The sequence below is a fragment of the Bacillus sp. FSL E2-8900 genome (assembly GCF_037966225.1).
Classification (GTDB): Bacteria; Bacillota; Bacilli; order Bacillales; family Bacillaceae_G; genus Bacillus_A; species Bacillus_A cereus.
Genome location: NZ_CP150193.1, coordinates 1,646,824 through 1,762,166, shown reverse-complemented (window position 1 = coordinate 1,762,166; position 115,343 = coordinate 1,646,824). Strand labels below are relative to the sequence as shown.

The window sequence follows — 115,343 nt, the reverse complement described above, 5'->3', positions numbered from 1 at the left end:
TTTTGTTCTGCTGCAAAAGGATGTAAAGGAAATGCGTTACTCGTTGCCACCCCAGCAATCATTACCGCTAAAAGACATTTTTTATAAAATCGTTTCTGCATATTTTTCACCTATTCTCTTTATAAGGATATCAAAAGCTCCTGCTCACAACTGAACAGGAGCTTCAAATCATTCATCAACACTTAACGCCCTAACAATTCGTATTCGATTATGCTTTTTTCGTATCTACTACTTTAATATCTTCAGCATAAATCTTTTCTGCATAGTCTTTAATGTTTTTCCAGCTATCTTTCGCAATGTTTAAATCTTCTTTAATGAAAACAAGATCGTTTGGACTAATTGAATCCACATTTTGAAGTAAAGAATTGTATTTTGATCCCATTGTATACCATTGGTTTGAAATGTTTTGCAACGCTGTAATTGCAGTATCAATCGTATTTGTTAAATACTCAGTTTGTGTTTTAATGTTCGTTAACCCAGCTACTTCTAATTGAGCAGTTGTAATTTGTCCAGTTATTTTTTGAATTTCAGCTTGTGCATTGTCAAGTTCTTTCTTCGCTAATACGATACCAGCTGTACCACCGCCTACAGCTGCTGCACCACCTGCAATTAATGCGACTCCTAGCGGTGTTCCTGCGCCCGTAGCAATAACTACTGCACCACCAATAATTGCAATTGGTCCTAGAGCTGTCGCAACAGATGAACCGATAATAATTGCATTATATTTACTAATTGCTTCATTGTACGTTGTAATTTGATTTTGCAGAAGGGGAATCCCTGCATCTTGACTAGCTAATATAGATGTAATTTGATTTGCATCACCCTTGAAATTTTGCGTATCCGACGTCATTTTATTTCGGAATTTCTTTAAGTCTTCTACTAACTGATCCACTTGTGCTTTATTTTCATTAATACTACTTGATAATCTAGTTAGGCCTTTCGTAAGAGTCGCTTTATCTTTTGCATCTACCGCAGCAACTAAAGTATCATAATAGTTTTGGAATTTCGTATTGTAGTTAATGATGTTTTGATTCGTTGAAATAAGCTGTGGCTTTAATACATCTAACCATTGCTTCGCATTTCCTCTAGCTGTATCTTGGTGCTGAATCACTTTTCCTTTTAAAGCTGCATCAACAGTCGATACATTTCCAAAGTTAACATTACCTTGTTTAATAATTGTTAAAGCATACAGATCCATTACTAAAGCATTTGAACCTGTTCTTTCCATTGCATCTTTCAAGCCTTCTGGTCCTAATGAATATTCTTCATAGTCATTATAAGCTTTTGCTACCGCATGAACTGGAGCTTGTTTCACTGTACTTTCAGCTGCATACGTATGAGCCGGCATAATATTTCCTGCTGCAAATACTGCCATCAGTGCTGATAGAGCCATTACTTTATAAGGTTTTTTTGTCATTTTTCTTCTCTCCCTATATCGCTAATTATTTTTCTGTTTAATGTACTTCAACGTTTGTAACGTAATCTTCAAATTGATTTGTTTGCTTATTCATTTCATCACTTACTTTTTTAATTTGATTGAAATGTTTTTGAAGTAAACTACTGTCTGTATACGTGCCTTCTTCAACATTTGTTTGAATTTGGATCATATTATTATTTAAAACTTTCCAATCCGTTAATAACGTTTCTAAAGTTGTAATTTGACGATCAATTAATTCTGTAAAGCTATTTACTTGATCTTCAACGAATGTAATTTGAGTCGCTTCTGCTTCAGTTTGTGATAACTTTTGAATAAGTGGCAATAACTCTTTTTGCTTTTGTTGAATGCGAAGAGCTGCTTCCCTCGTTTGACTATCTGCGGCATTTACAATTTCATTACTTAAAGTACCGATAGAAACAAAATCGATTGTTTTCGTTTGTGCAGTTTGATTTGTGATTGTAAATACTTGTTTACCGATATTAATAGAACCTTTAATGATTTCTTGAGGTCTATTCAAAATAGTAGTTAGTTCAGCTTGAATTTCCCCTTGAATCCTTTTAATATCTTCTCTTAATTTCACAATATCTCCGCTTGATCCTTGCAGTGTTTTTATTGCTTCATCGGCTTTAATTGATAAGTTGTTACTATCTTTATCTAATACTGTTTTAAATCGATTTAACTCTAATAAATCTTGCTCCATACTCTCTTGGATGCTCTGTACTTGCAATTGTAATTTTCCATATGCACTCATAAAATCTGATTTTGCTTGCTGATCTTCATTTACGTTTCCTGCTAGTTCATAGAGCTTACTATAATAGCTATTGAATCTAGTGCTGTATCTCATCATCTCTTGATTTAAGTCAATTAGCTTCGGATTATATTCATCAATCCACTCTCGTACATTCGCCTTTGCAAACTTTTGATGATTCGTTAAGCTACTCATCGCATTTACCTTAATGTCTGGCTGTTGCAAAATAATTAATCCGTATGCTTGAATAAGCGGTGATTGTGATCCTAACATTCTAATTGAATTGGATAATGTATTTGGAGCAATTACATTTTGCGCATATACTGTTTTCACTTCCGTTTGCCCCTCCTTAGCGTAAGCGCTTACAGGAATGAAGCAACTCGTAGATACTGCTGTAACCAATAACCCTGTAATTAAAGTTTTTTTCACTTTAACTCCTCCTATGTATTAGCAACTATTACTATCGCATTTTATTATTCTATTTTCTTGCATATAATTTAAGATAGTTAAAATAGAGGACGTACTCACCGTGATTGACGTACGAACCATCTCTCCCAACTGTTATTGCTACAGTACTTACTTATTGTTATAAAACTTTTCATATGTGCTTAGTATGAATAACATTGCATAAATTTTCTATCGACCCTCATTTTCCACATCGATACAGTGAATATATTACATAAAAATATTATTCATTTTAAACTTAATAACGTAAGTAAATATGAAATTCCGTTTTGTTTTCATATAAGTTTTGTACTGTAAGGTCATTTAAACACAGCTGTTTATATATCGTAAAGAAGTATTTTCATTCCCTTTATTTTCAAGCTTTCATGTCCTTATTTCAAAATATAATCCGATTCGCTTTATCGATTGAAATATCTACATATCACAACAGAAAACACTACTTTCAAATAACCAATTAAATTATATCAGTATAATTTTTAAGCCCATATGCAATTATGCATAGCATATACACAAAAAGGATAGCTTCATTTTCACAAAGCTATCCTTAAAAATCTTCTTATTTTTTCAAATGATATGGAACTGTCGTAATAACAACATTTCTTTTATAAAGTAAATACGCACGTATGAGTAAACTGGATTGATTATGAAGAATGTTATGCCAACCTTTTTTCGGAATAAACTGTGGTATAACGACCGTAACACGGTAATTCGATTCACTCGCCTTATATTGCACTGTATCGATAAACTTCGTTAGCGGCTGAATAATACTTCTATAATGAGAATGTAATGTAACAAGCCTTACTTCAGGTTGCCACTTCTTCCATTTCTCTTCAAATTTCTTTTCCTCTTCTCTGTCAAAAGCAACATATACTGCGATAACTTGATCTGCCGAAAGAGATTTCGCATAGTTCAATGAATTTTCTACTACATGGGTCATACCTGCTACAGGAACGACAATTACATTCCCCTCAATTGGAATAAGAGGTTCGCAAGTTTTTAAACTTAATTGATCACCCACTGCATCATAATGCTTCTTAATTCGATGGAATAAGAAGATAATAACTGGTAAGAAAATAAGAATCGACCAAACTTGTGCAAATTTAGTTAAAAAGAACATGCTCATTACGATAAAACTAATAACTGCACCAATTAAATTAACCGTTAATCTTAAAGCCCATCCTTCAGGCTTTTCGCGAAGCCATTTTAATACCATCCCTGTTTGAGAAAGTGTAAATGGAATAAATACACCTACTGCATATAACGGAATTAAATGTTCTGTTTGTCCTTGGAAAGCTACAATTAAAATAATCGAAGCAACTCCAAGTATAATAATACCGTTTGAGTAACCTAGACGGTCTCCTCTAATCGTAAACATTCTCGGTATGAATTTATCTTTTGCAAGGTTAACCGCTAATAAAGGAAATGCAGAATAACCTGTATTAGCAGCGAGAATTAATATTAAAGCTGTTGTACCTTGTATGAAATAGTACATGAAATTACGTCCAAATGTTTGTTCAGCAATTTGAGAAACAACTGTTACTTCTTTACTCGGAGTCACTCCGTAATAATAAGCTAAAAATACAATTCCTGAAAATAACACAGCAAGTAATGCACCCATTGCAAGCAATGTTTTTGCAGCATTGTTTGGCGCAGGATCTTTAAAGTTCGGAATTGCATTTGAAATTGCTTCAACACCTGTTAAAGCAGAACTACCTGATGCAAATGCTCTTAGTAATAAAAATAAACTAATCCCTGCAACTGGTGTACCAATCGGCGCATGTAAAGTGGGTGAAACATGACCAGTTAAAATATTATATATGCCCACACCAATTAATATAAATAGTGCTAAAACGAATAAATAAACAGGATATGCTAAAACGGAAGCTGATTCCGTTACTCCCCTTAAATTTAATATCGTAATTAATATAACAAATATAACCGCAATAATTACGTTGTGTGCATGTAAGCTAGGAAACGCAGACGTAATTGCATCTGTACCAGCGGACACACTTACCGCAACAGTTAAAATATAGTCAACTAATAAAGATCCTCCAGCAATTAAGCCTGGAGTCATCCCTAAATTTTCTTTTGATACAACATACGCTCCCCCGCCATGCGGATAAGCAAAAATAATTTGACGATAAGATAAAATAAGGGCTGTCAATAATACTAATACCCCAACAGCGATCGGAATGGAATACCAATAAGCGATCGCTCCAACACCTGCTAAAGCAATTAAAATTTGCTCTGGACCGTAAGCAACTGATGACAATGCGTCAGAAGATAAAATAGCTAAAGCTTTCGTTTTATTAAGCTTCTGTTCTCCAAGCTCCGTTGATTTTAACGGTCTTCCAATTAAAAATCTTTTAATAGATGAAACCAATGCTGTCCACTCTCCAATAATTTTGTACGAACTTTACTGCTTGTTACAGCCAGTAAACGATTTCCTCAGAAAACAAAAAATGTCTACAAGCCATAGCGAAATAGACTTGTAGACATTATTTTTTTTGTCGCACAAGCTCCACCTTCCTTCTCAATATAACGCTTACGAGGTTAGCTGTCGGATTCGGGCCTATGAGTAGCCCTACCTTTTTCAAGGATTCACCCCATCGGATTATGTACTAATCCGTAAAAACGGGTCCCCCGTACCATGCGGTTTCAGCGATTTAGAAAATTGAAACTGTGGATTATAATACTCCTTTATTTTCAAAAAGTAAACAAAAATTTTTAATAAGAAAAAAATTAAAATGATTGCGCATAATCCACTGAGAAATATACATAATGAATACTAAAAAATCCGCAAAGGAGACCCATATGTCTAAAGAAAAGAAGCCTATTTTTTCCGATTCATATTTAGATGCAGTAGCAAATGAAATTAATCAGTTATATGGTAAACGTGAACAGGAAATAAATTTGACAGATAGAACGAAAAGAAATAAATAATTTGTCATACAAAAAATAAAAAAGATAGCAATACACTTATATATTGCTATCTTTTTTATTTTTTCATACATCTAATTCTATTACAGATCTGTTAAAGGTCATCTCTTCATACACCTTTAAATTTTGATATATAGTGCCTAATAATGGTGCCGCTATAGAAAATTGCTCTGCTACATCCAGTAAATATCCTTGCAAGTGCTTCCCTTCAATAAACGAACCCTTTTCCATATCACGTTGCATTGATGACTTCATATCATACGAAATTTTATCAATCGTTTTCATATGTTCCTGGGCAATATTAGCCTTTACTGGAGCTCCTAATACTCTCATGATTTGTACAGATTCCTCAAACACATTACGGATAAAATCACGGCCGCCTTCACTTTCACGGATTGGTCCAATTGGTGCACGCATTAACGTTGTCACACCTGACATTACAGTAATAAATAAATATTTATGCCACATATCTTGCGTAATATTTTCACTTAAAACAAAACTAGATTTCGTACCTGAAAATGCTTTAGAAATATGCTTTACTCTCTCTGAATTTTGAGACTTAATTTCTCCAAACACAAGTCTGTTGGCAGCGCTGGTTTGTACAATTTCTCCTTGATCGTTTAACGTCGTCTCGATAAAGCATAAACCGCCAATTACTTTTTCTTCGCCGAATTCTTTTTGTAATAGCGATAAATGAGCGATACCATTTAACAATGGAATGATTACAGTATTTTCGCCAACAAACGGCTTCAAATCTTGAATTGCCTCGTTTAAGTGATACGCTTTTGTTGAAAATAAAATGACATCAAATGGAGAAGTTCTCTCTTCTTTCGTTATTAATTTCGGTTGAAAGGAAAAATCCCCGTTAACACTTCGGATTACAAGTCCTCTTTCCTCTAATTGTTTTTTCCGTTTACTACGAACAAGAAATGTAACATCTTCTCCCTTTTCGACTAATCTGCCACCAAAAAATCCTCCGACTCCACCAGCGCCTAATACTAAAATCCGCATACAGCATCCCCCTTTTCAAAATAAAATTTTATAACTTTTAGTATACATAACATTATACATGTCCTCTGCTAAATAAGCTGAATTTTCACTCTCAATTGAGTATAAAAGAGTGGTTATTTTCAAATAAATTTGGGCATGTTGTTTCTATAGCATATATGGAAAGGACACAATGTAGATGGAGGCAATACAATCAATTGAGGAAAAAGGTGTAGCAACAGCTATATTTCAATTTATATTCCCGTTTTCGTTTAAAGCTGGATATGAACAAGAGATGTTCCCTTTCTTACAAAAAAACGATTTTCGTCCTTTTCGGCTCGATCATCTCGATGATGAAAATACATATTATGGGGAGTTTAAAGTTTCACATCAAAATATGGAAGCATACTATCTTTCATTTACAAATAAAATTCTCTTTCCTCACTCAGAGCATCAAAAGGGCTTGCAACGTTATTCAAAGGACCTTAACTTAACTGGACATTTAACAACAAACCTTATTTCAATCCCATTCAAGATACACTCTATTGATGTAACACTTTGTCCTTATGAACTTGGCTTCTTAACAATTCGAACAGAAGTAAACACTGCTCCAAACATGACTTTATCTGAAGCAATCGAATTCGCTGCTCGCTTCCGTGTACTTGAAACTAAAAATGATACAAATGAGACTATTTGTATTGAATGTAACGGAAAAAAGTATTCCCAAGTTGAAAAATTCATTTTTGGTTATTTATTTCATGGTGTAACTGATTTCTTTGAAAAGAAGAGATTAAGAAGTTCATACTTTCAAACCTTCCCTTTCTTCGAAGACCAAAGAATGTACGTCCAAACTTTATTGTCACTAAAAGAAGGTATGGAACTTAATGAAGTGGATGTTTATCGTACTTCTAGTCTTTCCGGATTAACAAGTGATGGTAAGCCATATGTGAGTGCAAATAACCTTCCTTACATTCATGAATATTTAAAAAAACACGCTTACCAGAGATGGGCTCCAAATCGTTATTTCATAATGGAAGAACATATTTTTACATGTGTAACAAATGAAGGAGAACGCGAAATCGCTAAACTTGCTAGTCAAATGTATGGGGAATTTTATTACGCTTTATTATTAAACCTATTCCATAAAATTGTTTTATTAAAAATGGCGAACGCCTATGCTGAGCTAAATATTGAACAAGATACTAATGAAATAGAGAAATTAATTTATTCGATCAATTCGTTCACTGCTAATTATTTTTCTTTAGAATTAGTATCCCAATCACAGAGTGAAGATATTTTCTTCCGCTTAAGAAAACTTTTTAATATTGAGGTTCTATACTCGAACGCGAAACAAAATCTTGATAGTTTGTTTAAATATCAAGAAAATGTCGCCTCTAAAAAAGATAGCCTTTTATTATTAATTTTAACGCTCTACTCTGTAGTGGGCCAAATGTTAGGGTTTACTATGATTGACCTTTTAAGAAACACCGATTCAAACAAAATATCGTCACCTCTTGAATTTTTCGCTCTATTAATTGCGATTAGCGGCATTGTCATTTCACTTATTTTAGGAGCCCAAAGTTTATACCAATGGGGTCTACAACATAAACGAAGAAAAGCTTGGGTAAAACAAACTGTACTTTCTGCCGTTAAAGAGAAAGAAGATAAAAATTAAAGAAGATTATTTTCAAATTCTTGGCCCGCTGCAGTAAGTGAATTTTTATCAGCGATTTTCCCATTATATCGGCGCAACTCGAAATATATCAGCGATTTTTTTAATATATCGACTTACCGACAAATAACAGGACCGGATAATAAAAAAAGGGTGCTCCAAAATTAAACTTGGAGTACCCCTTTTATTATACGAATTCAGTTTACTTCCCTGCTTCGATTTGCTCTAATGCAGCAGCTACTTGCTCTTCCGTTAATTCATGTTGTATTACGTAGCGGTTACGTGGACTTACACGACATTCATGAGAACATGCACGTAAATATTTCGCTTCGTTTTCTTCAGAACATAAAATTTTCTTATTACATTCTGGATTTGAACAGTTTACATAGCGCTCACAAGGTTCACCTGTAAAGTGGTCTTTACCAACGATAACATGTTCTTTTTGGTTTACTGGTACAGCAATACGCTCATCGAACACGTAACATTGTCCATCCCAAAGCTCACCTTGTACCTCTGGGTCTTTTCCGTACGTTACAATTCCGCCGTGAAGCTGACTTACATCTTCATAGCCTTCACGAACTAACCAACCAGAAAACTTCTCACAACGAATTCCGCCTGTACAATAAGTTAAAATCTTTTTACCTTCAAGTACTTCTTTATTTTCACGAATCCAATCTGGTAATTCACGGAATGATTCGATATCAGGTTTAATCGCACCTTTGAAGTGACCTAAATCAAACTCATAATCATTTCGTGCATCAATGATAACTGTATCTTCTTGTTTCATTGCTTCATAAAAATCTTTTGGTTCTAAATACTTGCCAGTTATTTCGTGTGGGTTAATGTCATCTTCTAGACGAAGTGTAACTAACTCTGGACGAGGACGCACGTGCATTTTCTTGAATGCATGACCATCAGCTTCATCTATTTTAAATACGATACCGTCAAAACGTGGATCATTGTTCATTGCTTCCATGTATTTCTCTGTTTGTTCTACAGTTCCAGAACAAGTTCCGTTAATACCTTCTTTCGCTACAAGAATTCTTCCTTTTAATTCAAGTGAATTACAAAATTCTAAATGCTCTGCCGCGAATTCTTCTGGGTTTTCAATTGTTGTGTACATGTAATATAGTAATACTCTGTATGGTTTTGTAGTTGCCAATGTATTTCTACCACCTATCTAATTTTTAAAATCATGTATAAGTTAACGTTCATATCAAAACATATATAATAAGAAAATGAATCCCATTTTCTTTTCTTTATACTATTTTCTATCAGTTAACAAAAATAAAAAACAAGATTACACATCAAAACACTATGGTTATGTTGTAATCCCAATATATTATATATCATACAAATGCAATTCCATCAATTAATATGCTGGATTATCGGCTTTATGTTCACATAAATTTCAAAATTGACCCTTTAATTTATTATGTTTCCCCACGTCATCACACCATAAACTCCCAATTTATTTTACGTTATCACACCATCCATTGCATAAAGGCATATAATTTGCATTAAGGAAACTTTCGTGTTCAAATGAAATTATCATATAACATATTTAAATGTATTGAAATAATGAGTAAGAATAAATACAATAATTTCATCAAGTTAACATTTTAAAGGGGAAAACTACTATGAATAAAGATATAACAAAAGATGAACATCTCCCTTCTGAAAGTACAACCGTACAATCAGCTCACTTAGCTTTAAGTGGAGAAACAAAAGGCTGGAAAAGACTGTTACCATTTTTAGGGCCCGCTTTTATCGCGTCCGTTGCTTATATTGATCCTGGCAACTTTGCTACAAATATCGCAGCTGGTTCACAATATGGATATTTACTATTATGGGTTATACTCGCTTCTAACTTAATGGCTGTATTAATCCAAACTTTATCGGCTAAATTAGGAATTGCTACAGGAAACAATTTACCCGAAATAGCTCGTGAAAACTTTCCAAAGCCTGTGTCTATCGGCTTATGGATACAAGGTGAACTAGTTATTATGGCTACAGATTTAGCGGAATTTATTGGAGCTGCATTGGGGCTTTACTTACTATTTGGAATCCCCATGCTACCTGCCGCTTTAATTACAGCAGCCGGATCCTTTATTATCCTTGAATTTCAACGTAGAGGATTTCGTCCACTAGAAGCTATTATTACAGGAATGATTTTCATTGTAGTAATTGCTTTTGGGATTCAAGTTTTTTATGCAAAACCAGAATTTAGTCCCCTTCTTTCAGGACTATTTATTCCAAAATTCCAAGGTGTAGACAGTATATTACTTGCAGCAGGGATTTTAGGTGCGACAGTTATGCCGCATGCAATATACTTGCATTCTGCATTAACACAACGCCGTGTGGTCGGAACAACTGACGAACAAAAGAAAAAGATTTTTCGTTTCGAATTTATCGATATTATTATTGCAATGGTTATTGCTGGAGCAATTAATGCAAGTATGTTAATTGTAGCAGCTGCACTATTTTTTAAAAATGGCTTGCACGTTGAAGATTTAGATGTTGCTTACACTCAATTTACCAATTTAGTAGGTCCTGTATCGGCTGCATTATTTGGGATTGGACTTTTATCAGCAGGACTATCTAGCTCTTCTGTCGGTACAATGTCGGGTGATATTATTATGCAAGGTTTCATTCGCATGCATATTCCGTTATATTTACGCCGATTTATTACAATGATTCCACCACTAGTAATTATCGCTTTAGGTGTAAATCCAACATACGCTCTAGTCATGAGCCAAGTCGTCTTATCATTCGGTATTGCATTTGCATTAGTGCCACTTATTATGTTTACAAGTAATAAAAAGATTATGGGTGCACTCGTTAACCACCGCATAACAACATTTATCGCATGGATAATTGCTGCTCTCGTTATCGTTTTAAATATCTTCTTACTGTATCAAACATTTGTAGGGTAATGAAAAAGGGTATTCCAATTTTAATTTGGAATACCCTTTTTGGATGAAATGATTTTCTTCTAGTTACCACTTATGTATGCCCCTCTTTCCGGCATCATCACACCATTTTCAGTTCGAAAGTAAAGTGGCAATCCTTCCGCAAAAAACATACTTACTTTGGACGGATCTTGCCTTTGATGATGAATATGTAAATGCGGCTCACTTGAACTTCCTGAGTTACCAACTTGCGCAAGAATATCCCCTTCATTTACACGTTGCCCTTCTTTTACTTTAATTGAGCCTTTCTTTAAATGACCAAGGAACAAAAATGTGCCCGTTTCATCTAGTCGTAAATAAATATGATTACCAGCCATTGACTGAAAATTATCCGATCCCGGAACTAAATCTTGTTCATTATTATTAATTGATACAACCGTCCCAGAAGCTGGCGCCATTACTTTTGCTCCATATATTCCGTAATCCTCTAACTTACTACTTTTCACTTCAGCAGGTGGAATGAGAATATCATATGCCCACCTTTCATTTGGTTTTATAACGTGATAGTTCGTTTCTAACCGATCACCACCCCAACCGATTAATGCTCGTTCCTTCAAAGGAAAACGAACTACTACTTTAGGACTCATAGATTGTATATCTGCTGGGTAAGCAATTCTACCTATATTAGCAAACCAACCGAAAGGCCAAGCTCCAATTATAGAAAACAGAATGATTAAAAATAGCGTTCTATCTATCCGCTTTCTAAAAATGCCTTTCCAAAAAAATATTATTATTGATCCTATTAAGAGAAAAACGGAAATTACACTAAAAGCCTGTATACTCCACCAAACAAAGACTGATGTAACACCATTAGCTACATAAACTAAGATCCAACTTATAATTAAAAAAGAAACTATAATTACTAATAAAAATTTCTTCCACATGTCGCATCCCTACTCTCATATCCTTTTTCTCAATGATACAAAGTAAAAATTACGACATATAAAAGAAATACTTACGACTTTCTTACTTTTTTATACTGCGGTAATTTCACAGTAAAAACTGTTTCTTTATCATTACTACGTACAGTGATATCCCCTTGATGGAGCTCGGCTATACTTTTTGAAATTGCAAGTCCTATTCCTTTACCGCCCGTATGAGAACTACGTGATTTTTCACTACGATAAAACTTCTCAAAAATGTAAGGAAGGTCCTCTTTCGGAATGCATTGTCCAAAATTTTTAATTTCTACTTCAACATTCATTGTTTTATTGAAAATTTCAATTGCAATTCCCTTTCCATCTCTCCCGTACATAATACTATTACCTATTACATTTTCAAATAGTCTCACTATAAGTGTCACATCAACTTCTACATGTAGCACTTCATCACTTTTAATATAAAAGCTCATATTGGCATCATCTAATTGTGGTACAAAGTCAATCATGATTTGTTCAATTAATGCTTTCATATCTACTTCATCTTTATGTAATTCAATCTCTCTATAATTTATTTGACAGTATTCTAATAAATCATCTACTTGATTTTTTAATTCATAACTTTTTCGCTTTAATATACTTACATACTGTTCACATTCTTCTCCATTCGAATGAAGTTTATTTCCTAACAGGTCCGCATAACCGATTAAAGATGTTACTGGCGTTCGTAAGTCATGAGAAATATTACTAATCATTTCATTTTTCATTTCCTGTGATTTTTTTTCATTCTCGATAGACTCTTTTAAACTTTTCGCCATTCTATTAACATTTGCCGCTAGTTCACCAATCTCGTCATTTTTCAAAATAGGTATATGTATTTCAAAATTACCGTCACTTATTTCCTTCACGTTTTTGTTAATTTGAGACAACCTTTTCATCAGTGTTTTTGTCATTAATGCAAAGTATGTTGTAGTAAAAATCAAAAAAACTATAAAATATAAAAATGAATATTTTTCCTCTAAAACATTAACCTGACTATATATATTTCCAACCAAAATTTGAAACACTATTATACTTACAGTCGCTAACAAGATGCTACATATGAATGCGATAAAAAACTTAGCTCTAATGCCTTGTAATGATTTAATCTTCAATTTTATATCCGACTCCCCAAACATTTTGTATAAACTTCGGTTCTTTTGGATTCTCTTCAATTTTATTTCTCAATCTTGCAATATGAACCATTACTGTATTATTACTTTCATAGGCTCTTTCGTTCCAAACGCTCTCATATATTTCTTCAATTGTGAACACACGATTCCTTGCAGCTGCCATTAAGTGTAAAATATCATATTCAGTTTTCGTAAGATTGATTCTCTCTCCATATAACATTACTGTTCTCGACACTTCATCTATTTCTAAACCTCTAATATTTATTTTCTTTTCCATTACTTGGGGAGCATTTTGATTGAAATATGTATACCTTCTTAATTGAGCTTTCACTCTTGCTATAAATTCAATTGTACTGAACGGCTTCACAATATAATCATCTGCCCCAGTACTAAATCCAATTACCTTATCTACATCCGATGATTTCGCGCTTAAAAACATAATTGGTAAACTATGTTTCTCTCTAATCCTTCTACAAAGTTCTATACCATCCATTTGAGGCATCATAATATCCAAAATAGCAAGTTGAATACTGTTATTATTTATTATTTCTAAAGCCTCTTCTCCGTTATGAGCACTAAAAACTTTAAAACCTTCTTGTTTTAAATTCACATTAATAAATTGAATAATATCTTTATCGTCATCTACAATTAATATCGAATTTTTTTCCATTTCCAAACCTCTTTTTTGAAATATATTCCACATCTAAGTTTATCATAAATCAAATCTACCCTTACACCTTGAATAATCTTTATTTTCAGATTAAATTATATAATAACAAATACATTCTATTTTCATGTGAAAAGGAGCGAAAATATGTTTCCTTTATTAAAAACTGAAAGACTTATTTTAAGAGAACTTACCGAAGAAGATGCACCGCGTATACTACAATGCTTTTCTAATACTAATGTACTGCGCTATTATGGCCAAAAACCGTTACAAGATGTTGATCAAGTGAAACAAATCATTCATAACTTTAAGTTGAGTTACAATGCAAGAAGCGGTATAAAATGGGGAATCGAATTAAAAGACAAGAAAGAACTCATCGGTACCATTGGTTTTCACGATTGGTCTTCTGAGCATAAACGAGCCAATATAAGTTATGCCTTTTTGCCTGAACACTGGGGAAAAGGATATGCGACTGAAGCTGTTTCTGAGGTTATATCATACGGTTTCCATACGATTCATTTAAAGCGGATTGGAGCAATTGTATTTCTTGAAAATGAAGCTTCCAATAAAGTACTATTAAAATTAGGTTTTGAAAAAGAAGGCGTTCTAAAAAATTATATGTATCAAGATGATATCCCATATGATACGAATTTTTACGCTTTATTAAAATCAGTTTAATAGAATTTATGTGTAAAAAACCTTACTTTTAAAAAGTAAGGTTTTTTGTATTTATTCATTAGCAATATAAGCATTCTTATAAGTATAAATACCACCAAATTGATGCTTTTCAATTCCTTTTACATAATCCTTTTGTACATATGCTGAGCCAATATGATAAAGCGGCGCCACCGCAGCATCTTCTAATAATACCTGCTCGGCTTCTCGCAACGCTTCCCATCGTTTTTCCGTATCTAGTACAAAATCCGTTTTCGCTTTCTTTATTAATTCATCGTAACGAACATTAGAATAATTCATTTTATTATTCGGATTCCCTGTCGTAAATAACTCTAAATAACTAATTGGGTCTTTATAGTCAGGTCCCCAATTTGCCATAGTTATATCGTAATCACCTATTTGTTCTAACTGTAATTTTTGCTTAAATGGCTGTTGTTTAATTTGTATCGCGAGTCCTTGCAAATTCTTCTCTAAATCACCTTTTATATATTCTGCCATACGTATTGCGTTATCTTGTTCGAACGTTAAGAACCCTAGGTTTACTTGTTCTACCCCAAGCTCTTTTTTCGCTTCTTCCCAAAGTTTTTTCGCATTTTGCAAATCATATGAGGAAATATCTCCATTTTCTTTTCTAAAATCTTTACCAGTCACTTCATTTACATGACCAACTGGTACAAGTCCACTTGCAGGTTTTGCTCCGTTATTAATAAAGTGAGCAACGAAATCATCTTTATTTAACGCTAATGAAATAGATTGACGCACCTTTTTATTTGCTAACGCGTTATTTTTTTCATTAAAACGAAGCATAGCAATTCCAGGATCACTCGACATATGTAATTCCTTATTCCCTTTATACTTGTCTACAACTTGCGAATTAATAGGTACTCGATCCAAATCTCCGGCTTCATATAAATTTACAGCTGTCATTGTATCCTTTAGGATATGAAAGTTTATTTCATCTAATTTCACTTTCTTTCGATCCCAATATGTAGTATTTTTCTTTAATTGAAACTCTTGTTCATGCTTCCATTTTTCTAATACAAATGGACCGTTATATATGAGATTACTAGGTTCCAATGCATAATTGTTTCCTTGTTCTTTCAAAAATGATTCATGCTGTGGTAAGTATATAGGTAGTGCTAACAACTGTAAAAAATACGGAACTGGCTGTTCGAGTTCAACTTCTAACGTATAATTATTTATCGCTTTAACCCCAAGTGCATCAAGAGGCATTGTTCCCTTATTGATCTCTTTCGCATTTTTTACATAAAAGAGCATGGACGCATATTGAGAGGCTGTTTCAGGGTTAATTGCACGTTTCCAAGCAAATATAAAATCATTTGCTGTTACATTATCCCCATTTGACCATTTTGCATCTTTACGCAAGTCAAATGTATATTTCTTACCATCTTCACTTCTTTTAAACGATTTTGCTATGGCTGGAGTAGGCTGATCTTGATCGTTTAATACATATAACCCTTCAAATATATTCTGCATAATGTGTGCTGATGTACCATCTGTTGTTTTCACAGTGTCCAGAGAAGGAATTTCTTCTGATACTGTTACATTTAACACTTGTTTTTTAACCTCTATGTCACTTTTATCCGCTTTATTATTACAAGCTGTTAATAATAAAGATGTAACAAGTGCCATTACCATTAAATGGCTCTTTTTTCGCTTCATGAGTTGTTCTCCTTAAATATAAAATATTATAAAGCGTAATATATTATAGCAGAAATACTAACAGAAAGATGCGACATTCTTTTGAATATTTATTCGTTCAAGAAAAAAGCTATCCTTTTAAAAGGATAGCTTTTTCAACTGCCACATAATTATCTATCTTTGCAGACCTCGTTTATAACGACTTGCTTCAAATATAATACGCTCTTCATCTAACGTTTTACATTCGCCATTCCAAACGACACGTTTTCCGTTAATAATTACATCGCTTATATCTTTTCCACTAGCAGCATATACAAGGTGTGATAACACTTCATCCGCTGGTTGTAAATGCGGCTTATTAGACGGGTCAATCGTAATAAAATCAGCACACTTACCAGCTTCTAGTGACCCTGTTTGTTTCATCCCGATTACTTCAGCAGCCCCTTTAGTCGCAAGTGTAAGAGCTGTTTCAACTGGTAATGCTGTTGCATCTTGGTGAATACCTTTTTGTAATAAAGTCGCTATGCGCATTTCTTCAAACATGTCTAAATTATTGTTAGATGCAACACTATCTGTTGCAATTCCTACTTTTATTCCTGCTTCTAGCATCGCTTTTACATTCGCTATACCAGAACCTAGTTTTAAATTACTATTTGGGTTATGTGCTACTCGAACATCATGTTCTGCTAAAAATGCACGCTCATCATCATTTAATACTACACCGTGTGCAATAACTGTTGGGCGTTTAAACAATCCGCAGCTCGCTGCATATTCTACTGGACGTTTTCCGTACTGTGCTTCAATATCACGTACTTCACGCTCTGTTTCAGAAAGGTGGATATGAACCATTGTTTGATTCTCTACTGCAATCCGTGCGCACTCTTCTAACAATTCTGTACTACATGTATATGGACTATGTGGTGCAACCATCGTAGTTAACATGCCACTTTCGTTATAGTAACGCTTCACATATTTCTCAGCTTCTTCAATCGCTTTCTTTTCATCGTCTTTCGTTCCGAAGCTAAATAAAGTCCTTGAAACAGCAGCTCGCATCCCGCTCCTTGATACCGTTTCCATAATTGCGTCTTGATCTACTCCAATTGGATTAAACATGTCAGAGAATGATGTTGTACCACTTTTCACCATCTCAAGTAATCCTAATTCCGTACTAGCGACCGCAATTTGGGGAGTAAATTGACTTTCCAGTGGCCAAATTCTCGTCTCAAGCCACGGCTGTAATAACATATCATCGCCAATACCTCTTAGGAGACTCATTACAACGTGTGTATGTGTATTTACAAGCCCTGGTAAAACCCACTTTCCTTTCATGTCAATTACTTCATCTACTTCAAAATCATTAGCGAATTCTCCGCTCTTTACATCTATAATTTGATCATTTTCTACAATGATATATCCATTTTCTATCACTTCGTTTTGTTCATTCATCGTTACAATTGTAGCGTTTACATAAGTTGTTTTCAAAAGTATTTCCCCTTTCAACTCTATGAAGTTCCCTTTAATAAGTTACCACCATTATAGTAACTTATTAAAGATTAAGAGTCAAAAGATAATTTTAATTCTTTCGTTATTTTTCCCTTCAAAATGCTATATTGTTTTTCATTTGTATCTGCAAATGCTTCTTCCCGATTTGACTTTTCATCCATATAATTCAATTTCCCATTGAATTGAGTCTCTGTAAAATCAAATCTCTGTCCATCTATAAAGTTATAAAAGTGCCATACCTCTCTTACTTTTGTCTTTTTAATTTCTCCTCCATATATGTCTTGAACGACAAGAGCTGTAACACCACATTGTCCCTTTGCTGGGTTTTCAATTATCCACTTTGAACTTGTTTCAATCGACCACGATTTTATTAGTGCTTCATATATTCTTTTTTCCTTTACATCATCCATTCTAATCTTCCCCTACTATTAATAGTTTTACACATCATATTTCAAAAGAGGCAGTACACGACCCTTAAAGACAGTTGATGGTGTCTCTCCTATTAACTGTGCTCCCATTTTCAAGTAATATCCTTTTGCATTCGGATCACTATCAATCGTAAAACTTTTTAATCCTAGTTCATTGGCTTTTTCTATTACATACTCCCAAAGTATTTTCCCGTAACCTTTTCCTTTGTAATCAGGATGAATGTACAAGAAATCGAGAGCTTTATCATTACGTAAAAATGAGAAAAAACCAATCTTCGCATTATCGTTTTCTAAAACATATACAAAATTATTTTTTATGTATTCTTCTGTAATTGTTAAATCTTCCTTACAAGCAAGTATGAATTCTTCACTATAATCCCACGTTGCTTTTGATTGTAGTGCGAGTTCACTTAATTCATTTGCTTCACTTAATAACGCTTCTCTTATCTTCATGATTCTTTTTCCTCACCTTCGATATGTAAACTATTAAATTGATTCGGAAAGCACTTCAAAAAACCTTTTATTTTCATAAATTAGAGATTATTTTTATAAATCTTTATTATAACCAGTACAATTTTCAACAATTTTTTTAAAGAAAAAGAACGCCATCCCTAAAAGTTGGCGTTCTCTTTTTCTAAAATTTAATCTTCAAACTCACTCATTCATTTTACTATTTTGTACGATACAAACCTATACAGTTTCTACTACCGCTTCAAGCATTGTTCCATTTTTAGCATAATTCGTATGCCAAGAAAAAGCTTTTTCTAAAATATGAGGAGTTTGTCCACCTCTTGTTTTTGCTTCTTCGTAATAAGCACGTAGTTGATCACGATACATTGGATGTGCGCAATTCTCAATAATAAGTTCCACTCTTTCTCTTGGCGCAAGTCCCCTTAAGTCGGCATACCCCTGTTCAGTGACGATAACATCTACATCATGTTCAGTATGGTCTACATGAGAAACGAAAGGAACAATACTTGAAATGTTACCACCTTTCGCAATCGATTTAGTAACAAAGATAGCTAAGCGTGCATTTCTTGCAAAATCACCAGACCCACCAATACCATTCATCATTTTTGTACCTAAAACGTGAGTAGAGTTAACATTTCCGTATATATCTAATTCTAATGCAGTATTAATTGAGATTAATCCAAGGCGACGAATGATTTCAGGATGATTGGAAATCTCTTGCGGACGCATCATTAATTTGTCACGATATTTTTCAAAGTTAGAAAATACTTGTTGCATTTTCTCTTCAGAAAGCGTGATAGAACAACAAGAAGCAAAATTGACTTTTCCAGCATCCATAAGATCAAAAACTGCATCTTGTAAAACCTCGGAATATACTTCTAAATCTTCAAATTCTGAATCTAACATTCCATGCAATACGGCGTTAGCCACTGAACCAATTCCTGATTGTAACGGCGCTAAACGATTTGTTAATCGGCCTACTTTAACTTCTTCTCGAAGGAATTCTATTAAATGCTGTGCCATAATAACAGTTTCTTCATCCGGAGGAACAATTGTCGATGGCGAATCCAATTGATTCGTAAACACAATTCCCTTTACTTTTTCAGGATCAATTGGAATACCGATTGTTCCAATTCGGTCATCTGTTTTCACAAGCGGAATTGGAAGCCTCTCCCCTTGTTTACCTGGTTCATATAGATCATGTAGCCCCTCTAATTGCGCGGATTGAGCCATATTCATTTCAATAATAATAGACTTAGCATTTAAGGAAAACGCTAAGGAATTTCCAATTGAAGTGGTTGGAATAATCATTCCGTCCTCTGTAATCGCAACCGCTTCCAAAATAGCGAAATCTATATCCAGAACGTCAGCGCGGAGTAACTCTGCTGTATGAGACAAGTGTTGATCCACAAATAAAAAGTCTCCGTTATTAATTCCTTTTCGCATAGTCGCGTCAGCTTGGAAAGGTAATCTTTTCCCTAAAATTCCTGCCTCAGCAAATAATTTGTCTACATCCGAGCCTAAAGAAGCCCCAGTATAAACATTTACTTTAAAAGATTCATCATTCTTAACTCGGTTTACAAGCGCAAATGGGACTGCTTTTACATCACCTGCACGTGTAAACCCACTTAAGCCTAAAGTCATTCCACTTTGAATCCAGGAGGCTGCTTCTTCAGGTGTAACTACCCGATCTTTTAGACGTTGATCTCTGATTCTATCTAAATTATTCTCCATATGTAATCCCTCTCTCATTGAATATTCATAATTATTTTACACATTAACACTATCAAAATAGGGATTTTAGTATACAATGCCGAAAATTCAGACAGAACAGCAAATCTAGGTTCTAAAGCAGAAAAATTTAGAATCCTAGAAGCTTACGGAAATAACTAGCGTATGATTGACTAACTGGTACTCTCTCACCATTATCCATCGAAAGTACAAAAGTAGAATGGGTATCAGGATAAATCGCTTTAATATGATTAACATTTACAATAAACGAACGGTGACATCTAATAAATGAATCTTTCGGAAGCAAGTATTCGAATTCTTGCAGAGAGTATTTATGTGTTCCTGATAACTCTTCTGAATTCACGTACGTCTTTTTATCTTTAGCCTCTAAATACATAACCTTTGAAAAAGGAACCGGAATCCAGCCGTCTGTTGTTTTTAAAGTAACGACTGACTTTCCATCCGTTAAAGCTGGATAAATTGCCGTTACGCACCCTTCAAGCTTTCCATTGTTTGAAAATGGTACAGCCATTCCATGATAAGGAATACCAAAAACATCCCGATTCATAAACTCAGATGTTTTTTGATTCATCACCATCGCTTTATGAGCAATCGTTCCTTCCTTTATAGGATCCCCGACACTAATCTTTAAATCAATTCGTTTACTTGGCCGATAGTAAATATATTCTTTCGTATTCGAAACAGCAATTGAAATTTCATCTGAAAATAATTCCCCAACAACATCTAGTAATAAACCTAATGTTCTATCTTCCATTCTATTAACACCTCATTCACTATTATACTACTATTATGAACGAGCATCTGTTGCTTTATAAAAAGTTTGATTTTAGGTTACTTTTAAAATTAGTTTTATTCACTATTACTTCGTTACTACAAAAAACCTCACTTCAGAAAAGTGAGGTTTCCTCTCATACAATATTTCTTTATTTTTTGAACGACTATAGAATAAGATTTATTTTTTATTAAGTAAAGTGAATTTAAGAATTTATTGCCCCTATTTCTGTATAATAAATAATCCCAAATTACAAACAGTTTGGGATTATCTTTCTCATTTATTATGCGCATCTAACCACGAAATTAAATCTTTAAATACTTCATCCTTATTTACTTCATGAAACATTTCATGTCTACCATTTTCATATAAACGTAGTGTCACGTCTTTCACACCACATTTTTTATAGTTTTCATATACTTCTTTTACACCTTTCCCCATATCGCCAACAGGATCACGATCACCAGAGAATATATGTATTGGAAGATTCTTTGGCGTCTTCTTGTATTCTTCTAGTTTATTTACTTCTAATACTCCAGAAAATAATTCTCGGTAAAAACTCGTCGTACAAATGAAACCACATAACGGATCCGCAATATATTTATCAACTTGATTATTATCTGAAGATAACCAATCAAATTTTGTACGATTTGGCTTAAAGTTCGAATTGAAGTTTCCAAAAGATAAAAAGTTTAACATTGGACTTTTCGTTTTTGCCCCGCGCAATTTCATTTCGATTGTTGCTACTTTATGACCAATAGCTCCTAAAAGCCCTGGATTTCCACCTGTTCCTGAAATCAGAAATCCATCGTATAGTTCACCCCTAAGTTGTACAGCACGTCTTGATAAAAAAGAACCCATACTATGTCCAAGTAAAAACAAAGGACTTGACTGCTCTTCTTTTATCCTTTCTGAAACAAAGATAACATCCGATACAACTTGATTCCACCCTATATTTGGTTCAAAATGACCATAATCTTCTTCTTTTTTTACTGTTTTCCCATGTCCTTTATGATCATGCGCATAAACACCATACCCTGCTTCCAATAAAGCATCTACAAATTCTGTATACACCCCTGCATGCTCTGTCATGCCATGTGCAATTTGAATAATTCCTCTCGGATCTCCTTCTGGTAACCATTTACGCAAATAAATTTCCGATCCATCCAATGCCGTAACGAAACTTTCCTGTACATTCATTTCGTCAGCCCCCAACTCTATTATGTATAGCTTTAAGAAAATGAATATCCATTCACTTTTCTTATTTTATATTATATGTAATTGCTTTCATTATGACAAATGATGTATTTTTCAGACTTGCTTTTAAACTAATCTCTTGACGAATTCAAAATAAAATTATATAGTTACTTACATAAAGTAATTATATAATTTTTAGGAGGTTTCTACTATTATGATGCCATCATTATTTTTAGCACATGGTTCGCCTATGCTCGCTATTCAAGATACAGACTATACACGATTTTTAAAAATACTTGGAGAAACATATAAACCGAAAGCAATTGTTATTTTCACTGCTCACTGGGAAAGTGAAGTATTAACGATTTCCTCATCAGATAACGAGTATGAAACAATTTATGATTTTGGAGGTTTTCCCCCTGAGTTATACGAAATCAAATATCGTGCGAAAGGCTCTTCTCATATTGCATCTATTTTAGAAACAAAATTTAAGAACAAAGGTATTTCAGTCCATCATAATATGACGAGAGGTTTAGATCATGGTTCATGGACACTCCTGCACCGCATGTATCCAGAAGCAAATATTCCTGTCGTGCAAATATCAGTCAATCCATTCCTTTCTGCAAAAGAACAATTTGAAATTGGAGAAGCACTTAAAGGACTCGGACAAGAAGATATTTTAGTAATCGGGAGTGGCGTTACCGTTCATAATTTACGAGCACTGAAATGGAATCAAACTACACCTGAAAAATGGGCAATTGAATTTGATGATTGGATTATTAAACATATGCAGAATAACGATAAAGATTCATTGTTTAATTGGGAGAAAAATGCTCCTCATGCACAATTAGCAGTACCAAGAGCAGAACATTTTGTTCCTTTATTTATCGCTATGGGAAGTAGTGAAAATAGCGGTGAAGTCATTCACCGTAGTTACGAGCTTGGTACATTAAGTTATCTTTGTCTTCGATTTTAAAGAAAAGGATGAAGCACATGTTGCTTCATCCTTTTTCTTTTTCATTCACTTAGTTAACTAACTTCCAAACGTTGTTTCTCTGATACTTCTTCGTTCTTATTATGAAAATAAACCCAAATACACGCAATAAATAATAGTGATGATGTAGAGAGGAAAACATATTGGAAGCCTGCATGCGCTGCAATTTGTCCCCCGAGCACTGGCCCAATCATATTTCCTAAAAACTGAAACGACTGATTATATCCAAATATTCGTCCCGTAACATGGGTTGGTGTATGTTGTTTTAGTAGAGTTTGTACGGAAGGCAATAATCCTGCTTGTGCGATACCTAATAAAAATCGAAGAATTAATAGTTGCCAAGCTGAGGTTACAAATGCTTGCGGGATAAAAATAATTCCAGCTGCAAACAACGCTACAACTAACGTTTTTTGAGGACCGATATGATCTGATAATCTTCCTAGTCTTGGTGCTGCCAAAATAACTGCTAATCCTGTCGCTGACATAACTGCACCCGCAATTGTTTCAATATGTGCAGTATGAGGACCTACTAAATTTTTCACGTACAATGTAACAATTGGTTGAACTGACATATTAGCAAGTTGAATAATAAATGTTGTTACAAATAAACTAATAATTAAATGCTTCGCTGGGACCATCGTCCATACTTTTTTCGGCTGTGTTTTTTTTGCTTGAGCAGAGTGATTTTCTTCATGCAAGAAGAAAAAAACGATGAGAAAGGAAAGGAATAAAAAAGCTCCTGTAACAAGAAAGACATGACGCATTCCAATTAACTCAGACAAATAACCTCCAAGTAACGGGCCAAGTAATGAACCGCTCACACCACCAGTTGAAATTGTGGAAATCGCCCAACCTGAATGTTCTTTCGGAGTTTCTGCTGCAATAAATGTCATCGCTGTTGAAAGGAAACCAGATACTGCTCCCATTAAAAATCTTAGTGCGACTAGTTGATACACATCCGTTACAAACCCCATAAGCGTCATAATAATCGCCATACCGAGGCTAGCACGAATAAGCATCAATTTCCGTCCATGTATATCACCAAGCTTTCCCCATATTGGCGATACGATCGCACCCATTAAAAATGTTACACCAAATGCAAGTCCCGACCACTGTGCAATGCTTGAAGTGCCAGTTACTCCTAATTCCTCAATATAAAAAGATAAGAAAGGAATTACTAAACTCATACCGGCTGCAGTGGTAAAACAACCTAGCCAACAAATCATTAAATTCCGTTTCCAGCTGGCCATTTTCACACCTTCTTTCTTTAGATACCCATTCTACACCCTTTCTTGTAAAAAGTTTAGTAATTTGCTTTATATGCAAGATTTACTACAAAACCCGCTATTTTCTAGTAAAAACCAATACATCTCTACATCATTTTCATAATAAAACCAACTCCTCTATATGAAGTTGGTTACTTATTATCTATCGGTATTAAACGAGCATTACAATTTCTCTCGTAAAACTCAATGGGACCTGCTTGTCCAATAATCGCATATTCATATCCATCTTGCTTCATATTATATAAACAATGATGCAATAATTCTTTTCCTACACCTTTCACACGATTTTGTTTCGCTATGCCCATTGGACCAAACAAGCCTTTCTTTCCTCTCACTACATCGTAACAGGCGAAACCAACTATTACTTCCTCCTGCTGTGCAATATAGATAGGTAACTTTTCGTTATATGTCCGAAATCCATAATCAACCGACTGTAACCACCGTTCACCAAATTCATCCACTACAAATCGTGATAACTTATCAAAATCAGAAGGACTAACTCTTCTTACATGACAAAATAATGTATTATAAATAGCTTTAAAACGATTTAAATCAACCGCTAAGTCTCTCGGTGCAGCTGTAATACGTAATATATCTTTTTGCATTTGTGTATGTATAAATCCACCAATATTTGTATCTACACGAAATAATGCATACATAACATGTCCTTCATTTACTACTACTTGCTGAAAGCGTTCCATACGTTTCTTCGCTATTTGTAAAATTTCTATCGCCTTATAAGATAGTTTATATTGCCCTATTTTTTTATACTCTTGATTATGTAAATCGAATTGTTTTCGTAACGAAAGTTTTTCTAAAAAATCTGGACCGACTTTGTGAAACAAATACATAAATAACTCAGCGCAAACTCCTGTACCTTCTTTACACATACCTATAAACAGATGGACTGGGTGAATTATGTTATACTCACTCTCTTTTGCTGCAATCTCCAATATTTTATGCACACGTTTTGTAAATTGAAATTCCTCCATATGTGTTTCCATCCTCTACTAATTTACTAACAAACCGTAACCATAAATAATTGAAACAATTACACCCACTACCAATATACCTGGAAGTAAATTTGCCACCTTGATTTTAATAATACTAAGCAAGTTCAATCCAATAGCAGATATCATAATGCCGCCCGTAGCCGTCATCTCCACTATAAATTGGTTCATTAATTCTTTCGAGACAAAACTATTAATTTGTGTTGCAAAAACTGCAATACCACCTTCATATAAAACAACTGGAATCGCCGAAAATACTACGCCAATTCCTAGAGTTGTCGTTAATATAATAGAAATAAATCCATCGATAATCGCCTTTGTAAATAAAATATCATGATTTCCGCGAATCCCACTGTCAAGTGCACCAAGTATCCCCATCGCGCCAATTGCAAAAATTAAAGTAGCTGTTACAAAACCTTCTGATATGCTACCTTTCCCTTTCGATCCAACTTTATTTTCTAGCCAATCCCCTAAATGTTTTAACTTTTCTTCTAATTGTAACCATTCTCCAATTACCGTACCAATCACTAAACTCAGTATGACAACAAGAAAGTTTTCACTTTTTAATGCCATTTGAAGCCCAAGCACAGTAACCGCTAAACCGATTGCGTGCATTATCGTCCCTTTCATACTTTCTGGAATCCTACTAAATAATTTACCAAGTAAAGTACCAAATATAATACAAATTCCATTTACAACTGCTCCTAATATAACCATTTCTCATTCTTCACCCTTCGAATTCTTTATTTCTATATTTTGGTTTATACATTGATTTACAGGTCATCTATATGTTAACTTAATATTGAGAATATTAACAAATGTTTTCCACTGCATAACCCGCTATTTTTTGTAACTTTAATTACCTTTAATAGATTCAGTGTTAATTTAATTGCGGGATAATATTAAAAGGGAAGGTATACATGAAAACTTTACTAAAACGATTTTTGTTAATAGCCTTTTTCATTACACCGATTGTTTTATTAATCAATTACTCTTTTATTTCAAAAGCAAAAGACAAACCCGATTTGCAAAACAAATCTAGTAAAACCGCTTCAAAAAGCGAAAAGAAAATAGAAGACCAAGAAATCACACTCACCTTCTCTGGTGATACAATGTTTGATTGGCAATTACGTCCTATAATCGAAAAGAATGGGGCTGATTACCCATTCCAACATGTAAAAGAAGAAATAAAAAAAGCTGATATTTCTTTTGTGAATTTAGAGTCGGCATTTACAACGAAAGAAAAGAAAGCACCTGGGCAACTGTTTTGGATTAAAAGTGATCCATCTACACTACAAGCTATTAAAAACACTGGATATGACATCGTAAATATTGGGAATAACCACACACTTGATTATGGGCAAGATGGATTATTAGATACGATTTCTCACGTAGAAAAATTAAAGTTCCCTTACACTGGAGCCGGAAAAAATGCGAAAGATGCATATACAGCACGAGAAATGACCGTAAAAGGGAAAAAATTTAAATTTCTTTCCTTCGTTCGATTTATGCCTGATTCTAATTGGGTAGCTGGTGAGAATAAACCTGGCGTTGCGAATGGCTATGATTTAAATCTTGTAACAAAAACAATTAAAGAACAAAAACAAGATGCAGACTATTTAATCGTCTATATGCATTGGGGCGTTGAAAAATCAAATCGTCCGGTAGAATACCAAAAGCAATATGTACCTAAAATGGTTGAAGCAGGAGCTAACGCAATTGTCGGAAGCCATCCACATTGGTTACAAGGGTTTGAGTATTATAATAAAGTTCCTATCGCTTACTCATTAGGTAACTTTTTATTCCCGAGTTATGTGAATGGGAAAAGCGCTGAAACTGGCGTATTAACTTTAACTTTTAAAGGAAAGGATGTCCAAATGTCATTCAATCCTTATATCATTCGCAACAACCAAGTTTCCCCTGTAAATGAGGAAGAAAAGAAAAAAGCTCTTCAATATTTACAAACAATTTCAACTGATGTAGAAATTGATGATACAGGGAAAATAAAAAACAAACGAAACTAGACAGTTCAAGATCTATTTCTCTGTAATATACTTTACAGAATAGGTGATAAACATGCTGAAAGACTTATTAGAAAATGTAAGTTTGTTAGAGAATATTTATAAAATGTCTATAGCAGTTCTACTTTTATGTTCTAGTTTAACTATAAAAAAGATAGAACAAGCACTATATTTCCTCGCTTGTATCTATCTTTTTTATTTAGATGCTAACTCTTCCCTTCTATTAAATAAGCAAATCAAACAAAACAGGGTTTTTATTAAGCTCCATAAATTGAATATTATTTTCTTTAAAGCGAGTAATTAATTGCTCATAATCTCCTTTATGTTTTAATTCTACTCCGACTAATGCTGGACCATTTTCTTTATTATGTTTCTTAATATACTCAAAGCGCGTAATGTCATCTTCTGGTCCTAATCCTTTATCAAGAAATTCTCTTAGCGCACCTGAACGTTGCGGAAATTCAATGATAAAGTAATGTTTCAGTCCTTCATAAATGAGCGAACGCTCTTTCATTTCTTGCATTCTATCAATATCATTATTTCCACCACTTAGCGTACATACAACTGTTTTACCTTTTATTTCATCCCTGTATAAATCAAGTGCTGCAATAGAGAGTGCACCAGCCGGTTCAGCTACAATCGCATTTTTCTTATACAGTTCTAAAATCGTCGTACAAACTTTTCCCTCTGGTACTAAAACAATGTCATCAATTACATCTTTACAAGTTTCAAAAGTTAACTTTCCTACCTTTTTAACCGCTGCCCCATCAACAAAACTATCTATTTTCTCTAATGCGACATTATCATTTTGAAGAAAAGCCTCTTTCATAGATGCAGCTCCCATCGGTTCTACACCAATAACCTTTGTAGTAGGACTAACACCTTTTACATATGTACCAACACCTGATGCTAATCCACCACCACCGATTGCTGTAAAGATATAATCAACCGGTTTCTCCATATCATGCATAATTTCAACTGCCACTGTCCCTTGACCAGCAACGACATACGGATCATCAAACGGATGAACAAATGTCATTCTATTTTCTTCACAATAACACTGTGCTTCTTGGAAAGAGCTATCGAATGTATCACCAACTAATACAATCTCTGCGAAATCACCACCGAAAAATTGTACTTGTGATACTTTTTGTTTCGGTGTTGTTGTGGGCATAAATATTTTCGACGGAATCTTCAATAAATTACATGTATAAGCAACTCCTTGCGCATGATTACCAGCACTTGCACAAACAACACCGTTTTGTAACTTTTCTTTCGGTAAACTTTGAATCAAATTGTATGCACCACGAATTTTGAAAGAGCGAATTAATTGTAAGTCTTCTCGTTTTACATAAACGTCACAATCATATTTCTCAGATAAAACTGTATCACGTTGTAACGGTGTTTTAATAACGATATCTTTCATGCAATTATGAGCCATTAAGATATCTTCAATTTTCACTCTCTCCTTTACCTTTTGCACCATTATATATCATCCTTATCTCTTTTAAATTGGCTCAATCAAAATTTGGGATTTTCAGAACAGCCCCTGTATTCGCCGATGTTACCATTTGTGCATAACGTCCAAGCCAGCCAGTTTTCACTTTCGGTTCTGGTCGTTTCCATTCTTTTTTACGCTTTTCTAATTCCTCATCACTCACTCTTACTTCTAACAAACGTTCTTCAACATCAATACATACAATATCCCCTTGTTCAAGAAGTGCAATCATCCCGCCCGCTGCTGCTTCTGGTGAAATATGTCCTACTGAAATTCCACGTGAAGCTCCAGAGAAACGTCCATCCGTTAATAATGCAACCTCAGCACCTAATCCCATTCCAGCAATTGCTGATGTTGGTGCTAACATTTCTGGCATACCAGGGCCACCTCTTGGTCCTTCATAACGAATGACAACTACATCTCCTTTTTTCACTTTCCCAAGCATAATGCCAGCAAGTGCCTCATCTTGTGAATTAAAAATAACGCAAGGTCCTTCAAAACGCTTTACTTCTGTTGCACCGCTTTTAATAACCGCTCCATCTTTCGCAAGGTTGCCTTTTAATATACGCAATCCTCCTTCCTCACTATGAGGGTTTTCAAGAGAGTGAATAACTTCCTTATCTTTAATCTCTGCCTCAGCAATATTTTCTCTTAATGTTTGCCCCGTAGCAGTTATTCGATCAAGATGAAGTACTCCTTCTTTCCGGCTCATCTCTTTCAAAATTGCACTAATCCCGCCCGCACGATCAATATCTTCCATATGCCAATTGGAAGCAGGGCTTACTTTACATAAATGTGGTACACGTCTTGAAACGGCATCAATACGGTTCATATCGTAATCTAATCCAGCCTCTTGCGCGAGCGCCAATGTATGCAACACTGTATTTGTTGAACCGCCCATCGCCATATCAAGCGCAAACGCATCATCAATTGCTTCTTCCGTTACAATGTCTCTTGGTTTAATATCTCTTTCAATTAAAATTTTCAATTTCTCTGCTGCTTGTTTAATTAACTCTTCACGTCTTGGATCAATTGCTAAAATACTCCCGTTACCAGGAAGAGCTAAACCTAACACTTCACATAAACAATTCATAGAGTTCGCGGTAAACATACCCGAACAAGATCCACAAGATGGACAGCCATGATCTTCAATATCTTTTAATTCTTCTTCTGAAATTTTCCCAGATTGATAAGCTCCTACTCCTTCAAAAACGGAACTCAGATCAACAACTTCTCCTTTAGATGTTTTTCCTGCTGCCATCGGGCCGCCTGAAACAAACACAGTCGGAATATTAATACGTAGTGCAGCCATCATCATACCTGGTGTAATTTTGTCACAGTTTGGGATACAAATCATGCCGTCAAACCAGTGTGCATTTACAACCGTTTCTACTGAATCTGCAATTATTTCACGACTCGGAAGAGAATAACGCATACCAATATGCCCCATCGCAATACCATCGTCAACTCCAATTGTATTGAATTCGAATGGTACCATACCTGCCGCACGAACTGCCTCTTTTACAAGTTTCCCAAACTCGTTCAAGTGTTTATGCCCTGGAATAATTTCAATAAAAGAATTACAAATCGCTATAAAAGGTTTATCAAAATCTTCATCTTTCAAACCAGTTGCTTTTAATAAACTACGGTGCGGCGCTTTATCAAAACCTTTTTTAATCATGTCACTTCTCATCTTGTCAAATCCCCTCTTACATATTTTTCATTTATACTCTCTTACTCTATTTCTTTACTAATTCTTTCGGTGCATGAATCCAACTCATCATTTCACGAAGCTCTGCTCCCACTTTTTCTAATTGATGATTTTGCTCTGCTTTTTTCATTGCGTTATACGTCGGACGCCCTGCTTGATTTTCTAAAATCCATTTCTTCGCAAATTCACCTTGCTGAATTTCTGTCAAAACACGCTTCATTTCCTTCTTCGTTTCATCTGTAACAATTCTCGATCCTGTTACATAATCTCCAAACTCTGCCGTATCTGAAATAGAATGGCGCATAGTCGTTAATCCACCTTCGTACATTAAGTCAACAATTAGCTTTAATTCATGCAAACATTCAAAGTATGCAATTTCAGGGCGATATCCACCTTCCGTTAACGTTTCGAACCCGGCCTTCACAAGTGCAGTTACCCCGCCGCAAAGTACAGCTTGCTCACCGAATAAATCCGTTTCGGTTTCTTCTTGGAATGTCGTTTCAATTACACCCGCCCGTGTACAACCTACACCTTTTGCATACGCTAATGCTACATGTAGCGCTGTTCCCGTCGCATCTTGATGCACTGCGACTAATGCCGGAACACCATTTCCTTCTTGATATACACGGCGAACGAGATGACCTGGACTTTTTGGCGCAACCATTGCTACATCTACGTAACTTGGCGGATTAATTTGGCCGAAGTGAATGTTAAATCCATGTGAGAAAAGTAACATTTGTCCTTCACGGAGATTCTCTTCTACTTCTGATTTATATACATGTGCTTGCTGTTCATCTGGCAATAACATTTGTACAACTTGTGCGGTTCGAACCGCTTCTGAAACAGACATTACTTCAAACCCATCCGCTTTCGCTACTTCATACGACTTACCAGGACGAACACCAACTACTACTTCTACACCAGAATCACGTAAATTTTGTGCTTGCGCATGCCCTTGTGATCCATAACCAATTACTGCAACAGTTTTCCCTTGTAATAACTCTACATTTGCATCTTTTTCATAATATGTTTTCATATTCCATACACTCCTTATAATTTATTTACTTGCAGAACATCAATTAATTTTTTCAACTGACTAACAAGTAATGTCGCTTCATTTTCAGTACAAACTGCTGTGAGTTTCATTTCAGAAACACCACTAGTATCTCTTTCGTTTAAATGTAAAGAAGAAATATAATAACCACGCCGAGCAAAAATCCCACTTATACGTAATAAGACACTTGGCTCGTTATGAATAACGAGTGAAAAAGTATGACTCATTCTTCCCACCTCTTCATAATCATTTCGTTATTTCCTTTGTTTGGCGGAACCATCGGAAATACGTTTTCACCTTCTTCTACACAAAAATCAACTACGACAGGACCTTCGTGAGCAAATGCTTCTAACATCACTTGTTTCGCCTCGGTTGAATTTGTTGCTCTTAATCCCTTTACTCCATAAGCTTCTGCTACTTTCACAAAATCTGGTGATCCAATTTTTGACTCTGATAAACGATTTTCATAAAACATTTCTTGCCATTGCCTTACCATCCCTAAAAATTTGTTATTTATGATAAATACTTTTACAGGGATATTATTTTCAGCAATTGTTTGTAGTTCTTGAATGTTCATTTGAAAAGAAGCGTCACCTGCAATACAAATGACAAGTTCTTCTTTTTTAGCTAGCTGAGCACCAATTGCTGCTGGAAAACCAAACCCCATCGTTCCTAATCCTCCAGAGGTAAGGAACGTCCGAGGTTTTCTTGCTTTATAGAAGTGAGCAGCCCACATTTGATGCTGACCTACTTCTGTTGTGACAATCGCTTCACCATTCGTTAATTCACTTACTAAGTTGATCACGTGCTGTGGTTTTAACTCAGATTCTTTTTGCTTATAAGAAAGTGGATATTCTTCTTTCCATGTCTTTACTTTCTGAAGCCATTCGTCTGTTTGTGTATAAATAGACATATGTAACAGCATGTGTAACGCTTTTTTTACATCACCAACAATCGGATGTTCTACAGTTACATTTTTATGAAACTCAGAAGAATCAATATCAATATGTACTTTTTTCGAGTTTGGAGAAAAAAGTTCTAATTTTCCTGTTACACGATCATCGAAGCGAACACCTAATGCAAGTAGTAAATCACATTCTGTTACCGCCATATTAGCAGCGTATGTCCCATGCATACCAAGCATCCCTAGAAACAATGGATCATCCGGTGGATATGCACCAAGTCCCATTAAAGTTGAAACGACTGGAATACGGTTCTCCCTTGCGAATTCGAAGAGTTCATCGGATCCACCTGAATGAATGACACCTCCTCCAATATAAAGAAGTGGACGCTTAGATTTTGAAATTGCTTTAGCCACCTCTCTAAGTTTCATGCTGTCTGGTACAAGTTCTGGTTTGTACCCCGGAATATCAACTTCTTCATTAAAGAAACTGGTGACTTTTGCATTTTGAACATCTTTTGGAATATCAATTAATACTGGTCCCGGGCGCCCGCTTTTGGCGATGTAAAAAGCTTCTTGCACAATTCGTGATACATGATTCACATCACGAACCTGGTAATTATGCTTCGTAACAGGTACTGTAATTCCGACAACATCCGCTTCTTGAAATCCATCTTTACCAATTAAAGGCGTTGCAACTTGCCCGGTAATGACAACTAAAGGAATCGAATCCATATAAGCGTCTGCTAAACCCGTAACTAAATTTGTCGCCCCTGGGCCAGAGGTAGCAAAGACTACCCCGACCTTTCCAGAAGCTCTCGCATATCCTTCAGCCGCATGAATGGCAGCTTGCTCATGACGAGTTAAAACATGTTTCAAACCACTTTCGTATAACGCATCGTATACTGGTAAAATCGCTCCGCCTGGATAGCCGAAAACGGTCGTTACACCCAATTTCTTCAAACATTGAATCACGTGCCCAGCGCCTGTCATTTCTTCATACTGTAACTTCTCATACGCTGTATACTGCTGCTTCATTTCCATTAACTCCTCTCCTTATTTATGCTAAGCTTTCCGTCAGCCCAGGAACACGTACTCCTCTTTCTCTCGTTAATTTTTTAAATTCTTCGGTCAATTGTTTCGTTACACTTCCTGGTTTCCCATCTCCAATTTCTCTCGAATCAACTTTTACAACTGGAATTAACTCCGCTGCTGTTCCTGTTAAAAATACTTCATCCGCTACATATACATCATGGCGAGTGAATGGTCTTTCCTCACACGGAATATTCAGTCGTTCACATAGCTCGATAACACTATTTCTCGTAATACCTTCTAATGCTCCTAAATAGGATGGCGGGGTTAGCACTTTTCCATCTTTCACAACGAAAACATTATCGCCAGAACCTTCACAAACATATCCTTGTTGATTTAACATAAGAGCCTCTAACACTCCTGCTTGTGCTGCTTCAATTTTTACAAGTACGTTATTTAAATAATTCATTGACTTAATACGTGGATCTAACGCATCTGGCGTATTACGTCTTGATGCAACCGATACAACGCTTAGCCCATTATCATAAAATTCTTGTGGGAATAACTTTAATTGTTCTGCAATGATAATTACGCTCGGCTTCACACAACTTCTCGGATCGAGCCCTAAGTCACCTTTTCCTCTTGAGACAATTAAGCGAATGTAAGCATCAGTATATTCGTTTTTTTGGAGTGTATGTAAAACTGCTTCTTCCATTTCTTCTACCGTCATTGGAATTGTTAGTAAAATAGATTTCGCTGATTCATACAATCGTTTCACATGTTCTTTTAAACAAAATACATTTCCTCCGTAACTACGAACCCCTTCAAATACACCGTCTCCGTATAAAAAACCGTGATCATATACTGAAACAACTGCCTTTTCTTTTTCTACAAATTCCCCATTCATGTAAATGTACTGGTTTCCCATCTCACATCGCTCCTCTTTTTTTCTCTATTTTTTGCAATCTATTTCTACATCGATTGCTGAGATGAGTATTTTTAACAGAATATTCAGTATATAAACCTTAAAAATATACTCGTCTCAACAATCGATTACTTACATACTTGTAGCAATCCATTGCTGAGACGAGGGAATCGTGGTACCACTCAGCTTCCTTATACTTCTCACGAAATATAAGCTCTGCAAGTCCAATTAGACTTTTGTTTTTCTATCGGGAACAACCCCGCTACTTTTTACTAGTTTTCAAAAGTAGTGCTCCAAGGTGATTTTCAATGAGTGAATTGTTACCACCCTCACAGCCTCGGGGCAGCTCTCTGAAACAATCTTTATCATTTACTCTCCTCTTCTACGCATTCTCTTCTTCTATTTTTAAAAATAAAAACTCTCGCCTCAGCAATCAACTACTACAATTTAGTAGCTTTGATTGCTGAGGCGAGAGTTTCGCGTTACCACTCAGCTTCCTTATACTTCTCACGAAATATAAGCTTTGTAGGTCCAATCAGACCTCCGTCCTTTTACCGGAGACGATGCCGCCGCCCTCTACTCAGTTTCCCTTTCGCAAGCGATGCTCCGAGGTGATCTTCAATGATTCGATTGTTACTACCCTCACAGCCTTGGAGTAGCTCTCTGAAACGATCATAATCATCTACTTTCCTCTTCTTTGCATATACAACATATAAAGTTAGAAAATTCTTAATTAACTTTTATTTGTTACACGTATTATAGGACGTTGTTCTTTTCATTGTCAATATGTTTTTTCAAAAAAATCAAAATTCATTCTATTTATTTTTTCTCAAATCAAAATTGGAATGCATTACTTACATACACTCATATATTACTTAAGTATGTTTGCATTACTACATAAAGAAAAGCTTATAAAGTCTATGAGGAGATGAGGAAACTATGTTAAAAGGGAAAGTAGCGTTAGTTACAGGAGCAAGCCGAGGAATTGGACGAGCGATCGCTAAACGTTTAGCAAATGACGGTGCATTGGTTGCTGTTCATTACGGTAGTCGAAAAGATGACGCTGAAGAAACTGTTCATGAAATTCGATCAGATGGTGGCCAAGCTTTTTCTATCGGCGCAAATCTAGAATCCTTACACGGTGTAGAAAACCTTTATAACGCTTTAGATACTGAATTACAAAAGCGCACTGGTGAAACACAATTTGATATTTTAATAAACAATGCTGGCATTGGTCCTGGTGCTTTTATTGAAGAAACGACTGAACAGTTTTTTGATAGAATGGTTTCAGTAAATGCAAAAGCTCCATTCTTTATCATTCAACTAGCACTACCACGTTTACGTGACAATAGCCGAATTATTAATATTTCATCCGCTGCCACCCGCATTTCTTTACCTGATTTTGTTGCATATAGTATGACGAAAGGCGCTATTAATACAATGACTTTTACGCTAGCAAAACAGCTTGGAGCACGAGGAATAACGGTGAATGCAATACTTCCAGGATTTATTAAAACAGATATGAATGCAGAACTCTTGAGCGACCCAATGATGAAGCAGTACGCTACTACTATTTCCGCTTTCAATCGCTTAGGTGAAGTAGAGGACATTGCCGATACTGCTGCATTTCTTGCTTCTCCAGACAGCCGCTGGGTTACTGGACAATTAATTGATGTGAGCGGAGGATCTTGTTTATAAAAAACATATATTTTCAAATCTTTTTTATTGCGCAATAAAACAATTTATATAATACTATATAAAACATATACATTTAGGAGGATTACAGCAATGTCCGAAAAAACATACGAACTCGCAACCTTCGCAGGCGGTTGCTTTTGGTGCATGGTAAAACCATTTGATGAACTTCCTGGTATTCATAAAGTACTTTCTGGCTATGCAGGAGGTCATGTAGAAAATCCAACATATGAACAAGTAAAAGCTGGAACATCTGGACATTTAGAAGTTGTTCAAATTACATTCGATCCTTCTATTTTTCCTTATCAGAAATTACTAGACTTATATTGGCCACAAATCGATCCAACTGACGATGGCGGACAATTTTTTGACCGTGGTCCATCTTATCGTACCGCTATTTTTTACCATAACGAAACACAAAAAGGGCTTGCTGAAAAATCAAAACAAGCTCTTGCAGAAAGCGGTATGTTTAAAGATCCAATCGTGACTGAAATTCGTCCTGCTGCACCTTTTTACGAAGCAGAGGAATACCACCAACATTTCTATAAAAAGAATCCAGAGAAATATGCTACTGAGCAAAAAGAATCTGGGCGTGAAGACTTTATAAAAGAAAATTGGCAAAAAAAATAATAAAAACGCATCGTGCTTTTTTAGTACGTTGCGTTTTTATTTTTGATAAAAGTACCATACAATTAACAGAACAATTGCTGTTAGTGACCAAAGTATTATCTCGTTTTTCACTCTATTCTTTTTCTTAGTCATTTCATTCCCTCCTAATAACTATTAAACATATTCAATTTTTTCTTTGTTTAATTGTCCATCTTATATACGTGAATACATCCTTACAAATTCTAATAGCAAGACCACCAATAATTCCGATTGCAATGGAAATTACTAGCATCTGTCCAAAACTAAAAGAATTTGTGTACATTATGTAGAGAACGATACATATAAGTAAAACATCCGGTAAAGAAAGTAAAAACCTTTTAAGCATTCCTTTATCTCCTCTATACTTTTTAATTTATATCTTCTACTGTAATTTTGAAATAAAATTTGTTCAAAAATTCCATTTATACCCTCATTTTATGAAAAATAATAAGAATCCCTTTTCAAAAGAGATTCTTATTCAGCAGATTTAAGTTTAATTATTTTCTACATATCCTATTCCATAATTACTCCTAAAATAGAATAATATTACTAATGATTTATTGTAAATTGACTATTTGCCAGGTAACCGAATGTCGCGCCAGCTAACTACATCGCATTGGCCAAATTCATTATTACCTACCGCGATCACCGTGCCGTCTGATTTTAGTCCGACTGTATGTGCACAACCAGCCGCTATCGCTACAATATCTCTCCAATCACTTACGTTACATTGACCATACTCATTCCAACCCACTGCCACCACGGTACCGTTTGATTTAAGTCCGATTGTATGATTCGTACCAGCCGCTATTGCTACAATATCTCGCCAGCCACTTACATCACACTGGTTATGTTTATCATTCCCCACTGCTGTCACCGTACCGTCTCGTTTAAGACCAACAGTATGAAGATACCCAGCCTTGACCGCTACAATACCTCGCCAGCTACTTACATTGCATTGACCATATCGATTATTCCCCACAGTCGTCAATGTGCCGTCCAATTTAAGACCGACTGTATGCCAGTCACCCGCTGTGACTGCCACAATACCTTGCCAACTGCTTACATTGCATTCTCCTTCTTTATTTCGGCCCACCGCTACTACCGTGCCATCCGATTTCAGGCCAATAGTACGACGCCACCCTGCCGCAACCGCTACAATATTATGCCAATCGTTTACATCACATTGTTCATGCTTATTCCAACCCACTGCTACCGCAGTACTGTCACATGTAAGACCGATTGTATGAGCATTACCCGTGTTCGTTGCCATATGAACATTGCCCACTGCGACTGCTTCAATATCTCGCCAGCCACTTACATTACATTCCCCTTCTTTATTCCGGCCCACCGCTACTACCGTGCCATCCGATTTCAGGCCAACTGTATGACAACGCCCCGCCGCTATCATATCTTTGGGCCATCGCTTCACTTTTTCTTTCGATAAAAGGTAATCCATGTTTTACCTCCTTGCATATAAGCAACTGTATCATAATAGATATTTTTATCAAATTTCATTATAAATCTACATTTACAAAGAAAGCTTATTGTACTTCTTCAAAAAATAAAAACCTCCAGTTTAAATACTAGAGGTTTTCTCGTTATTTCTTCAAGCGTTCAATAAAATCGTTCAATTTATCTAGCGATTTCATATTCTGATTGCAAGCTACACCATCTTTGCAAATGTAGTTTCCCTTTTTAACGAAAGTTCCTGGTACATCGCCTTTAATTTCAACTAAAAACATTCCTACTTCTTCATGTCCATGACATAACGAACAAATGCTTTTTTTATTTAAACTTTGGAACGTTCCTTGCAGACCAACAAATTTATTTTTATCATTTTTCGCTATAATAAATTTCCTGCTTGACCCCTTATCAATCCAGCTTAAATAAGATATTTCTTTCATATCCATTTCTTCCATATCAGGAAGTTTTAACTTTTTCGCTTTAGGAAATAATTTTTTTAATGTTTGTGCTGTAACTTCTTGAAACGGAATTACATACGGATTTATTTTCATTAAAAATGATTCTGCATCTTCTCTATTTTGAACTGTTAATACCGTATCAATTAACTCTTTCTGTTCATCCGTTAAATTCTCAAATACATGTATTATCTTTTCAATCGCAAGCGATTTTAACGCTTGAATTACACCTCTATCATTTGCCGTTGCATGCCCGTTTGCTAAAATATAAGCTTGTGATTTTATAAAATTATATTGATCACTTCTAATAAACGCTTCCATCTTTATCACTCCATACAAATTGTTGATCTAGTTTTATTGTATACAATGATTACGTTTTTTGATATGTAAAAGATAACTTAGAAACAAACATTACATATATCACTTATTCTCTACCGCTGCATTTCCTGACAAAAGAAGCCATCATCTGTTTTCCATTCCGCATATAATACGTCTTCAAATTTAGTAATTCCTTTTTGCTTTATTTGTTTATAAAGCCATCCTTCATCAAATCCCGCTTCCCTCAAATTATCCTTAACTACTTTTCCATCACTAATTAATGAAATTGGTAAGTATACGGGCTTATGTTTTAAACTTAAATCATTTATAGTAGGAGATTCGTATTTACTTTTTTTCAGAACGCTTATGTTTCCGTTCGGTTCCAATATCATATATTCAACTTCTCGGATTGAAAATATATCTTTTTGTTGCCTAAGCATTTGTTGTAATTGGTTTATATCCAAATGATTTACGCTTAATTGTTCACGATCAATCTTTCCATTACGAATAATAATTGAAGGATATCCTTCAAAAAACCTTCTTGTTCCTCTTACTTTTTGTGTTATCACTTCTATAGTATAAATTAAAATTACCCAAACAAATACTGAATATAAAATAGACCATACTTTAATTTTAGGATCATATATTGAATTTCCAACGAGCTCACCTAGGACGATTGCAGAAATAAAATCAAATGGCGTTAGCTGAGATATTTGTGTTTTCCCTAATATTTTTGTAGCAATTAATAGAACAAAAAAACCAACTAAAAGCTCTATCGTTATTTGTCCAATATGATTCATATATGTTCACCTTTCTACTTTTCAAGTGCTCTGTATACCATTTAATAAAAAAACGGCACATTTTTTCTATTATCATGCCCGTTCACACCTCATATATCCAATACACATAAAACAAAAAGAGTCTGATTCAAAGTAATATATGAATCAGACTCTTTTCCTCTTATTTAGAATACACAATCTTTTTAATCGTTTCCCCAGAAAGAAAATATTCTTCTGCAAGTTGATGAATAGCAATCCCACTTTTAAAAGCTTCTTTAATTGCTTTATTTCTTTCATCTAGTTGTTTTCTTCCGCCAGATCGTGTACCCCATTTATAATGTTTCGTTTCTTGTTTCGGAATGTAAATTGTTTCACCTTGTATATACTTTTGAATTTCAGTAATTAAACTCTCCGGTAAAACAGCATTAGCTTTTACGTATTTCATTTCTGCTCGCCCCTTATTTTTTATGGTTCATTTCAATAAGGTGCAAAGCCAAATATAAAAAATGATACGAGCTCATATAGGCGATTGTATATTACTTGTCTACCTCACGCAAAGTATCGCCATTTCCATACTTGGCTTTGCATGAGACGTTGCAGTGTCTGGCAATTGAATTATAATCGCCATATAAACACCTCCTAATATACCTTTTGTATTTTATTATATGATAAATTCCTTCTCCTTGCATCCACACCCTTCTTAAAGCACGAAATTACTTAGTTTGATATAATACTTTTTAATTGAATCAAAAATCATTGTGAGGTTACATTATGAAGAAAAAAATTATCATTACAATCGTTACACTATTCTTTATTATCACGGCATTATTCGGAACATACAAATTGATGAACGCAAGAAGCTTTCAATTATTTGGATATTTAACACAACGTGTAGAAACAAATGAAAAAGTGATCGCTTTAACTTTTGATGATGGCCCTACTAACAATGTAAAACAAATATTACCGCTACTAGATAAATACAACGCTAAAGCTACTTTCTTTTTAATTGGAAATGAATTAGAGAAAAATCTATCGTTAGGTGAAGCTATCGCGCAATCTGGGCACCAACTTGGAAACCATACATATTCTCATAATAGAATGGTTTTCAAAACACCTTCTTTTATTAAAGGTGAAATAGAAAAAACGAATTCATTAATCCGCCAAACAGGATTTACAGGCGAAATTGATTTTAGGCCCCCTAACGGTAAGAAGTTAATAGGGCTGCCATATTATTTAAATAAAAACAATATCGGAACAATCACATGGGATCTTGAGCCCGATACTTTTTATAAATCTGCGGCTGATAAAATTAAATACGTTAATAAAAATGTAAAACCAGGTTCTATCATTTTACTGCACTCTATGTATGATGAGTCTAATGAAAATTTACAAACGATTGAAGGTATTTTAGATTCTTTATCTAAGAAGGGCTATCAGTTCGTAACAGTAAATGAATTGCAAAAAAGAGCAAAATAAAAAGGTAGCGTATCTTTGTATGATACGCTACCTTTCTTTTTATATAATGCCAAGTACATTTAAGAATACGATAATAATCGCAATTGGTGCGATATAACGAAGTAAGAATAACCATAATACGAATAGTTTATAACCTTTATTTTTACTTACACCTAGCTCTTTCATTAATACATCTTTCTTCATTTTTAAAGGAACAAAGATAGAAACTAATAATACACCAAGTGGCATTAATACGTTACTTACTGCATAGTCCGCTAAATCAAAGACTGTCTTCCCGAAAATCTTCAGATCACTTAATATACCGAATGATAATGCTGATGGTACCCCAACAACGAAGATTAATAACCCTACGATTAAGGCCATTTTTTCACGTTTCCCTTTACCTTTTGATGTTAACGATGCAACACTAATTTCTAACATCGAAATTGCTGATGTAATCGTAGCGAAGAAGAATAGTAATAAGAAAACAATGAAGAATAATTTTCCGAACGCCATTTTACTGAAAATAGCTGGCAACACGATAAATAATAGTCCCGGCCCTTGAGATGGTTCCATTCCAAATGCGAACACAACTGGGAAAATTGCAAGTCCTGCAAGTAATGTAATAACAAGAGTTAAGGCTACGATAGAAAATGCTGAACGTGGTAAGCTTTCTTCTTTCGGTAAGTATGAGCTATACGTTACCATAACGGCTACCCCAACAGATAATGAGAAGAACGATTGCCCCATTGCGTATAATATAACTTCTGATGTTACATGTGAGAAATCAGGTTGTAAGAAGAAACGAACGCCTTCTCCAGCACCATCTAACGTAAGTGCACGAACGATTAATACAAAGAATAAAACGAATAGTGCTGGCATGAAATATTTATTTACTTTTTCAACACCATTTTGTACACCTTTACTTACGATGAAAATAGTAATAAGGATGAATAATAGCTGTGATCCAACTGCTAAATATGGATTGGAAATGATTTCACCAAACGTAGCTTCGTATGCTCCATTTCCTTCCCATAGTCTACCTGTAATTGCATTCCATAAATATAATAAAATCCAGCCTCCTACAACACTGTAGAAAGAAAGTAATATGAAACATGTTACAATTCCTAATTTACCTAACCAAGGCCATAACGTTTTAGGAGCAATCTCTCTATATGCATCGACAGCCTCTTTTTGTGTACTTCTTCCAATAACAAATTCAGCTAATAATAGCGGTAAACCAATTAATAATGTGAAACCGATGAAAATTAGGAAGAACGCTCCGCCTCCTCCAATGCCGGCCATATATGGGAATTTCCAAATCGCCCCAAGACCAATTGCCGAACCTGCTGCAGCTAATACGAAACCTAATTTCGATGTCCATTGCTGTGAATTCATTTGTTAATCTCCTCTCTATCTCTTTTTCTTTGTTACAATTCGGTATTTATATTGTTCTATCAATACTCTTTTCTAATACGTTCACTTCCTCCCTAATAATAAAAAAACGCCCCTACGTAAATACGTAGGGACGACAAAATTATCGCGGTACCACCCTAGTTGTGAAGAACACTAAGAAACCACCTAAATAAAAACGCCCCTACGCAAAAACGTAGGGACGATAAAATATCGCGGTACCACCCTAGTTATGAAGCCACACCAAAGTTAGGACCTAAATAAAAAACGTCCCTACGTAAATACGTAGGGACGATAAATATCGCGGTACCACCCTAGTTGTGAAAAAATCTTCACCACTTTATTTGATAACGGTATAAACTACCGTCTTTCATTTCCTCAAAATATGAGATTTATGAAAGATGCTCCAGGACGAACTTCATGAATAATCTATATACTGATTCACACCAACCATCAGCTCTCTGAAATAGGGAGATATTCACTACTATACCCTTTCATTGCCCAAATATTATTTTCCGAATTGATTACTATCATTTTTATCACACATTAAAAATAGTGTCAACTTATATTTCGAATTTTTATGTATTACAATCTATTTGAAAATTCGAAATATAAGTTTTAGTTTAGAAAACAAGTAGCTTAGTACATAACGAATTCTAACAGGCAATAGAAAAAGAATTACGTATTATTGATACTTATTCAATAATACAAATCATCTAGAAACATAACCTGTCTCTCTGTATTCATTTTTTAAGAGTTTGATGGATACCAAGAAAATTTCGCATCACTATCCAGTGGTCTATTTTTCGTTTCTTCTTTAATTACACGAAACCATTCATTTAGAATTTGAGTTTTGGGCAATTGAGCAGCAAGGCTATCTTCCCAAATTATATGTGAGAACCAGGCTTTCGTTTCCCATTCAAACTGCAATTGTGCGAACGAAATTATAGGGTGATCAGCTCCACGAAATTGCTCATTTACTGCATTTGAAACTTCTGGAGCTTGCGGTAACAACTCGTTCTGAATTCTATTTCTTATCGTCTCATTTTCTAGCTGATCCCAGAAATACAATTGCCCATTTATTTGATAAAAAATATCAAATGAAGCCTCACCTTTCTTCAAATTCAATAACACGAAGGCACGTTCCACATCATTGTCAGCCGCTTTTACAGCATTAACAATTATATTTTGTGCCATTGATACCCAGTAACTAGTCGCTTCCTCTACCGGTGATTCAACATACAATTCTTCACTTAATTCATGAAGAGTAGCTTCTTGCTCATTTACTTTTTCAACTTTTTTAAAAAACCTATTAAAAAACCCCATAACTTCCCCCTTATTACTATTTTCTATTTCACAAAATAAAAAATAGATTTTTCTTGCTCATCCACATTTACTCCTGGCGCGTATGTATGAACTTGTTGCAACACTTCTTCTATTAGCAACTCTAACTCCTGCACACTTTTTTCTGGATTCCCTATTAATGTGTCCGCCATACGTTCATATAATTTTTCAGGTTTAATAGTCATTCGTTCCACATTATTAGGCATCCATTTAAACGCTGGATGATGTACGTACATTTTATTCAAACCAAATAAAACACCGAATATGTTCCTTTGTACTTCGCAAATAACGTCATAAAGCATAAGCCAATCTTTCCGTTTTAAAAGCGCCTTTCGATTGTGCCAACGATTACTTAACCATAGATTTTCTGAAATCATCCGTTTTGCTAGTTCATCTGGATATGCCGCTACTTTTTCTTTTAATTCATTCACTTTCCCTTCTCCATACAAACTAACACCATCATGAATGGATGATACAATACATTGTTTTTCATAACTTATATCATATTGATCCACCACATCCGAAATCACTTTCTCTACTGTCTCTGTTAAAAAGTTACTAATCTCTAATTTAATTCCCTCTTTCGTTAAATACGTTTCCGACCATTCTTCTTCCTCATACGGATGATACGATAATATTTTCCCATCAATATGATAAATAGGGGCCCTACGATCCTCATCTTCCGGCGGTGTTGACCATAAAATATGTAATTCTATATCTGAATGTTCATCTTCAAGCCTTCTAGCTACTGAACCCGCTAAAATAATAGCTTCTACTTTCGGATTTTTCCTATAAATCTCTGACATCTCTATCGCTTTCTCTTTTAATCCCATTTCATTTCCCCCTAAAATTGCAGTAATCCCCTATATTTCATTTATCTATTTCGATATTACAGCTTGCATTACCTTTTCAAATTCCTACTTAATCATATTTCTATCCAATAGCGCTGAATAACTTCACCAGTACGAGAAGAAACTACTTCATTTTCTAACACACCTCCAACCTTTTGAATCGTTTTAGCAGAACCGATATTGGATTTATCGCAAGTTATTAATACTTTCTGCAATCCTAATTTTTGCGCTTCAGCTAATGCAAGTTGTAGTTGTTTCGTAGCGTAACCGTGGCGACGTTTATTCGGATGGACACTATATCCAATATGACCACTTTCCCGTAATAATTCTGGATTTAATCTATGTCTAATATTCACAAAACCTATAAGTTCCCCTTTTTCAAAACTTAAAAACTGACTAGATGACACTCGATTAGCTAGTAAGTTTTCTCCTAGTTCTTGTTTACTCACTTTTTCAAACCATTCATCAAGAGAATCAAAGTTTTGTAAAGAACTACTTCCATGTGGTTGTTCCCCTGAGTGTAAAAACGCTCGTCTATACGCCGTAATATGCTCACTATATTCATGGATTGGTTTTAATAGTTTCATTGTTCTTCTCCCCCTCTTCATTCCATAAAACAAACACCTTAATAGCAGCTATTCACTATTAAGGTGTTTCTATCCTTTTTATTCAAATAACCCCATGCTCAAATAACGTTCACCTGTATCAGGCGCAATACATAAAACTTTTTTACCAACGCCTAGGCGTTTCGCTATCATGATTGCAGCGTAAACAGATGCTCCAGAAGATGGCCCAACTAATAATCCTTCTTGTCTAGCTAAGTTTCTCATTGTCGTTAAAGCCTCTTCATCTGCAATTTGAATAATTTCGTTATACACTTCTGTATTTAAGTTTTTCGGAATAAATCCTGGGCTTGTTCCTACTAGTTTATGAGGACCTGGTACACCACCGGATAAAACGGGAGATCCTTTCGGTTCCACTACTGCAATATATAAGTTTGGCAATTTCTCTTTTAACGTTTCACCAGTCCCTGTAATCGTTCCGCCTGTTCCTGCCGTTGCAACAAAAGCATCAAGCTCTCCATCCATTTGTTCGTAAATTTCAAGTGCAGTCGTATAACGGTGAATATTCGGATTAGCTGGATTTTCAAATTGTTGCGGGATAAAACTATTCGGTATTTGTTTTTGCAGTTCTAACGCCTTCGCAATTGCTCCTGGCATTCTTTGTTCTGCTGGTGTTAAAACTACTTCTGCTCCGTATGCTTTCAATAAATTAATACGCTCTTTTGACATATTATCTGGCATAATTAAAATCGCTTTATACCCTTTAGCTGCTGCATTCATCGCTAAACCAATCCCTGTATTCCCGCTTGTCGGTTCAATAATTGTATCTCCTGGTTTGATGAGACCATTCTCTTCTGCAACGTGAAGTAAATTATAAGCAGCACGATCTTTCACACTGCGCGATGGATTAAACATTTCTAGTTTCACATACACATCTGCTGCGTCTTCCGGAATAAATTTAGATAATCGGACGACAGGTGTATCTCCTATTAATTCCGTAACGTTTTCACACAATTTCATAGCGCATCCCCTATTCTATCGTTTTCTTATCACTTGGCAGTAACCATGAAGTGAGTCCAATTAATGGTAGACAACTACATAATAGCATAATAAATTGCAGGCTATATACATCTGCTAATTTCCCAAGAACTACAGCACCTAATGCTCCAAGTCCAAATGCAAGACCTACGATTAATCCTGACACCATTCCCACTTTTCCAGGCACAAGCTCTTGTGCATATACAACAATTACACTAAAACTACTTGAACTAATAAAACCGATACATAAAAATAACGGTACGACCCACACAAGTGAGACATGTGGTAATAACAGTGCAAGTGGCGCTGAACCTAACATTGAAAATACGATGATATTTTTCTTACCAAATCGATCTGCTAACGGTCCTCCGAAGAAAGTGCCTAACACACCAGCAATCATAAATGCGAATACGAAATACTGGGCATTTTTTATAGATAAACCGTAATGCTCTATTAAGTAAAATTGATAGAAATTCCCGATACCAGCACCGTACCAAGAGCGTACAAAAGTAAGAAAAACAAGAAGTATAATAACGAATTTAATGTGTGTACTTACAATTGCATTTTCCGCCTCAAGTGCAGCCCTCTTCTTCCTTCTTACAGCACCGGTTGCTAATTCATTTTTGTACCAATTCGATACGAAAATTAATAATGCAATTCCTACTGCTGCAAATGCTGTAAAACCCAATGAACCAATTTGACCGAGTGGAACGAAAATTAGCGCTGTAAAAATAGGAGCTAAAGAATTCCCCGTGTTTCCCCCAACTTGATAAATCGCTTGCGCTAACCCTCGTTTTGCACCTGCCGCCATATACGCAACACGAGCGCCTTCTGGATGAAAGACTGCGGAACCTAAACCAATAAATAAAACAGAAATAATAACAATAATAAAGTTTGGTGCAAACGCGAGTCCAATCATTCCAAGCATACTTGAAAACATGCCGAGTGGTAATAAAAATGGTGACGGCTTCTTATCTGAATACATACCAAACACCGGTTGCATAATCGATGACGTCATATTTAACGCAAACGCAATCCACCCTACTTGCATATAGGATAAATTCATCGTTTTTTCCAAAATAGGAAACAACGCCGGCACAACTGCTTGCATCGAATCATTTAAAAAATGTCCAAAGCTAATCGCAAATAATATTCGATATATTGTCGGTGTTTCTACTGTGTTTTTTTGCGAAACTGCCTGCATATGTGAATCGCTCCTTTCTGTACAAAAAATATATTTATTACAGTAGGTGTAATAAATTCTGACTTTTGAAACATTTCTATTCTATACTGCTTTCATTTCTTTTTCCAGAAATATAACTTAACTCCCATCATTGACTTGCATCCTTGTAACTTTCAGCAGTAAAACATTATAGAAAAAGGCAACCCAATCACAAACTGGGTTGCCTCTTACATTAAATTGCAAAACGCTTATACTTCTCGTAATCGCTCGTCTTACATTCCACTTCTAGTTTCGTACCTTCATTTTCATAACTCGTTGATAAAACGTGCGCATGATTATTGAAATACGAAACTACCTGTCCTTGATCATACGGAATTAACATTTCACATTTCGTATATTCTTTATAAATATGGGAACGAATCATTTCTACAAGCTCTTCCATTCCAACATGTTTCTTCGCAGATAAATACACGCGGTCTTCTTGTACTTTCGGAATTTCAACATCCACCATATCTGATTTGTTATAAGCATAGATCGTTGGAATATTTTCTACTCCAATTTTCTTTAACGTTTCATTTGTAATATCAATTAATTGTTCATAATTTGGATTTGCGTAATCTACGACGTGAATAAGTAAATCTGCTTCCGCTACTTCTTCTAACGTTGAACGGAACGCCTTCACAAGATGATGTGGTAATTTACTTACAAATCCAACTGTATCTGTTAATAAAAATGATTTATTATCTGGCAAATCAATATTTCGTACAGATGTTTCTAACGTCGCAAATAACATATCTTTTTCAAATACTTGCTTTTCTTCTGTACCATTATAAATTTCAAGCATTGCATTCATCGTCGTTGACTTTCCTGCATTCGTATAACCTACTAATGCTACAACAGGTATTTCATTTTTCTTACGTTGCTTTCGCTGTGTTTGACGCTGAGCAACGAGCGCTTCTAAATCTTTATTTAAAACTGAAATTTGTTCTTCAATTTTACGACGATCTAACTCTAACTTTTTCTCACCGACACCTTTATTTTTCGTACCAACGCCGCCGCTCTGTCTTCCTAACGATTCACGAAGACCGATTAAACGAGGCATCATGTACTGAAGATGTGCTACTTCTACTTGTAGCTGTGCTTCTTTCGTTTTCGCACGTTGCGCAAAAATATCTAAAATTAAAATGGTACGATCAATTACCTTACAATCTAAATCCTCTTCTAAATTTCGAATTTGTGAAGGAGATAATTCATCATTAAAGATGACCATATTCGCATCTATTTCGCGTACATACGCTGCAACTTCTTCAATCTTTCCTTTTCCGATATAATGCGACGGATTTACTCGTTGTAAATTTTGCGTTACTTGCCCAATTACCTCTACATCGCAGGCTTCCGCAAGATTTGTTAACTCTTCCATCGAATACGCAAAATCATCTTCATTACCTACATTTACTCCAACTAAAACTGCTCTTTGTAATACTTCTTCCATATATTTATTCCTCCATTTCGATTACGTAAAATAAAAAACACAGGTCGCTGCCTGTGTTTTCGTAAACGGATAAGGGTTCACCAAAGAAATAGAAGAAAGCTATGCTTTCATCCTATTTTATAGTCAAAAAGTCCCAAGATCGTATACGTATCCACAATAAGCGTTCACCTATACAATCCCATTCTATTTATAAAGGCAAAACAAAAAGAGGGCGTATTCGTCCCTCCCTCTTTTTCACATATAAGCTTAATAAAGGGTTCCTTTAAAATAGGCAGACCAATCCCGTTCACTCTGTACACAGACAGAGCCTTTGAGCGCTATTCAATTATTGGCACAAAGTATTGAGACGTAATCTGATTAAGATCAAAGGAAGCCCCTCCGTTCATTTTAAGTTACATAAAGTGTAGCATAAGTAATTCGCTTTCACAAGGTTTAACAACCTATATCACACGAAAGAAAATCGTTATATTTTTACTTTAATCGTCATTTTTTGCGAGTTTTTCTCACAATAAAAATAACAAAAACAATCATCAATAACAAACCAATGGAAATAATAGCAACTTGCCGCCAATTTAAACCGCTCACCATCTCACCTTTTAAATCCACTTTCTTCGTCGGAACAGACTCTTTTGCAATTTGACTTAAAGCCGCTTTGTCCGCCCCTGCCTCATCCAATCTCTTCGTTCCACTACAACTATTTGTGTGTAATTGTTTTTCTGATCCTCTTTGAGTAGAAAATACTAAGTACCCTCCTCCTTCTACAAAGCGAAACATACAATCACCACCCTTTGTATATACGATAATTTGCGAAGAAGTTGTCCCTTTCCAAATTTTCTTCACTTCAAATAACACTTCAGTTCCAACCTCTTCTTTCCTTCCAACCTCAATTACTTTTCCCTCAAACACTACATCGTTTTTTTGAAATGCAGCTTCTGTTGATACTTTAATACAATCACAAGCATAAGATTTCTCAGGAAAAATAATAAGAATAAAGCTACAAATGATGACGACAGGAAACATGTGTAAAATCCTTTTCAAGGAGCTTAACTCCCTTCATTATCAATTTTAGAAACTTCTCGTATATTATTTTTACAGCACTCGCCAAATTCCTTCATAGTAAGTTAAGTATTATCGTTTTAATACAACAAAAATCTTTATTGACATTTTTATAACCTAATATTAGTATCAGGTTATAAAAAATAAAAGTTAGGAGATGTTCCTATGCATTCTAAATCTCGTATTACTGCAATCGGTACTTATGTTCCAGATCAAATATTGTCTAATAACGATTTAGAAAAGATGGTCCATACGAATGATGAATGGATTGTACAAAGAACAGGAATGAAGGAAAGAAGAATCGCTAGTGACGAAGAATACTCCTCAAACTTAGCCATTAAAGCAATTAAAAATTTATGTACAACATATAAGAAAAACTTAGAAGATGTCGACTGTATCATTGTCGCTACTACTACTGCTGATTACATTTTCCCTAGTGTTGCTTGCCAAATACAACAATACTTCAACATACCTCATACACTAGCTTTTGATTTAAATGCAACTTGTGCTGGTTTTACATATGGACTACACGTCGGTAATAGCTTAATCACTTCTGGATCACATGAAAAAGTACTTGTCGTAGCGACAGAGACATTATCTAAAGTTACTGATTATACCGATAGAACGACCTGTATTTTATTCGGTGATGGTGCTGGAGCTATTTTATTAGAAAGAGATGAAAACACCCCAAGCTTTATCGCTGCTCACATGGGAACAAACGGTGATGGCGGCATTCATCTATATAGAACAAACTTATCTACTACTATGAATGGCACACCACTGCAAACAAATGAAAAAATCGTTCAAAATGGAAGAGAAGTATATAAATGGGCAACACGCACAGTACCAAAAGGCATAAAAAATTTATTACATACCGTAAATATGCAAGTAGATGATATAGACTGGTTCATACCCCACAGCGCTAACTTACGAATGATCGAATCTATTTGCGAAAAATCTCAAATTCCAATACAAAAAACATTAACGAGCGTGGAATATATGGGGAATACCTCTTCAGTCACCATTCCACTCGCTTTAAATTTAGCTATAAAAGAAGGGAACTTAAATAACGGAGACACACTTTTACTATACGGATTTGGTGGCGGACTTACGCATTTAGGGCTTATTGTAGAGTGGAATTTAATTTAAGTGTATAAAAAGAGGTTCTAGTCAGTAACTAGAACCTCTTTTTCATTTAATTTCTTGCCCCTTTTCGAGACCATATCACAACAGGAATAAGTAATAACGCTAACACGCCTCCAGCCAATGACAATGCCGCATAACTTGAATTCGCTACTACCATACCTGACATTGCTCCACCAGAAGCTCCAGCTAGCGCAATAAAAACATCTATTTTCCCTTGTGTTTTAGCACGTGTAGACGGTGTTGTGGAATCAACGATTTGTGCTGTACCACTTATCAATCCGAGGTTCCATCCTAGCCCAAGTAAAGACAGAGCAACGATTAATAATAATAAAGAATCACTTGGCGCTATCGCAGCTATGACACCCGCTGCAAGTAAAATCACTCCACCAGCTATGCTCATTGTAGTTCGGCCAATTTTATCAATTAACATTCCTGTAACGAGAGATGGAAGATACATTGCACCTACATGAAAACCTATCACAAGTCCTACTGCACTTAAACCATGACCGTGGTGTCCCATATGAACTGGCGTCATCGTCATAATCGCAACCATCACGATTTGCGTAAGTATCATTACGATTGCTCCAACTGTAATACCTCGTTTATTTTCTTTCGCTTCTTCTGTTATTGGTTGTCCTTTATATGTATGTTCCTGTTTATATCTTTCTATTATGTTAGCAATAATCAAAGGATCTGGACGAAGCATAACAAAAAGAACTAGACCCGCCAGTATAAATGCTGCTGCCGATAGTATGAACGGACCTGCAAGTTTAGGAACTCCAATTGAATGAGCAAAACTTCCCATTACCCCTACTAAATTTGGTCCTGCAACTGCACCGAAAGTCGTCATTACCATCGTAATACTAACAGCCGTTGCTCTCTGCTTCTTATCTGCTAAATCTGTACCTGCATAACGAGCTTGTAGATTTGTGGCTGTACCAGCACCATATATAAGTAAAGAAATAAGTAAAAGAATAATACTATTTGTTAAAGCTGACATTACAACACCAATTGCTCCAAATCCACCTACTATAAACCCTGTTGCAAGACCTATCCGGCGTCCATATCGTTGCGAAAGCTTCCCTACTATGAAAGCTGCTAATGCCGATCCTAATGTAAACATAGCAGTTGGTAATCCTGCAAACGCATCTGTTCCAAGCATTTGCTGCGCAAGAAGTGCTCCCACTGTAATACCAGCAGCTAGTCCTGCACCGCCAAACATTTGTGAAATGCTGACGATTATTAACGTTCGTTTGTATAGTTTTTGTTGCTCTTCTTCTGTGTACACATGATTATCTATTAAAGCCCCTGCCTTATCTAGCAATTCCCCATCCTCCTTTTAAAATTAATCCCTCTTGTTAATGTACTATGTATAACGTTACATATTCAATGGCATTTTCCATTCCTTCCTTTCATTCTAAAAAACTTTCTAATCATACTCGACTTATCCCATGCTATATTAAAAATACTACTATTCACAATAGGCAAGGAGGAAACAATGAAAAAAACAGTAGAATTATGTGAAGCTTGCAAACATGATCCAGTATATAAAATAGAAGAATCCGATCAAGCAAATCAACCTTATAAATTATGTAACCAATGTCATGAGCGTCTTATTTCGTTATCTTTACATCCTAAAGAATGGTACCACCTTGTAATGATTCACTCACCTTATAAATATTATTTGCATGATAGTTTTTATGAAGAAGATGGTAAAGCGAAGCAACCAAAATTAGAGATGAATGAGCACAAACTTACACCCGTGCCCACTTTAGAAGAAGTTCGCTCTAGTTTAGAGGAATTACTTGATTACACCATGACTAGATGGTTTCTTCAAGAAGCAGAAATTGAAGCTCTTAATAGGTACGATCAAAACGAAGTATTAGATGCTGTTATAAATCGCTTTTCAAACACAATGAATGGTGTAATTAAAACTAGATTACTTGAGATTGTTATATGTGTACTAGGAGAATTCGCCTCAGATTGGATAAGAAAACTGTGGAAAGAATTTGATGAAGATTTACTTGCACCTCTTTCTCACGCTGCAGCTTATTGTTTACCATTTGAAGAAGCCTTTCCTTTAGTAATAGAAAGGCTAAAAACAGTATTAAAAAGTGAGCTTCCGACCACTTCCTTCATTTGTCTGCATTCTTTTCAATCCTCAGAAACATTAGATTGGATAGAGGAACATGCAGTATCATTTCATAACGATTGGGCGCGATTAGCTGCAGTATCACAACTAACTTGGAGACGAATTAAGTCTTGGCTAACAAAAGGACACCCTTTAAGTTTAATCGCACTGGATGCAATGGTTAGCTGTATATCTTCAAATGAAGATGTACTACATGAAATGGCTCCAAAAATTTTATTAGCAGATCCGTCAGAAATAAAGCCAACTTTAATAGCTTACAAAGAAAGAGATAATGTTCCAACCGTCAAAACAAGTGTTAAAACTATTTTAGAAAATAAAACAGAAATATTTCAATACATGAATCCTTTACAAATATCTATCAAAAAGAAACCACAAAACTTTTTAGTTATGGATGGCACAGTACAAATCCATGAAAACAGACTGGATGAGTACGTAAACTTCATTAATACAAACAACTTTACGGGTGTTTACATTAATGATCTTAGGTATAGTTTGCACCATATTAATTTTCTCGAACGCTGTCCACAAATTGAAAGCTTACACATTAGTAGTACATATATTACTGATTATTCAGCCCTATATAAATTAAAAAACTTAAAATCTTTATCACTAGAAGAACCACAAGTTCCACTAAACTTAACAGAGCTAGAAAGCTTTACAAATTTAGAGGAACTTCACATACAGTGTAATAAAAACATTAAGGGCTCCGAATCTTGTCCTAACTTAAAAGAACTATACATTTGGAAATACAAACCGAAACAAAAGAACCTTGAAGAATTAATTTCTTTGCAAAAAATCGAAAAACTAAGCATTACACAAGGGAATATTAGTTCATTAAAAGGATGTAGATCATTCCCTAAATTAAAGCATTTAGAACTCAATTATTTAAGACATTTAGAGCATATTGATGAAATTGAAAACAATGCTTCAACTTTAAAACACATCGAATTCGACCATTGCAGTAAGCTTAAAAACCACGAATATTTGCGCTATTTAACGGAATTAGAAACTCTCATCTTATCAAGTTGTGGTAACATACGAAATCTACAATTCATTAAAGAACTACAAAAATTAAAACATTTAAGCTTCGTGGATTCTACGATTGTAGACGGAAATTTAGAATCTTGCGTCGGAATTGATTTTGTTGGTTTTAATAATAAAAGGCATTATAGTCATAAATTTAAAGAATTAAATCCAGATTTTTCATACTAACGTAAGGAAAACAGGCTAATAGCAGCCTGTTTTCCTTTACGCTTCTTCTACTATCCTTCCCTTTCTCTTTTTACTCAAAGCTTTCCCTTCCCAAAACAACAAACTTACGAAAGCACAAATTAAAATAATTGGCACACTTGCTTTATATAAATCTGTAAAACTCATAGCCATCTGATTCTTGGCATAATGATTCACATCATTTGAAAATGTGAGTACCTCTTTCTTTATACTTTCCCCTTGTTTTTCAACTTCTTTTGTCACTTTCCTCATAACTTCTTCTCTTTTTACATCTCTATATTCTACTGGAACTTTTCTTAATATTTCATCCGTCTTGTCGCGAATCAATTCTTCCTTTTTCTCTTTACTTAATCCCATTGTCATTGCATTTTGTTTCTTATTTATATTCGACTCTAAACTTTGATTCTCTATTTTCTCTTTAGTCATTTGTAAAATTTCAGTTTGCTCAGTACTATTCACATGAATAGTACGCACCTTTTCTTCTGCATAACGATATACTTTTTCTTTATTTACAGTTAAATTGTGAGTTAAGTTAGAGACAAATATTGCGACTGCCAATACAATTCCAACTTGTCGTAACATTGATACAACACTTTGAGAAGCAGTTAACAATTCTCCTTCAAACGAAGACGCACTTAAAACTGTAATTGGCCCCACTACTAAACCATATCCAACACCTAATATCATACATGGAATAATAATTTCTATATTTGTTGAATGAACATCAATCATTTGCAACCAATAGTAGGAAAGCCCCATAATTTGGTTTCACCAATTCACAGGACCATTTTCTTATTTACTCTTTCACACCTACATCTTGCAAAACTTCAATATCCTCTTTCATTTCATAATAATAAGAAGGCAATTCTATACCATGTTCTAAGAAATAATCCTCAATGAATGAAATAATAATTTTTAACGTTTTCACACGAGCATACAATTTATCGTTACTTTCAATAATATGCCACTTCGCATTTGGCTTACTTGTTTTTTCAAACATGTCTTCCATCGCTTCAACATATTCATCCCATTTTTCACGATTACGCCAATCTTCGTCTGTAATTTTCCATCTTTTAAAAGGATTTTTCTCTCTATCTTTAAATCTCTTTAACTGTTCCTCTTTACTTATATGGTAGAAGAACTTCCCCATTATGTAATGGTCATCTGTTAGTAGTTTTTCAAAATCATTAATCTCATCATATGCTCTCATCCACTCTTCCTTTGTAGCAAAACCTTCAACACGCTCAACTAACACACGACCGTACCATGAGCGATCAAAAATAGTAATTTGCCCGTACTGTGGAATTTTGCGCCAGAAACGTTGCAAATAATGGTAACGTTTTTCATGAGGTGCAGGCGCTCCAATTGGATCTACTTGGAACCCACGTGGGTCAAGATGTTCCGTCACCCGCTTAATTGCCCCACCTTTACCAGCCGCATCCCATCCTTCCATAACAAGCATAACCGCGATTTTTTCTTCTTTCAAAATTTGCTGTAATGCTAATAAGCGCCTTTGATATTTTTCTAATTTCTTATTGTACTTAGATTTTGATTCAATTTTTTTCGTTAAGTCTACTTTAGCAAGATGTCCATTTTCCATAAAACAAATCCCCCTTGTTGTATGACAATGATATTTTAACATATTTTTGGCAATTTTTTCATATCCTAAAAAGCTGTGTAGAAACATCTCTACACAGCTTCCCTCTCTAATTTCACATATACAAGCACATTTAACTACATTAAAATAAATAATTTATACGGAACTCTTAGTATATTCTTTTTATTAAAACATAAAAATAGCCCTTTTAAAAAGGGCAGCAATCTAAGTATAGAAAAAACAAATTTATTCTTTCTTACTACATACGTAATTATGCCAGCTATAAGAGTAGTGAATAATATATTAATTCACTACTCACAATAACCACTTTACATTATATGGTATATTTACTCGTAAAAAGAAGATAATAACAAGTAAATCCATTAAAGAATGGGAGCTCTTAAAAAATGAAACGAAAAATATTAACTCTCTTTACGCTTGTATGTTTAGCACTACCAATGCAAGCTAGTGCTTACACATTTCAGTCACTACCGATTGCGTCAAAGTCTAAACAATGGTATGTCGAAATTGATAAATCTCATAACTCAAACAAGCAAGCAATCCAGCCGAAACAAGGTGTATTTGATACGTATAGTTTACTCGTAAAAAACATCGGTCATGATGTATCAAACGTATCTGTGGAAATACTTGATAACAATCCTACCTCTAAGGCTACCTTTAAACCTACTACACCTAATGAAAATATTTCTAAAAGTCATACAAGCTTTGACTACATGGTATTCCCATTAGACTTTAATAGTCATAATTTTAAAGTTGTAATCACTTGGGAAGAAAAGAATTTCTCTTATAACGGCCATCCGGTAAATGAAGGTAAAAAAATGAAACAAACATTTGTATTTAATGAAGACTAAGTCCTAATTTCTTTAGGGCTTAGTCTTCTTTTTTGAAACCTGCTTGTATCGCTTCCGTCACTTCTTTTGTGATTTCTAATTTTGTTGCTTCCATACTAATTTTTTTGTGCCAAATGTGTATGGAAGGCTTTTCATTACAAAGATGTTTTATTAATACTAGTTGATTATATGCTAAGTTATTTTCTATATAGGTCTAGCCCTATTTTCCCATATAATCAATTAAATCGACGAATACTCGGTACAGACAATGCTATTCCAATTGTTAAAATTACTAAACTAGCTAGTGTTATAATAGTTATCTCGCCACCTATGACAGTAGCTAACCAGCCTACAACTACGTATCCTAATGGCAATAAAGCAAAAGAACCCAACATATCAAGGCTTGCCACTCTTCCGAATGCTTCTTCTGGTACAAGCTCCTGTAAACTCGTTTCCCAAATGAGTCCAAATATCATCATGCCAAATCCTTCAATTGCCATTAAGAATATTAAAGCGGGTGCCCAAGAAATGAATGGCATAATTAATAAAGCAATGCCACTCATTAAAACACCTCCATAAGCCAGTAATCCTCTCTTATGCCACAGCTCTTTCCCACCAAATATTAATGCGGCAATTACAGCCCCACCACCAGAAAAGGCCATGCCAAGTCCATACACGTAAGCTTCAAAATGATGATGAACATTAAATAACCATGGAATTAATACGACGATAATGCCGGCATAACAAATATTTATAAAAGAAAAAACTAAAATTGTAATCCACAGCCACGGATGACTTTTTAAAACTAAAACACCTTCCATAAACTCTTGTTTGTAATTAAGCTTACTCTTTTCAATGGGTTTTACTTTTTTAAACTTAATTTCTTTTAAAAATAATAAACATAAAAATGATAATAAGTACGTTGCTGCATCTAGTCCGAAACCTATCCCTGCAGATGCAACCGATACGATTAACCCACCAAGTGCTGGCCCAATTAATCGTATACCTTGATTACTCATTTGAGTGAGTGCGTTAGCTGCATTACGAATTTCAGGGACGAATACTTTCGCCCTTACAGCAGAATATGCTGGTTGGAATATCCCTTCCATAAGTCCGTATATGGCAACGAGAATATATAAAATCGTAATTGTTAATAAATCCATAAATATAAGCGATGCAAGTAATAGCATTAATATACAGCGGATTATATCCGTAAATAACATTAACCTAACCCGATCAATTCGGTCTACAATTAAACCCGCAAACGGTAAAGCAAGAATATTAGGTAGCATGTACATTGCCATCGTCATCCCCATTACAACTGTTGAACCAGTTAATGAATACACAACAACTGGAAGTATGACCATAGTTATCGAACTACCTAAGGCCGAGAGTAATTGTCCAATCCATAAAAACTTAAAGTGCGTTGATACTTTAACTGGTAATAATAATTTTCCAATATAACCTAAACTTTTCTCCTTTTGTATTTCTCCTTGCATGTCTCTCCCCTCTTTTCGAATGACTATAGAATTTATAATATATAACTGAAAATTTATAACATTCCATTTCTAATTATATAAGAAACAATTATGTTATGGTAAAATTATCAAAAAAATATAAAGGAGAATACATCATTATGCCTCCAAATTCACATAACATCGAACATCAGATCTATACAATGTGTATGATCCAACGTAACAATGAAATTTTACTCATAAAACGCCCCAGCCATCGAGGTTTCCCTGGCTACATCGCTCCTGGCGGCAAAGTAGATTTCCCCGAAAGTATCGTTCAAGCCGCTATAAGAGAAGTAAAAGAAGAAACTGGATTACTTGTTTCCAATTTAACTTTTAAAGGATTAGATGAATATGTCAATCCGAAAGGTAATGTTCGATATATGGTATTTAACTATTGGACAGACTCATTTGAAGGTGAACTTCTTTTGAATCCTCCTGAGGGTGAATTATTATGGATACCAATCAATACAGCACTAAAGCTACCTATGCAAACTTGGTTTAAAGAAAGATTCCCATTATTTTTTGAAACAGGCACTTTTGAAATTCAACGTGTTTGGGATAATGAGCTAAATAAACAAATTTCTATGACAATTACCCATACATAAAAAAGCTTGGAAACCCATCCAAGCCTTTCTTACTTCTGTGCAATTTTTTCAATCTTATAATGAATATGTAAAAATTCAAGTCCAAATAGCCACATGCTATGATGAGCTGTTAACATTTTATCCTTACCCTCTGTAATGATGAAAGTCTCTGCTAACGGTAAACGGATTGTTAAGAACCGAGTATGTAAATAAATCCCCTCATCTCCCTGGCCATTTTCTCTTAACTTACTAGTAATGATTAAATCATGATTATCATTATATAGTTTCAAAATACCAGTCATATTCGAATAAGGTAAAGGTAAGGCGATATTCATATATGTCTCATTCTTATTTGTATGCTTTGAATAAAGAGCTACAAAAATAGATTCACCTGCTTCATTTTTCCTTATCCAAGCCCTTACATTCTCTCTTCCATCTTTCTCATCTATTACACTAATGATAGAGCCATGCATCGTTTCCCAATTGCCGCCCATCCCTAAATGTATTTGTCCTACATGCTTGCTCATTTTCTCATAACAAAATGCAAATAGGCGGAACCAACGAGCCCATTTAATATTTGATTGCAACTCATACTCTGTTGTATTTTCATAAAAACGAATCATACTTAAAGGTACCTTCGTCACGTCAAATGACTCACTATGAAAATCAGTTATTTGATCAACTAAACCGTTGTATTCCTTACTGCCTACTAAATTGCCGCTATATAAAAAAGCCTCACCAATTGCCACACTTCCTCTTAATTTACTCATTGGTTTCCCATAGTATTTATAATTCGGAACACTCTTTTCGATCATCCAGCCGACAAATGCCGGTAACGCTACTCCAATTCCGTTGACAACACCGTGAATCCAAACCATTTGAGCAATTGTAATCGTCATTACATGCTTCAAATTTCCGTATGAATATATAAGTGAGAACATAATTGTAACCATGAGTGTACTAGACGAAACGATTAAAAGAATCTTTGCACTGATAGCATTAAATTTTGCTCTCCAAACGTAAAATCCATATCCATAAATGGCACATAAATATAGGAGCACTGCAAAAAATTCAAATATTCTCGAGTATGTAATTCCTATTGCAACTGTCATAGGTGAAATCATGATGATAAACATAATAGCATCATATACTTTACTTCTCTTTTCTCTTTTTCTCCCTATTAAACCAGCTGATAATGGCAATAGAAACGCCGAATAATGAAAATGCGCTGCTGTGAGTAAAACAATGTCAGAGCTAAAATGCATAATTGAAAGTTTTGCTACTGAAGCAAAAAACCAAAAACCACCTAAAAACAAATAAATAAACGCACTATCTATGGCGATTTCTTCTAACGGCTTCCATCCTCTTTCTAGCAATCTACTTACACCAAATAACGCAACAATTCCTGTATATACAAACCAAACTAGCGCAAATACATTGTAATTTGTGACGAAAGCTAGCATTGCACAAATTGCTGCGATTGGATATAAAAACGATACGAATTTATAAAATAATAAATACGATCCATCTCTTTTTCTTTTATCAATAATACAAAGTGACATTGGTATAAATAATAAAACAGACAATAATATAATTGCTTCAACAGGATTTATATTCGACCACTCATATATTAGAAAAACAACATAACAAGCAAGCCCAAATATTATATTTTTCATATCGTTTATTTCCTTTCCACAAATGTTCCCTTATATGAAAAAAGCGAGCCAATTAACGGGTTTCGTACTTGTACATGAATTCGAAAACACTGTAGTGTTGCATCATAACTTTCAACAATTTTTGCTTCACCATACAAAAATTTTGGTAACGGCATTTTTCTTCCAAACATATAAAACCATTGTTTCTTTGAAGAAATATGCATTGCCCCTAACTCATCGATATGAAAATGCAGTGTAGAAACGAGTAAATGTGGTTCGCCAAAATAATCTACAATTTCATTTTCGTTTCCATCCAATTGCATAACTGCATTAAAATATCTTTTCTTATTTCACCTATTGATTCCCCTTCTCCAGCTATTTCAAACCCAAATCCAATCTTTGTTTTATACAAAAACTTCTGTGGTTCTCCTTCTTTTTTCTCTAAATACGAAATTTCAGTAAAGCGAGCATCCCACACTGTATGTATATGTGGTTCTTGCGTATATTCCCGTAATTTTCCATCTTCTTGTTCATTTTTGTCGCAACATAAATAGGCTGTTTCCTTTTCATTCTCCCCACCTCCTATGCACTATAAGTTTAATGTACATGCAATGCATTTATTTTGCTACATTTTTCACAAACTTCCTCAGAAAAAAGAAAGAATTTTTAAAATATATATAAAACACTTGATTCCCCGAAAAATTTAAATTATTATAAAACAAATGTTACCAACAACTTCATAAATCAAACACTCTCGCCTAAAACGTGAGATAGAGGTTGCGATACTTATGAGTATTCTAATGGAGACACAGAGATGTCTATGAACTTAGATGAAAGGAAGTATTGCCGAAATTGATAAATTTCTCTGCATTTATCAATTGGGGCTGTTTTCGAATAGAAACAGAACTGTCATATGTACAGACGTGTACGTATGAAGAGCTATCTACAAAAAAGAGATATCATTTTTTATGATATTCCTTTTTTGGCGGTTTTTTTATTAGCTCCGTTTTCTGTTTCCCTTTTCCTGTAACAGCACCATCCTCACTTATTTGAGATGGTGTTTTTTGTTTGTCTTTCTGGTAACTACAGGAGTATTGGGATTGATATATTTCCTAATCTATTCTTAAAAATAGACGAAAGAAGGAATTTGTAATGGAAACAATTGTTCAAAAATTTGGTGGCACTTCTGTCGGAAGCGTCGAACGCATTCAACATGTAGCAAATTTAATTATTGAAGAATATGAACGAGGTCATAGCATTGTCTCTGTCGTTTCAGCAATGGGAAAAAGCACAGATGAACTTGTCGCACTCGCTAACGCTATCACAGAAAATCCAAGTAAACGTGAAATGGATATGCTTCTATCTACAGGAGAACAAGTAACTATTTCATTATTAACAATAGCACTGCAAGCAAAAGGCTATCATGCAATTTCATTAACAGGGTGGCAAGCAGGTATTACGACAGAATCTGTACATAGTAGTGCACGGATTACTGACATTCATACAGATCGTATTCAATCTTATCTTGCTGAAGGTACGATTGTTATTGTAGCTGGTTTCCAAGGAGTCAGTGAAGATTTTGAAATTACAACGCTTGGACGAGGCGGTTCTGATACAACTGCTGTCGCATTAGCCGCTGCACTTAAAGCAAAAAAATGTGATATTTATACGGATGTTACAGGCGTATATACGACGGACCCACGAGTTGTAAAAGATGCTTACAAATTAGACGAAATTTCTTATGACGAAATGTTAGAGCTTGCTAATCTCGGTGCTGGCGTATTACACCCGCGCGCCGTTGAGTTTGCTAAAAATCATAACGTAGTTTTAGAAGTTCGCTCAAGTATGGAACAAGAAAACGGAACAATTGTAAAAGGAGAATGTAACATGGAACAACAATCAATCGTTAAAGGTATTGCATTTGAGGATAATATTACACGTGTCACAATTAAAGGACTAGAACAAGGCTCGCTTTCAACAGTTTTCTCTACATTAGCAGCAGCACACATTAATGTAGATATCATCATTCAAAGTATTACAAATGAAGGAACTGTACATCTCTCCTTCTCCATTCACTCGAATGATTTAAGAGAAACTTTAAAAGTTTTGGAACAAAATCAAGAAACTCTTCACTATGAATCTGTAGAACATGAAAACCACTTAGCAAAAGTATCAATCGTAGGATCTGGCATGGTATCTAACCCAGGTGTCGCTGCAAATATGTTCACTACTTTAAAAGAAGAAGATATTCATATTAAAATGGTAAGTACATCAGAAATTAAAGTGTCTGTCGTTATTGACCGCCTTCATTTAGTAACAGGCGTTGAGGCGCTGCATCAATCATTTATGGCGAAAATTGAGCCTTTCGTGCAAATGAGCTAATTTGATATGTTTAGTAACGCTTATAAAAAAATCATATTAATCTACTTCCTTCCTATTAAATAAAAAGCTATTCGTTAACAAGATGCTATATGACATATTAAAAGCACCTTGTCAATTTTTCCTATACTGTGACAAGGTGTTTTTGACTGAAAGGAATTTGTAACTACTTAGTAGTATAATTATGAGGATGATTAAATAATGAACTTTTATACATAAGGAGATAAGACTATGGCAAAAAACAAATTACTACGAATGGACAATGTCAGCATCGTTGTAGAATCCCTTGATAACGCAATCTCTTTCTTTGAGGAGATTGGCTTGAATCTCGAAGGTCGAGCCAATGTCGAAGGTGAATGGGCTGGTCGCGTAACTGGACTCGGTTCTCAGTGCGTAGAGATCGCTATGATGGTCACTCCAGATGGCCACAGCCGAATTGAACTTTCGCGATTTCTCACCCCTCCTACTATAGCAGATCACCGAACAGCTCCTGTAAACGCCCTCGGTTATCTACGCGTCATGTTCACCGTCGAGGATATTGACGAAATGGTATCGAGACTCACTAAGCATGGTGCAGAGCTCGTTGGTGAAGTAGTTCAGTACGAGAACTCGTATCGTCTCTGCTACATTCGTGGAGTCGAAGGAATTTTAATCGGTTTAGCGGAAGAACTCGGTAATAAATAAGCAAGTGACGTTTTATAAAAAGGCACTATCATTGAATAAAACGTAGACTCTTAAGCGATTTTATTATTATATTTTGAACCCCGTCCTAGCTTTAGAACGGGGTTATGCTTGTTTGAGCTTTTAAAATTAAATAACTTTATTATCATTTTACATATAGATTTCAAGGATCTACCCAAATAGCTTTCATATTACCGATATCCCAAAATCATTATAATACAATAAAAATATTCGTTATACCCTTTCCTAGGAAATATAACTAACTCTTCTCACTTTTTATCACATATATCTTTTCGCTCTTTCTCTTGAAAAAACGATCTATATTCATTCAAAATAACTTTCTTCACATTCGAATAAAAAACCATCATGAATAGTGCAACTCCTAATACAAATACTTGTATTCCTTCATAATCAATGAATGCACTCATAATTAGCAATCCAAACCCAATATAAAAACCAAAATCATTCTCTTTCTCAAAATCCTCATCTTCTGCATCACTATGTATTTTCTTTTTGAAATCTTGATTCCCTTTTATCAACTCATCTAGCGTAACATTATACATTTCGCTCAGCAAAATTAAATTATCAATATCAGGATAACTTTTATCATTTTCCCATTTGTATACTGCTTGCCTCGTTACACCAATCTTTTTAGCAACATCCTCTTGTGAAAATCCCTTTGACTCTCGTAGTTTTTTTAACTGTTCTCCTAAGTTCATAACGTCCCCTCCTTTAACAAATTATTACATAAAAAGAGATGTAAAAGAAAGAAACCATTAGTAAAATTCACTGTAAACCATTCGTTTACGCAATAAAAAGAGAGGATAACTCTTTGAGCTACCCTCTCTTACTTCTATTAAAACAGATGAATGTTTTCTTTCTTGCAAGCTTCACGTAAATCGTCAGGCCATACAGAAGATTGAACTTCACCGATATGTGCTTTACGTAAGAAGTACATGCACATTCTTGATTGTCCAATGCCACCGCCGATTGTTAATGGTAGTACGTCTTCTAGTATACCTTTATGGAAATCATACTCACGTTTGAAGTCTTCACCAGTTTTCGTTAACTGCTCATCAAGTGATTTACTATCAACACGAATTCCCATTGATGATAACTCAAATGAAGATTGTAGTACTGGGTGCCAGAATAAAATGTCACCGTTTAATTTCCAATCGTCATAATCAGCTGCGCGTCCGTCATGCTTTTCACCTGAACGAAGTGCATCACCAATTCCGATAATGAAGACTGCACCGTGTTCTTTTGCAATTGCATGTTCACGATCTTTCGGTGTTAATTCTGGATATTTATCTTCTAATTCTTGAGAAGTAACGAAAACAATTTCTTCCGGTAAATACTTTCCAAGGAACGGATATTTTTCAAATAAGTGATCTTCTAAATCTTTGAATATTCCATAAATTGTTTGTACTGTTTTTTGTAAGTATTCAACAGTACGCCATTCTTTTTGAACGATTTTTTCCCAATCCCATTGGTCAACATAAATGGAATGCGTTGCATCAAGTTCTTCATCACGACGAATCGCGTTCATGTTTGTATATAAACCTTCACCAGCTTCATATCCGTATTCATGTAATGCAAATCGTTTCCATTTCGCTAGTGAATGAACAATTTCTAATTCTTCTCCTGAATGTAACATATCAAATTCAATTGGACGTTCTACACCGTTTAGGTGATCGTTTAATCCTGATTTTTTCGTTACGAATAATGGTGCAGATACGCGGAATAGTTCAAGGCGTTTTGCTAATTGGTCCTCGAAAAATGTTTTAACTTCCTTAATTGCGATTTGAGTCTCTCTTACTGTCATTAATGATTGATACATGGTGGTTTCCTCCTAAAATGTTTGGATGTTGTGAAAAGAAGCCAACAAAAAAAGCCCTTCTTTCCCAAAAAACTGGGACGAAAGGCTTTGGTTCCGCGGTACCACCCAAATTAGCAACAGAGGTTGCTCACTTATACAATACGGAGATGAAATATCTCGATACTGTTCTTCTTGTAACGGCGAAGTTCCCGGCTAAGTCTACTTTCCTATAAAGGATTTCGGTTAGCAACTCCAGGAGGTTCTTCATAATAGGCTTCGTATCAGGCTCACACCACCCCTGACTCGCTTAAACTACGTCCTACTACTACTCGTCCTTTCATAGTCGTTTTGTTGTCACATCTCTGAAACATTTTATTAATGATTATTCTATACAAAAAATAAAGAAAGTCAACAAAAAGTTTTAAAATATTTTTCAATTCTTTATTTTACGGCTTTATTGATTGTTGTTAATTTAACATCTTTACTTTTTCTGCCTCGTCAATCCAAAAAATGTTTCACTGACCGAAACTAACGTATACACAACAATTAATGTGATCGTTCGGAATATAGAATCTGCAGTATTTCTTATTATTTTCATTTTCTTTATAATTCCTTTCAGTTTACTTGCAAATTCATGTTATACTATAGCATTCAAGCAGTTTATTTTTACTTAAAGCAATCATAGTCATTTATAAAGAGTATTTTCTAAATCATTGACTATTATCAAATAAGATTTTTATATAACGGAGTGATCATATGAGTAAAACGAAAGCAAAACCGAAAAAAGGTGTAGGACAAGGTACAGGAAGTAAAGGATGGAACCGTTGGCAATCAAGTGCAAAGAAAAAGGCAGCTGCCAAACCATACAAAAGTAAAGGTACAAAGAAGTAATTTAAATAACATTTGATTTCTTTACTTTGTACAAAACAAAATATAATTATTACAACAAAAAAGCTATGCCCTCATAAATTTGAAGGCATAGCTTTTTTATATTAAATCATTAAAATATCTCGAATTTCTTCCTCTGTGATTGAGGACAATTTCTCTTCTCCCGGCTCAATCACTTCAGCGATTAAATTTTTCTTACTTTCTTGCAGTTCATGCATTTTCTCCTCAATTGTTCCCTGAGCTACTAGCTTTATAACTTGCACTGTATTTTTTTGTCCCATTCGATACGCCCTATCGGCCGCTTGTTGTTCAACAGCTGGATTCCACCATAAATCATATAATATTACTGTATCTGCACCAGTTAAATTAAGTCCGGTACCACCAGCTTTTAAAGAAATGAGAAATAGATCTCCTTCTCCTTCGTTAAACCGATCGCACAGCTCTACACGATCCTGCGCTGGTGTACTCCCGTCTAAATAAAAGTATGGAATTGCTTGTCGATTTAACTCACGACCAATAATGGAAAGCATCTTCGTAAATTGAGAAAAAATTAATATTCTCTTCCCTGTACTTCTACATTCCTCTAAAATCTCTAACAGTTGTTCAAATTTAGCTGAACTTCCTTTGTAATCATCAACAAATAAAGCGGGATGACAACAAATTTGTCGCAATCTCGTTAAACCAGCTAAAATTCTAATTTTATTTTTACGTAACGTGTCTTTGTCTAAATGCTTTAACGTTTCTTCCCTTAACTTCGCTAAATAAGCAGCATAGAGACTCTTTTGATCGGGTAATAACTCCGATGATTGTAAGTGCTCTATTTTCTCTGGCAACTCATTTAATACGTCCCCTTTTAATCGTCTTAATACGAATGGTTTCACTCGCTTCGCTATATCTTCACGCCTTAAATCACCGAACTCTTTTCTTCCTGGTAATAATTCCGGGAAGACGACATGGAAGATAGACCATAGCTCTTCTAATGAATTTTCTACAGGTGTACCAGTTAGTCCGAAACGGTATTCAGCTTGAATTGTTTTCACAGCTCTTGCCGTTTGCGTTGTAGGGTTTTTAAACGCCTGTGCTTCATCAAGAAATAGTGTATGAAATGGTCTTGCATATAATCTTATATCTCTTCTCAGTAATGGATATGACGTGATTACGACATCAAATCCCGTTATATCTTTCAAAATTTTCCGGCGCTCTGCTTGGTTTCCATCTGCAATAACTGCTCTAATATGCGGGGCGAATTTTTTCAATTCACTAAACCAATTATAAACAAGAGATGATGGTGAAACGACTAATATTGGCAGTTTCTTTTCTCGAATCTCAGTCAAAACAGAATCTATAAAAGCAATGCTTTGCAACGTTTTTCCAAGTCCCATATCATCTGCTAAAATACCGCCAAAACGGTAATGAGCAAGTGTTTTCATCCATTCGAACCCATATACTTGATACTTTCTCATTTCTGCATTTAAAGTATTTGGCACAGCAAACTTTAATTTTTTCGGGTTTTGAATGTTTTCTACTAACTCTTGAACAGAATCATCCAAACTTAAAACATTGCCTTCATGAAGTCCGTTCATCCATTTTACACTTCGAATAAGCGGAACATTTACCTCTTCTCCATGTAAAAATTCTTTCCGAATACCTGATTCTTTTATAAACTGATTAATTTCATTAAACTCTTTACTCTCTAGCGATAAAAACGAACCATTCGCCAATCGATAATATTTATGTTTCTCTTCAAGGGCCGCTAATACACCTTTAATTTCTGCTTCTGGTATTCCTTTTATATCAAAACGAAATGACAACCAATCAATTCTTTCTTTTCTTCTCACTCTAATAAGAGGAACTGCATCCCCTTTACTAATTCGCAATTTGATTGCTGTTGTCGCATAAATATCAACTAAACCTTTTAATGTTGGCACGACGTGATATAAAAAGTTATACTCAGCTTCTTCATTATGCATAAAGTAACCGCCTTCTGTTTTTGCAAAAGCACTTTCACTCATAATGTCTAAAATCTCTTTTTCTTTTTTCTCATCACGATTAAAAACAGACGGCTGTCCATCCTCTTCTAGCGGATTAATCATGACGTTCCCATAGTGAAATTCAAGACCTGCTAATAAGCGATTTTTCACGCGGTCTAAATACAATTTCGCTTTTAGCGAAGGTGTTTCAACACGATCCGATATTACTTCATCAATGTGTACAGTTCCGAGCTTCATTAATCCTGGTACAACTTTCGCGACGAAATGTTCCATCTTACTTTCTGGAATATAAAACTGATTACTATTTGAGCGACTCATCATCTTTTGTAATTCAATAAGTCGCATACAATCTTCAATGTGTAAGTGATATAATTTCCCATCGTAAAGTGCATTGTTATACATATCCATAACTTGTACACGATTTAAACCATCTATATGAAGTGTAAATCCGCCATTATTTCCCTTCGTAAATTCAAAGTGTAACGGCAACAAACCTTTTGAAACTTGTAATCCCTGAAACAGTTGTTCATTTTGTTTCAGCTGTACATATTCAGCTTTAGAAAGTGAAAAGAGCATATCTTTCCATGAAGCTGGTGGTATAAATATCATACTTTCATCTTGTTTCGCATGTACTTCTAGCGTATCTTCATACATTTTTTCGTTATGATACATTTTAATGAGCTGCTGAATAATTGCATCCGTTTCTTGTTTAAAACTATGTACATCTGGTGTATATGTAAATTCATTTGAACAATGAAAAGACTCTCTTTTCTCCACCTTAGAAAGAAATTCTCTAATATGATTTATGAAATACACTTTGGCAAGTTTCAATTGAATCCCAAGAAGAGCCCCACCACTTCTCGTAGCAACTGGTGTACATATAAACTCAATATCTAATATTTCACGTGTATCAAAACGGTGTTGTTTACTTTTTGGCCTCAGTGGTTTGTCTGCAAACAGCTGAAACATACCACTTGTCAATTGATCATTTCTGCTACTAGTGGAGCTCATTCCACCTGTTTGTTGATTATAGTTTATTTGTATTAATACTGCTGCAACATGTTGACAGTACGTTTGAAAAGACGCTAATGAAGGACAACTACATTTTGCAACAACATCACCCTTTTTGGCTTTTGCTACTGTAACATGGAAATCCTCGTTCCCTTTTACTGTCGCCTCACAAATTTCTTTATTTTCATCGTAATGATCTATTATCACTTTATTTGATTTATAATAGGCTTCACCTCTTTTATATGAGGTCTCTCCGCACACTTCTTTAATAATCAATTTATTCAATGTGAAACTCATCGCTTTGACACTTCCTTAATATAAAACCATTTTCTCTTACTTAACATTTTACATGCTCCACGAGAAAATATAAAATGTTGATTTAACAAAAGAAGATGCTTATTTATAAGCATCTTCTTCACTCTATCTCCATCAACCTCTTCGCCTCAAAATACAACACTTGAATAAACTTCTTCGTATTAATTCGCGTATGACCAGAAGATGCGAGTTCATCTTTCGTCATTTCTGTCATCCGTTTTCTAACTACGGTAAAATCGAAAAATTTTGGAGCATAGCTTTCAAATTTTGGATTTGAAAAGTCTGTTAATCCTAAAGAAGCCAAATGATTTAACGACTGATAAATAGCTCGACGTACTCTTTGTTCAGACGCTTTTTTCTCTTTATCAATATCCGCCTCTAAAGCTAGATCCCCTAATTTCCTTATCGTAATATGATGAAACATTTCTTTTAACGCAGGAAAGCCAAACTCAAATGTCTGTGCCTTTTCTTGACCATATAAATATTCCAGCATACTAAGTAAATCTTTACTTCCATTCTCTCCGGCAATACCGAGTTCTGATAGTAAAAAGCGCCCTAAATCCCCTATCTTTTTTCCTTCTTGCACTGGTTCAGTACGCAATTGCGGCTTTTCCCACTGAAACACGTTATTCAATGATTTTTGAATATCATGTATAGAACGCTCCAATCTAATACGCTCCATCACTTTGCGTACAACAGATACAACTTCGATTTTGTTTAATGGTTTTGTAATATAATATTCTACACCAAGTGTATATGCCTCACCTATAAGCTGCTTCGATTCCACTTGAGAAATCATAATGATTTTCCCCGTGAAAGTTGACGCAATGTGACGAACTGTTTCAATTCCGTCCCTCATCGGCATCAACAAATCAATAAATAAAATATCTACTTTTTTAAAATTTAGTTGATCCGCTTCAATAAAAGCTCCGTCATCCGCCTCACCAATTACTTCTCCAAGATCTCCATCTTCAATAATTTGCGAAAGCATCGAACGGAAAACTTCATCATCGTCTACGATATAATAAAACAAATCTATTCCCCTTCCTGCTTTAAACTATCCTCTGGTAAACAAACGATAAACTTACATCCTCTTTTATTTTCTCGGTCTTCTAATTTCACTTCTCCGCCTAGCTCTGTTACCATTTCATTTATGTAAGAAAGCCCAATACCAGTTGACGGTGTTCCCGTTTGATCATACTTGGAAGTAAATCCTGGCTTAAATACTAATTTCTTATACTTTTGTGTAATACCAGGCCCATCGTCAATTACTTCAAAAAATATATGCTGATTTCTTTTATATAGCTTAATAATAACGAAACCTTTATCTTCAATTGCTTCAACTGCATTTGCAACTAAGTTATTAAAAATTGATAGCACTGTATACACGTGGTATGCAGCATGCTCACCTTCTATATGTTTAGAAAAACGTATATCCTTTTCTAGCATTTCAGCATACTTCTCGTTTATTCTAACAATCATCTCTGCTAACTCATGTCCTTCTACATATTCAGCCACATTTTTATCTAATAACAGTTTAGATAATCCTGCAAATATCCTTTGATTATCCTTTTTTATTTCATGCACTTCCCCCGCTATTTTCAATGCTGTTTTACTACTTGAATCAGCGCTTACTTGTAAATTTCGATATAGTTGATATGCTTCTTGTGTAATTAACTCCGCATTTTGTAACGTCTTTTTCAAATGAACAGATTCCACATATAAATTAGAAAGATGCATTAACATATTTTCATTTTCTTTTCGAACTTGCGATTCTTTTAATTTCGTTTCATATAAATTCATCATATTTAAAAAACCAAGTGCAAAGAAACTACGAAAAATAGCAATAATAATAAGTTTATTCACTTCAGAAATCGTTATTGTTGTACCTAGTACTAACATGTGATAAAACGCAAGTTCTGACATACTTGCAACAATTTCAATTGAAATTCCAAGGCATCCAATAATGATTGGTTTCTGATGGAACTTATTTACCCTACAAAGCGAAAAAAAACTGCCATAAATAAAATAATAGAAGAACACAGGATAACGCAAATAAAATGATTCTGTCATATGAAATGAACCTTGCATGATCCAGTCAAGACATACTCGGAATAAGACTACAGATATACCAACAAGAATACCTGCAACTCCTGCTGGTACTCTTCTTAAAAATAATAATAAAAAGAAGAATAGCGGTGTACCGAAGCTAACTCGAAACGTATCATTAAAGGGATGAAAGTTCAGCTCCCCAGCAATCGGAACAACGACCATTAATATAATTAAAAGGGACATATCTTTCTTCCATAATTGATTCCAATTCAAAGGTGACACTTCCTATACTTTTTTTCAGTAGTAAAAGTGAAAGCCCGCTTATTGTTATAAACGGGCTTTTTTTCTATATTCTAACCTTTTCTACCGCTTTTATTTGGCGATACTCTGGCTTCCACATTGCTTCTTGCACTGCCATCTTGATATCGTTATCACTTAAGTTCACTCTTGCAACACCTTCTGCAACTGCAACTTTCGCTACTTCAATTGCAACCATTTCTGAGATATTACGTAATTCTTCGACCTCTGGTAAAATAGGTGCTCCTGGCTGACTTGTATCTACCATACTTGCAACTGCTTCAGCAGCCGCTGCGAACATTCCATCCGTCATGACGCTTGCTCGTACTACAATTGTTCCAAGACCAAGCCCTGGGAAAATAAGTGCATTATTTGATTGTCCAATCACATACGTTACACCGTTATATGTAACTGGTTCAAATGGACTTCCTGTTGCAACTAACGCTCTTCCTTCTGTCCAATCGATTAAATCTGCTGGTTTTGCTTCAGCAAGTGGCGTTGGATTCGACATTGGTAAAATGATTGGTCTTTCTACGTGAGAAGCCATTTCTTTAATAATCTCTTCTTTAAATGCACCTGCAACAGTAGATGTACCAATTAAAATTGTCGGTTTTACATGTTTCACAACTTCAGCAAGTCCGATCACATCATTTTCTTTCCACTCACTTACTTCTGCTTCTTTTCTTGCGTACGGAATTTGGAAATCAAGAAGATCTTCCATATTATCTGTAACTAACCCGTTACGATCAATACACCAGAAACGCTTATATGATTCTTCTTCAGATACGCCTACGCGGACCATCGCATCTCTAACTTGATCTGCGATACCGATTCCAGCCGTACCAGCACCAAATACAACAACGCGGTGTTCACTTAGCGGTACACCAGAAGCTTTCACTGCCGATAATACTGCCGCAAGTGAAACTGCACCTGTACCTTGAATATCATCATTAAACGTACAAACGTCATGACGGTATTTATCTAAAATTTTTCGTGCGTTACGAGAGCTAAAGTCTTCCCAATGTAAAAGTGCTTTCGGGAATTGTTTGTTTACCGCTTGTACAAACGTATCAATAAATTCATCGTAAGCTTCACCTGTTATACGAGGGTGACGATTTCCAATATAAAATGGATTGTTTAATAGCTCCTCACGGTTTGTACCTACATCTAAAATTACCGGTAATACACGACTAGGATCGATTCCAACTGCAGCAGTGTAAACAGCTAATTTTCCGATTGCGATGTTAATACCACCAACGCCCCAGTCACCAATTCCTAATATGCCTTCTCCATCTGTTACAACGACTAAATCAATGTTCTCAGCTGTTGCACCGATATTCGTGAATGCTTCTTCGATACCTGATGGATCGTTAATTGATAAATAAACACCACGTGGTTTACGATATTCATGACTATATCTTTGAATTGCTACACCGACAGTTGGTGTATATACAATCGGTAACATTTCACGTAAATGATCTGTTAATATACGATAAAATAATACTTCATTTCGATCATGTAACGCAGTTAAGTATACATTCTTTAATAAATCATCCGGCTGAGAACTAAATTGTTCGTATGCTCGGCGTGCCTGTTCTTCTAACGTTAAAACCGCTGGCGGTAATAACCCTTTTAAACCTAACTCTTCTCTTTCATTTTGTGTGAAAGCTACCCCTTTATTTAAAAGTGGTGTTGATAATACTTCTGCTCCTCTTAATGTTGTTTCTAATGCACCATTAGAAGCTACTGTAAACTTGCTCATAACATCCCTACCTCTATTCATATATAGCATTTCTATATTGTAAACAAAAAAGAGGGGATTGTCCCCCTCTTCTTTTAATTTTTCTTTAAAAGAGTTGCTCCTGCAATCCCTGGGTGTGTCATCTCGAATGGATCTAGAATTAACTCTAAGTCTTCTTGTGACAATACACCATTTTTCACACAAAGTTCTCGAACGGATTGGCCTGTTGCAATTGCTTCTTTCGCAACGCGAGCTGCTGCTTCATAACCGATATGAGGGTTCACGGCTGTAATAATTCCTACACTTTTCTCAACATACTCTTTTAAGCGATCTTCATTCGCTTCAATTCCTTTTAAGCAATTATCTGTAAAGGCACGGAAACCGTTATTCATAATGCTAATCGATTGCAGTAAGTTGAAAACAAGTACTGGTTCCATCACGTTTAATTCTAATTGTCCTGCTTCTGAAGCAAGGCAAATTGTATGATCATTACCTATTACTTGGAACGCAATTTGATTAATAACTTCTGGCATAACAGGGTTTACTTTCCCTGGCATAATAGAAGAACCTGGTTGACGAGCTGGTAACATAATTTCCGCTAAACCAACACGTGGACCTGATGCCATTAAGCGAAGGTCATTTGCAATTTTAGACATATTCATCATACATACTTTAAGCGCTGCAGATACTTCAGTATAAGCATCCGTATTTTGTGTCGCATCTACTAAATCTTCTGCACCAACAAGCGGTAATTCACTAATTGCAGCTAAATGTTTTACAACTGCTTCAATATATTCTGGGTCTGCATTTAAGCCTGTACCAACTGCAGTTGCCCCCATATTTACTTCATATAAATGTTGACGCGATTGTTGAATTCGTTTCATATCACGTTCAAGTACGCGAGAGTATGCTTTAAATTCTTGTCCAAGACGGATTGGCACCGCATCTTGTAAATGTGTACGACCCATTTTAATAACATGGTCAAACTGTTCTGCTTTTAATTCAAATACATCATGCATATAACCCATCGTTTGTAATAAGCCTTCTAATGCATTTAATGTTGCGATATGAATCGCCGTTGGGAATGCATCATTTGTTGATTGGGCCATATTTACATGACTATTTGGACTAATATAATGATAGTCTCCCTTTTCCATTCCTAATAATTCAAGCGCACGATTGGCAATGACTTCATTTGCATTCATGTTCATTGAAGTACCTGCTCCGCCCTGAATTGGATCTACGATGAAATGATCATGCCATTTTCCATCAAGAATTTCTTGAGCAGCTTCTGCGATCACACCGCCCTTGTTTAATTCCAATCTTCCTACATCTGTATTCGCAAGCGCTGCTGCTTTTTTTACAATTGCGAACGCTTTAATTAAACCTTCATGGATTTTGTATCCTGTAATTGGGAAGTTTTCAACTGCACGCATTGTTTGTACGCCGTAGTATGCATAGTTTGGTACTTCTTTTTCACCTAAAAAATCTTTTTCAATTCGAACACCATTTTTAACTTCAGTTAATGTTGCCATGATTATTCACTCCTTAACGATTTCTTATGCTGCTTTTGTTTCTTTGACTGTTTCTACATATTGTTTTGCTTTCTCATTATCGAATTCGCCTTCCCACTTCGACATAACAATGGCCGCTAATGCATTTCCTAATACATTGACAGATGAGCGAATCATATCTAAAATGCGGTCAATTCCCGCAATTAATGCGATACCTTCTAGTGGTAACCCCATTGAACCTAACGTTGCTAATACAACAACGAACGATGCACCTGGAACTCCCGCCATACCTTTGGATGTTAACATGAGAACGAATAATAACGTTATTTGCTCCGTTAGTGACATGTGCACACCGTACATTTGTGCAACAAACAATGCCGCTAACGCTTGATAAATAGCCGATCCAGTCAAGTTAAATGTATAACCTGTCGGAATTACGAAAGAGGCAACTGCCTTTGGACAACCGAACTCTTCCATTTTTCTCATTATATTAGGTAAAACAGCTTCTGAACTTGCTGTTGTAAACGAAAGAATCAGTTCTTCTTTTAAAATTTTCATTAATGTAAAAATGTTTACTCCAACCATTCGTGCATTAATACCTAATACAATCACAACGAATAGTATAACAGTTACGTATACAGCTAGCACTAGTTTTCCTAGCGGAAGTAATGTTGCTACACCAAATTTTGCAACCGTAACGGCAATTAATGCGAATACACCAAATGGTGCAAATTTCATAACTTGATTTGTAACCCAAAACATGGCTTCGAGTACGCCTTCAAAGAAGTTAAAGACTGGCTTTCCTTTTTCTCCAATTGCCGCAACTCCTAAGCCGAATAATACTGAGAAGAATATAATCGGTAATAGGTCACCTTGTGCAATCGATTCAAATACGTTTTTCGGTACAATGTGAACAATTGTCTCAGCAAAACCTTTCTTCTCTGTTGCATCTGCAGTTTGTTTATAAGAAGAAATATCACTTTGCTGTAAATTACTCATATCAACGCCAGTACCTGGTTGGAATATATTCGCTGCAAGTAATCCCATTAAAATAGCAATCGTCGTAATAATTTCGAAATAAAGAATTGTCTTACCACCCAGTTTCCCAAGCTTCTTCATATCTCCTACACCAGCTACTGCAACAATTAATGCTGAAATAACAATTGGTACTACAATCATCTTAATTAAGTGAATAAATATATCCCCAATTGGTGTGATATAAGAAATCGCCGTTTTATTGCCATAAAAGACTGCCCCTACTACAATCCCTAAAACAAGCGCGACAAAAATTTGTGTTGCCAATCCGAATTTTTTCATTTATGTTCATCCCCTTCATGCGAACGCTTTCAATTTGAATTTATAAAAGCTACTCACACATCTTATAAGCGAACCTACAAAATCATACAAAAACCTACAAGTTCGTCACAAAAAATTCAAATATTTTTCTTCTTTTTTTCATTGACACCATTTTGTTAAAAAACGATAAAATAAACTTGATAAGTAATCAGATTGTTTCGTATAATCAAAAAGATATATACTTAAAACAAATCAAAATGAAAAGGAGTGGATGTTATGAAAAACTATACAAAGCAATTCGTCCTATCTTCTTCTTTTCTTTTTCATTTTCTTAAAAAGGAACAAAGGCATTCGCCTTTGTTCCTTTTTTATTGCGATCTATATAGGGGGAATTGTTATGAGACCATATAAACGTGTCTTAATTAAATTAAGCGGCGGTGCACTTGCCGATCAAACTGGAAATAGCTTTAACTCCAAACGATTAGAACATATCGCAAACGAAATTTTATCCATTGTTGATTTAGGTATCGAAGTATCCATCGTCATCGGTGGCGGTAACATTTTTAGGGGGCATCTAGCTGAAGAATGGGGAATCGATCGCGTAGAAGCTGATAATATCGGTACGTTAGGTACAATCATTAACAGCTTAATGCTTCGCGGTGTTTTAACAAGTAAAACAAATAGAGAAGTACGCGTTATGACGTCCATTCCATTTAATGCAGTAGCTGAACCATACATTCGCTTGCGTGCAGTCCACCATTTAGATAACGGTTATATCGTTATCTTTGGAGGCGGAAACGGGCAACCGTTCGTGACGACAGATTATCCAAGTGTACAAAGAGCCATTGAAATGAATAGTGATGCCATATTAGTCGCAAAACAGGGTGTCGATGGCGTTTTTACAAGTGATCCGAAGCATAACAAATCAGCAAAAATGTACAGCAAACTAAACTATAATGATGTCGTTAGACAAAATATACAAGTTATGGATCAAGCGGCATTACTGCTTGCCCGGGACTACAATTTACCAGCACATGTCTTTAACTTTGATGAGCCTGGAGTCATGAAAAAAATATGTTTAGGCGAACATGTGGGGACGTTGATTAATGATGATGTTACGATGTTGGTGCATGAAAAATAATGATTTCCCACCAAAAAAGGGTGTCTTTTGTAGGCACCCTTTCCTAATTCATCATCACAAATAGAAGTCAACCAATCCCGCCACTTTCTCCTTACAACGCTCCCAAAAAGATAACTTTTCAAAAAACTCTTTCGTCATTTCTTTCGAATCATGAAAATCCTCTGTTAACGCCTTATTAACTTGTCCTACAATAGGACCACCATAAATATAAAAATTCATTTCATCATTTATATTGAAGCTACGCGAAGTAAAGTTTGTTGTACCAATAACTGTTAATTCATTATCAATAAGCATTAATTTGCCATGGAACATTCCTTTTTTATACCCATATACAGTAATCCCATTATTAACAGCTTGACGTATGTATGGATACGCCGCTTCTTTTATAAGAGGTAGATCTGGTTTATATGACCAAAGTATTTTTACTGTAACACCACGCTTTTGTGCTGCGATTAAAGCATTCATGGATTCTTTATTTTTTGCTATAAAATACGGCGTTGCAATTACAATGGAGTGCTGAGCTTGTTTTATGAGCTCTATATATTTTTCAGCAACGTAATGCCCATTGTAACTAGTCATAGTATGTAATGTATTCCCTTTACTAGCTTTATTCGTACTTCTCTTTATCTCTTCTTTCGTATCTCGTTTCCAGTCTAAAGCGAATTGCTGTTCTAAATCTTTTGCTCCTTCTCCTTTAAGTCGTACATGATAATCACGCCAATATCCAAATCGCTTATCTTTCCCTAAGTACTCATCTCCTATATTAAATCCGCCTGTATAGCCAATCTCCCCATCAATCGTCGTAATACGGCGATGATTACGATGGTGAAGTGAATAAAATCCGAATGGCAATGTAGGTTTTCTACTATATGTAAAATGTACACCACTTTTCCGCAATTCATTTATCACCTTTCTTTCAAATGATAAATCATTAATGCGATCAACTGATAAATAGACGTTTACTCCTTCTTTTGCCTTCCCTTTTAATAAGTTTAAAAAAGTATGACTACTTTTATCATCCGACAAAATGAAGAAATAAGTGTAGATGGAGCTTTTCGCTTCTCTTATATCAGTAAATAATTGTTTATAAAAAGACTTCCCTTCTACATATAATTGAAAGTCACTATAATGAGGCGCATACTCTGTCGGCATGTTTTTCCCGGCTTCCATTTTCCTACCTAAGGTAACATCGATATGCATCCAAATTAAAATAAAAACGAAAATAGCAATAATAATAGAAGTAACTCTTAATATTTTTTTAATCATTTTGGTTTCCTTCCAATCATATTCCTTACTATTTCGTAGTGTTTCATTTAAATATGTTTTCATACGAAATGTATTTCTTATTTTTATTGATACTAAACAGTTAAAGGAGATACGAATATGAGAAAAGGGAAAACTCCTATTGTTTTTATCCCAGGTCTTTTCGGTTCAATGAGCAATATTATTATTCCCGGCACTGGTAATTGGAGTTTTGGACTTTCTGCATTTGTTTACGAACCATTCATCATGATGCTAGAAAGTATGGGGTACGAACGAAATAAAGATTTGTTCATCTGTTTTTATGACTGGCGGCAGCGTATTGTTTTTTCTACACAAAAATATTTATTACAAACGATTGCTTATGCTAAAAAGATTACAGGTTGCGATAAACTAAATCTAATTTGTCATAGTATGGGCGGCCTTCTTGGACGTTCTTACGTTCAAAGTGCAACATATAAAAATGATGTAAATCAGCTTATAATACTCTGCACACCAAACGCTGGATCTTCACCAAATTATAGTTATTGGACTGGAGGTACTCTCCCTATCCATGCCTCTTCTAAAATAAATATCGTTCATTTTTATGTGGAACAATATATTTGTTACTTAAGCATCTTACATAAAATGAATAAAGTTGAGGCGATACACATTTACTTTCCAGGATTACAAGATGTTATTCCTTGTAAAGATTACGGAAATTATTTATTTATAAGATCCGGCTCTTCTATTACATTTCTTCCTTATAGTAAGATGAAAACGAAAAACCCTTTCCTCGATACATTAAATGAAAATAGATTTATTATACAAAAAAGAAATATTGAAACGACACTCATTGCCGGAGATGGAGAGGAAACAATTCAATATTTACAAGTCGTCCCTTCACATTCCAAACTGAAATGGACAGACGGCAAAGTCGTCGGTGATTTACTTACAAAACATGGTGACGGTAACGCTGTTCTACATAGCGTTTTTCTTCTAGAGGGAAATAAATATGTTTTGCATGCTTCACATAACGAAGTGCTCTACAAAAGCATTCCTATACTACAAAAGATACTCTAAATTTCAAAAAAAGGTATGGCATTAAGCCACACCTTTTCACATTAAACAAAATTCCTCGCATCATTATTTCTTCCAAACTTATAAATAGCAATTAAGAAGAATGCAATTGCGAAAGCGAATAAAATTAAAATGTTTAAATACAACTCCGAGAATGGTATTCCTTGTTGTAGTTTCGATACTGTGTCTAACAACCAGCGCTGTGGAAGAAAATCAGCTACTTTTTGTACTGCACTTGGCATAATGTCATATGGGAAATAACAACCCGCTAGTAAGCATGTTGGTACAATGACCATGTTTTGCATCGCATTTGCCGATGCTGAGTTTTTCGAAAAAGCTACAAGGACTAATGATATTCCAATTGCGATTAATGCAAATAGCATTAGTACGCCCATCATCACTATGAAAGGCATATTGATATTCGTATGAAAAACATTCGTTAGGAATAGGATTGTAATCAAAATTTGTACTGTTAGTATTATCATATTTACCCCGACATTAGATAATATGAACTTCTTCCCATCTATCGGCGTTGATAATAGTCTAAAGTACGTTCTATTCTCTTTTTCTTTTAAAATATGACCTGATAAGTTCGCTGCTGAAAACAGCATAAACATAATAAGGTAACCCATCGTTTGATTTGTCATATCTTTATTTTTCGAAGTATCTTCTAGCGTCTCAGTTTTCATTTTAAATGAACTTTTTTGATACCCTGCGTACATATTGTCGAATGTACTTTGATCTGTTCCTGCTACTTTACTAATAGCTGCTATATTATCAATATAATTATATAAATATAATTTTATAAATCCTGTTACTTGATCACCTTTAATCGATGAAATTTCAATATGCTCTGGTTTCCCTTCTCGAACACTTTTTGAAAAACCAGAATCTAATGTAATAACTCCATCAAGTTTTTTGGAAGTGAGTTTATCTTCTACTTCAGACTCCTTAACCTTACTCACATTCACATGATTTAATCCTTCTAAAAACTTTATCGTATCATTTGCTATTGGCTCATTTTCTTTATTTACAATCCCGATATTTAACGTTCCTTGCCCTGCATTTCCGTATATCGAAAAGGAAATGAGCGTCCCTATTATGGGCAAGCTAATTATAATGAGTAAACTTTTTTTATTTTTCAAAAGCACAGATAACGTTTTTTGTATGAGCCATAAAATATCCTTCATGCTATAGCCCCTCCCGTCTACGTAATGCAATAATTGCAATTAATAAAAAGAGTGCTGAAATTCCAATATTTAAAGAAATGACTGGTAGTGCTGCCCCTACATCATTTGCATAAATAATTTTCATAACAGCTGTATTTGCCCAAGTTAATGGCGATAAATTCGTAACGAAATTTTCTTCTACTACGAAATATGCACCTCCAAAAATAGAAGCTAATTGCACAACAACCATAATAATTGCCCTAGACGCTTCAGCTGTTTTCGTGATATATCCGATTCCTAAACCGAAGCTAATTGCTAGAAAGACTTGTGTTAATAAAATAAGAAATATGATTCCAAGATGGTCGCCCCAATTCGCTTGAAAAACAAATTTACTAAATAACATGACGAGTAATATGCACAGGGCATTTGCTACTAGGCTACCAAGTACTTTTCCAATGAATATTTCAGCTTTACTTATAGGTGCAGCAATGAGACGATCTCCTGTTTTACGTATTCGTTCTCCTCGAATTAAAGAACTCGCTCCCATCGCAGCATATAGTGCAATCATCGTTGTCATTACAACCGCATAGTAATCCATAGAACCTGGTTTTTTCGCAGCTTGTAAAGATGTTTCTTTTATATAATCATTATGATTTCCGTTTGAAATAACCGTACTAACCTTAGTAGGATCTACTTTTGCAACTTCGACCGCTACATTGTACTTATCAACAAATGTTGTAAGCATTCCCTCCACAATACTTCCCTCAATACTACTTTTGTCACTCCCATAAAATTTTGCACCATCTTTATTTAACTCTACATAAGCAGCATATTTATTTTTCTTCACTTCTTCTTTCCCATCTATACTGCCGGAAGCTTTTTTAAAATGAATACCTGATTTATCCACTTCTTTCGTAAATGCTTCAAATGATTGAGAAAACGTGCTACTCGCTTCATCTTTATATAGCACTTGTATATCTTTAATCGAATGACTATCACTATTAAATGCGTTGGTTAACGCTGTTCCTAACACAAGCATAAGCACAATCGGAAATGCTAACATAAAAACTAAAGTTCTTACGTCTCTGAAATCTCTTTTAATATGCATAATTGCAATATTGAAGATGTTCAATTGATGAACCTCCCTTTACCTTTTCTTCATTTACTTTTTATTTATCTCGTAAGTTTCTTCCCGTCAATGTAAGGAATACTGTTTCTAAGTTGGGAGCCTGCTCCTCTAATGAACGAATTTCAATATCATGATTGATACAGTGTTGAATGATTTTATTTAAATTATTTAATCCCGCATCAGAATTCACTTTAATTACGTTTTCTTCAATTTTAACTGCTTTCACACCGTTTATCTCTTTTAATTTTTCCACGTCTAAATTTTCCACCGACTTCACTTCAATCCAAATATCTTTCGTATCAGTAATAATCGATTTTAGTTGTTCTTTCGTACCTTCTGCAATCACTTTACCGTGATCTACAATCGCTATTTTCGTACAAATCTCTTCTACCTCTTCCATGTAGTGACTCGTATAAATAATAGTGCTTCCCATTTCATTTAACTTCCGGACAGACTGAAGAATATAGTTTCTTGACTGTGGATCAATTCCAACTGTCGGTTCATCCATAATAATTAACTTCGGTCTATGTGCAATTGCACAAGCAATATTCAATCTTCTTTTCATCCCGCCAGAAAAGTTTTTCGGATAACTTTTCTGTTTATCACTAAGTCCTACAAATTGAAGTGCTTCCTCTACTCTCGCTCTTAGTTCGGCCCCTCTTAATCCGTACAATCCAGCAAAGAATTTCACATTTTCATAGGCAGTTAGCTCTTCATAAATCGCAATATCTTGCGGAACAATACCGATATTCATTTTCGCAAATCGATTATGTTTCTTTATATTTTTTCCTAGTATGCTAATTTCACCTTCATTACTTCTTAACAAACCAGCAATCATATTTATCGTTGTACTCTTACCAGCACCATTTGATCCTAAAAAGCCAAATATTTCTCCTTCTTTAATAGATAAAGACATATTATCAACTGCGATGAAATCACCAAATTTTTTCGTTAAATTTTTAATTTCTAATGTATTCATCATTTCACCCCTATTTCGGTTTCTCTGCTGTTATTATAAACAAAAAGAATGAACCTGCTCAGTGCAGAAATTCATTCTTTTCACATGAGAATATTCACTTTTTTCATATGAGATGGTTCATCTTCATCCCATTCTCTTATATCGGAAACAACATTGTCACTGAAAAACCACTTGTTCCATCTACAATAATTTTTCCGTTTACTGATGCTGTTCGCTCCTCCATCCCCATAATACCGAGACCTTTCTTAACAAAAGCTGCGCCTTTCCCGTTATCCTTCACTTGCACCTTAACCATCTTGTTAAGCACATGAATATCTATAGAAATAACTGTCGCATCAGCATATTTCATTGCATTTGTTAGTGCTTCTGTAACATTTTCACCGATAATTTTCCACTGAATGGGAGAAATCATATCTAAGTTCCCTTTGTATACAAAAGGAATATTCACATCATTCTTACCGGCAAATTCCTCTATGAATAATTTCATACGATGAATGCCAATTTGCTCAGTTGGTGGCTTCATATTTTTTAATGTAATGCGAATACTTTCAATTCCATCTTTTGAAATGTGAATTGCATTTTGTAATAACTCCGCAGATTTTTCTTTATCTATTTCCATTAATCTTTTTGCTGCTTCCATTTGAATAAGTGCACCCGTCATCGAGTGACCAATTTTATCATGAATTTCTTGCGATAACCGATTTCTCTCTTCTAGCTTAAATGTGTATTCAGATTGTCTTATGTACTCTTTATTTTCATGTAAGCTTTTCGTAAGTCGTTGCATATCTTTTCGCATCTTATCATTTTGCGATTCAAGCTTTACTACACGCGATATATATCGATCTGCCATAGTTAAAACGAGAAAAGAAAATGCAACAATTAATCCATAAGTCATTCGAATACTTTCATCTGCAATCGTAATTGGGAGCATCATAACGACAAAGCGTGGCCAATTCTTTTCTATGTAATGGAATGTAATTTCGTATAAGTTCAAAGGTAAAAACAAAATAAAAAATGGATGAACCCTCCATGTAAATAACATAACTATGCCAATGGACATACAGATTAATATTTTTTTATACATATCTTTTTTAAATATAGAAATCATTACGTTTACAGAGAGGTAAATAAGTAATGTAAATATAACCCATGGTAAATTTGCTACATTTGCGTAAATATAACTAAACACAATATATAAAAAGACAATTAATTTACTTACAGTTAACCAAAACTCCATATCATTAATCTACTTTCCCTGTTAAGTAATAAATCGCAATTTGTGTGCGATGTTCAAGTCCAGTTTTCCCTAAAACTGACGTAATATAATTTGCAATTGTTCCCTCAGATATAAAAAGCTGTTTCGAAATTTCTTTATTTGAGAAACCTTTTGCAATTAATGCGATAATACTAAGCTCCCTTTCTGTGAAAAGACTCTTATCAATTTTACATTCTTCCTCTTTACTTTCCATTAAATTAGACTTAATTTTATCGAGGACAACATCTTGCATAACAGTTTGACCGTTATATACTCCTTTTATCGCATCACGAATACGCTCCGGATCGTTATTTTTTAATAAATAACCTTTTGCTCCGTTTTTTACTGCATCCAAAATATACTCATCATCATCAAACGTCGTTAAAATAAGCGGTTTTGTTTTCGTCTCTTCACAAATGAACTTCGTCGCCTCTACACCGTTCATATTTGGCATACGAACATCTAAAAGAGCAATATCAACTTCATGCTTTTTACAATATGCTACAGCTTCTTCCCCATCATTTACAGTATCTACCACTTCGAACTCTTCGTATGTATTTAAAATAATTTTCATGCCTTCTCTAATAAAAGAGTTATCATCCGCTATTAATATTTTAATTTTCATGTTTGTTAGTATGGCCCTTCCCCTACTAACATTCACATCCTTTCTTCCCGTAACATTTCCTACTTGCTCATTATATACTTCTCTTTACCATTTTTTCACACCTTTTTTCATCTAGCTCTCCTACAAAAAATATATTATTCTTTTTTTACAATATGTGTAGGGTGACTTATCATTCTTTACGTCTATATAATAGAATGCGTCAAAAAGGAGGGAGAGACCGATTGAGGAAAAACAATTAATTGAAAAAGCAAAGCAAGGAAGCGAGCATGCTTTTCGTATCCTTGTACAAACATATCGTCATTATATTTTTCAAGTTATCTTTTCTATTTTAAGACATGAAGAAGATGCGAAAGATGTTACACAAGAAGTATTCGTAAAAATTCACACCTCTCTCCCAAATTATCAATTTCGCGGATTAAAAACGTGGATGGCACGTATTGCCACCAATCACGCTATTGATTATAAGAGAAAGAAAGCTAGAGAAAACGAAGAACTCTCCTTATGTAAAGAAACAGAGGAAAATATAAAATCCTCTCATAACATTGAAGCTTTACTATTGACGAAAGAGCAAAAATTACTCATTGCTCAAAAACTGAGAGAACTTCCCGAAAATTACCGTGACGTCGTTCTCGCACATTACTTAGAAGAAAAAAGTTATCAAGAAATTGCTTTACAGGAAAACATCGAAGTAAAAACAGTCGAAATGAAACTGTATCGGGCACGAAAATGGATTAAAAAACATTGGAAGGAGGAAGAGTTTCTATGATGCATTATTCAAAAGAAGATTGGCGCAATTATACATTAGATTTTATAGAAAGCAATGAACGTGAATCTATGGAAGAACATCTTTATGAATGTGATGATTGTTTAGCACTTTATATGGAAAGTATTGATGAACAACATGAAAACCTTCCAATGATAAATGATGATTCATTTACGAACGAAGTTATGACGCAAATTAATTTTGAAACACTACAGTCTAATAAAAATATAAAAACAAACTCACTAAAGCGCACAATCATTCACTACATAATTGCGACTGCGGCTACAATTATTTTTATGGTAAGTGGTTTATTCCAATATATTTTTACAGCGACATCAAATTTCGAGAAATCTTCAAAACATAACGAGTCTTCTATTTCACAACAAATTGTAAACAAATCGGTAGACACATCCAAAAAGAACGGAGGTTCAAAGCATGAATAAAAATCCCTTTTTAGCACTTGTATTAGGGCTAATTCCTGGGCTTGGACATTTATACTTAAAAAAGCTAGGACGGTTTATTTTATATAGCGGAGGATCTTTATTTCTATTCTCCTTTGCAGTATTTTGTACAATAGTAGTAAGAGAACGTGATATTGCTTTTCTTTCTCTATTTTTACTAGCCGTTCTATGGGCAATTAACTTACTAGATTTAGTTATCACCATTATAAAACAAACGAAAAAACAAGAAGCTGGAGAATTGATAACTTCCTCTAAAGAGAGCGAACGATTTTATATCATTCTCCTATCTATCATCCCTGGACTTGGCCATTTCCAATTAGGACTTATGCAACGCGGTCTTACGTTTTTAGTCGCTTGCGCTGGCTTAGGCAGCATGATTATATTTGTGACTTTATTAACATCTCAAGGAAGTTTCCTTATCTTCCTTATTACGTTACCTGTTTTATGGATTTATAATTTCTTTGACGTTGTTCAGCAACTACAGAAAAAAGAACGCGACGAGCAATTAATTGATCGTACTATTTTCGAAGATTTTGAAGAACATCAAGAGCAGGGAAAGAAAAGTAAAACATTTGCTTCTATTTTAGCGATGTTCCCTGGAGCAGGTCATATGTATTTAGGCTTACAACGCCGTGGTCTTCAGCTTATGGCAGCCTTCTTACTATCTATTTATTTACTCGACTTATTAAGACTTTCTGCATTTTTGTTTTTAGTACCAATCATTTGGTTCTATAGCTTTTTTGATGCGTTACAGCAAACAGCAAAATACGGAAAAGAACGAGTTCAAGACGAACCCATTATCGATTATTTTATAAATCATCAAAGATGGATCGGTATCGGATTAATTACACTCGGTGGTTATTATTTATTAAATCAAACAGTCCTTCCTATTTTGAATGATTATTTTGCAACTATATTTAATATTCATCTTAGTGAACTATATTATCGCTATTTCCAAACATCTATCGTTGCGCTCCTTTTAATTGGCGGCGGCTTTAAATTGTTACTTGGAAATAAAGAAAACAAAGGTGGGACAAGCGAATGAGGACTTGGCGTGTTGGAACATTCTCAATGGGGCTTTCTATTATATCGTTAGGATGCTTTTTACTATTTTCAGTCGTAAAAGGAATTCAAGTATTAGATACACTAACTGCATGGTGGCCAGTTTTACTTATCATACTTGGAGCCGAAGTTTTACTATATCTTCTATTTTCTAAGAAGGAACAATCATTTATTAAATATGATATTTTTAGTATTTTCTTTATCGGCGTTTTAGGAAGCGTCGGAATTGCTTTTTACTGTTTATTATCAACTGGATTACTAGAAGAAGTTCGTCACTCTATTAACACAACGAGGCAAACGAGTAATATTCCAGACGGACAATTTGATATACCTGAATCTATCAAAAAAATCGTAGTAGATGCAGGACATCAACCTCTAACGATAGAGGGAAATAATACAAATCAAATTCATCTTTTGGGAACTTATGAAATGACAACGAAAGCAAATGAAAAACTCAATTTAAAACGAGATGATTTCCTTTCAGTTCAAACGGCTGGAGAAACGATGTATATCACTTTAAAATCATTACCTGTTCAGCATACGTTATTTAATTCAGCACCACAGGTGAAACCAACGCTTGTTCTTCCGCAAAATAAAAATGTGGAAATCCGCGCTTCAAATAACGAACTATCTCTTTATCCAGGTCAATTACAAAATAATTGGTTTGTACAGGAAAGCTCAAGAGTGTCTGTCCATCTTGCAAAAGAAAGTGATGTATCTTTAACAGCAGTAACGAATCAAAAGGAAACACATAGAAGTACACCTTGGGAACAAGTAGAAGATTTAACGAAAAACGAAAATACTTCTTCAGAAGAACATCCAGAATTAAACAGCCAAGAACATTGGTATAAAAATTCGATTAAAACTGGAAATGGGACGTACAAGTTAAATATTGAGAAAGCTTATAATTTGAATATGAGTGTTCTCGAAAAATAAAAAACCTTCCGCAATTGCGGAAGGTTTTTCTCATATAATCGCTTTAATTCCTTCTAACACTAATCCAATCATAAATCCGCAAACAGCCCCGTTTACTCGAATCCACTGTAAATCTTTACCGACGTTATTTTCAATCATTTCGATTAACGTCTTATCATCTAACTTATCAAGGTTTTCTTGTACAAGCTTACCAATTTTCGAATGGTTCTTCTCAACAAGACTTACAACTTGTTTTTGTAACCAATCTTCTATTTTTTGAACTGTCTGTTCATCTTCTTTTATTTTATTCATTTGTTTTTGTAAAAATGGAATAACATATTTATCAGTAAATTCTTCATTATTTACAAAAGCAACTGCTCTTTGCTGTACTTGCTCTAGCATCTCTTTTATTTTGTCAGTAGCATTCCAATTGGCAATCCATTTTTCTTTCCAATTTTCTAATTCTTGTAGTAACGCTTCATTTTCTTTTACATTTATAATTTCTTGACGAATTTTCGCTAATATAAGTTGTCTCGTGCTATTATCTGCATCTTGTAAGCTGTTAATATTGCTAATAATAAACTTCTGCAAAATGCCGCCAATTTTATCTTCATCTACAATATTCATAAACGATTTCAATGTAAACTGTAAGAATCCATCTACTTTTATATTTTCCATCGCCTTCATACCTAAACTTCCAAGCTGGTAGCGTGCTTCATCTTGCGCTGTCCAATCTTTCACTTTTACTAAAATGTAATCAAGTGTCTTCTCATCATATTCTTGCACAACTAATTGATCAACAAGCACTTGTAAGATGTTACTTGTATTAATTGTATGTAAATACGCCTTTAATTCTTTTTCAATAATAACCGCTAATTTTTCTGTATCGATTGAAACAATCGCCTTCTCAGCAATCGTTACAATGCCTTTTTTCACAGCATCAGACTGTATTTCTCTCTCTGCAATTTGTAGCACCATTTGTGCTAGCTGCATTTCTTTTACTTTATTCGTAATACTTTCTTTCGTTAGCCACTCATTTTCTAACGTATTGATGAGCCCTTTCGTTACTCGTTTACGGTTTTTAGGTAACAAAGCTGTATGCGGAATTGGAATTCCCATCGGGTGACGGAATAATGCTGTAACTGCGAACCAATCTGCAAGCCCGCCAACTAACCCAGCTTCAAATCCCCCTTGTATAATCTCTCCAGCTATCGTTCCTTGAAAAGGGATAGAAGCCGCAAAGCCTACACCCATAACCCCAAGCGAAATACCCGCTATATATTTAGTCTGTAATGACATCGTATACACATCCTCTTATTATGTAAAATAAAGCTTTTTGTTGTATTTATTCAATATTAGTTATCCTTTATATATACTATAAAGAACTATTGTGAAAATAACAAAGATTTTTATGTACATGAAAAAATGAGGCTACAACTAGCCTCATTTTTCTTATACCGTTAATTCCAAACCTTTCCTATAATATTCATTCATTACATCTTTTGGAACCATACTTCCACCCGTTCCCCACACAATATGAGTACCTTTTTTCACCTTCTCTGTTAACTGTTGCTTTTGTAAATACTCATCTTCTTTACATACTTTCACTGGCCCTATCATACCTGCTAGTGCAGAAGGCTCTAAATAAATATTCTCCGTATCAGCTAGTTCTTTTAACAATCTATATAACTCTTCATCGCTTACTGTGTAATTCCCACTCAAAAATGGTTCCATCGTTTTCCCGACAAATCCAGATGGCCTTCCTACCGCAAGTCCATCCGCATCCGTTACATTATCAATTCCGATATCTTGAACGGCAATTTTGTCATGAAGGCCTGTCATTAAGCCGAGTAACATACATGGAGAGTGCGTAGGCTCTGCAAAGAAACAATGAACATTGTCTTTATACAATAACTTTAAACCGAATGCTACTCCACCCGGTCCTCCTCCCACTCCGCACGGAAGGTAAACAAATAAAGGATGGTCTTTATCTACTACAACCTCTAACTCTTCTAATTGCTTTTGTAATCGTGATGCAGCTACTGCGTATCCTAAAAATAAATCATGTGAGTTTTCATCGTCTACAAAATAACAGCTAGGATCCGCATCCGCTTGTCTTCTTCCTTCTTCTACTGCTTTACTATAATCATCTTCATATTCAATAACGTTTACACCTTTACTTCTTAATAAATCTTTTTTCCATTGTTTCGCATCTGCTGACATATGAACCGTTACGTTAAAACCTAGTTTCGCACTCATAATCCCAATGCTTAGCCCTAAATTTCCTGTTGAACCGACCGCAATTGAATATTTGGCAAAAAACTCTCTACATGTATCACTATCTAAAATGGAATAATCATCTTCTTCTGTTAACATACCATGCTGCAAAGCTAATTGTTCAGCATATTTTAGCACTTCATAAATGCCACCCCTAGCTTTAATTGATCCTGATATTGGAAGATGACTATCACATTTTAATAATAATTCTCCTGAAATAGGTTGCTTGTAAGTTGTCTCTAAAGCTTCTTTCATAGAAGATATTTTCACTAAAGGTGATTCGATTATGCCGTTCGTCCCTTTCGTTTCAGGAAAAACTTTCGCAATATATGGTGCAAAACGCTTTAATCTCTCTTCCGCATCTTTTACATTCTCTTCATTAAGTGGTGAATCTTTTATTGCCCTTTCATACTTTTCTATGTGTGGGTTTATCCAAAATACTTCTTCTGTTGCAATAAGTTTATTCACTAATGGGTATTCTGCTTGTAATGCCCCTATTTCTTTCATTTTGTTTCCTCCTTATATCCTTGTAGCTCACCATATAATAAATTATAATTAAATTAATTTTAATATAGTTTAACACAAATCGTTCACTTTAGTTAATTTTAATTTAATTTATTTAAATATAATTTAATAATTCTTAAGGAGATTTTCATTATGGAAAATATAGATATTGGTAAAAAAATTGAAAAACAAAGAAAAGAAAAAGGTTTAACTAGTAAAGAACTAGCAAAGATGGCCAATATTACACCATCTATGTTAAGTCAAATTGAACGTGGGTCCGCTAACCCTTCTATTCAAACATTAAAAGTGCTTGCTAAAGCTCTTGATGTGCCAACATTTAGCTTTTTACTTGAAGATACAAATACAGACGATTTAATTGTACGTTCCCATAAACGAAAGAAAATGATTATCGATAATTTATCATATGAAATGCTTTCACCTGATTTCACTGGAAATTTAGCAACAGCAATTATGACCGTCCCGCCTAATACAGCTTCATCAGAAAATGTGCTAGAACATAAAGGAGAAGAATTAGCATTTGTCTTAGAAGGGAAAATCACATTATATTTAAATGAGGAAGAATACGTATTAGAAACTGGTGACAGTGTAAAAATACCTGCTTATTTAAAGCATAAATGGGTGAATCATTTTGAGAAAAATGCGGTAGTCTTATTTTCTGTTACTCCGCCGATTTTTTAATATATGTAATAAAAAAATAGCCATGTACGGGGAATATCCGTTAATGGCTATTTTTTATTTTTTAGGCACCAACAAAATCCCTAAACTAATAATACAAAAGCTCATTATTTGCTGTGCTGATAGACCAAACAGAACCGAATTTTGTTCACTAACAAGCGAAATAATAATATGAGCAAACCCCTCAACAATTAGAAAAATACTTATATTCCTTCCATTTCCGAACCTTTCATTTTTCATCCATAACAAGCCCATTATACAAAGAGCAAGGATGATCTCGTATACGAAAATAGGGTGATATAATAGTTTAGATTCATATATTTTCATTCCCCATGGTAGTGTCGTTTGTGCACCTACTTCATGATGAAATAGAAAATAAAAGATAATGCTCACACACAATCCAAAAGGGAGTACATCAAGTAAAATACGAAGCGAAAATTCTTCCTTCTTACTTTTCCAAACAATGTATACACTAGCAATTACGCATCCTACTACAATATGTTGCATACTTCCAACAGCTAATAATGCTTGCACTGGCGATCCAAAAGCCCATACAGGATTTAAAATTGCTGGTGCAAACTTCCATACAAATACGATGATAAGAAACGCATTTGTTACGGCATCCATCATTTTTTCATATGATACATTTTGATGCCTCATCTTTCGTTTCATCAACATAAATCCAAATAGACTTCCAATTATAAGAGATACGGGTTGTAATCTCACGATCCACTCCATCATCACGAAATCCCCTTTTAGCTCTCAATCAATTTCTTAAATTTCTTTTCTAATTGATCTGGTGGCAATACACCTCGTACATGATCTACTATAATTCCATCCTTATTAACAAAAAATGTCGTCGGTAAAGAGAATACTTTATAATCTAGTCCAGCTACTCCGTCCATATCTAGTAGAACCGGAAACTCAAATCCATAGCGATTAGCAAATGCGCTTGCTTCTTGTACTGGGTCACTAACAGTTGCATTCACCGCAAAAATTTCAACATCCTTTTTATATTTATCATACATATGAACTAAGTCAGGTGCCTCCATTTCACACGGCCCACACCATGATGCCCAAAAATTAATAATATATGGTTTTCCCTTGGCATCATTTAACGACTGCAACTTTCCGTCTAATCCTTTTAATGTGATGCCAGGTGCTTTAAAACCTACTTGTGGTAATACCTCTTTCTCTTGTAACTCTGCTTGCTTTGCTTTTCTTTCCTTTTCTTCTTTCTTTGAATTATAAAAGTTAACCCCCGCCCAAGCGAGAGCACCTACTAGTATAATAGCAATTAGTTTCTTCACTTTTCTTCCTCCTCATTTTTAAAAACCTGTAAATCCACCGAATAGACGAATAAAGAATGCTGTAATTTTCGTCATTTGATTTGTATACAATAAAATACCTGTTACAATCATCATTCCACCGCCAATTTTCATCATGACATTGGCATATGTAACAATCCATTTTACCTTCCCAATAAAGAATGCCATCACGAAAAATGGAACCGCAAACCCAAGAGTATACGCTGTAATATAAAGAAGCGCCCCTTCAGGATTCGTCGCGCCAAGCATGAGTACAGCTGAAAATATCGGTCCAACACATGGCGTCCAACCTGCTGCATATGTCATACCGACTAAAATCGAGCGAATATATCCAGTCGATTTACTTCTATACTGCACCTTTTTCTCTGCCATAAGCCACTTAGGCTGAAACAAGCCCGTCATAAATAGCCCCATTAAAACAATAAAAATCCCACCAATTTGTTGAATCAATTTTTGGTTAGATGAAAATGTTATTCCAATCCAGCTTACCGATAAACCTAACGCGTAAAATATAACCGAAAATCCGATCATAAAAAATACTGTATGTATAATCGCTGATTTTTGCATAATCCCACGATTTTCTTTTAAATCTTGAATAGACACACCTGTAATATAAGATAAATAAGATGGATATAGCGGTAAAGAGCACGGTGATATAAATGACAATACTCCCGCCCCAGCCACAAGCCAAATTGTTAAATCTGCTGCATTCATTTTATTCCCCCTAAAACACTACAATAAGTAGTGTTTATTCTTAAAAAAAGAGGCTATATGCACTCTCCGACAATAAGTACAACCGACATACAGAATAAACCTACTGTTACATATACCGAATTCGTATGTAATGGAATAGTAAGCTTAACAACCTTTTCATTTAACACTTGCTCGATTCGTAAATTTATTGCTGTTTTTGCAAATGAAGCTGTAACACATCGATTTTCCATTTTCTTTATTTTAATTAATTTTAATAACGCGCTACCTAACTCAAATGAAGATTCCATTTTTTGCATCGCATATTTATCAGCAGCTAGCTCCTGATACGTATGATATCGCTGTAACAACCCTTTTAATATCGGTATGTACATCATTCCTTCTGCTAATAGCGTAAAACAAAATAATTTTAGCGGATCCCAATTCTTTTGATGATATTCTTCATGGAAAATAATCGCATCAATTTCTTCATCTGAAAATGTTTGAAGCAACCCTTCCGACATGACAACTTTCGGACGAAATAGCCCAATTGTAAATGCCGCAACTTCCGTAGTCGGCAATATATATATTTGTTTTCTTTTTCGGACGAAAGGGATAAGTACTTTTTGTAATTTTTTACTATAGAAAAATTGTCGCCAAATTCTTTTGCACACGATTAATACAGTAAGTAGTAATAATCCAGCGATTATAATACGAATCAGCGATAATTCTTTCATATGTTTTTCTAACTGGAACAAGCAAAAATTTGAAAGAAGGAACATCTTATTTTGAAACAGAAATGGATATGTAACGTAATACACTAACATACTGAAAAAGAGGATACTAACAATTACTGCTAACAATACGATTTTACGCATTTGCCATTTCATTTCATTAATCCTCTCTTTTTAACTGACTCAATTTGTCTTCTAACTTTTTTATTAAAGTCGGATCAGCCTGCTCTAACTCATCTAACATATGATTTACAACTAAATCTCCAAATTCCCCCATCAATTCCTGTGTCATTTTCTTCGTTTGATTGGATAAGAATTCTTCTTTTGTTTGTACAGCACGATATATACCACTTCTTTTCACAGTCTGTTTTTCTAAGTGTAATTTCTCTACTAACCTGTTCATAACTGTCATAACAGTGTTAAAATTCACAGGTGATTCTTCACTTAATTTCTGCTGCACTTCTTTAATAGTAATACCATCGCTAGACCAAACAATCTCCATAATTTTCGCTTCAAGCGGTCCAAAGAAATGATTTAACCCGTGCTCATTTAACTTATAGTTTTGAGTAAACATTGTACAACTCCTTTCACACTACGAATTGTAGTATAAATTAAATGAAAGGTCAAACGTAAATGATATATATGAAAATTAACTACCCATAAATACATAGGCTATTCCATTCATTTTAAACCTAATTTTTCTCCAAATGTATCAAAAAGATACTGCTCTAATATTTGTACACTAAACTTCTCATTACGTCCAAGTGCAAATAATTCCCGATCTTTCGCTACGATAGTATCTAACGGAATAGCTACATTATCCACTATTTTTGTAATTTCAATTATATTACTTTTTACATTTACTTCTGTTTTAAATTCAACGTTTTCTAACACTATATGTGAACGTCTTCCTGATGCAAAAAAAGTAAAATTAGGATTTTTAACAACGCCAATTTCAGTCTCTAACGCATATAAATAGTGAAAAATTACATCTCTGTGTCCATCTTTTATTATTTTTTCATCCTTCTCATCGTCTAAGTATTCTTTCAGCTTCGTTGTAAATTCAAATCGAAAATCCACTTTTTTCACGCTCCTTCTTTGCATTTCATATTAAATAAATATATTGAAATAATTTTAACATATTGTAATACAACTTCCTATTAAAAGTAAAAACTGTTTTAAAAAATCGCTATTATTTCCGATACCCTTTTAAAATATAAGTATAAATTCAATATGAATCAATGCGTCATTATATCTATTTAAACATATTTTTTCCATATTTTGAAACATTAGTATGAAATATTATATATCAATGTATGGTTTCTAATGCATTGGTATATATAGTCAGTAGTTTCTTTACTATTCCGATATACTTAAGCTACATTTTCTAATTATTGATTACATTACGGAAGGAATGTAACTCTCTTCTATCGAATTTTTATATAACAAAAATAATTAGGTGGTGCTTTACTATGAAATTAGCTGTCATTGGTGGCGGTGATTTACAAGATTCAAATCACTTGCCTATTAATGAACGCCTTATAGAATTAACAAATAAACAGTACCCAAAAATATTGTTTATTCCAACGGCTAGTCATGATGATGAAAGCTATATAAAATTATTTTTAGACACGTTTGAAAAACAATTACATTGTGAAGTACAAATTTTACGCATTACAACAGATTCACCTTCTAAGTATGAAATAGACGAGATGATTCATTCAGCCGATTTAATTTATCTAGGTGGCGGGAACTATATTCACATGCTTACGCAATGGAAAGAACATAGACTCGATGAAAAATTATTATTGGCTCTGCAACAAGGAACACTTATTGCTGGTTATAGCGCTGGTGCTATGTGTTGGTTCACGTCTAGTATCCGATCAGATTATGAGGGTTCTGGTTATATAGAGAGTAACGGTTGGGGAATTGTTAATAAAAGATTCTGTCCACATTATAATCAATTAAACAGAATGAACGCCTTCCATTCCTTTTTACAAAATCATCAAGGGAATATAGAAGGAATTGCACTGGAGGATAATTGCGCTTTATATATTACAGAGGAATCCTTTGAGATTATCGGTGAATCGGAAAAAGCATGGGAGTTTTATATGAGTGATAAAACACTCATTAGACAACATTTTGATATAACTTTAAAAAGCTATTTATAAACCTGAACTTACGAAAAAATGTCCCTAAGTCTAATAACTTAGGGACATTTTTCTATTTAACTAACTAATCGTGTAATTCGTTTCTTTTGCCATGAAAGCTTATAATATGCATACTGTAATATTAAGCTGACAATAAATGCTGCTGGATACCCGATCCAAATGCCTTCTATTCCAAGACTTGTATGGTAAGAAAGATAATATGCTACGGGTACTTCTACAAGCCAAATTAAAACAACTCCAATAACAGTTGGCCAAAGTACTGTACCGCTCGCTCGCATTGTCGCACTAATAATTTGTGCATGACCGAAAATTAAATAACTCCATAATGTAATCATAACTAAGCTATGAGCAATTTCAATAGTAGTTTGACTCGTTAAAAATAGTGATAAAATGTCTCTTGAGAATACGTAAATAAGAGATATTAACACACCACCGATGACGTAGTTCATAATAATTCCGGCCTTCACAACTTTCTGTAATCGATCAAATTGATTCGCACCAATCGATTGTGCCGCAAAAATGGAAACTGTAATACCAAGGCTAACTGCTGGCATTTGTACATAACTTGCAACTTGATTCACAACGCCGTAAGCAGCTGTTGCATCCGAACCGTAACGATTTACAAATGCGATTACGGCAATTTCAGATAATGAAACTAATATCATATTAATACTCGCTGGAATACCGAGCCTTAGTAATAGCTTTAATAACTCCCCATCCATTCGAAGGTATTTTCTAACCGTTCCATCTAGTTGTAATGGGTGATTTTTCTTCTTTAAATACACAAGCATGACAATAAACGTAATAACTGTAGATATAACAGATGCATAGGCCGCTCCATACACATCTAATTTCGGAGCTCCTAACCATCCAAAAATAAGAATCGGTAATAAGATCATATTTAGCGCTGTACTTACAATTAAAAAGTAAAATGGCGTTTTAGAATCTCCTGTACCTCTCATAAATGTTGTATATGCGAAATATAAAAATAATACTGGCATCGATATAAATAAAATCCGTGCATAATGTACACTTATTTCAATAATATTTTCTGGCGTTCCCATTAGACGCATAATATCCATCGCAAAAATACTGCCTATTATCGCCAACACAACTCCAATAATAAAGGTAAACGTCAACGTCGTACCAACGATAGCTTTTAAACGATCTTCGTTTTTAGCACCAAACGCCTGACCAATTAAAATAGAGCTTCCTGAACCGATACCAATTACAAATGAAACGAGCAAGAAAAATAATGGGAAGAATGCTGATATAGCCGCTAAATCATTAACTCCAAGCCATCTTCCTACTACTACCATACCAAATAATTGTCCAACCGATTGTAGTACATTACTTAATAATAACGGTACTAAAAACATCGACATCGATTTCCAAATCGGTTTACTCTCACTTTCCAACTTATGTGACTCCGCACCTTCTTTATTGTTATCTGCAGGTGGTTTCAAATGTCATTTCTCCTTTTATTAAAAATCTATTTTCAATCTCTATCTCTTTGTATAGTTGTTATAATACTGTGCTTCTATTCATTTTCTTTTCGTATGATTATAACTTCACCCAATATTGACTTCCATCAGCTGTTCTATCTAAAAATCCATATTCGATTAAATACCTTCTTAAAGTTACAAAATCAGGGTATACATTTTCTATCACTGTATTTACTTCTTTTTCAGTATACTTTTTATTACTATCAAACTTCTTCACTAAATGGCGCAATATAATTAATTTACGCTTTTGTTTCTTCGGAAATTTAGAGAGAGGTCCATCCAATCCTTCTGGAAAATGAGCTTTTAATACTTCATTATTTTCTTCTTCCGTAATATTGTATCGATCATCCACCATCGTTGCTGTTCTATGAATTGGCACAAATTTCGTTTGTACTTTTGATTTTTCTTCTGATAATTCCATTAGCGCTAAAAATACTTTTGCTTGCTTCATTTTCTCTCGCAGTGTAAATCGATGATTACGAATTGTTGATGTACTCCCGCCATCCAACTCTTTTACAATTTCTTTATCATTCAGTCCCGTATAGAAAAACTGAACCATTTTCTTTTGTAAATCCGTTAATCCAGTAAATTTCTTATCCATATTTAGCAAATAATCAAACATAGACGTATGCTCATTTTGAATATGCAATTGGACGAACTTCTCTGCTTCATACAAAACTTGATTATCTTGATAAATAACACCTTTAATAAATGTTTCACCACAAGCTAAGCAAATGTACCCCTCTTTTTCTTCATCAAACACATACCCTTTCTTTAATTCCTCTATTGACGCATCCCAAAACTTCTCTGAAATATCGCTCATACTAAACACTCCTTCAAAATGTTTATTTAAAAACCAAACAAATCACTATATCGTTTATTATCACTTCATCATCTTATCACAACACAAACAAACATTTCAACGTTTCGTTTGCCCATTTTATAAACTTTTATAAAAACATCTATCGAAAGGATTTAATACAACGAAAAGCGAATATGTTTATACAAATTCATTTTATAGGATGTAAAATAGAACATGAATATTCTTCAAGACCTATGGTTTACCGTTAAGTAAATTGCAAAGAATACATATGCGATTAGTGAATATGAAACCGGTATTCACTCATTCCAAAACTTCAGTATTCAATTTTAACTACAAAAAAGATGTTTCCGTACAAGAAAACACCTTTTACTTTTTATCCCGCTATTTACCGGGCAGTAAGCCTCCCACTGATTAACGTTTCACTTTATATATTCTATTTACAGTCTCTACTAAAACCTTACTTGCTTGTACAAATGTATGCTTTCGATTTCTATCTTCAACAAATTTATTAGCACAACTACTCATAATCATCATACAACTAATTATGACTAACGCTATCTTTCTATTCTTGTAAGTCACTTTATGCCACTCCACTATTACAAAACTTCTTTTGAATTTATCCCATCAAGAAATTTTACATGAATAATAAAACGTATGAATATGCAATTCTGCATATTCATACGTTTTATCACAATGTTATGATTTAATTTAGTTAAAGGACAAGTATACTGAGGTGACTAACTTGAAGTTTAAAGCGAAAAAAAATCCATTCCACGTCATTTTCATTACATTATTTATAATTATTTTTTTCATTTCGCTATTCTTCCAAAATGAAAATTCTATTTTTTTCACCCTCATGATGCTATTAAACATCGTGAATCTTTCTTCATTCTATTTCTCTCACTACAACATAACGGAATCATCTCTTGTTGTAAAACACGGTTTCATTTTTCATACTGAAATTCCATTTGAAGATATTCGTCACGTTAAATACTCTGGTAAAAAACTTCATTCAAAAAAATGGACTAGACAACAATTAGAAATCCATTACAATTTATTTGACTCAGTGACCACTTTCGTACCACTAGAAGAAGAAAAATTCATTTCACTCTTAAAAGAGAACTGCCCACAGATGAAAGTAATGAATACGCCTGCTAACAAATAATATATTTTGAAGCTTGTAGTATTGCAAGTAGATGAAACATAAAAATGAACATCAAAAAAGCCAAGATTCTATACTAAGAACCTTGGCTTTCTCTATTACTCTTTTGGAGCAATCATTTTCTTTGGATCTACAATTTCATCAAATTGCTCTTCTGTTAGTAGCCCAGATTGCAATGCTGCTTCTTTTAAAGTTAACCCTTCTTTATGAGCATGCTTCGCAATTTTCGCTGCATTTTCATATCCGATATGTGGGTTTAGCGCTGTTACAAGCATTAGTGAACGATTCACATTTTCATTAATTACTTCTTCATCTGCTTCAATACCAACTGCACAATTGTCATTAAACGAAACAATTGCATCCGCTAATAAGTGAGCTGATTGTAAGAAGTTATAGGCAATAACAGGTTTAAATACATTTAACTCAAAGTTACCTTGGCTCGCAGCAAATCCGATTGTTGCATCATTCCCCATCACTTGCGCTACAACCATCGTTAATGCTTCACTTTGCGTTGGATTTACTTTCCCTGGCATAATAGAGCTTCCCGGTTCATTTGCTGGAATAATAATTTCTCCAAGACCACTACGTGGACCACTTGCAAGCCAACGTACATCGTTAGCGATTTTCATTAAATCCGCAGCTAATGCTTTTAATGCACCGTGAGTATATACAACTTCATCATGGCTCGTTAATGCATGGAACTTATTTGGTGCAGAAACAAATTGTTTACCTGTAAATTGACTAATTTCCTCTGATACCATCTCACCAAATTTAGGATGAGCATTGATACCTGTTCCAACCGCAGTTCCACCAATTGCTAACTCTTTCATATATGTATTACTCTCTGCAATCATACGCTCTGTTTTTTCAAGCATACGGTGCCATCCGCTAATTTCTTGCCCTAAAGTTAACGGCGTTGCATCTTGTAAATGTGTACGACCAATTTTTATAATATGTTCAAATGCAGTTACTTTTTCTGCTAAAGTTTCTTTTAATTTCGTAATTGCTGGTAATACGTGATTTTCTACTGCGATTACACAAGCTACATGAAGCGCCGTTGGAAATGTATCATTTGAACTTTGTGACATGTTCACATCATCATTCGGATGAATATGTACCTCAGATCCCTTCTCTTTCAAAATGTGATTCCCACGATTTGCAATTACTTCATTCACATTCATATTTGACTGCGTACCACTACCTGTTTGCCATACGACAAGCGGAAAATGTTCATTCCATTTCCCTGCAATGACTTCGTCAGCTGCTGCAACAATTGCTTCTGCTTTTTCTTCTGATAGCTTTCCTAATTTTTGATTGGTAAGTGCTGCACTCTTCTTTAAAATTGCAAATGCTTTTACAATTTCAAGCGGCATTTGCTCTGTTCCAATTGGAAAGTTTTCTTTACTACGTTGTGTTTGTGCTGCCCATAATTTATCAGCTGGAACTTTTATTTCTCCTAATGTATCTCTTTCAATTCTGTACTCCATGTTTTCATCCCCTTGAAAATATAATACCTACATCTCTTATAATAACAGACTTTCTCTTAAATGATAAGAATTCTCACTCTTATATATAGATATTCTATATTTATTTTAAAAAATTCCTCTTGACCTAAACTTAAGTTTAGGCTGTATCCTTTCCATTGTAACCTACTATAACACTACTGGAGGAATTCAAAATGAAAAAATATGCTTTTATAACAGGTGCAAATAAAGGAATTGGATATGAACTTGTTCGTCAATTAGCAGAAAAAGATTATCACGTATTTTTAGGTGCTCGCAATGAACAACTTGGACAACAAGCCGTAGAATCTTTAAATGTTTCAAACGTTTCCTATATTCAAGTAGATATTTCAAATTCACAATCCATTCAAGAAGCAACAAAGAAAATTTACGAAACGACTGACCACTTACATTTATTAATTAATAACGCAGGCATAGCGCTAGACTTCAATATACTACCTAGTGAATTAAATATTGAAACTTTACGCCAAGGATTTGAAGTTAATTTTTTTGGAACTTTCCAAATGATGCAAGCCTTTTTACCATTATTAAAGAATTCGAGCAACAGTAAAATACTAAATGTAACAACTGACATGGCCTCACTAACAATGTTTGCTAATGGTGAAACACATCCAATTAATACACTAGGATATAATTCTTCCAAAACAGCTATTAATGCTTTAACATTAGCTTTTAGTAAAGAATTTGCCACTAACGGTCCAGAAGTATTTGGGGTAACTCCTGGTTTTACAACTACGGATCTTAATGGAAATTCCCCCGGTGGCCATACAACCACTGAAAGTGCTAAAATTATTATTAAATATGCATTAAGTGAAACAAACTATAATGGTAAAATACTTAACAAAGATGGCATTATACCTTGGTAATAAAAGGATGAATGATATGTATTATACAATTGGGCAAGTCGCCAAAATGCAACATTTAACTATTTCTCAAATACGTTATTACGATAAACAAGGACTGTTTCCTTTTCTGCAAAGAAACGAAAAAGGAGATCGAGTTTTTGATGAAGAAGCACTGAAATATTTAGAAATGATTTTGTGTTTAAAAAACACCAGTATGCCAATTCAAAAAATAAAACAATTTATCGACTGGTCTATGGAAGGAGAATCTACCATCCTTCAAAGGTTAGAATTAATGAAACAACAGGAGACCAATGTCTTACAGCTCATGCAAGACACTGAAAAAAACTTAAAAAAGATACAACAAAAAATTGCTAAATATGAGAATGAAATTACTTTAGCAAATGCTATTAAAAAATAAAAAAATCACCTTCTACATATTGTAGAAGGTGATTTTTATTTTATGATGCTTGCTTTCCTTTATCTGCATCATCTACATACCAGATGAATTTGCCTGTATATCCGTAAATAACTGCTAAAATTAACGATACGAAGCTTAACCACATAAACGGAACGTATGAGAACGTTGCTACACCTAAAATACCAGCCATAAAAATACCATTATCAGACCATGGAACCATACCTGAAGTTAACGTTCCACCTACTTCTGAGTTACGCGCTAATACACGACGGTCTATTTTTAATTTATCATAGCTATCTTCCATAATTTTTGGTGTTAAAATTAGTGATACATACATCGCACAACCAAATATATTAGCTAAGAATGCCACGATTAATGTAGACAATGTTACATTACCTGCAGAATTTAATTTCTTCTCAAATTTTGATACGATTACTTTTAAAACACCTAGTTTTTCAAGTAATCCACCAAATCCTAAACCGAAAATAATAACGGCTACTGAGCCAAGCATGCCGTTAATTCCACCACGGTTTAATAACTTGTCAACAAACTCAACACCAGATTGAATTGAGAATCCGTTATAAGCTGTTCCAATCGCCTCTCCAAAGTTCATCCCTTGGAAAAGAGTTGCCCAAATTGCACCAATTAAAGCTCCCATTGCAATTGTTGGCATAGACGGTTTCTTCATCGCTAATAGAACGATAACAATGACCGCCGGAACAAGCATCCATATTTTAATATCAAATTGCTTTAATAAAGCTTCTTTTAAAAATTCTACTCGATTCAAATCTACATTATCGCCGCCATACATCCAACCAGCTACAGTAAACATAATACTAGTAATAATATAAGCCGGAACATCTAATACGAGCATAGCTCGAACGTGAGCAATAACATCTACTTTCGCCATAGAAGCTGCAAGAACTGTGCTATCAGAAAGTGGTGATAATTTGTCGCCGAAATAAGCTCCTGAAAGAACTGCGCCAGCAACAAGCGGAAGTGGTAAACCAAGTCCTTCACCAATCGCCATCATAGCAATACCTGCTGTTCCCACTGTTCCCCAAGACGTTCCTGTTGCGATAGAAGTTATAGAACAAATAATTAATGTTGCTAATAGGAATATGCTAGGGTGAATAAATTCTAATCCATAATAGATTAATGTTGGTACTACCCCACCAGCAATCCATGTTCCAATTAAAGCACCTACTGCAACTAAAATCAGTATTGCTTCTAATCCGTTAGAAATCCCTTTCGTAATTGCATCTTGCAATTCTTGATAACGAAATCCTAATCTTAATCCAAGCGCAATTACTAAAAACCATGAAATAAATAGCGCTAATTGAATTGGGAGATCAAAAATCGTTTGGAAGGAAAAGACAACAGCAAGAAATAGTAATAAAAGAACTATGATTTCTAGCATCGATGGTAATCTTACACTTTTCATTTTTTTCTCTCCTTACAAGTCGATAACATGACGTATGTCGTCTTACATGTATGTAATATACAATTAGCGAAGACAAAACAAAATTTTCATATTATTTCGATTTATTTTTCCAGTATAATATATTCACAACCCTTTCTATTGTAAAAGTAGATTACGTTTTTCGCAATGAAAAATATAAAAAATGTTGTATTTTTATTTATCCCGATATTTCCGGCCAATAAGACCTCCGCCTTAAAATTCAGTAAGTGCAAAGCAATTAGTTAAGAAATTAACTACTGTAAAATCCCGGATTGACATGAACGTATTAAAGCTTCACTTTATTTACAAAGAACAATCCCATACTAACTTTTTTAATATTTGCTGCAACAAAACTTTTTACAACTATCTTAACTTTTTAATTAACACCATAATTTCCCACACAAAAATAGGGCACACATCATTAAAATGATGCATGCCCTACCTTTATTTATACATATTTTGTATTTCTTCTTTATTTTTAAGTATTTCCTCAAACTTATCACTACAACCCTTCGGAAATAACACTCCCAGTCCATATGAATGCGCAAATTGAAAATGAGGGTACTTCGCTTTTACCTCATCCCAAAACTTATACACGCCGAAATCACTACTTCTAACTTCAATATCATGAAATAATACAATACCGTTTTTCGCGACTTTCGGTATCCATGTATTATAATCGTGAGAAACAGCTTCATACGTATGATAGCCATCAATATGCAAAAGATTTATCGTTTCATCTTGAAACCGGTCTACAGCATCATCAAAAGTAGATCGAATTAAATTTCCTATATTAAGGTAGTTATCGCTCACTACTTTCTCTACTATTTGAAAAACCCCTTCTCCATATGGACCTGTATGCCCATCTCCAGCCCAAGTATCTACTGCAAAGCATTTAGTCGATAACCCTCCATCTTTTACTCCCTGGCAAAAACTAAAAAAGGAGGCTCCTAAATGTGTACCTAACTCAACTAAAGTTTCTGGTTTTTCAAATCGTACTAAGTCATATGCAAAATCTAAATGTCCACTCCAAGCAGATTGTGACCGAATAATAGGACTAAATGTTTCAAATTCAAATGATGGTTTATGAGTAACCCAGTTCATCGCATAACTCCTTCTGCACATATTTTTAACAAACCAAATTACTCTTATCTTTATTTTTTTATCGCCATGATTATGATTCTATTTCATGAAAATATGAAGAATTTATTCTTTTCTATTGAGGTAAAGCATCATATACATATGGATCAGTTGGTTTATTAATTTTCTCGATTTTGTTTACTTTTACAAGTGGAAAGACTGTTCCTTTATATGTCGTTTCATCTAATAATCCTGTTATTTTCACCCATGTTTCTTCTGGAATTTTTTCAATATTTTTCCCGGTAACAATCATCCCCCAGACTGATGCATCCGCAATACAACAAGTTATGCCATATCGAGCCACTACTACTTTATTACCCGTCACATCTTTATCCTTATATATAAACCCTAAGAATGTAATTTCTTTCCCTTTAAACCAATTAACATTTTGACCAATTACATTCATTGTTTGAACATAGTCCTTATCCTTTACTTGTAGTTTACGCTGTCCTAACATACTTTTTACTACTTGCTCTTCCGTTTTATAAGTCGTTGCTAAATTTGATGTTTCTTCTGGATCAACGGATACTTCTCGCCCATCAAAATTAACCTGTTCCCCCTCTTTTTCATTCCTTTCCAGACTTCTCGACTGTACACTTTGATTCATACCCCTTTTTCCTGCTAAACTTCCATCAATTGTTACACTTCCAAAGAGAAAAGCACTAACTATCGGAACAACAAATAAAACATATACAAAGAAACTTTTTATCCCTGATTTTGATGTTGTATGATGTTTACAACAATTACAATCATGCTGTTTTTCTCTTCCATCTCCCCAAACTTGTACAATACCAAAAATTAAAATTACTACAAAAGCTATATACGTAAATTTAATCATTTTTGGAGCGATAAAATTATAAATATTCCCTGTTACAAGTAGTTTAAATAAGAGCATTGCTAAACCAATTAAAATAATGCCACGTATATAGCGATGATACGCCTTCTGCTCCTCTTTCTCCATTCTTTCTCACCTCCTATAACATTATGATTTGCAGAATGGTATACACAGATACAATGACAATTCCTATCAAAAAGAATACAAATCTCTTTTGAAAATACGCAAATAGCATTAACGTATTTTTCATATCAAGCATAGGCCCAAACACAAGAAATGCGAGAAGTGCCTTTACCGAGAAAACATGTCCAAAAGATGCGGCTATAAAAGCATCGGCTGCAGAACAAATTGATAAAACATAACCAAATCCCATCATAATAACGGGAGCAATTACTTCGTTATGTGCTACTACATCCAGTACATTCCGATCAAAAAACGTTTGAAATACACTTGCTAAAAAAGCACCTATCAATAAATACTTACCAGTATCAAAAAACTCATCTACAGTGTGATTCATAACATCTTTCCAACTCTTTTTTTTGCTTGTTTGAACTGAAACCTCTACGTCTTTTAAAACATTTCTTTCGCGATAGCAATAATACACAATTAGACCTATGAATAGAGCAACTAGAATTGTTATCCCAAAGCGTGCATATACAACGTAATCATTTTTTGGAAACGCATATACAGTAGATAAAAGAACGACTGGATTCATAATGGGTGCACTCATTAAAATAACAATGCCTACATGAAGTGGTAACCCCTTTTGAATGAGCCTTCTTACAATTGGTATAATGACACATTCACACATTGGAAAAAGAACTCCCACAAATACTGCTGGAATCATTGCAACAATTGGAGATTTCGGCATTACTTTTTGAATCATATCTTCCGTCACAAACACTTGAATACATGAAGAAACAATGACCCCTAATAAAATAAAAGGTATTGCTTCAAAAATGATACTTAAAAATACCGTATTCACATTCAACCATTCCTGCGGCATATTTTTATGCAAATTTACTAGACTTGTAAAATCTACAAAAAATAATAAAAAGAGAAACATAGCGATAAGAGCTATGCCTACTACTTCTTTTGAAACTCTATTAAAGACCAAGCTTCTCGCCTCCATTTTATTTATATGTAAACATGTGCTTGTCCAAATGCTTCATACTACAGCACAAATTTTATAGTCTATTTCTATTCTTAAATCGTAATCATTATGATTTATTATTGATTATTCTTTTCCCATCGTTTAATATAAAACGTAATCATTACGATTTAAGGGAGAGATCATTTCATGAAAAAAGTACCTATCACTGTATTAAGTGGTTTTTTAGGATCTGGAAAAACTACCTTACTACATCACATTTTGACTAATAAGAATAACTTAAAAGTAGCTGTTATCGTTAATGATATGAGCGAAGTAAACATTGATGCATCTCTTATAAAAAAGGGTGGTTTTTCACGTACGGAGGAAAAACTAGTAGAAATTCAAAATGGCTGTATTTGTTGTACACTACGAGAAGATTTAATGATAGAAGTGAATCGTCTTGTGGAAAATGGTGATATTGACTATATTATTATTGAATCTTCTGGTATAAGTGAGCCTATTCCAGTTGCTCAAACGTTTACTTATACAGACGAAGTTCTTAACATTGATTTAACGAAAAATTGTCGCCTCGATACGATGGTTACAGTTGTAGATGCAAATAGATTTTGGGATGATTTTGCAGATGGAGAAAGTTTATTAGACCGAAAACAAGCAATCGATGAGAATGATACCCGGGAAGTTATTGATTTATTAATAGATCAAATTGAGTTTGCAAACGTAATTATTCTTAATAAGATAGATTTGCTAGAAAAAGAAGATGTGATAGAGCTTCATCATTTACTAAAAAAATTAAATCCTAATGCAAAAGTTCTTGAATCTTCGTTTAGCAAAGTACCATTACAAGAAATTTTAAACACAAATCTATTTAATTATGAAGAAGCCAGTCAATCGGCCGGCTGGATACAAGAATTAAATAGTGACCATCATACACCGGAAACGGAAGAATACGGTATCAATTCCTTTGTTTACCGCCGCAAATATCCTTTCCATCCCAAGCGCCTTATGAATTGGCTAGAAAAATGGCCTTTAGATGTTGTAAGAGCGAAAGGATTCTTCTGGCTGGCATCTCGTAATAATATGATAGGGCTTCTATCTCAAGCAGGTTCCTCTATTACAATTCAAGGAGCCGGTGAGTGGATAGCGGCATTACCTGAAACTGAAAGAAATCAAATGATTACAGAAGAACCAGAAGTATTGAAAAACTGGGATAAACAATATGGAGATCGAATAACCGAACTCGTATTTATCGGAATTGATATGAACCGTTCTTTAATTGAACAATCATTAGATAGTTGTCTATTAACAGAGAAAGAAATGAAACAAAACTGGAATACATTTATTGATCCTATCCCGGCTTTTACTTATACTTCATAATAATTAATAAAAGGCTTCAGTAGAATGAAGCCTTTTTACTTTATAGCACTCTTATTTAATAGGTTTGCTTTAATTATAAATACAATTGTACCTAAAACAATTAATATAGCATATACGATACCAACTACCCCCCCTATTTTTTCTAAGCCAAGCGGTAATATTATAGTAGCAACTCCAACTATATAAGAAAATGCTCCTGAAAGCTTCGCTAATTTATTTTTATCTCCAACAAACGTTTCTTCTTGATATCCTGCTAACAAAAACAACCTCTTTTTCACATGTATTTGATACCCTAAAAAAATGATAAGTAACCCAACAAATAAACAAACTAAAAATCCAGCTAACATATCCTCCCCCTCCTCTACAATATTTTACTATACATAAAAAAATAAAATTAGAAATTTCAGTTTATTAACGAGTCATTCTGTGATATATTGCATATTGTATTCAATTTGTATTTTTAGAAAGGAGAATTTTAGATCATATGGATTCAAATCGATTAAAAGGAATTATAATGGTCATAATCGGTGCTTGTTTATGGGGCTTGTCTGGTACAGCTGCACAACAACTTTTTCAATATGACAATGTTTCAACCGAATGGTTAGTTACGATCCGTTTACTTATATCTGGAATTATTTTGCTCATTATTTCCTCATTCGGAACGAGAAAAAAAGAGATATTTGGCATTTGGAAACAAAAATCTGATGCTATTAAAATGATTTTGTTTGGTCTATTCGGTATGCTTGCTGTACAGTATACGTATTTCGCTTCAATTAAAGAAGGAAATGCTGCCGTCGCAACATTATTACAATATTTAGCTCCTATATTCATCACTGTATACTTACTTTTCAAATGGAACGTTCGTCCATCAAAAATTGATTTCATTTCAATTACCCTTTCATTAGTAGGCACTTTTCTCTTACTAACAAACGGGTCTGTTCATAACTTGGCTGTTTCTACACCAGCTATTATTTGGGGGATTTTATCTGGATTATCTCTCGCTTTTTATAGTTTATATTCAAAGGAATTGTTAGAAAAATGGTCTTCTTCCGTTATCGTTGGATGGGGCATGATTATTGGGGGTATTGGTGTAACGATTGTACACTTTATTTCTACAAACGAATTCATTTTATTATCAACTATGAAATATGTAAAACTAAGTACCCTACCGCTCATCACATTTGTCGTCATTTTCGGGACACTTATTGCCTTTTATTTATACTTAGACAGCATACGATACCTGACTCCGAAAGAAACAACATTATTTGGTTGCACAGAACCACTCGCAGCTATTATTTCTTCTGTACTTATATTGCAAGTGCCATTTCAATCTTTTCAGTTATTAGGCGCTTTTTGTGTCATTGTAATGGTGCTCATCTTAAGCCAAAAGCCGGATGAAGGGAAACAAAAATTAAAGCTTGTTCATGCAAAAAAGGAAAATATACAATGAAAGGATTGAATTCACTATGCCTGTCCCTCAAAATTATAAAAAACCAGGAAGAGTTTCAGCAAAATCACTCGTTTTAAATCAACTACAAAATTGGATTATTGAAGGTGTACTGAAGCCCAATGAAAAAATTAATGATGGGGAATTGGCTGAGGCACTAGGAGTAAGCAGAACACCTGTAAGAGAAGCACTTCAAATATTAGAGCTTTCTGGATTAGTGGAAATGGTACCAGGGCAAAAAACGAAAATTGCTCCTATTAAGTTAGACGACGTATCTATCATTTATGAAACGATGGCTGGTCTTCACTCTATTATAGGAAAGCAAGCTCTTCAAAACATTACAAACGCTGATATTCAACTACTTTCTGAAATAAATGAGCATTTTCAGCAATCTATAGAGAAAAAAAACGCAAAACAAGCTTTAGAATTAGATATACAATTCCACAATACAATTTCTTCTATTGCTAAAAACCAATATATTGAACCCTTTCTAGAAAATATGCAACTTCACGTTTTACGTCTTGAATATTTGTTTTTCCAAAACTTTGTTCCAGCAAGTCAATCTATTGAAGAACATCACTCTATCATTCAAGCATTACAGAAGCAGGACGAAAAACAAATGGAACAAATAATGACCCAAAACTGGCTCCGTCCCATGAAAGAAATACAAAAAATAATTTCTACGAAATAAAAAGAGAGCTGGTTACACAAAATCGTAACCAGCTCTCTTTTTACTAATCTATATAGCTACGCCTGAATATTCGCATAATCTTCCATATCTTCGTACTCTTTTTCCAATTCCTCTAAAGACAGCTCGTATAATTGTCGGTCGCGAATCTTAAACACACCTGCTCCAATTAACTCATCAATTAAATGCCTCTTACGATTTTCAACAGCAAAACGGAGTTGACTACTCATCTTTTAAAAAACTCCTTTCTACGATAATTGAAAATGATAATCTCTATCAATTACCACTTTTGATTATAAAAGATGACTCTTTATAAGTAAAGTAATTTCATGAAATATTTACCTTGCAAAGTACTTGTGGCCACATTATATATATGTATGCCGTGCGAAAAATGTTATGACACTTTTTCTTATCCTTTTTCTTTCATACTTTGCAAGTTGTCTCATCATGATGAAATTCACCATCTATTTCTACTTGAATGGTGACATGTTCTACATGAAATTTCTCTTTTAATACATACGTAGCCTCTTTTAATACACTTTGCGTTTCATTACCTTTAATAATAAGATGACATGTTAATACTTGAAAATCTGATGTGACAGACCATATGTGCAAATCATGAACTTCTTTGACAATCGGAATATTTAATAACGTACTTTTTACCTCTTCAACATTTATGTGCTGTGGTGCACCTTCCATTAATATATGAACCGTATCACGTGTTACACGCCATCCACTAATAATGACTAAAATAGACACAAGAATACTAGCAATCGCATCTGCAGCAGTCCATCCGAAAAATTTAATAAGTAACGCAGCAATAATCGCTCCGACGGAACCCAATAGATCGCCTAGTACGTGCAGGAAAGCACTTCTTAAATTCAAATTACCTTTCACATCTCCGCCTCTCATTAATATCCAAGCTGATAAAATATTAATAAGCAGACCAAGGACTGCAATAATGAGCATCCCATTACTAGCAATCTCAACTGGTTCTTTAAAACGACGGATTGCTTCAATAAAAATGTATACCGAAATGACAATAAGAACGACACCGTTACATAATGCTGCTAACATTTCGACTCGCTTATACCCGTATGTTTTCGCAGTTGTTGCTGTTTTTTCTCCGAGTTTAAACGCAAGTAAACTTAAAGCTAAAGATACTGCATCACTTAGCATATGCCCCGCGTCAGATAGTAGTGCTAAGCTATTTGTTACAAATCCCCCAACAACTTCTGCAATCATAAAACTTGTTGTTAGTAGGAAGGCAATTAGTAACGCCTTTTTATTTTTTGAATGACCATGATCATGCGAATGTCCCATACTTATACTCCTTTAAGTACAATATCTGTATGTTAGTATGAAACAAACTCCCCATCTTTATCCCGAATTGACTGATTGTAAAAGCCCGCTTCCTCTGTATACACACTTCGCTATTTTTTAAACAATCCCTTTTTCTCAAATAAAACAAGACTACTTCTTTTTTATTTTCATATTGTTTACTAATGAAAGAATTTTGAAGGAGGTTACTTAAATGAAACGTTTATTTCTCTGTATGGAACGTGAACTTGTTGTAGTGAAAGAACACAATGATAACTATGAAACGACTTATCACTTACAAAATATGCAACCTACCTGTATCGCTGTTGATCCATTTCAAAAGAATCGTGTATATTGCGGAACATTTGGACGAGGTCTATGGTTAAGTGACGATAGTGGGGATTCTTGGCGACCAATTGGGGATTCCTATCGTTACTTTGATTTCCCTAAAGAAGATGGTATTTTGCACTCCTCTATCACTTCCATAACAATAAGCTCAAATGAACAAGTTAACGGATATGGTGTCGTTTATGTCGGCACAGAACCGAGCGCTTTATTTCGCTCTGAAAATGGTGGTGAAACGTGGACTGAACTTAAAAATATGAAATCATTATTATCTTCTTATACGTGGGCATTTCCGCCTAGACCTTTTACCCATCACGTACGCTGGATTACAGTTGACTCAAACAACCCTAATACAATACACGTTTCAATCGAAGCTGGTGCTGTTATTCAAAGTAACGATAAAGGGCATACATGGATTGATAAAAAATTCGGTGCTCCTATCGATGCTCATCAATTGCTTATGCACCCTGAAGCACCAAATCGCCTTTATGCATCATGTGGTGACGGATTTATGGGCGGACCTGATCGTGCTTATCTTGAGAGTTATAACAATGGAAACAGCTGGATCTCATGTAGTGAAGGACTTGAACATCATTATTTATACAGCATGGCAATTGATCCAGCTGATTGTGATACGATTCTCGTTTCTGCTGCGCCAAGTGCTGATCTCGCTCATCATCGTATCCCTTATGAATCTTATATTTATCGAAAAACGAAAGATACTCCGTTCCAGCAAGTACAACAAGGACTACCATCTGCAATCGGTACAGTCATTTCGATGTTTGCTACAAACAAGGTAGAACCACATACGTTTTACACGTTAAATAACAATGGCGTCTTTCAATCCAATGATAGCGGCGAATCGTGGGAACAACTAAATATTCCGTGGAAAGATGAATATAAAACGCAGCATCCGCATGCATTGCTCGTTACTAGTTCTTAACGAAAAAAGACTGCCTAAATGATTTTAGGCAGTCTCTCTTTTATTTCTTTAAATCAATGACAATATCATCTAATACAATATCTTTACTCTTCGCTTCTTTTTTCGGCACTTCAATTTTCTTCTCTTTTCCATTCACATACTCCAATCCACCATGATTTTCAGGTGTATGCACTCGCAAATTCACATGAGGCGTAACGATAAGCTTTGTAGCATTTTTATTCAATTTTTGGAATGTAGTACTCCAACTACTTTTATGTGGTTCTGCTACTGTACCCGTTCCGCCATTTCCTTCACCAGCGTATTGATTTCCTAAATCATCTTTTATTTCTAGCTCAACATCTGCACTATCCCATATGCGCCTTAATGCCTTAGATTCTTCCTGATTATAAAAAACGATAAATGACATCGGAGTTACTTCCATTTTGTCTATATTTACTTTTATTAATTCATTTTCAGAAACCCCATTAACTTTTACTTCCTTACTATCCATTGCTTTTAAACTAAGCGCGAAATTCCAGTTTCCCTTTATTACATTACCTTCATAATCCAACTCAATTGCCTCTATATCCCACCAAACATTTGCAACATCTAACCTTTCACTACCATGACCACTCATCGTAGTCATACCTACATATTTTCCCTCTCCAACTTTTGTAACGTTCGAACTACCTCCTCCGCCATTAAAGCCCATAACTTGCGGACTTCCAAATGGGAACGGTTTCTCTCCTAAATCTTTTTCGCTCTCAATAGAATATGTAATTGTAATTGTTCTACCATCGAATACAGCATCATTAATTGTAACCTTAACCCCATTACTCTCTCTCGTCATATTCAATTCAGTCGAAAACTCTTTATAATTTTCATATAACCCCGTTCT

The 115,343-nt window shown here is 34.6% G+C and carries 108 protein-coding genes, 3 pseudogenes, 2 riboswitches and 4 other annotated features (2 of these 117 only partly in view); of the genes and pseudogenes, 32 read left to right on the top strand and 79 right to left on the bottom strand.

Translation table 11 applies throughout. The features are described from left to right. The 4 genes from nheC to NST90_RS09125 form a co-directional block, all read right to left on the bottom strand. Positions 1–101: the 5' end (the start) of a non-hemolytic enterotoxin NHE subunit C gene (nheC, locus tag NST90_RS09140; RefSeq protein WP_001171992.1), read on the bottom strand. The gene continues 979 nt to the left of window position 1, outside the view; 101 of the gene's 1,080 nt are visible here — the first part of the coding sequence; it begins with the start codon at positions 99–101; its stop codon lies beyond the left edge, outside the window. A gap of 107 nt (positions 102–208) precedes the next feature. Continuing rightward, positions 209–1,417: a non-hemolytic enterotoxin NHE subunit B gene (nheB, locus tag NST90_RS09135; RefSeq protein ID WP_000162975.1), complete on the bottom strand. Its 1,209-nt coding sequence runs from the start codon at positions 1,415–1,417 to the stop codon at positions 209–211. Positions 1,418–1,454: 37 nt separating this feature from the next. Next, positions 1,455–2,615 (bottom strand): non-hemolytic enterotoxin NHE subunit A, encoded by a 1,161-nt coding sequence (gene nheA / locus NST90_RS09130; protein WP_025710132.1) that lies wholly within the window; start codon positions 2,613–2,615, stop codon positions 1,455–1,457. Positions 2,616–3,207: 592 nt separating this feature from the next. Continuing rightward, complete coding sequence (locus NST90_RS09125) at positions 3,208–5,034, bottom strand: APC family permease (protein WP_046392615.1); 1,827 nt, start codon at positions 5,032–5,034, stop codon at positions 3,208–3,210. A 144-nt stretch (positions 5,035–5,178) separates the two neighbouring features. Continuing rightward, positions 5,179–5,325: riboswitch (cyclic di-AMP (ydaO/yuaA leader) on the bottom strand. A gap of 140 nt (positions 5,326–5,465) precedes the next feature. On the opposite strand from NST90_RS09125, the gene NST90_RS09120 reads away from it, so the two are divergent. Continuing rightward, entirely contained in the window at positions 5,466–5,594 is a 129-nt protein-coding gene (locus tag NST90_RS09120; protein WP_000031873.1) for a hypothetical protein, read from the top strand. Positions 5,595–5,657: 63 nt separating this feature from the next. On the opposite strand, the gene panE is transcribed toward NST90_RS09120, so the two are convergent. Then, the gene (panE, locus tag NST90_RS09115) at positions 5,658–6,602 is read right to left on the bottom strand and encodes a 2-dehydropantoate 2-reductase (RefSeq protein ID WP_046392614.1); all 945 of its coding nucleotides are present in this window, start codon (positions 6,600–6,602) and stop codon (positions 5,658–5,660) included. Between the two features lie 175 nt (positions 6,603–6,777). On the opposite strand from panE, the gene NST90_RS09110 reads away from it, so the two are divergent. Next, positions 6,778–8,253 (top strand): hypothetical protein, encoded by a 1,476-nt coding sequence (locus tag NST90_RS09110; protein WP_046392613.1) that lies wholly within the window; start codon positions 6,778–6,780, stop codon positions 8,251–8,253. A gap of 199 nt (positions 8,254–8,452) precedes the next feature. On the opposite strand, the gene NST90_RS09105 is transcribed toward NST90_RS09110, so the two are convergent. Next, entirely contained in the window at positions 8,453–9,412 is a 960-nt protein-coding gene (locus tag NST90_RS09105) for a rhodanese-related sulfurtransferase (protein ID WP_000246231.1), read from the bottom strand. A gap of 478 nt (positions 9,413–9,890) precedes the next feature. On the opposite strand from NST90_RS09105, the gene NST90_RS09100 reads away from it, so the two are divergent. Continuing rightward, positions 9,891–11,186, top strand: coding sequence for an Nramp family divalent metal transporter (locus tag NST90_RS09100; protein ID WP_046392612.1), 1,296 nt, complete (start codon positions 9,891–9,893; stop codon positions 11,184–11,186). A 59-nt stretch (positions 11,187–11,245) separates the two neighbouring features. Here NST90_RS09100 and NST90_RS09095 read toward each other — a convergent pair whose 3' ends face one another. The 3 genes from NST90_RS09095 to NST90_RS09085 all read right to left on the bottom strand — a co-directional run bounded on the left by NST90_RS09095 (position 11,246) and on the right by NST90_RS09085 (position 13,942). Beyond that, complete coding sequence (locus tag NST90_RS09095) at positions 11,246–12,106, bottom strand: M23 family metallopeptidase (protein WP_000265538.1); 861 nt, start codon at positions 12,104–12,106, stop codon at positions 11,246–11,248. A gap of 71 nt (positions 12,107–12,177) precedes the next feature. Beyond that, complete coding sequence (locus tag NST90_RS09090; RefSeq protein ID WP_164876547.1) at positions 12,178–13,278, bottom strand: HAMP domain-containing sensor histidine kinase; 1,101 nt, start codon at positions 13,276–13,278, stop codon at positions 12,178–12,180. Continuing rightward, a complete protein-coding gene (locus NST90_RS09085) occupies positions 13,244–13,942 on the bottom strand; it encodes a response regulator transcription factor (protein WP_000414517.1) in 699 nt (232 codons plus the stop codon). Before NST90_RS09085 ends, NST90_RS09090 begins: the two co-directional genes overlap by 35 nt. 144 nt (positions 13,943–14,086) lie before the next feature. On the opposite strand from NST90_RS09085, the gene NST90_RS09080 reads away from it, so the two are divergent. Beyond that, complete coding sequence (locus NST90_RS09080) at positions 14,087–14,617, top strand: GNAT family N-acetyltransferase (RefSeq protein WP_000484225.1); 531 nt, start codon at positions 14,087–14,089, stop codon at positions 14,615–14,617. A 51-nt stretch (positions 14,618–14,668) separates the two neighbouring features. Here the strand turns inward: NST90_RS09080 and NST90_RS09075 are convergent, their stop codons facing one another. From NST90_RS09075 to NST90_RS09045, 7 genes are all read right to left on the bottom strand, one after another. Beyond that, the gene (locus NST90_RS09075; protein ID WP_000823500.1) at positions 14,669–16,297 is read right to left on the bottom strand and encodes a peptide ABC transporter substrate-binding protein; all 1,629 of its coding nucleotides are present in this window, start codon (positions 16,295–16,297) and stop codon (positions 14,669–14,671) included. A 153-nt stretch (positions 16,298–16,450) separates the two neighbouring features. Beyond that, positions 16,451–17,776, bottom strand: coding sequence for a bifunctional S-methyl-5'-thioadenosine deaminase/S-adenosylhomocysteine deaminase (locus tag NST90_RS09070; protein WP_002023818.1), 1,326 nt, complete (start codon positions 17,774–17,776; stop codon positions 16,451–16,453). Positions 17,777–17,829: 53 nt separating this feature from the next. Further along, complete coding sequence (locus tag NST90_RS09065; RefSeq protein ID WP_000342902.1) at positions 17,830–18,189, bottom strand: hypothetical protein; 360 nt, start codon at positions 18,187–18,189, stop codon at positions 17,830–17,832. 27 nt (positions 18,190–18,216) lie between these two features. Then, positions 18,217–18,660: a GNAT family N-acetyltransferase gene (locus NST90_RS09060; protein ID WP_000701909.1), complete on the bottom strand. Its 444-nt coding sequence runs from the start codon at positions 18,658–18,660 to the stop codon at positions 18,217–18,219. Positions 18,661–18,897: 237 nt separating this feature from the next. Beyond that, positions 18,898–20,412 (bottom strand): acetyl-CoA hydrolase/transferase family protein, encoded by a 1,515-nt coding sequence (locus NST90_RS09055; protein ID WP_000429811.1) that lies wholly within the window; start codon positions 20,410–20,412, stop codon positions 18,898–18,900. Positions 20,413–20,539: 127 nt separating this feature from the next. Continuing rightward, on the bottom strand, positions 20,540–21,184 hold the full coding sequence (locus NST90_RS09050) for a LytTR family DNA-binding domain-containing protein (RefSeq protein WP_000390211.1): 645 nt from the start codon (positions 21,182–21,184) through the stop codon (positions 20,540–20,542). A 294-nt stretch (positions 21,185–21,478) separates the two neighbouring features. Beyond that, on the bottom strand, positions 21,479–22,402 hold the full coding sequence (locus NST90_RS09045; protein WP_001102583.1) for an alpha/beta hydrolase: 924 nt from the start codon (positions 22,400–22,402) through the stop codon (positions 21,479–21,481). A 211-nt stretch (positions 22,403–22,613) separates the two neighbouring features. Between NST90_RS09045 and NST90_RS09040 the strand changes: the two genes are divergently transcribed. After that, complete coding sequence (locus NST90_RS09040; protein ID WP_046392611.1) at positions 22,614–23,375, top strand: class III extradiol ring-cleavage dioxygenase; 762 nt, start codon at positions 22,614–22,616, stop codon at positions 23,373–23,375. Positions 23,376–23,428: 53 nt separating this feature from the next. On the opposite strand, the gene NST90_RS09035 is transcribed toward NST90_RS09040, so the two are convergent. The 3 genes from NST90_RS09035 to NST90_RS09025 all read right to left on the bottom strand — a co-directional run bounded on the left by NST90_RS09035 (position 23,429) and on the right by NST90_RS09025 (position 26,406). Continuing rightward, complete coding sequence (locus tag NST90_RS09035; RefSeq protein WP_000179302.1) at positions 23,429–24,643, bottom strand: multidrug efflux MFS transporter; 1,215 nt, start codon at positions 24,641–24,643, stop codon at positions 23,429–23,431. Between the two features lie 167 nt (positions 24,644–24,810). After that, positions 24,811–25,671: a GNAT family N-acetyltransferase gene (locus NST90_RS09030; RefSeq protein WP_000390856.1), complete on the bottom strand. Its 861-nt coding sequence runs from the start codon at positions 25,669–25,671 to the stop codon at positions 24,811–24,813. Positions 25,672–25,689: 18 nt separating this feature from the next. Continuing rightward, positions 25,690–26,406, bottom strand: a complete 717-nt coding sequence (locus tag NST90_RS09025) for a DUF554 domain-containing protein (RefSeq protein ID WP_000236032.1) — start codon at positions 26,404–26,406, stop codon at positions 25,690–25,692. 203 nt (positions 26,407–26,609) lie between these two features. On the opposite strand from NST90_RS09025, the gene NST90_RS09020 reads away from it, so the two are divergent. After that, positions 26,610–27,713, top strand: coding sequence for a CapA family protein (locus NST90_RS09020; protein ID WP_016122286.1), 1,104 nt, complete (start codon positions 26,610–26,612; stop codon positions 27,711–27,713). 52 nt (positions 27,714–27,765) lie between these two features. Then, entirely contained in the window at positions 27,766–28,014 is a 249-nt protein-coding gene (locus NST90_RS09015; protein WP_016122285.1) for a hypothetical protein, read from the top strand. On the opposite strand, the gene ilvA is transcribed toward NST90_RS09015, so the two are convergent. Genes ilvA through ilvE form a run of 6 tightly spaced genes read right to left on the bottom strand, consistent with a single transcriptional unit; the run spans position 27,934 to position 34,834 of the window. Then, positions 27,934–29,196, bottom strand: coding sequence for a threonine ammonia-lyase IlvA (gene ilvA / locus NST90_RS09010; RefSeq protein WP_046392610.1), 1,263 nt, complete (start codon positions 29,194–29,196; stop codon positions 27,934–27,936). The two genes, NST90_RS09015 and ilvA, sit on opposite strands and share 81 nt — an antisense overlap. A gap of 31 nt (positions 29,197–29,227) precedes the next feature. Then, the gene (gene ilvD / locus NST90_RS09005) at positions 29,228–30,901 is read right to left on the bottom strand and encodes a dihydroxy-acid dehydratase (protein WP_001255815.1); all 1,674 of its coding nucleotides are present in this window, start codon (positions 30,899–30,901) and stop codon (positions 29,228–29,230) included. 46 nt (positions 30,902–30,947) lie between these two features. Continuing rightward, entirely contained in the window at positions 30,948–31,955 is a 1,008-nt protein-coding gene (ilvC, locus tag NST90_RS09000) for a ketol-acid reductoisomerase (RefSeq protein WP_000861137.1), read from the bottom strand. A 14-nt stretch (positions 31,956–31,969) separates the two neighbouring features. Then, the gene (locus NST90_RS08995; protein WP_000019916.1) at positions 31,970–32,200 is read right to left on the bottom strand and encodes an ACT domain-containing protein; all 231 of its coding nucleotides are present in this window, start codon (positions 32,198–32,200) and stop codon (positions 31,970–31,972) included. Next, positions 32,197–33,912: an acetolactate synthase large subunit gene (gene ilvB, locus NST90_RS08990; protein ID WP_002153104.1), complete on the bottom strand. Its 1,716-nt coding sequence runs from the start codon at positions 33,910–33,912 to the stop codon at positions 32,197–32,199. Before ilvB ends, NST90_RS08995 begins: the two co-directional genes overlap by 4 nt. Positions 33,913–33,934: 22 nt before the next feature. Next, entirely contained in the window at positions 33,935–34,834 is a 900-nt protein-coding gene (ilvE, locus tag NST90_RS08985) for a branched-chain-amino-acid transaminase (protein WP_000528164.1), read from the bottom strand. Between the two features lie 151 nt (positions 34,835–34,985). Continuing rightward, positions 34,986–35,225: a binding site (T-box leader), on the bottom strand. Positions 35,226–35,292: 67 nt separating this feature from the next. Then, positions 35,293–35,538, bottom strand: a binding site (T-box leader). A 232-nt stretch (positions 35,539–35,770) separates the two neighbouring features. Between ilvE and NST90_RS08980 the strand changes: the two genes are divergently transcribed. Continuing rightward, on the top strand, positions 35,771–36,529 hold the full coding sequence (locus tag NST90_RS08980) for an SDR family oxidoreductase (RefSeq protein ID WP_000911822.1): 759 nt from the start codon (positions 35,771–35,773) through the stop codon (positions 36,527–36,529). 90 nt (positions 36,530–36,619) lie between these two features. Continuing rightward, complete coding sequence (msrA, locus tag NST90_RS08975) at positions 36,620–37,156, top strand: peptide-methionine (S)-S-oxide reductase MsrA (RefSeq protein ID WP_001291883.1); 537 nt, start codon at positions 36,620–36,622, stop codon at positions 37,154–37,156. 163 nt (positions 37,157–37,319) lie between these two features. On the opposite strand, the gene NST90_RS08970 is transcribed toward msrA, so the two are convergent. The 5 genes from NST90_RS08970 to NST90_RS08950 form a co-directional block, all read right to left on the bottom strand. After that, on the bottom strand, positions 37,320–37,520 hold the full coding sequence (locus NST90_RS08970) for a hypothetical protein (RefSeq protein ID WP_000919314.1): 201 nt from the start codon (positions 37,518–37,520) through the stop codon (positions 37,320–37,322). Between the two features lie 225 nt (positions 37,521–37,745). Further along, positions 37,746–38,633, bottom strand: coding sequence for a chromosome condensation regulator (locus tag NST90_RS08965; protein ID WP_000385092.1), 888 nt, complete (start codon positions 38,631–38,633; stop codon positions 37,746–37,748). Between the two features lie 142 nt (positions 38,634–38,775). Next, positions 38,776–39,417 (bottom strand): elongation factor G-binding protein, encoded by a 642-nt coding sequence (locus NST90_RS08960; protein ID WP_000387074.1) that lies wholly within the window; start codon positions 39,415–39,417, stop codon positions 38,776–38,778. 110 nt (positions 39,418–39,527) lie between these two features. Continuing rightward, positions 39,528–40,214 carry a DUF421 domain-containing protein gene (locus NST90_RS08955; protein ID WP_001015543.1) on the bottom strand — a complete coding sequence of 229 codons (687 nt, stop codon included), beginning with the start codon at positions 40,212–40,214 and terminating at the stop codon, positions 39,528–39,530. A 160-nt stretch (positions 40,215–40,374) separates the two neighbouring features. Then, entirely contained in the window at positions 40,375–40,638 is a 264-nt protein-coding gene (locus NST90_RS08950) for a CD3324 family protein (RefSeq protein ID WP_000878325.1), read from the bottom strand. 326 nt (positions 40,639–40,964) lie between these two features. On the opposite strand from NST90_RS08950, the gene NST90_RS08945 reads away from it, so the two are divergent. Continuing rightward, positions 40,965–41,669 (top strand): polysaccharide deacetylase family protein, encoded by a 705-nt coding sequence (locus NST90_RS08945; protein ID WP_000726866.1) that lies wholly within the window; start codon positions 40,965–40,967, stop codon positions 41,667–41,669. A 39-nt stretch (positions 41,670–41,708) separates the two neighbouring features. Here NST90_RS08945 and NST90_RS08940 read toward each other — a convergent pair whose 3' ends face one another. The 8 genes from NST90_RS08940 to NST90_RS08905 all read right to left on the bottom strand — a co-directional run bounded on the left by NST90_RS08940 (position 41,709) and on the right by NST90_RS08905 (position 50,570). Then, on the bottom strand, positions 41,709–43,046 hold the full coding sequence (locus NST90_RS08940) for a sodium-dependent transporter (protein WP_001088187.1): 1,338 nt from the start codon (positions 43,044–43,046) through the stop codon (positions 41,709–41,711). A gap of 299 nt (positions 43,047–43,345) precedes the next feature. Continuing rightward, positions 43,346–43,568, bottom strand: a binding site (T-box leader). A 243-nt stretch (positions 43,569–43,811) separates the two neighbouring features. Beyond that, on the bottom strand, positions 43,812–44,387 hold the full coding sequence (locus NST90_RS08935; protein ID WP_000505545.1) for a hypothetical protein: 576 nt from the start codon (positions 44,385–44,387) through the stop codon (positions 43,812–43,814). Positions 44,388–44,410: 23 nt separating this feature from the next. Then, a complete protein-coding gene (locus NST90_RS08930; RefSeq protein WP_000523181.1) occupies positions 44,411–45,238 on the bottom strand; it encodes a DUF4037 domain-containing protein in 828 nt (275 codons plus the stop codon). A gap of 92 nt (positions 45,239–45,330) precedes the next feature. After that, on the bottom strand, positions 45,331–45,843 hold the full coding sequence (locus tag NST90_RS08925; protein ID WP_000771277.1) for a GNAT family N-acetyltransferase: 513 nt from the start codon (positions 45,841–45,843) through the stop codon (positions 45,331–45,333). A 78-nt stretch (positions 45,844–45,921) separates the two neighbouring features. After that, positions 45,922–46,839: a cysteine synthase A gene (gene cysK / locus NST90_RS08920; protein ID WP_000762273.1), complete on the bottom strand. Its 918-nt coding sequence runs from the start codon at positions 46,837–46,839 to the stop codon at positions 45,922–45,924. A 10-nt stretch (positions 46,840–46,849) separates the two neighbouring features. Continuing rightward, complete coding sequence (locus tag NST90_RS08915) at positions 46,850–48,061, bottom strand: MFS transporter (RefSeq protein WP_001149413.1); 1,212 nt, start codon at positions 48,059–48,061, stop codon at positions 46,850–46,852. A 211-nt stretch (positions 48,062–48,272) separates the two neighbouring features. Next, the gene (gene hflX / locus NST90_RS08910; RefSeq protein WP_000393291.1) at positions 48,273–49,532 is read right to left on the bottom strand and encodes a GTPase HflX; all 1,260 of its coding nucleotides are present in this window, start codon (positions 49,530–49,532) and stop codon (positions 48,273–48,275) included. Positions 49,533–50,015: 483 nt separating this feature from the next. Next, the gene (locus NST90_RS08905) at positions 50,016–50,570 is read right to left on the bottom strand and encodes a cobalamin biosynthesis protein CbiN (protein WP_042866697.1); all 555 of its coding nucleotides are present in this window, start codon (positions 50,568–50,570) and stop codon (positions 50,016–50,018) included. Between the two features lie 183 nt (positions 50,571–50,753). On the opposite strand from NST90_RS08905, the gene NST90_RS08900 reads away from it, so the two are divergent. Further along, positions 50,754–51,737: a ketoacyl-ACP synthase III gene (locus NST90_RS08900; RefSeq protein WP_000555753.1), complete on the top strand. Its 984-nt coding sequence runs from the start codon at positions 50,754–50,756 to the stop codon at positions 51,735–51,737. Between the two features lie 46 nt (positions 51,738–51,783). On the opposite strand, the gene NST90_RS08895 is transcribed toward NST90_RS08900, so the two are convergent. Beyond that, positions 51,784–53,058 carry an MFS transporter gene (locus NST90_RS08895; protein WP_000884521.1) on the bottom strand — a complete coding sequence of 425 codons (1,275 nt, stop codon included), beginning with the start codon at positions 53,056–53,058 and terminating at the stop codon, positions 51,784–51,786. A gap of 174 nt (positions 53,059–53,232) precedes the next feature. Between NST90_RS08895 and NST90_RS08890 the strand changes: the two genes are divergently transcribed. Next, the gene (locus NST90_RS08890) at positions 53,233–55,098 is read left to right on the top strand and encodes a hypothetical protein (RefSeq protein ID WP_046392608.1); all 1,866 of its coding nucleotides are present in this window, start codon (positions 53,233–53,235) and stop codon (positions 55,096–55,098) included. Between the two features lie 36 nt (positions 55,099–55,134). On the opposite strand, the pseudogene NST90_RS08885 reads toward NST90_RS08890, so the two are convergent. Continuing rightward, positions 55,135–55,878 (bottom strand): annotated as a pseudogene (locus NST90_RS08885) (MFS transporter); the annotation flags it as partial. Between the two features lie 34 nt (positions 55,879–55,912). Then, positions 55,913–56,716, bottom strand: a complete 804-nt coding sequence (locus tag NST90_RS08880; protein ID WP_046392607.1) for a UDP-galactose-lipid carrier transferase — start codon at positions 56,714–56,716, stop codon at positions 55,913–55,915. Positions 56,717–57,120: 404 nt separating this feature from the next. Between NST90_RS08880 and NST90_RS08875 the strand changes: the two genes are divergently transcribed. After that, on the top strand, positions 57,121–57,585 hold the full coding sequence (locus tag NST90_RS08875; protein WP_000823346.1) for a hypothetical protein: 465 nt from the start codon (positions 57,121–57,123) through the stop codon (positions 57,583–57,585). 215 nt (positions 57,586–57,800) lie between these two features. On the opposite strand, the gene NST90_RS08870 is transcribed toward NST90_RS08875, so the two are convergent. Then, positions 57,801–59,063: an MFS transporter gene (locus NST90_RS08870; protein ID WP_001161164.1), complete on the bottom strand. Its 1,263-nt coding sequence runs from the start codon at positions 59,061–59,063 to the stop codon at positions 57,801–57,803. 137 nt (positions 59,064–59,200) lie between these two features. Between NST90_RS08870 and NST90_RS08865 the strand changes: the two genes are divergently transcribed. Continuing rightward, positions 59,201–59,686 carry an 8-oxo-dGTP diphosphatase gene (locus NST90_RS08865; RefSeq protein WP_001134945.1) on the top strand — a complete coding sequence of 162 codons (486 nt, stop codon included), beginning with the start codon at positions 59,201–59,203 and terminating at the stop codon, positions 59,684–59,686. Positions 59,687–59,715: 29 nt separating this feature from the next. Here NST90_RS08865 and NST90_RS08860 read toward each other — a convergent pair whose 3' ends face one another. The 3 genes and pseudogenes from NST90_RS08860 to NST90_RS08850 form a co-directional block, all read right to left on the bottom strand. After that, entirely contained in the window at positions 59,716–61,341 is a 1,626-nt protein-coding gene (locus NST90_RS08860) for a YndJ family protein (RefSeq protein WP_000789388.1), read from the bottom strand. 5 nt (positions 61,342–61,346) lie between these two features. After that, positions 61,347–61,670: pseudogene (locus NST90_RS08855) on the bottom strand (DUF4166 domain-containing protein); the annotation flags it as partial. Continuing rightward, positions 61,658–61,890, bottom strand: a pseudogene (locus tag NST90_RS08850) (hypothetical protein); the annotation flags it as partial. The pseudogenes NST90_RS08850 and NST90_RS08855, both read right to left, overlap by 13 nt. A gap of 193 nt (positions 61,891–62,083) precedes the next feature. Beyond that, positions 62,084–62,270: riboswitch (Lysine riboswitch) on the top strand. A 202-nt stretch (positions 62,271–62,472) separates the two neighbouring features. Between NST90_RS08850 and NST90_RS08845 the strand changes: the two are divergent. Both NST90_RS08845 and NST90_RS08840 read left to right on the top strand, forming a co-directional pair. After that, positions 62,473–63,702, top strand: coding sequence for an aspartate kinase (locus NST90_RS08845; RefSeq protein ID WP_000448028.1), 1,230 nt, complete (start codon positions 62,473–62,475; stop codon positions 63,700–63,702). Between the two features lie 228 nt (positions 63,703–63,930). Continuing rightward, positions 63,931–64,383, top strand: coding sequence for a VOC family protein (locus NST90_RS08840; RefSeq protein ID WP_001107259.1), 453 nt, complete (start codon positions 63,931–63,933; stop codon positions 64,381–64,383). Positions 64,384–64,649: 266 nt separating this feature from the next. On the opposite strand, the gene NST90_RS08835 is transcribed toward NST90_RS08840, so the two are convergent. Then, positions 64,650–65,099, bottom strand: a complete 450-nt coding sequence (locus NST90_RS08835; protein ID WP_001048452.1) for a helix-turn-helix transcriptional regulator — start codon at positions 65,097–65,099, stop codon at positions 64,650–64,652. 137 nt (positions 65,100–65,236) lie between these two features. Beyond that, a complete protein-coding gene (gene asnA / locus NST90_RS08830; protein ID WP_000284917.1) occupies positions 65,237–66,220 on the bottom strand; it encodes an aspartate--ammonia ligase in 984 nt (327 codons plus the stop codon). 70 nt (positions 66,221–66,290) lie between these two features. Beyond that, positions 66,291–66,549 (bottom strand) — a binding site (T-box leader). A 406-nt stretch (positions 66,550–66,955) separates the two neighbouring features. Between asnA and NST90_RS08825 the strand changes: the two genes are divergently transcribed. Further along, positions 66,956–67,090: a DUF3934 domain-containing protein gene (locus NST90_RS08825; protein WP_000047588.1), complete on the top strand. Its 135-nt coding sequence runs from the start codon at positions 66,956–66,958 to the stop codon at positions 67,088–67,090. Positions 67,091–67,191: 101 nt separating this feature from the next. Here the strand turns inward: NST90_RS08825 and NST90_RS08820 are convergent, their stop codons facing one another. The 6 genes from NST90_RS08820 to NST90_RS08795 form a co-directional block, all read right to left on the bottom strand. Beyond that, the gene (locus tag NST90_RS08820) at positions 67,192–70,386 is read right to left on the bottom strand and encodes a DEAD/DEAH box helicase (RefSeq protein ID WP_048534330.1); all 3,195 of its coding nucleotides are present in this window, start codon (positions 70,384–70,386) and stop codon (positions 67,192–67,194) included. A 118-nt stretch (positions 70,387–70,504) separates the two neighbouring features. After that, a complete protein-coding gene (locus NST90_RS08815; protein ID WP_283748212.1) occupies positions 70,505–71,437 on the bottom strand; it encodes a response regulator in 933 nt (310 codons plus the stop codon). Between the two features lie 2 nt (positions 71,438–71,439). After that, positions 71,440–72,738 carry a sensor histidine kinase gene (locus NST90_RS08810; protein ID WP_002023846.1) on the bottom strand — a complete coding sequence of 433 codons (1,299 nt, stop codon included), beginning with the start codon at positions 72,736–72,738 and terminating at the stop codon, positions 71,440–71,442. A gap of 64 nt (positions 72,739–72,802) precedes the next feature. Beyond that, positions 72,803–74,515: an oxaloacetate-decarboxylating malate dehydrogenase gene (gene malS, locus NST90_RS08805; RefSeq protein WP_044306982.1), complete on the bottom strand. Its 1,713-nt coding sequence runs from the start codon at positions 74,513–74,515 to the stop codon at positions 72,803–72,805. Between the two features lie 74 nt (positions 74,516–74,589). Next, on the bottom strand, positions 74,590–76,029 hold the full coding sequence (aspA, locus tag NST90_RS08800) for an aspartate ammonia-lyase (RefSeq protein WP_016122264.1): 1,440 nt from the start codon (positions 76,027–76,029) through the stop codon (positions 74,590–74,592). A 24-nt stretch (positions 76,030–76,053) separates the two neighbouring features. Beyond that, positions 76,054–77,325 (bottom strand): cation:dicarboxylase symporter family transporter, encoded by a 1,272-nt coding sequence (locus NST90_RS08795; RefSeq protein WP_000713293.1) that lies wholly within the window; start codon positions 77,323–77,325, stop codon positions 76,054–76,056. 376 nt (positions 77,326–77,701) lie between these two features. On the opposite strand from NST90_RS08795, the gene pyrH reads away from it, so the two are divergent. Continuing rightward, the gene (gene pyrH, locus NST90_RS08790) at positions 77,702–78,445 is read left to right on the top strand and encodes a UMP kinase (protein WP_001248059.1); all 744 of its coding nucleotides are present in this window, start codon (positions 77,702–77,704) and stop codon (positions 78,443–78,445) included. Positions 78,446–78,499: 54 nt separating this feature from the next. Here the strand turns inward: pyrH and cls are convergent, their stop codons facing one another. Beyond that, positions 78,500–79,711 (bottom strand): cardiolipin synthase, encoded by a 1,212-nt coding sequence (gene cls, locus NST90_RS08785; RefSeq protein WP_000591921.1) that lies wholly within the window; start codon positions 79,709–79,711, stop codon positions 78,500–78,502. A gap of 117 nt (positions 79,712–79,828) precedes the next feature. On the opposite strand from cls, the gene NST90_RS08780 reads away from it, so the two are divergent. Then, positions 79,829–80,767 carry an acetyltransferase gene (locus NST90_RS08780; RefSeq protein ID WP_001225397.1) on the top strand — a complete coding sequence of 313 codons (939 nt, stop codon included), beginning with the start codon at positions 79,829–79,831 and terminating at the stop codon, positions 80,765–80,767. 41 nt (positions 80,768–80,808) lie between these two features. Here NST90_RS08780 and NST90_RS08775 read toward each other — a convergent pair whose 3' ends face one another. The 5 genes from NST90_RS08775 to NST90_RS08755 form a co-directional block, all read right to left on the bottom strand. Further along, complete coding sequence (locus tag NST90_RS08775; RefSeq protein WP_044306569.1) at positions 80,809–81,954, bottom strand: ABC transporter permease; 1,146 nt, start codon at positions 81,952–81,954, stop codon at positions 80,809–80,811. A 1-nt stretch (position 81,955) separates the two neighbouring features. After that, positions 81,956–83,065, bottom strand: a complete 1,110-nt coding sequence (locus tag NST90_RS08770; protein ID WP_001020154.1) for an ABC transporter permease — start codon at positions 83,063–83,065, stop codon at positions 81,956–81,958. Between the two features lie 37 nt (positions 83,066–83,102). After that, complete coding sequence (locus NST90_RS08765) at positions 83,103–84,041, bottom strand: ABC transporter ATP-binding protein (protein ID WP_044306570.1); 939 nt, start codon at positions 84,039–84,041, stop codon at positions 83,103–83,105. A 136-nt stretch (positions 84,042–84,177) separates the two neighbouring features. After that, positions 84,178–85,278, bottom strand: coding sequence for a sensor histidine kinase (locus NST90_RS08760; protein WP_000397683.1), 1,101 nt, complete (start codon positions 85,276–85,278; stop codon positions 84,178–84,180). Between the two features lie 4 nt (positions 85,279–85,282). After that, entirely contained in the window at positions 85,283–85,921 is a 639-nt protein-coding gene (locus tag NST90_RS08755; RefSeq protein ID WP_000694093.1) for a response regulator transcription factor, read from the bottom strand. Positions 85,922–86,141: 220 nt separating this feature from the next. Between NST90_RS08755 and NST90_RS08750 the strand changes: the two genes are divergently transcribed. From NST90_RS08750 to exsE, 4 genes are read left to right on the top strand one after another with little or no spacing between them, the layout of a single operon-like run. Then, positions 86,142–86,687, top strand: a complete 546-nt coding sequence (locus tag NST90_RS08750) for an RNA polymerase sigma factor (RefSeq protein WP_306418681.1) — start codon at positions 86,142–86,144, stop codon at positions 86,685–86,687. Further along, positions 86,684–87,127, top strand: coding sequence for a hypothetical protein (locus tag NST90_RS08745; RefSeq protein ID WP_000972345.1), 444 nt, complete (start codon positions 86,684–86,686; stop codon positions 87,125–87,127). Before NST90_RS08750 ends, NST90_RS08745 begins: the two co-directional genes overlap by 4 nt. Next, positions 87,120–88,190 (top strand): hypothetical protein, encoded by a 1,071-nt coding sequence (locus NST90_RS08740; protein ID WP_044306572.1) that lies wholly within the window; start codon positions 87,120–87,122, stop codon positions 88,188–88,190. Before NST90_RS08745 ends, NST90_RS08740 begins: the two co-directional genes overlap by 8 nt. Beyond that, positions 88,187–89,143, top strand: a complete 957-nt coding sequence (gene exsE / locus NST90_RS08735) for an exosporium protein ExsE (protein ID WP_044306573.1) — start codon at positions 88,187–88,189, stop codon at positions 89,141–89,143. Before NST90_RS08740 ends, exsE begins: the two co-directional genes overlap by 4 nt. Before the next feature lie 30 nt (positions 89,144–89,173). Here the strand turns inward: exsE and NST90_RS08730 are convergent, their stop codons facing one another. Then, entirely contained in the window at positions 89,174–90,421 is a 1,248-nt protein-coding gene (locus tag NST90_RS08730; protein WP_069604453.1) for a DUF445 domain-containing protein, read from the bottom strand. A 153-nt stretch (positions 90,422–90,574) separates the two neighbouring features. Next, a complete protein-coding gene (locus tag NST90_RS08725) occupies positions 90,575–91,906 on the bottom strand; it encodes a D-serine ammonia-lyase (protein ID WP_044307077.1) in 1,332 nt (443 codons plus the stop codon). Positions 91,907–92,056: 150 nt separating this feature from the next. Between NST90_RS08725 and NST90_RS08720 the strand changes: the two genes are divergently transcribed. Beyond that, positions 92,057–92,602 (top strand): XRE family transcriptional regulator, encoded by a 546-nt coding sequence (locus tag NST90_RS08720; RefSeq protein ID WP_000427653.1) that lies wholly within the window; start codon positions 92,057–92,059, stop codon positions 92,600–92,602. A gap of 54 nt (positions 92,603–92,656) precedes the next feature. On the opposite strand, the gene NST90_RS08715 is transcribed toward NST90_RS08720, so the two are convergent. From NST90_RS08715 to NST90_RS08690, 6 genes are all read right to left on the bottom strand, one after another. After that, positions 92,657–93,337 (bottom strand): prolipoprotein diacylglyceryl transferase family protein, encoded by a 681-nt coding sequence (locus tag NST90_RS08715; RefSeq protein WP_044307079.1) that lies wholly within the window; start codon positions 93,335–93,337, stop codon positions 92,657–92,659. 17 nt (positions 93,338–93,354) lie between these two features. Continuing rightward, positions 93,355–93,909 (bottom strand): TlpA disulfide reductase family protein, encoded by a 555-nt coding sequence (locus NST90_RS08710; RefSeq protein WP_000733174.1) that lies wholly within the window; start codon positions 93,907–93,909, stop codon positions 93,355–93,357. 18 nt (positions 93,910–93,927) lie between these two features. Beyond that, the gene (gene ccdA, locus NST90_RS08705) at positions 93,928–94,641 is read right to left on the bottom strand and encodes a cytochrome c-type biogenesis protein CcdA (RefSeq protein ID WP_000990443.1); all 714 of its coding nucleotides are present in this window, start codon (positions 94,639–94,641) and stop codon (positions 93,928–93,930) included. 53 nt (positions 94,642–94,694) lie between these two features. Further along, on the bottom strand, positions 94,695–95,507 hold the full coding sequence (locus tag NST90_RS08700; protein WP_044307074.1) for a M56 family metallopeptidase: 813 nt from the start codon (positions 95,505–95,507) through the stop codon (positions 94,695–94,697). A gap of 4 nt (positions 95,508–95,511) precedes the next feature. Then, positions 95,512–95,925, bottom strand: coding sequence for a BlaI/MecI/CopY family transcriptional regulator (locus NST90_RS08695; RefSeq protein ID WP_000495053.1), 414 nt, complete (start codon positions 95,923–95,925; stop codon positions 95,512–95,514). Positions 95,926–96,032: 107 nt separating this feature from the next. Beyond that, on the bottom strand, positions 96,033–96,431 hold the full coding sequence (locus tag NST90_RS08690; RefSeq protein ID WP_000347525.1) for a DUF3942 family protein: 399 nt from the start codon (positions 96,429–96,431) through the stop codon (positions 96,033–96,035). Between the two features lie 392 nt (positions 96,432–96,823). Here NST90_RS08690 and NST90_RS08685 point away from each other — a divergent pair, with 392 nt between their 5' ends. Beyond that, positions 96,824–97,522 (top strand): peptidase E, encoded by a 699-nt coding sequence (locus NST90_RS08685; protein ID WP_000762111.1) that lies wholly within the window; start codon positions 96,824–96,826, stop codon positions 97,520–97,522. 56 nt (positions 97,523–97,578) lie between these two features. Here the strand turns inward: NST90_RS08685 and NST90_RS08680 are convergent, their stop codons facing one another. The 3 genes from NST90_RS08680 to NST90_RS08670 all read right to left on the bottom strand — a co-directional run bounded on the left by NST90_RS08680 (position 97,579) and on the right by NST90_RS08670 (position 100,429). Then, positions 97,579–98,988, bottom strand: a complete 1,410-nt coding sequence (locus tag NST90_RS08680) for an MATE family efflux transporter (protein WP_339201342.1) — start codon at positions 98,986–98,988, stop codon at positions 97,579–97,581. A gap of 97 nt (positions 98,989–99,085) precedes the next feature. Beyond that, positions 99,086–99,850 (bottom strand): DUF2087 domain-containing protein, encoded by a 765-nt coding sequence (locus NST90_RS08675; protein ID WP_001280279.1) that lies wholly within the window; start codon positions 99,848–99,850, stop codon positions 99,086–99,088. Positions 99,851–100,261: 411 nt separating this feature from the next. After that, positions 100,262–100,429 (bottom strand): hypothetical protein, encoded by a 168-nt coding sequence (locus tag NST90_RS08670; RefSeq protein WP_000221433.1) that lies wholly within the window; start codon positions 100,427–100,429, stop codon positions 100,262–100,264. Positions 100,430–100,592: 163 nt separating this feature from the next. Here NST90_RS08670 and NST90_RS08665 point away from each other — a divergent pair, with 163 nt between their 5' ends. Then, positions 100,593–101,015, top strand: a complete 423-nt coding sequence (locus NST90_RS08665; protein ID WP_000669066.1) for a PH domain-containing protein — start codon at positions 100,593–100,595, stop codon at positions 101,013–101,015. Between the two features lie 95 nt (positions 101,016–101,110). On the opposite strand, the gene fumC is transcribed toward NST90_RS08665, so the two are convergent. Then, positions 101,111–102,499, bottom strand: a complete 1,389-nt coding sequence (gene fumC / locus NST90_RS08660) for a class II fumarate hydratase (RefSeq protein WP_000456633.1) — start codon at positions 102,497–102,499, stop codon at positions 101,111–101,113. 191 nt (positions 102,500–102,690) lie between these two features. On the opposite strand from fumC, the gene NST90_RS08655 reads away from it, so the two are divergent. Both NST90_RS08655 and NST90_RS08650 read left to right on the top strand, forming a co-directional pair. After that, positions 102,691–103,401, top strand: a complete 711-nt coding sequence (locus NST90_RS08655) for an SDR family NAD(P)-dependent oxidoreductase (RefSeq protein WP_006923251.1) — start codon at positions 102,691–102,693, stop codon at positions 103,399–103,401. Between the two features lie 16 nt (positions 103,402–103,417). After that, positions 103,418–103,798 carry a MerR family transcriptional regulator gene (locus tag NST90_RS08650; RefSeq protein WP_016122254.1) on the top strand — a complete coding sequence of 127 codons (381 nt, stop codon included), beginning with the start codon at positions 103,418–103,420 and terminating at the stop codon, positions 103,796–103,798. A gap of 40 nt (positions 103,799–103,838) precedes the next feature. Here NST90_RS08650 and nhaC read toward each other — a convergent pair whose 3' ends face one another. The 4 genes from nhaC to NST90_RS08630 all read right to left on the bottom strand — a co-directional run bounded on the left by nhaC (position 103,839) and on the right by NST90_RS08630 (position 108,367). Beyond that, a complete protein-coding gene (gene nhaC / locus NST90_RS08645; protein WP_000843992.1) occupies positions 103,839–105,242 on the bottom strand; it encodes a Na+/H+ antiporter NhaC in 1,404 nt (467 codons plus the stop codon). A 462-nt stretch (positions 105,243–105,704) separates the two neighbouring features. Next, complete coding sequence (locus NST90_RS08640; protein ID WP_001104667.1) at positions 105,705–106,364, bottom strand: class I SAM-dependent methyltransferase; 660 nt, start codon at positions 106,362–106,364, stop codon at positions 105,705–105,707. 112 nt (positions 106,365–106,476) lie between these two features. Beyond that, positions 106,477–107,361, bottom strand: coding sequence for a TIGR03943 family protein (locus NST90_RS08635; RefSeq protein WP_000409935.1), 885 nt, complete (start codon positions 107,359–107,361; stop codon positions 106,477–106,479). A 13-nt stretch (positions 107,362–107,374) separates the two neighbouring features. Next, positions 107,375–108,367, bottom strand: coding sequence for a permease (locus NST90_RS08630; RefSeq protein ID WP_002023790.1), 993 nt, complete (start codon positions 108,365–108,367; stop codon positions 107,375–107,377). Positions 108,368–108,535: 168 nt separating this feature from the next. Here NST90_RS08630 and NST90_RS08625 point away from each other — a divergent pair, with 168 nt between their 5' ends. Further along, on the top strand, positions 108,536–109,723 hold the full coding sequence (locus NST90_RS08625; RefSeq protein WP_006923257.1) for a GTP-binding protein: 1,188 nt from the start codon (positions 108,536–108,538) through the stop codon (positions 109,721–109,723). A 35-nt stretch (positions 109,724–109,758) separates the two neighbouring features. Here the strand turns inward: NST90_RS08625 and NST90_RS08620 are convergent, their stop codons facing one another. Continuing rightward, the gene (locus tag NST90_RS08620; protein WP_006923259.1) at positions 109,759–110,070 is read right to left on the bottom strand and encodes a DUF3784 domain-containing protein; all 312 of its coding nucleotides are present in this window, start codon (positions 110,068–110,070) and stop codon (positions 109,759–109,761) included. A 137-nt stretch (positions 110,071–110,207) separates the two neighbouring features. On the opposite strand from NST90_RS08620, the gene NST90_RS08615 reads away from it, so the two are divergent. Next, on the top strand, positions 110,208–111,173 hold the full coding sequence (locus NST90_RS08615) for a DMT family transporter (RefSeq protein ID WP_006923261.1): 966 nt from the start codon (positions 110,208–110,210) through the stop codon (positions 111,171–111,173). 16 nt (positions 111,174–111,189) lie between these two features. Then, on the top strand, positions 111,190–111,861 hold the full coding sequence (locus NST90_RS08610; protein WP_001987091.1) for a GntR family transcriptional regulator: 672 nt from the start codon (positions 111,190–111,192) through the stop codon (positions 111,859–111,861). Positions 111,862–111,917: 56 nt separating this feature from the next. On the opposite strand, the gene fbpA is transcribed toward NST90_RS08610, so the two are convergent. Next, on the bottom strand, positions 111,918–112,088 hold the full coding sequence (gene fbpA / locus NST90_RS08605; RefSeq protein ID WP_000098302.1) for a Fur-regulated basic protein FbpA: 171 nt from the start codon (positions 112,086–112,088) through the stop codon (positions 111,918–111,920). A 193-nt stretch (positions 112,089–112,281) separates the two neighbouring features. Continuing rightward, on the bottom strand, positions 112,282–113,181 hold the full coding sequence (locus NST90_RS08600; protein WP_000510034.1) for a cation diffusion facilitator family transporter: 900 nt from the start codon (positions 113,179–113,181) through the stop codon (positions 112,282–112,284). A 211-nt stretch (positions 113,182–113,392) separates the two neighbouring features. Between NST90_RS08600 and NST90_RS08595 the strand changes: the two genes are divergently transcribed. Beyond that, positions 113,393–114,466 (top strand): glycosyl hydrolase, encoded by a 1,074-nt coding sequence (locus tag NST90_RS08595; RefSeq protein WP_048558343.1) that lies wholly within the window; start codon positions 113,393–113,395, stop codon positions 114,464–114,466. Between the two features lie 40 nt (positions 114,467–114,506). Here NST90_RS08595 and NST90_RS08590 read toward each other — a convergent pair whose 3' ends face one another. Beyond that, positions 114,507–115,343 carry the 3' portion of a DUF4179 domain-containing protein gene (locus tag NST90_RS08590; RefSeq protein ID WP_048558344.1) on the bottom strand. 270 nt of this gene lie beyond the right edge of the window, so the window shows 837 of its 1,107 coding nt (coding positions 271–1,107); the start codon falls outside the window, past its right edge — the gene reads right to left on this strand; it ends in the stop codon at positions 114,507–114,509.

Bases quoted from the DNA above. Each gene is read 5' to 3' on its own strand.
- NST90_RS08880 (WP_046392607.1), bottom strand. From the start codon at position 56,716: ATGGAAAATGGACATCTTGCTAAAGTAGACTTAACGAAAAAAATTGAA.
- NST90_RS08655 (WP_006923251.1), top strand. From the start codon at position 102,691: ATGAAAAAATATGCTTTTATAACAGGTGCAAATAAAGGAATTGGATAT.
- NST90_RS08740 (WP_044306572.1), top strand. From the start codon at position 87,120: ATGAATAAAAATCCCTTTTTAGCACTTGTATTAGGGCTAATTCCTGGG.
- NST90_RS08650 (WP_016122254.1), top strand. From the start codon at position 103,418: ATGTATTATACAATTGGGCAAGTCGCCAAAATGCAACATTTAACTATT.
- asnA (WP_000284917.1), bottom strand. From the start codon at position 66,220: ATGTATCAATCATTAATGACAGTAAGAGAGACTCAAATCGCAATTAAG.
- NST90_RS09015 (WP_016122285.1), top strand. From the start codon at position 27,766: ATGCTGAAAGACTTATTAGAAAATGTAAGTTTGTTAGAGAATATTTAT.
- NST90_RS09020 (WP_016122286.1), top strand. From the start codon at position 26,610: ATGAAAACTTTACTAAAACGATTTTTGTTAATAGCCTTTTTCATTACA.
- NST90_RS08635 (WP_000409935.1), bottom strand. From the start codon at position 107,361: ATGGAGAAAGAGGAGCAGAAGGCGTATCATCGCTATATACGTGGCATT.
- NST90_RS09090 (WP_164876547.1), bottom strand. From the start codon at position 13,278: ATGTTTGGGGAGTCGGATATAAAATTGAAGATTAAATCATTACAAGGC.
- NST90_RS08700 (WP_044307074.1), bottom strand. From the start codon at position 95,507: ATGAAATGGCAAATGCGTAAAATCGTATTGTTAGCAGTAATTGTTAGT.
- NST90_RS09100 (WP_046392612.1), top strand. From the start codon at position 9,891: ATGAATAAAGATATAACAAAAGATGAACATCTCCCTTCTGAAAGTACA.
- NST90_RS08730 (WP_069604453.1), bottom strand. From the start codon at position 90,421: ATGTCATTACAGACTAAATATATAGCGGGTATTTCGCTTGGGGTTATG.
- NST90_RS08615 (WP_006923261.1), top strand. From the start codon at position 110,208: ATGGATTCAAATCGATTAAAAGGAATTATAATGGTCATAATCGGTGCT.
- NST90_RS08595 (WP_048558343.1), top strand. From the start codon at position 113,393: ATGAAACGTTTATTTCTCTGTATGGAACGTGAACTTGTTGTAGTGAAA.
- NST90_RS08930 (WP_000523181.1), bottom strand. From the start codon at position 45,238: ATGGGATTAAAAGAGAAAGCGATAGAGATGTCAGAGATTTATAGGAAA.
- NST90_RS08755 (WP_000694093.1), bottom strand. From the start codon at position 85,921: ATGAAAATTAAAATATTAATAGCGGATGATAACTCTTTTATTAGAGAA.
- NST90_RS08955 (WP_001015543.1), bottom strand. From the start codon at position 40,214: ATGAATCATATTGGACAAATAACGATAGAGCTTTTAGTTGGTTTTTTT.
- NST90_RS08720 (WP_000427653.1), top strand. From the start codon at position 92,057: ATGGAAAATATAGATATTGGTAAAAAAATTGAAAAACAAAGAAAAGAA.
- NST90_RS09045 (WP_001102583.1), bottom strand. From the start codon at position 22,402: ATGAATGTACAGGAAAGTTTCGTTACGGCATTGGATGGATCGGAAATT.
- NST90_RS08890 (WP_046392608.1), top strand. From the start codon at position 53,233: ATGAAAAAAACAGTAGAATTATGTGAAGCTTGCAAACATGATCCAGTA.
- pyrH (WP_001248059.1), top strand. From the start codon at position 77,702: ATGAGACCATATAAACGTGTCTTAATTAAATTAAGCGGCGGTGCACTT.
- NST90_RS08970 (WP_000919314.1), bottom strand. From the start codon at position 37,520: ATGCTTAAAAGGTTTTTACTTTCTTTACCGGATGTTTTACTTATATGT.
- NST90_RS08980 (WP_000911822.1), top strand. From the start codon at position 35,771: ATGTTAAAAGGGAAAGTAGCGTTAGTTACAGGAGCAAGCCGAGGAATT.
- NST90_RS08760 (WP_000397683.1), bottom strand. From the start codon at position 85,278: ATGGAGTTTTGGTTAACTGTAAGTAAATTAATTGTCTTTTTATATATT.
- NST90_RS09055 (WP_000429811.1), bottom strand. From the start codon at position 20,412: ATGGAGAATAATTTAGATAGAATCAGAGATCAACGTCTAAAAGATCGG.
- NST90_RS08965 (WP_000385092.1), bottom strand. From the start codon at position 38,633: ATGGATTACCTTTTATCGAAAGAAAAAGTGAAGCGATGGCCCAAAGAT.
- NST90_RS08935 (WP_000505545.1), bottom strand. From the start codon at position 44,387: ATGGGGTTTTTTAATAGGTTTTTTAAAAAAGTTGAAAAAGTAAATGAG.
- NST90_RS08840 (WP_001107259.1), top strand. From the start codon at position 63,931: ATGGCAAAAAACAAATTACTACGAATGGACAATGTCAGCATCGTTGTA.
- NST90_RS08875 (WP_000823346.1), top strand. From the start codon at position 57,121: ATGAAACGAAAAATATTAACTCTCTTTACGCTTGTATGTTTAGCACTA.
- NST90_RS09085 (WP_000414517.1), bottom strand. From the start codon at position 13,942: ATGGAAAAAAATTCGATATTAATTGTAGATGACGATAAAGATATTATT.
- NST90_RS08685 (WP_000762111.1), top strand. From the start codon at position 96,824: ATGAAATTAGCTGTCATTGGTGGCGGTGATTTACAAGATTCAAATCAC.
- NST90_RS09120 (WP_000031873.1), top strand. From the start codon at position 5,466: ATGTCTAAAGAAAAGAAGCCTATTTTTTCCGATTCATATTTAGATGCA.
- NST90_RS08775 (WP_044306569.1), bottom strand. From the start codon at position 81,954: ATGAAGGATATTTTATGGCTCATACAAAAAACGTTATCTGTGCTTTTG.
- NST90_RS08995 (WP_000019916.1), bottom strand. From the start codon at position 32,200: ATGAGTCATACTTTTTCACTCGTTATTCATAACGAGCCAAGTGTCTTA.
- ilvC (WP_000861137.1), bottom strand. From the start codon at position 31,955: ATGAAAACATATTATGAAAAAGATGCAAATGTAGAGTTATTACAAGGG.
- NST90_RS08960 (WP_000387074.1), bottom strand. From the start codon at position 39,417: ATGGAAGCGTTTATTAGAAGTGATCAATATAATTTTATAAAATCACAA.
- hflX (WP_000393291.1), bottom strand. From the start codon at position 49,532: ATGGAAGAAGTATTACAAAGAGCAGTTTTAGTTGGAGTAAATGTAGGT.
- NST90_RS08835 (WP_001048452.1), bottom strand. From the start codon at position 65,099: ATGAACTTAGGAGAACAGTTAAAAAAACTACGAGAGTCAAAGGGATTT.
- NST90_RS08845 (WP_000448028.1), top strand. From the start codon at position 62,473: ATGGAAACAATTGTTCAAAAATTTGGTGGCACTTCTGTCGGAAGCGTC.
- NST90_RS09075 (WP_000823500.1), bottom strand. From the start codon at position 16,297: ATGAAGCGAAAAAAGAGCCATTTAATGGTAATGGCACTTGTTACATCT.
- aspA (WP_016122264.1), bottom strand. From the start codon at position 76,029: ATGGCAACATTAACTGAAGTTAAAAATGGTGTTCGAATTGAAAAAGAT.
- NST90_RS08860 (WP_000789388.1), bottom strand. From the start codon at position 61,341: ATGAAAAATATAATATTTGGGCTTGCTTGTTATGTTGTTTTTCTAATA.
- NST90_RS09060 (WP_000701909.1), bottom strand. From the start codon at position 18,660: ATGAAGATAAGAGAAGCGTTATTAAGTGAAGCAAATGAATTAAGTGAA.
- NST90_RS08600 (WP_000510034.1), bottom strand. From the start codon at position 113,181: ATGGGACATTCGCATGATCATGGTCATTCAAAAAATAAAAAGGCGTTA.
- NST90_RS08725 (WP_044307077.1), bottom strand. From the start codon at position 91,906: ATGAAAGAAATAGGGGCATTACAAGCAGAATACCCATTAGTGAATAAA.
- ccdA (WP_000990443.1), bottom strand. From the start codon at position 94,641: ATGAATGCAGCAGATTTAACAATTTGGCTTGTGGCTGGGGCGGGAGTA.
- NST90_RS08825 (WP_000047588.1), top strand. From the start codon at position 66,956: ATGAGTAAAACGAAAGCAAAACCGAAAAAAGGTGTAGGACAAGGTACA.
- NST90_RS08940 (WP_001088187.1), bottom strand. From the start codon at position 43,046: ATGAATTCACAGCAATGGACATCGAAATTAGGTTTCGTATTAGCTGCA.
- NST90_RS08620 (WP_006923259.1), bottom strand. From the start codon at position 110,070: ATGTTAGCTGGATTTTTAGTTTGTTTATTTGTTGGGTTACTTATCATT.
- NST90_RS08780 (WP_001225397.1), top strand. From the start codon at position 79,829: ATGAGAAAAGGGAAAACTCCTATTGTTTTTATCCCAGGTCTTTTCGGT.
- NST90_RS09030 (WP_000390856.1), bottom strand. From the start codon at position 25,671: ATGGAGGAATTTCAATTTACAAAACGTGTGCATAAAATATTGGAGATT.
- fbpA (WP_000098302.1), bottom strand. From the start codon at position 112,088: ATGAGTAGTCAACTCCGTTTTGCTGTTGAAAATCGTAAGAGGCATTTA.
- NST90_RS08745 (WP_000972345.1), top strand. From the start codon at position 86,684: ATGATGCATTATTCAAAAGAAGATTGGCGCAATTATACATTAGATTTT.
- NST90_RS09110 (WP_046392613.1), top strand. From the start codon at position 6,778: ATGGAGGCAATACAATCAATTGAGGAAAAAGGTGTAGCAACAGCTATA.
- NST90_RS08765 (WP_044306570.1), bottom strand. From the start codon at position 84,041: ATGAATACATTAGAAATTAAAAATTTAACGAAAAAATTTGGTGATTTC.
- NST90_RS09040 (WP_046392611.1), top strand. From the start codon at position 22,614: ATGATGCCATCATTATTTTTAGCACATGGTTCGCCTATGCTCGCTATT.
- msrA (WP_001291883.1), top strand. From the start codon at position 36,620: ATGTCCGAAAAAACATACGAACTCGCAACCTTCGCAGGCGGTTGCTTT.
- NST90_RS09080 (WP_000484225.1), top strand. From the start codon at position 14,087: ATGTTTCCTTTATTAAAAACTGAAAGACTTATTTTAAGAGAACTTACC.
- NST90_RS09065 (WP_000342902.1), bottom strand. From the start codon at position 18,189: ATGGATGATGTAAAGGAAAAAAGAATATATGAAGCACTAATAAAATCG.
- cls (WP_000591921.1), bottom strand. From the start codon at position 79,711: ATGATTAAAAAAATATTAAGAGTTACTTCTATTATTATTGCTATTTTC.
- nheB (WP_000162975.1), bottom strand. From the start codon at position 1,417: ATGACAAAAAAACCTTATAAAGTAATGGCTCTATCAGCACTGATGGCA.
- ilvA (WP_046392610.1), bottom strand. From the start codon at position 29,196: ATGGTGCAAAAGGTAAAGGAGAGAGTGAAAATTGAAGATATCTTAATG.
- NST90_RS08695 (WP_000495053.1), bottom strand. From the start codon at position 95,925: ATGTTTACTCAAAACTATAAGTTAAATGAGCACGGGTTAAATCATTTC.
- ilvE (WP_000528164.1), bottom strand. From the start codon at position 34,834: ATGGGAAACCAGTACATTTACATGAATGGGGAATTTGTAGAAAAAGAA.
- NST90_RS08675 (WP_001280279.1), bottom strand. From the start codon at position 99,850: ATGAGCGATATTTCAGAGAAGTTTTGGGATGCGTCAATAGAGGAATTA.
- NST90_RS08630 (WP_002023790.1), bottom strand. From the start codon at position 108,367: ATGGAGGCGAGAAGCTTGGTCTTTAATAGAGTTTCAAAAGAAGTAGTA.
- exsE (WP_044306573.1), top strand. From the start codon at position 88,187: ATGAGGACTTGGCGTGTTGGAACATTCTCAATGGGGCTTTCTATTATA.
- NST90_RS08870 (WP_001161164.1), bottom strand. From the start codon at position 59,063: ATGCAAGGAGAAATACAAAAGGAGAAAAGTTTAGGTTATATTGGAAAA.
- NST90_RS08715 (WP_044307079.1), bottom strand. From the start codon at position 93,337: ATGGAGTGGATCGTGAGATTACAACCCGTATCTCTTATAATTGGAAGT.
- NST90_RS09025 (WP_000236032.1), bottom strand. From the start codon at position 26,406: ATGGTTATATTAGGAGCAGTTGTAAATGGAATTTGTATTATATTTGGT.
- fumC (WP_000456633.1), bottom strand. From the start codon at position 102,499: ATGGAGTACAGAATTGAAAGAGATACATTAGGAGAAATAAAAGTTCCA.
- NST90_RS08640 (WP_001104667.1), bottom strand. From the start codon at position 106,364: ATGAACTGGGTTACTCATAAACCATCATTTGAATTTGAAACATTTAGT.
- NST90_RS08915 (WP_001149413.1), bottom strand. From the start codon at position 48,061: ATGCAGGCAGTTTCGCAAAAAAACACAGTAGAAACACCGACAATATAT.
- NST90_RS09095 (WP_000265538.1), bottom strand. From the start codon at position 12,106: ATGTGGAAGAAATTTTTATTAGTAATTATAGTTTCTTTTTTAATTATA.
- malS (WP_044306982.1), bottom strand. From the start codon at position 74,515: ATGAGCAAGTTTACAGTAGCTTCTAATGGTGCATTAGAAACAACATTA.
- NST90_RS08950 (WP_000878325.1), bottom strand. From the start codon at position 40,638: ATGAAATACGTAAAAGCTAATGCTGTTTTACCGGAGAGTTTAATTACT.
- ilvD (WP_001255815.1), bottom strand. From the start codon at position 30,901: ATGAGAAGTGACATGATTAAAAAAGGTTTTGATAAAGCGCCGCACCGT.
- NST90_RS08795 (WP_000713293.1), bottom strand. From the start codon at position 77,325: ATGAAAAAATTCGGATTGGCAACACAAATTTTTGTCGCGCTTGTTTTA.
- NST90_RS08820 (WP_048534330.1), bottom strand. From the start codon at position 70,386: ATGAGTTTCACATTGAATAAATTGATTATTAAAGAAGTGTGCGGAGAG.
- NST90_RS08925 (WP_000771277.1), bottom strand. From the start codon at position 45,843: ATGAAACTATTAAAACCAATCCATGAATATAGTGAGCATATTACGGCG.
- nhaC (WP_000843992.1), bottom strand. From the start codon at position 105,242: ATGAAAAGTGTAAGATTACCATCGATGCTAGAAATCATAGTTCTTTTA.
- NST90_RS09050 (WP_000390211.1), bottom strand. From the start codon at position 21,184: ATGGAAGATAGAACATTAGGTTTATTACTAGATGTTGTTGGGGAATTA.
- NST90_RS09035 (WP_000179302.1), bottom strand. From the start codon at position 24,643: ATGGCCAGCTGGAAACGGAATTTAATGATTTGTTGGCTAGGTTGTTTT.
- panE (WP_046392614.1), bottom strand. From the start codon at position 6,602: ATGCGGATTTTAGTATTAGGCGCTGGTGGAGTCGGAGGATTTTTTGGT.
- NST90_RS08900 (WP_000555753.1), top strand. From the start codon at position 50,754: ATGCATTCTAAATCTCGTATTACTGCAATCGGTACTTATGTTCCAGAT.
- NST90_RS08865 (WP_001134945.1), top strand. From the start codon at position 59,201: ATGCCTCCAAATTCACATAACATCGAACATCAGATCTATACAATGTGT.
- ilvB (WP_002153104.1), bottom strand. From the start codon at position 33,912: ATGAAGCAGCAGTATACAGCGTATGAGAAGTTACAGTATGAAGAAATG.
- NST90_RS08625 (WP_006923257.1), top strand. From the start codon at position 108,536: ATGAAAAAAGTACCTATCACTGTATTAAGTGGTTTTTTAGGATCTGGA.
- NST90_RS08610 (WP_001987091.1), top strand. From the start codon at position 111,190: ATGCCTGTCCCTCAAAATTATAAAAAACCAGGAAGAGTTTCAGCAAAA.
- cysK (WP_000762273.1), bottom strand. From the start codon at position 46,839: ATGAAATTGTGTGAAAACGTTACGGAATTAATAGGAGATACACCTGTC.
- NST90_RS08945 (WP_000726866.1), top strand. From the start codon at position 40,965: ATGAAGAAAAAAATTATCATTACAATCGTTACACTATTCTTTATTATC.